The 112,698-nt window shown below is 58.1% G+C and carries 103 protein-coding genes, 2 tRNA genes and 4 pseudogenes (2 of these 109 only partly in view); 64 read left to right on the top strand and 45 right to left on the bottom strand.

Annotated elements, in window-relative coordinates; all coding sequences use genetic code 11:
- The 4 genes in view from AACY49_RS02080 to pcaC are tightly spaced (at most 45 nt apart) and all read left to right on the top strand, a layout consistent with a single transcriptional unit that may run on beyond the window.
- Positions 1 to 948, top strand: partial view of an MFS family transporter gene (locus AACY49_RS02080; RefSeq protein WP_339521495.1) — the 3' portion only. 348 nt of this gene lie to the left of the window's left edge; the window shows 948 of its 1,296 coding nt (coding positions 349–1,296); its start codon lies off the left edge, out of view; its stop codon occupies positions 946 to 948.
- A gap of 45 nt (positions 949 to 993) precedes the next feature.
- Positions 994 to 2,358 (top strand): 3-carboxy-cis,cis-muconate cycloisomerase, encoded by a 1,365-nt coding sequence (locus tag AACY49_RS02075; protein WP_339521494.1) that lies wholly within the window; start codon positions 994 to 996, stop codon positions 2,356 to 2,358.
- 11 nt (positions 2,359 to 2,369) lie between these two features.
- Positions 2,370 to 3,176 (top strand): 3-oxoadipate enol-lactonase, encoded by an 807-nt coding sequence (gene pcaD / locus AACY49_RS02070; protein WP_339521493.1) that lies wholly within the window; start codon positions 2,370 to 2,372, stop codon positions 3,174 to 3,176.
- A 10-nt stretch (positions 3,177 to 3,186) separates the two neighbouring features.
- Positions 3,187 to 3,579: a 4-carboxymuconolactone decarboxylase gene (gene pcaC, locus AACY49_RS02065; protein WP_339521492.1), complete on the top strand. Its 393-nt coding sequence runs from the start codon at positions 3,187 to 3,189 to the stop codon at positions 3,577 to 3,579.
- A gap of 201 nt (positions 3,580 to 3,780) precedes the next feature.
- On the opposite strand, the gene AACY49_RS02060 is transcribed toward pcaC, so the two are convergent.
- Positions 3,781 to 5,040 (bottom strand): OprD family porin, encoded by a 1,260-nt coding sequence (locus tag AACY49_RS02060; protein ID WP_258697236.1) that lies wholly within the window; start codon positions 5,038 to 5,040, stop codon positions 3,781 to 3,783.
- A 615-nt stretch (positions 5,041 to 5,655) separates the two neighbouring features.
- On the opposite strand from AACY49_RS02060, the gene AACY49_RS02055 reads away from it, so the two are divergent.
- The 4 genes from AACY49_RS02055 (at position 5,656) to AACY49_RS02040 (ending at position 9,669) form a co-directional block, all read left to right on the top strand.
- The gene (locus AACY49_RS02055; RefSeq protein ID WP_258697235.1) at positions 5,656 to 5,919 is read left to right on the top strand and encodes an Os1348 family RiPP precursor; all 264 of its coding nucleotides are present in this window, start codon (positions 5,656 to 5,658) and stop codon (positions 5,917 to 5,919) included.
- A gap of 111 nt (positions 5,920 to 6,030) precedes the next feature.
- Positions 6,031 to 6,507 carry a GNAT family N-acetyltransferase gene (locus AACY49_RS02050; RefSeq protein ID WP_258697234.1) on the top strand — a complete coding sequence of 159 codons (477 nt, stop codon included), beginning with the start codon at positions 6,031 to 6,033 and terminating at the stop codon, positions 6,505 to 6,507.
- A 14-nt stretch (positions 6,508 to 6,521) separates the two neighbouring features.
- On the top strand, positions 6,522 to 7,682 hold the full coding sequence (locus tag AACY49_RS02045) for an aKG-HExxH-type peptide beta-hydroxylase (protein WP_258697233.1): 1,161 nt from the start codon (positions 6,522 to 6,524) through the stop codon (positions 7,680 to 7,682).
- A 16-nt stretch (positions 7,683 to 7,698) separates the two neighbouring features.
- On the top strand, positions 7,699 to 9,669 hold the full coding sequence (locus AACY49_RS02040; RefSeq protein ID WP_339521491.1) for a multinuclear nonheme iron-dependent oxidase: 1,971 nt from the start codon (positions 7,699 to 7,701) through the stop codon (positions 9,667 to 9,669).
- Positions 9,670 to 9,756: 87 nt separating this feature from the next.
- Here AACY49_RS02040 and emhC read toward each other — a convergent pair whose 3' ends face one another.
- Genes emhC through emhA form a run of 3 tightly spaced genes read right to left on the bottom strand, consistent with a single transcriptional unit; the run spans position 9,757 to position 15,539 of the window.
- Positions 9,757 to 11,217, bottom strand: a complete 1,461-nt coding sequence (gene emhC, locus AACY49_RS02035) for an efflux RND transporter outer membrane subunit EmhC (protein WP_339521490.1) — start codon at positions 11,215 to 11,217, stop codon at positions 9,757 to 9,759.
- Entirely contained in the window at positions 11,217 to 14,378 is a 3,162-nt protein-coding gene (emhB, locus tag AACY49_RS02030; RefSeq protein WP_339521489.1) for an efflux RND transporter permease subunit EmhB, read from the bottom strand. Before emhB ends, emhC begins: the two co-directional genes overlap by 1 nt.
- A 3-nt stretch (positions 14,379 to 14,381) precedes the next feature.
- Entirely contained in the window at positions 14,382 to 15,539 is a 1,158-nt protein-coding gene (gene emhA / locus AACY49_RS02025; RefSeq protein WP_339521488.1) for an efflux RND transporter periplasmic adaptor subunit EmhA, read from the bottom strand.
- Between the two features lie 267 nt (positions 15,540 to 15,806).
- On the opposite strand from emhA, the gene emhR reads away from it, so the two are divergent.
- Positions 15,807 to 16,439 carry an efflux system transcriptional repressor EmhR gene (gene emhR, locus AACY49_RS02020; RefSeq protein ID WP_339521487.1) on the top strand — a complete coding sequence of 211 codons (633 nt, stop codon included), beginning with the start codon at positions 15,807 to 15,809 and terminating at the stop codon, positions 16,437 to 16,439.
- Positions 16,440 to 16,764: 325 nt separating this feature from the next.
- Here the strand turns inward: emhR and AACY49_RS02015 are convergent, their stop codons facing one another.
- Genes AACY49_RS02015 through AACY49_RS02005 form a run of 3 tightly spaced genes read right to left on the bottom strand, consistent with a single transcriptional unit; the run spans position 16,765 to position 19,340 of the window.
- Positions 16,765 to 17,814, bottom strand: coding sequence for an alkene reductase (locus tag AACY49_RS02015; RefSeq protein WP_320391828.1), 1,050 nt, complete (start codon positions 17,812 to 17,814; stop codon positions 16,765 to 16,767).
- 22 nt (positions 17,815 to 17,836) lie between these two features.
- Positions 17,837 to 19,003, bottom strand: a complete 1,167-nt coding sequence (locus tag AACY49_RS02010; RefSeq protein WP_339521486.1) for an MFS transporter — start codon at positions 19,001 to 19,003, stop codon at positions 17,837 to 17,839.
- 34 nt (positions 19,004 to 19,037) lie between these two features.
- Positions 19,038 to 19,340 carry an ArsR/SmtB family transcription factor gene (locus tag AACY49_RS02005; RefSeq protein WP_258697226.1) on the bottom strand — a complete coding sequence of 101 codons (303 nt, stop codon included), beginning with the start codon at positions 19,338 to 19,340 and terminating at the stop codon, positions 19,038 to 19,040.
- Between the two features lie 154 nt (positions 19,341 to 19,494).
- On the opposite strand from AACY49_RS02005, the gene AACY49_RS02000 reads away from it, so the two are divergent.
- Positions 19,495 to 20,067, top strand: coding sequence for an acyl carrier protein phosphodiesterase (locus AACY49_RS02000; RefSeq protein ID WP_320391823.1), 573 nt, complete (start codon positions 19,495 to 19,497; stop codon positions 20,065 to 20,067).
- Positions 20,068 to 20,159: 92 nt separating this feature from the next.
- On the opposite strand, the gene AACY49_RS01995 is transcribed toward AACY49_RS02000, so the two are convergent.
- Both AACY49_RS01995 and olsB read right to left on the bottom strand, forming a co-directional pair.
- Entirely contained in the window at positions 20,160 to 20,954 is a 795-nt protein-coding gene (locus AACY49_RS01995; RefSeq protein WP_339521485.1) for a lysophospholipid acyltransferase family protein, read from the bottom strand.
- Entirely contained in the window at positions 20,954 to 21,709 is a 756-nt protein-coding gene (olsB, locus tag AACY49_RS01990; protein ID WP_019580897.1) for an L-ornithine N(alpha)-acyltransferase, read from the bottom strand. The genes AACY49_RS01995 and olsB overlap by 1 nt, the downstream gene beginning before the upstream one ends.
- Before the next feature lie 154 nt (positions 21,710 to 21,863).
- Between olsB and AACY49_RS01985 the strand changes: the two genes are divergently transcribed.
- The 5 genes from AACY49_RS01985 (at position 21,864) to AACY49_RS01965 (ending at position 26,328) form a co-directional block, all read left to right on the top strand.
- The gene (locus AACY49_RS01985; protein ID WP_339521484.1) at positions 21,864 to 22,745 is read left to right on the top strand and encodes an acyl-CoA dehydrogenase family protein; all 882 of its coding nucleotides are present in this window, start codon (positions 21,864 to 21,866) and stop codon (positions 22,743 to 22,745) included.
- Positions 22,746 to 22,925: 180 nt separating this feature from the next.
- Complete coding sequence (locus AACY49_RS01980; RefSeq protein WP_339521483.1) at positions 22,926 to 24,020, top strand: serine hydrolase domain-containing protein; 1,095 nt, start codon at positions 22,926 to 22,928, stop codon at positions 24,018 to 24,020.
- Positions 24,017 to 24,346 carry an amidase gene (locus tag AACY49_RS01975; RefSeq protein ID WP_258697221.1) on the top strand — a complete coding sequence of 110 codons (330 nt, stop codon included), beginning with the start codon at positions 24,017 to 24,019 and terminating at the stop codon, positions 24,344 to 24,346. Before AACY49_RS01980 ends, AACY49_RS01975 begins: the two co-directional genes overlap by 4 nt.
- A 232-nt stretch (positions 24,347 to 24,578) precedes the next feature.
- Positions 24,579 to 25,169, top strand: coding sequence for a YceI family protein (locus AACY49_RS01970; RefSeq protein ID WP_339521482.1), 591 nt, complete (start codon positions 24,579 to 24,581; stop codon positions 25,167 to 25,169).
- A 1-nt stretch (position 25,170) separates the two neighbouring features.
- A complete protein-coding gene (locus tag AACY49_RS01965; protein WP_258697219.1) occupies positions 25,171 to 26,328 on the top strand; it encodes a phospholipase D-like domain-containing protein in 1,158 nt (385 codons plus the stop codon).
- Between the two features lie 124 nt (positions 26,329 to 26,452).
- Here AACY49_RS01965 and bglX read toward each other — a convergent pair whose 3' ends face one another.
- Complete coding sequence (gene bglX, locus AACY49_RS01960; RefSeq protein WP_258697218.1) at positions 26,453 to 28,744, bottom strand: beta-glucosidase BglX; 2,292 nt, start codon at positions 28,742 to 28,744, stop codon at positions 26,453 to 26,455.
- Between the two features lie 234 nt (positions 28,745 to 28,978).
- On the opposite strand from bglX, the gene AACY49_RS01955 reads away from it, so the two are divergent.
- The 4 genes from AACY49_RS01955 to AACY49_RS01940 all read left to right on the top strand — a co-directional run bounded on the left by AACY49_RS01955 (position 28,979) and on the right by AACY49_RS01940 (position 32,432).
- Positions 28,979 to 29,587 carry a LemA family protein gene (locus tag AACY49_RS01955; protein ID WP_258697217.1) on the top strand — a complete coding sequence of 203 codons (609 nt, stop codon included), beginning with the start codon at positions 28,979 to 28,981 and terminating at the stop codon, positions 29,585 to 29,587.
- A 43-nt stretch (positions 29,588 to 29,630) separates the two neighbouring features.
- Positions 29,631 to 30,389 (top strand): TPM domain-containing protein, encoded by a 759-nt coding sequence (locus AACY49_RS01950; protein ID WP_339521481.1) that lies wholly within the window; start codon positions 29,631 to 29,633, stop codon positions 30,387 to 30,389.
- Positions 30,390 to 30,447: 58 nt separating this feature from the next.
- Entirely contained in the window at positions 30,448 to 31,065 is a 618-nt protein-coding gene (locus AACY49_RS01945; protein ID WP_258697215.1) for a TPM domain-containing protein, read from the top strand.
- Between the two features lie 152 nt (positions 31,066 to 31,217).
- Positions 31,218 to 32,432 carry a class I SAM-dependent methyltransferase gene (locus AACY49_RS01940; RefSeq protein ID WP_258697214.1) on the top strand — a complete coding sequence of 405 codons (1,215 nt, stop codon included), beginning with the start codon at positions 31,218 to 31,220 and terminating at the stop codon, positions 32,430 to 32,432.
- A gap of 59 nt (positions 32,433 to 32,491) precedes the next feature.
- On the opposite strand, the gene AACY49_RS01935 is transcribed toward AACY49_RS01940, so the two are convergent.
- Positions 32,492 to 33,397, bottom strand: coding sequence for a DMT family transporter (locus tag AACY49_RS01935; RefSeq protein WP_258697213.1), 906 nt, complete (start codon positions 33,395 to 33,397; stop codon positions 32,492 to 32,494).
- Between the two features lie 272 nt (positions 33,398 to 33,669).
- Between AACY49_RS01935 and AACY49_RS01930 the strand changes: the two genes are divergently transcribed.
- The 3 genes from AACY49_RS01930 to AACY49_RS01920 all read left to right on the top strand — a co-directional run bounded on the left by AACY49_RS01930 (position 33,670) and on the right by AACY49_RS01920 (position 35,106).
- Positions 33,670 to 34,251: a DJ-1/PfpI family protein gene (locus AACY49_RS01930; protein WP_320391804.1), complete on the top strand. Its 582-nt coding sequence runs from the start codon at positions 33,670 to 33,672 to the stop codon at positions 34,249 to 34,251.
- Between the two features lie 14 nt (positions 34,252 to 34,265).
- Positions 34,266 to 34,571 (top strand): ribbon-helix-helix domain-containing protein, encoded by a 306-nt coding sequence (locus tag AACY49_RS01925; protein ID WP_007935755.1) that lies wholly within the window; start codon positions 34,266 to 34,268, stop codon positions 34,569 to 34,571.
- A gap of 190 nt (positions 34,572 to 34,761) precedes the next feature.
- Complete coding sequence (locus tag AACY49_RS01920; protein ID WP_258697211.1) at positions 34,762 to 35,106, top strand: YegP family protein; 345 nt, start codon at positions 34,762 to 34,764, stop codon at positions 35,104 to 35,106.
- An 86-nt stretch (positions 35,107 to 35,192) separates the two neighbouring features.
- Here AACY49_RS01920 and AACY49_RS01915 read toward each other — a convergent pair whose 3' ends face one another.
- Complete coding sequence (locus AACY49_RS01915) at positions 35,193 to 36,212, bottom strand: DUF4917 family protein (RefSeq protein ID WP_258697210.1); 1,020 nt, start codon at positions 36,210 to 36,212, stop codon at positions 35,193 to 35,195.
- Positions 36,213 to 36,368: 156 nt separating this feature from the next.
- On the opposite strand from AACY49_RS01915, the gene yiaY reads away from it, so the two are divergent.
- Positions 36,369 to 37,517, top strand: coding sequence for an L-threonine dehydrogenase (gene yiaY, locus AACY49_RS01910; RefSeq protein WP_258697209.1), 1,149 nt, complete (start codon positions 36,369 to 36,371; stop codon positions 37,515 to 37,517).
- Here the strand turns inward: yiaY and AACY49_RS01905 are convergent.
- Positions 37,514 to 38,257, bottom strand: a pseudogene (locus AACY49_RS01905) (MFS transporter); the annotation flags it as partial. The gene yiaY and the pseudogene AACY49_RS01905 sit on opposite strands and share 4 nt — an antisense overlap.
- Before the next feature lie 200 nt (positions 38,258 to 38,457).
- On the opposite strand from AACY49_RS01905, the pseudogene AACY49_RS01900 reads away from it, so the two are divergent.
- The 6 genes and pseudogenes from AACY49_RS01900 to AACY49_RS01875 form a co-directional block, all read left to right on the top strand.
- A pseudogene (locus AACY49_RS01900) lies at positions 38,458 to 38,562 on the top strand (glutathione transferase); the annotation flags it as partial.
- Between the two features lie 66 nt (positions 38,563 to 38,628).
- Positions 38,629 to 39,267 carry a LysE family translocator gene (locus tag AACY49_RS01895; protein ID WP_258697208.1) on the top strand — a complete coding sequence of 213 codons (639 nt, stop codon included), beginning with the start codon at positions 38,629 to 38,631 and terminating at the stop codon, positions 39,265 to 39,267.
- 103 nt (positions 39,268 to 39,370) lie between these two features.
- Positions 39,371 to 40,720, top strand: coding sequence for a sensor domain-containing protein (locus AACY49_RS01890; protein WP_258697207.1), 1,350 nt, complete (start codon positions 39,371 to 39,373; stop codon positions 40,718 to 40,720).
- A 116-nt stretch (positions 40,721 to 40,836) separates the two neighbouring features.
- Positions 40,837 to 40,992, top strand: a complete 156-nt coding sequence (locus tag AACY49_RS01885; protein WP_258697206.1) for a stress protein — start codon at positions 40,837 to 40,839, stop codon at positions 40,990 to 40,992.
- Positions 40,993 to 41,065: 73 nt separating this feature from the next.
- The gene (locus tag AACY49_RS01880) at positions 41,066 to 41,569 is read left to right on the top strand and encodes a DUF4142 domain-containing protein (RefSeq protein ID WP_339521480.1); all 504 of its coding nucleotides are present in this window, start codon (positions 41,066 to 41,068) and stop codon (positions 41,567 to 41,569) included.
- Between the two features lie 383 nt (positions 41,570 to 41,952).
- A complete protein-coding gene (locus tag AACY49_RS01875; protein WP_339521479.1) occupies positions 41,953 to 43,038 on the top strand; it encodes a type I restriction endonuclease in 1,086 nt (361 codons plus the stop codon).
- Positions 43,039 to 43,268: 230 nt separating this feature from the next.
- Here AACY49_RS01875 and AACY49_RS01870 read toward each other — a convergent pair whose 3' ends face one another.
- From AACY49_RS01870 to AACY49_RS01855, 4 genes are all read right to left on the bottom strand, one after another.
- Positions 43,269 to 43,808: an AidA/PixA family protein gene (locus AACY49_RS01870; protein WP_339521564.1), complete on the bottom strand. Its 540-nt coding sequence runs from the start codon at positions 43,806 to 43,808 to the stop codon at positions 43,269 to 43,271.
- A 122-nt stretch (positions 43,809 to 43,930) separates the two neighbouring features.
- Positions 43,931 to 44,434 (bottom strand): inclusion body family protein, encoded by a 504-nt coding sequence (locus tag AACY49_RS01865; protein WP_258697204.1) that lies wholly within the window; start codon positions 44,432 to 44,434, stop codon positions 43,931 to 43,933.
- A gap of 476 nt (positions 44,435 to 44,910) precedes the next feature.
- On the bottom strand, positions 44,911 to 45,450 hold the full coding sequence (locus AACY49_RS01860) for an inclusion body family protein (protein ID WP_258700781.1): 540 nt from the start codon (positions 45,448 to 45,450) through the stop codon (positions 44,911 to 44,913).
- Between the two features lie 124 nt (positions 45,451 to 45,574).
- A complete protein-coding gene (locus tag AACY49_RS01855) occupies positions 45,575 to 46,078 on the bottom strand; it encodes an inclusion body family protein (protein WP_007903283.1) in 504 nt (167 codons plus the stop codon).
- Between the two features lie 397 nt (positions 46,079 to 46,475).
- Between AACY49_RS01855 and tam the strand changes: the two genes are divergently transcribed.
- Together tam and AACY49_RS01845 are read left to right on the top strand one after the other, a co-directional pair.
- Positions 46,476 to 47,246, top strand: a complete 771-nt coding sequence (gene tam / locus AACY49_RS01850; RefSeq protein ID WP_339521478.1) for a trans-aconitate 2-methyltransferase — start codon at positions 46,476 to 46,478, stop codon at positions 47,244 to 47,246.
- A 183-nt stretch (positions 47,247 to 47,429) separates the two neighbouring features.
- On the top strand, positions 47,430 to 49,556 hold the full coding sequence (locus AACY49_RS01845; RefSeq protein ID WP_258697202.1) for a TonB-dependent siderophore receptor: 2,127 nt from the start codon (positions 47,430 to 47,432) through the stop codon (positions 49,554 to 49,556).
- A gap of 70 nt (positions 49,557 to 49,626) precedes the next feature.
- Here the strand turns inward: AACY49_RS01845 and AACY49_RS01840 are convergent.
- The 3 genes and pseudogenes from AACY49_RS01840 to AACY49_RS01830 form a co-directional block, all read right to left on the bottom strand.
- Positions 49,627 to 50,073, bottom strand: a pseudogene (locus AACY49_RS01840) (helix-turn-helix domain-containing protein); the annotation flags it as partial.
- Positions 50,074 to 50,153: 80 nt separating this feature from the next.
- A complete protein-coding gene (locus AACY49_RS01835; protein WP_258697201.1) occupies positions 50,154 to 50,594 on the bottom strand; it encodes a hypothetical protein in 441 nt (146 codons plus the stop codon).
- A gap of 103 nt (positions 50,595 to 50,697) precedes the next feature.
- Positions 50,698 to 51,234, bottom strand: coding sequence for a DUF4822 domain-containing protein (locus AACY49_RS01830; protein WP_339521477.1), 537 nt, complete (start codon positions 51,232 to 51,234; stop codon positions 50,698 to 50,700).
- A gap of 209 nt (positions 51,235 to 51,443) precedes the next feature.
- Here AACY49_RS01830 and AACY49_RS01825 point away from each other — a divergent pair.
- Positions 51,444 to 51,563 (top strand): annotated as a pseudogene (locus AACY49_RS01825) (IS630 family transposase); the annotation flags it as partial.
- A gap of 148 nt (positions 51,564 to 51,711) precedes the next feature.
- Here AACY49_RS01825 and AACY49_RS01820 read toward each other — a convergent pair.
- Positions 51,712 to 52,047, bottom strand: coding sequence for a hypothetical protein (locus tag AACY49_RS01820; protein ID WP_339521476.1), 336 nt, complete (start codon positions 52,045 to 52,047; stop codon positions 51,712 to 51,714).
- Between the two features lie 260 nt (positions 52,048 to 52,307).
- On the opposite strand from AACY49_RS01820, the gene AACY49_RS01815 reads away from it, so the two are divergent.
- The 5 genes from AACY49_RS01815 to AACY49_RS01795 are packed head-to-tail and all read left to right on the top strand — an operon-like array spanning position 52,308 to position 57,336.
- A complete protein-coding gene (locus AACY49_RS01815) occupies positions 52,308 to 53,786 on the top strand; it encodes a cytochrome c oxidase subunit II (protein ID WP_339521475.1) in 1,479 nt (492 codons plus the stop codon).
- A 43-nt stretch (positions 53,787 to 53,829) separates the two neighbouring features.
- Positions 53,830 to 55,605 carry a cytochrome c oxidase subunit I gene (gene ctaD, locus AACY49_RS01810; RefSeq protein WP_339521563.1) on the top strand — a complete coding sequence of 592 codons (1,776 nt, stop codon included), beginning with the start codon at positions 53,830 to 53,832 and terminating at the stop codon, positions 55,603 to 55,605.
- The gene (locus AACY49_RS01805; protein ID WP_339521474.1) at positions 55,602 to 56,294 is read left to right on the top strand and encodes a cytochrome c oxidase subunit 3; all 693 of its coding nucleotides are present in this window, start codon (positions 55,602 to 55,604) and stop codon (positions 56,292 to 56,294) included. The genes ctaD and AACY49_RS01805 overlap by 4 nt, the downstream gene beginning before the upstream one ends.
- A gap of 6 nt (positions 56,295 to 56,300) precedes the next feature.
- Complete coding sequence (locus AACY49_RS01800) at positions 56,301 to 57,005, top strand: heme-copper oxidase subunit III family protein (protein ID WP_258697196.1); 705 nt, start codon at positions 56,301 to 56,303, stop codon at positions 57,003 to 57,005.
- Positions 57,006 to 57,018: 13 nt separating this feature from the next.
- Entirely contained in the window at positions 57,019 to 57,336 is a 318-nt protein-coding gene (locus AACY49_RS01795; protein ID WP_007935708.1) for a cytochrome C oxidase subunit IV family protein, read from the top strand.
- Between the two features lie 32 nt (positions 57,337 to 57,368).
- On the opposite strand, the gene AACY49_RS01790 is transcribed toward AACY49_RS01795, so the two are convergent.
- The 6 genes from AACY49_RS01790 to AACY49_RS01765 form a co-directional block, all read right to left on the bottom strand.
- Complete coding sequence (locus tag AACY49_RS01790; RefSeq protein WP_258697195.1) at positions 57,369 to 57,929, bottom strand: magnesium transporter; 561 nt, start codon at positions 57,927 to 57,929, stop codon at positions 57,369 to 57,371.
- Between the two features lie 225 nt (positions 57,930 to 58,154).
- On the bottom strand, positions 58,155 to 59,699 hold the full coding sequence (locus AACY49_RS01785) for a Fic family protein (protein ID WP_339521473.1): 1,545 nt from the start codon (positions 59,697 to 59,699) through the stop codon (positions 58,155 to 58,157).
- 329 nt (positions 59,700 to 60,028) lie between these two features.
- Positions 60,029 to 60,102, bottom strand: a tRNA-Gly gene (locus tag AACY49_RS01780).
- A gap of 180 nt (positions 60,103 to 60,282) precedes the next feature.
- Complete coding sequence (locus AACY49_RS01775) at positions 60,283 to 61,167, bottom strand: alpha/beta fold hydrolase (RefSeq protein WP_258697148.1); 885 nt, start codon at positions 61,165 to 61,167, stop codon at positions 60,283 to 60,285.
- A 315-nt stretch (positions 61,168 to 61,482) separates the two neighbouring features.
- Positions 61,483 to 62,175 (bottom strand): pseudouridine synthase, encoded by a 693-nt coding sequence (locus tag AACY49_RS01770; RefSeq protein ID WP_339521472.1) that lies wholly within the window; start codon positions 62,173 to 62,175, stop codon positions 61,483 to 61,485.
- Between the two features lie 33 nt (positions 62,176 to 62,208).
- Complete coding sequence (locus tag AACY49_RS01765; RefSeq protein ID WP_258697146.1) at positions 62,209 to 62,427, bottom strand: cysteine-rich CWC family protein; 219 nt, start codon at positions 62,425 to 62,427, stop codon at positions 62,209 to 62,211.
- A 203-nt stretch (positions 62,428 to 62,630) separates the two neighbouring features.
- On the opposite strand from AACY49_RS01765, the gene AACY49_RS01760 reads away from it, so the two are divergent.
- On the top strand, positions 62,631 to 62,873 hold the full coding sequence (locus tag AACY49_RS01760) for a hypothetical protein (RefSeq protein ID WP_258697145.1): 243 nt from the start codon (positions 62,631 to 62,633) through the stop codon (positions 62,871 to 62,873).
- Between the two features lie 210 nt (positions 62,874 to 63,083).
- Positions 63,084 to 63,554, top strand: a complete 471-nt coding sequence (locus tag AACY49_RS01755) for a hypothetical protein (protein ID WP_339521471.1) — start codon at positions 63,084 to 63,086, stop codon at positions 63,552 to 63,554.
- A gap of 54 nt (positions 63,555 to 63,608) precedes the next feature.
- Here the strand turns inward: AACY49_RS01755 and AACY49_RS01750 are convergent, their stop codons facing one another.
- Positions 63,609 to 64,721 (bottom strand): enoyl-CoA hydratase/isomerase family protein, encoded by a 1,113-nt coding sequence (locus AACY49_RS01750; protein ID WP_339521470.1) that lies wholly within the window; start codon positions 64,719 to 64,721, stop codon positions 63,609 to 63,611.
- Positions 64,722 to 64,853: 132 nt separating this feature from the next.
- Here AACY49_RS01750 and ung point away from each other — a divergent pair, with 132 nt between their 5' ends.
- Positions 64,854 to 65,546 carry a uracil-DNA glycosylase gene (ung, locus tag AACY49_RS01745; RefSeq protein WP_007941426.1) on the top strand — a complete coding sequence of 231 codons (693 nt, stop codon included), beginning with the start codon at positions 64,854 to 64,856 and terminating at the stop codon, positions 65,544 to 65,546.
- Positions 65,547 to 65,648: 102 nt separating this feature from the next.
- Here the strand turns inward: ung and AACY49_RS01740 are convergent, their stop codons facing one another.
- The 5 genes from AACY49_RS01740 to AACY49_RS01720 are packed head-to-tail and all read right to left on the bottom strand — an operon-like array spanning position 65,649 to position 71,024.
- Positions 65,649 to 66,689: an AbrB family transcriptional regulator gene (locus AACY49_RS01740; protein ID WP_339521469.1), complete on the bottom strand. Its 1,041-nt coding sequence runs from the start codon at positions 66,687 to 66,689 to the stop codon at positions 65,649 to 65,651.
- Entirely contained in the window at positions 66,682 to 68,196 is a 1,515-nt protein-coding gene (locus AACY49_RS01735) for a tripartite tricarboxylate transporter permease (RefSeq protein WP_339521468.1), read from the bottom strand. Before AACY49_RS01735 ends, AACY49_RS01740 begins: the two co-directional genes overlap by 8 nt.
- 1 nt (position 68,197) lies before the next feature.
- The gene (locus tag AACY49_RS01730) at positions 68,198 to 68,656 is read right to left on the bottom strand and encodes a tripartite tricarboxylate transporter TctB family protein (RefSeq protein ID WP_339521467.1); all 459 of its coding nucleotides are present in this window, start codon (positions 68,654 to 68,656) and stop codon (positions 68,198 to 68,200) included.
- 58 nt (positions 68,657 to 68,714) lie between these two features.
- Positions 68,715 to 69,692 carry a Bug family tripartite tricarboxylate transporter substrate binding protein gene (locus AACY49_RS01725; protein ID WP_320391754.1) on the bottom strand — a complete coding sequence of 326 codons (978 nt, stop codon included), beginning with the start codon at positions 69,690 to 69,692 and terminating at the stop codon, positions 68,715 to 68,717.
- A gap of 39 nt (positions 69,693 to 69,731) precedes the next feature.
- Entirely contained in the window at positions 69,732 to 71,024 is a 1,293-nt protein-coding gene (locus AACY49_RS01720) for an OprD family porin (RefSeq protein ID WP_339521466.1), read from the bottom strand.
- Positions 71,025 to 71,245: 221 nt separating this feature from the next.
- Between AACY49_RS01720 and AACY49_RS01715 the strand changes: the two genes are divergently transcribed.
- Positions 71,246 to 71,917, top strand: a complete 672-nt coding sequence (locus AACY49_RS01715) for a response regulator (protein ID WP_007898613.1) — start codon at positions 71,246 to 71,248, stop codon at positions 71,915 to 71,917.
- Positions 71,910 to 73,298: a sensor histidine kinase gene (locus tag AACY49_RS01710; protein WP_258697138.1), complete on the top strand. Its 1,389-nt coding sequence runs from the start codon at positions 71,910 to 71,912 to the stop codon at positions 73,296 to 73,298. The genes AACY49_RS01715 and AACY49_RS01710 overlap by 8 nt, the downstream gene beginning before the upstream one ends.
- A gap of 176 nt (positions 73,299 to 73,474) precedes the next feature.
- Here the strand turns inward: AACY49_RS01710 and AACY49_RS01705 are convergent, their stop codons facing one another.
- Both AACY49_RS01705 and ygfZ read right to left on the bottom strand, forming a co-directional pair.
- Positions 73,475 to 74,296 (bottom strand): HDOD domain-containing protein, encoded by an 822-nt coding sequence (locus AACY49_RS01705; protein ID WP_258697137.1) that lies wholly within the window; start codon positions 74,294 to 74,296, stop codon positions 73,475 to 73,477.
- Positions 74,297 to 74,331: 35 nt separating this feature from the next.
- Positions 74,332 to 75,273 carry a CAF17-like 4Fe-4S cluster assembly/insertion protein YgfZ gene (ygfZ, locus tag AACY49_RS01700; RefSeq protein WP_339521465.1) on the bottom strand — a complete coding sequence of 314 codons (942 nt, stop codon included), beginning with the start codon at positions 75,271 to 75,273 and terminating at the stop codon, positions 74,332 to 74,334.
- Positions 75,274 to 75,422: 149 nt separating this feature from the next.
- Here ygfZ and AACY49_RS01695 point away from each other — a divergent pair, with 149 nt between their 5' ends.
- Positions 75,423 to 75,677, top strand: a complete 255-nt coding sequence (locus AACY49_RS01695) for an FAD assembly factor SdhE (RefSeq protein ID WP_007898624.1) — start codon at positions 75,423 to 75,425, stop codon at positions 75,675 to 75,677.
- Complete coding sequence (locus tag AACY49_RS01690; protein WP_339521464.1) at positions 75,661 to 76,113, top strand: protein YgfX; 453 nt, start codon at positions 75,661 to 75,663, stop codon at positions 76,111 to 76,113. Before AACY49_RS01695 ends, AACY49_RS01690 begins: the two co-directional genes overlap by 17 nt.
- On the opposite strand, the gene nadB is transcribed toward AACY49_RS01690, so the two are convergent.
- Positions 76,082 to 77,698, bottom strand: a complete 1,617-nt coding sequence (gene nadB / locus AACY49_RS01685; protein WP_339521463.1) for an L-aspartate oxidase — start codon at positions 77,696 to 77,698, stop codon at positions 76,082 to 76,084. The genes AACY49_RS01690 and nadB overlap by 32 nt on opposite strands.
- A 557-nt stretch (positions 77,699 to 78,255) precedes the next feature.
- Between nadB and rpoE the strand changes: the two genes are divergently transcribed.
- The 4 genes from rpoE to AACY49_RS01665 all read left to right on the top strand — a co-directional run bounded on the left by rpoE (position 78,256) and on the right by AACY49_RS01665 (position 82,100).
- On the top strand, positions 78,256 to 78,837 hold the full coding sequence (gene rpoE, locus AACY49_RS01680) for an RNA polymerase sigma factor RpoE (protein ID WP_003172477.1): 582 nt from the start codon (positions 78,256 to 78,258) through the stop codon (positions 78,835 to 78,837).
- A gap of 30 nt (positions 78,838 to 78,867) precedes the next feature.
- Entirely contained in the window at positions 78,868 to 79,455 is a 588-nt protein-coding gene (locus tag AACY49_RS01675; protein ID WP_258697133.1) for a sigma-E factor negative regulatory protein, read from the top strand.
- 8 nt (positions 79,456 to 79,463) lie between these two features.
- A complete protein-coding gene (locus AACY49_RS01670) occupies positions 79,464 to 80,426 on the top strand; it encodes a MucB/RseB C-terminal domain-containing protein (RefSeq protein WP_258697132.1) in 963 nt (320 codons plus the stop codon).
- A gap of 246 nt (positions 80,427 to 80,672) precedes the next feature.
- Positions 80,673 to 82,100, top strand: a complete 1,428-nt coding sequence (locus tag AACY49_RS01665) for a DegQ family serine endoprotease (protein WP_258697131.1) — start codon at positions 80,673 to 80,675, stop codon at positions 82,098 to 82,100.
- Between the two features lie 76 nt (positions 82,101 to 82,176).
- On the opposite strand, the gene AACY49_RS01660 is transcribed toward AACY49_RS01665, so the two are convergent.
- A complete protein-coding gene (locus AACY49_RS01660; RefSeq protein WP_258697130.1) occupies positions 82,177 to 83,610 on the bottom strand; it encodes a M48 family metalloprotease in 1,434 nt (477 codons plus the stop codon).
- Positions 83,611 to 83,708: 98 nt separating this feature from the next.
- On the opposite strand from AACY49_RS01660, the gene AACY49_RS01655 reads away from it, so the two are divergent.
- Positions 83,709 to 83,948: a sulfurtransferase TusA family protein gene (locus AACY49_RS01655; protein ID WP_007898654.1), complete on the top strand. Its 240-nt coding sequence runs from the start codon at positions 83,709 to 83,711 to the stop codon at positions 83,946 to 83,948.
- Between the two features lie 31 nt (positions 83,949 to 83,979).
- Positions 83,980 to 85,050 carry an AI-2E family transporter gene (locus AACY49_RS01650; protein ID WP_258697129.1) on the top strand — a complete coding sequence of 357 codons (1,071 nt, stop codon included), beginning with the start codon at positions 83,980 to 83,982 and terminating at the stop codon, positions 85,048 to 85,050.
- 130 nt (positions 85,051 to 85,180) lie between these two features.
- Here AACY49_RS01650 and AACY49_RS01645 read toward each other — a convergent pair whose 3' ends face one another.
- Positions 85,181 to 85,654 carry a peroxiredoxin gene (locus AACY49_RS01645; RefSeq protein WP_258697128.1) on the bottom strand — a complete coding sequence of 158 codons (474 nt, stop codon included), beginning with the start codon at positions 85,652 to 85,654 and terminating at the stop codon, positions 85,181 to 85,183.
- Positions 85,655 to 85,664: 10 nt separating this feature from the next.
- Positions 85,665 to 86,225: a glycine cleavage system protein R gene (locus AACY49_RS01640; RefSeq protein WP_253551533.1), complete on the bottom strand. Its 561-nt coding sequence runs from the start codon at positions 86,223 to 86,225 to the stop codon at positions 85,665 to 85,667.
- Between the two features lie 36 nt (positions 86,226 to 86,261).
- On the opposite strand from AACY49_RS01640, the gene AACY49_RS01635 reads away from it, so the two are divergent.
- The 6 genes from AACY49_RS01635 to AACY49_RS01610 all read left to right on the top strand — a co-directional run bounded on the left by AACY49_RS01635 (position 86,262) and on the right by AACY49_RS01610 (position 90,242).
- Entirely contained in the window at positions 86,262 to 86,555 is a 294-nt protein-coding gene (locus AACY49_RS01635; protein ID WP_339521462.1) for a hypothetical protein, read from the top strand.
- Positions 86,552 to 87,430, top strand: a complete 879-nt coding sequence (gene dapA, locus AACY49_RS01630; RefSeq protein WP_007941448.1) for a 4-hydroxy-tetrahydrodipicolinate synthase — start codon at positions 86,552 to 86,554, stop codon at positions 87,428 to 87,430. Before AACY49_RS01635 ends, dapA begins: the two co-directional genes overlap by 4 nt.
- 17 nt (positions 87,431 to 87,447) lie before the next feature.
- Complete coding sequence (gene bamC / locus AACY49_RS01625) at positions 87,448 to 88,563, top strand: outer membrane protein assembly factor BamC (protein ID WP_339521461.1); 1,116 nt, start codon at positions 87,448 to 87,450, stop codon at positions 88,561 to 88,563.
- Between the two features lie 4 nt (positions 88,564 to 88,567).
- Positions 88,568 to 89,326, top strand: a complete 759-nt coding sequence (locus AACY49_RS01620) for an MBL fold metallo-hydrolase (protein WP_258697126.1) — start codon at positions 88,568 to 88,570, stop codon at positions 89,324 to 89,326.
- A gap of 28 nt (positions 89,327 to 89,354) precedes the next feature.
- Positions 89,355 to 90,068: a phosphoribosylaminoimidazolesuccinocarboxamide synthase gene (purC, locus tag AACY49_RS01615; protein ID WP_007898671.1), complete on the top strand. Its 714-nt coding sequence runs from the start codon at positions 89,355 to 89,357 to the stop codon at positions 90,066 to 90,068.
- An 84-nt stretch (positions 90,069 to 90,152) separates the two neighbouring features.
- Positions 90,153 to 90,242 (top strand) — tRNA-Ser (locus tag AACY49_RS01610).
- Positions 90,243 to 90,663: 421 nt separating this feature from the next.
- Here AACY49_RS01610 and AACY49_RS01605 read toward each other — a convergent pair.
- On the bottom strand, positions 90,664 to 91,569 hold the full coding sequence (locus AACY49_RS01605) for a hypothetical protein (RefSeq protein ID WP_339521460.1): 906 nt from the start codon (positions 91,567 to 91,569) through the stop codon (positions 90,664 to 90,666).
- 61 nt (positions 91,570 to 91,630) lie between these two features.
- On the opposite strand from AACY49_RS01605, the gene AACY49_RS01600 reads away from it, so the two are divergent.
- Together AACY49_RS01600 and AACY49_RS01595 are read left to right on the top strand one after the other, a co-directional pair.
- On the top strand, positions 91,631 to 91,903 hold the full coding sequence (locus tag AACY49_RS01600; RefSeq protein WP_258697124.1) for a hypothetical protein: 273 nt from the start codon (positions 91,631 to 91,633) through the stop codon (positions 91,901 to 91,903).
- A gap of 55 nt (positions 91,904 to 91,958) precedes the next feature.
- Entirely contained in the window at positions 91,959 to 92,180 is a 222-nt protein-coding gene (locus AACY49_RS01595; protein WP_258697123.1) for a helix-turn-helix transcriptional regulator, read from the top strand.
- 420 nt (positions 92,181 to 92,600) lie between these two features.
- Here AACY49_RS01595 and AACY49_RS01590 read toward each other — a convergent pair whose 3' ends face one another.
- From AACY49_RS01590 to AACY49_RS01570, 5 genes are all read right to left on the bottom strand, one after another.
- On the bottom strand, positions 92,601 to 95,747 hold the full coding sequence (locus AACY49_RS01590) for an efflux RND transporter permease subunit (RefSeq protein ID WP_445262623.1): 3,147 nt from the start codon (positions 95,745 to 95,747) through the stop codon (positions 92,601 to 92,603).
- Entirely contained in the window at positions 95,744 to 96,958 is a 1,215-nt protein-coding gene (locus AACY49_RS01585; RefSeq protein ID WP_339521458.1) for an efflux RND transporter periplasmic adaptor subunit, read from the bottom strand. Before AACY49_RS01585 ends, AACY49_RS01590 begins: the two co-directional genes overlap by 4 nt.
- A 126-nt stretch (positions 96,959 to 97,084) precedes the next feature.
- Complete coding sequence (gene sbnB / locus AACY49_RS01580) at positions 97,085 to 98,116, bottom strand: 2,3-diaminopropionate biosynthesis protein SbnB (protein WP_339521457.1); 1,032 nt, start codon at positions 98,114 to 98,116, stop codon at positions 97,085 to 97,087.
- Entirely contained in the window at positions 98,109 to 99,098 is a 990-nt protein-coding gene (gene sbnA / locus AACY49_RS01575) for a 2,3-diaminopropionate biosynthesis protein SbnA (RefSeq protein ID WP_258697119.1), read from the bottom strand. Before sbnA ends, sbnB begins: the two co-directional genes overlap by 8 nt.
- A gap of 77 nt (positions 99,099 to 99,175) precedes the next feature.
- Positions 99,176 to 99,655, bottom strand: a complete 480-nt coding sequence (locus AACY49_RS01570; RefSeq protein ID WP_258697118.1) for a ParB N-terminal domain-containing protein — start codon at positions 99,653 to 99,655, stop codon at positions 99,176 to 99,178.
- A gap of 489 nt (positions 99,656 to 100,144) precedes the next feature.
- Here AACY49_RS01570 and cysC point away from each other — a divergent pair, with 489 nt between their 5' ends.
- The 6 genes from cysC to AACY49_RS01540 all read left to right on the top strand — a co-directional run.
- The gene (gene cysC, locus AACY49_RS01565) at positions 100,145 to 100,804 is read left to right on the top strand and encodes an adenylyl-sulfate kinase (RefSeq protein ID WP_258697117.1); all 660 of its coding nucleotides are present in this window, start codon (positions 100,145 to 100,147) and stop codon (positions 100,802 to 100,804) included.
- Between the two features lie 92 nt (positions 100,805 to 100,896).
- Positions 100,897 to 102,726 carry a non-ribosomal peptide synthetase gene (locus tag AACY49_RS01560; RefSeq protein WP_258697116.1) on the top strand — a complete coding sequence of 610 codons (1,830 nt, stop codon included), beginning with the start codon at positions 100,897 to 100,899 and terminating at the stop codon, positions 102,724 to 102,726.
- 62 nt (positions 102,727 to 102,788) lie between these two features.
- Positions 102,789 to 104,123, top strand: coding sequence for an MFS transporter (locus AACY49_RS01555; RefSeq protein ID WP_339521456.1), 1,335 nt, complete (start codon positions 102,789 to 102,791; stop codon positions 104,121 to 104,123).
- A 90-nt stretch (positions 104,124 to 104,213) separates the two neighbouring features.
- The gene (locus AACY49_RS01550) at positions 104,214 to 105,701 is read left to right on the top strand and encodes an efflux transporter outer membrane subunit (protein WP_258697114.1); all 1,488 of its coding nucleotides are present in this window, start codon (positions 104,214 to 104,216) and stop codon (positions 105,699 to 105,701) included.
- Between the two features lie 121 nt (positions 105,702 to 105,822).
- On the top strand, positions 105,823 to 107,229 hold the full coding sequence (locus AACY49_RS01545; protein WP_339521455.1) for an FAD/NAD(P)-binding protein: 1,407 nt from the start codon (positions 105,823 to 105,825) through the stop codon (positions 107,227 to 107,229).
- A 95-nt stretch (positions 107,230 to 107,324) separates the two neighbouring features.
- A protein-coding gene (locus AACY49_RS01540) for an amino acid adenylation domain-containing protein (RefSeq protein WP_339521454.1) crosses the window boundary here: on the top strand, positions 107,325 to 112,698 show its 5' portion. The gene runs 3,578 nt beyond the window's last position; the window shows 5,374 of its 8,952 coding nt (coding positions 1–5,374); its start codon is at positions 107,325 to 107,327; the stop codon falls past the right edge of the window.

The raw sequence follows: 112,698 nt of genomic DNA, 5'->3' as shown, positions 1-112,698 counted from the left end.
GTCTGGGCGCCGATCCTGCTGCTGTTCGCGCGCCTGCTGCAGGGCTTGTCGGTGGGCGGCGAATACGGCACCACCGCCACCTATATGAGCGAAGTCGCCCTCAAGGGCCAGCGCGGGTTCTTCGCGTCGTTCCAGTACGTGACACTGATTGGTGGGCAGTTGCTGGCGGTGTCGCTGGTGGTGATCCTGCAACAGTTCCTCAGCGAGGATGAATTGCGTGCCTATGGCTGGCGAATTCCGTTCGTGGTCGGGGCGGCCGCTGCGTTGATTTCGTTGTTCCTGCGTCGTGCGCTCAAGGAAACCAGCAGCAAGGAAATGCGCGAAAACAAAGACGCCGGCAGCATCGGTGCACTGTTCCGTGATCACAAGGCTGCGTTCATCACCGTGCTGGGTTACACCGCCGGTGGCTCGCTGATTTTCTACACCTTCACCACGTACATGCAGAAGTACCTGGTGAACACCGCCGGCATGCACGCCAAAACCGCCAGCTACATCATGACCGGCGCGCTGTTCCTTTACATGTGCATGCAACCGTTCTTCGGCATGCTCGCCGACAAGATCGGCCGGCGCAATTCGATGCTCTGGTTCGGCGCCCTCGGCACGTTGTGCACCGTACCGATCCTGTTGAGCCTGAAAAGTATCAGCAGTCCGTTCCTGGCCTTTGTGCTGATTACCGTGGCGCTGGCGATCGTCAGTTTCTACACCTCGATCAGCGGTCTGGTGAAAGCCGAAATGTTCCCGCCAGAGGTGCGCGCCTTGGGCGTCGGCCTGGCGTATGCGGTGGCCAATGCAATCTTCGGCGGTTCGGCGGAGTATGTGGCGCTGAGCCTTAAAGCCGGAGGCATGGAAAACTCGTTCTACTGGTACGTGACGGTGATGATGGCGGTCGCGTTCCTGTTCAGCTTGCGCCTGCCGAAACAGGCGAAGTATTTGCAAAACGACCTTTGATCTTTACGCGGGGGCCTCACTGACCCTCGCCTGCAAGGACTGTTTATGAACCAGCGACCGGGCAATCAATTGTTCGATGCCTACTTCACGGCACGGGACATGCGTGAGGTGTTCTGCGATCAGGGCCGGGTTCAGGCCATGCTTGATTTCGAAGCCGCACTGGCCCGGGCCGAGGCGCGGGTCGGCCTGATTCCGCAGACGGCTGTTGCGTCTATCGAAGCGGCCTGCCTCGCTGAACATTACGACTTCGTCGCGCTCGGCGAGGCGATTGCCACAGCGGGCAATTCTGCGATTCCTTTGGTCAAGGCACTGGGCAAGCAGATCGCCAGGAGCGATGCCGAAGCCGAGCGCTACGTGCATCTGGGCGCGACCAGCCAGGACGTGATGGACACCGGCCTGGTGTTGCAACTGCGCCGCGCACTGGAACTGATCGAAGCTGATCTGGCGCAACTGGGGGAAACCCTCGCCACCCAGGCCTGGCGTTACGTCGCCACGCCGCTGGCCGGGCGCACCTGGTTGCAGCACGCGACGCCGGTCACCCTCGGCATGAAAATCGCCAGTTGGCTGGGCGCGGTGACCCGCAGTCGCCAGCGCCTGCTGGAACTCAAACCGCGCCTGCTGGTGCTGCAATTCGGTGGCGCCTCCGGCACCCTCGCGGCGCTCGGTGAGCAGGCGATGCCGATTGCCAAAGCCTTGGCCACAGAACTGCAACTGACCTTGCCGGAACAACCCTGGCACACCCAGCGCGATCGTTTGGTGGAGTTCGGCGCGGTGCTGGGGTTGATCGCCGGCAGCCTCGGCAAACTCGGCCGCGACATCAGCCTGTTGATGCAGACCGAAGCCGGCGAAGTGTTCGAACCGTCGGCGCCGGGCAAGGGCGGTTCCTCGACCATGCCGCACAAACGCAACCCGGTGGGTGCTGCGGTGCTGATCGGTGCGGCGACGCGGGTGCCGGGTCTGCTCTCGACCTTGTTCAGCGCAATGCCCCAGGAGCACGAGCGCAGCCTGGGCTTGTGGCATGCCGAATGGGAGACCCTGCCGGAGATCTGCTGTTTGGTGTCGGGTAGCCTGAAGCAAGCGCTGTTGGTGGCCGACGGACTGGAAGTGGACGCGATGCGCATGACGCGCAACCTCGACCTGACCCAAGGCCTGGTGCTGGCCGAAGCGGTGAGCATCGTCCTGGCGCAACGGGTCGGTCGCGACACCGCGCACCATGTGCTGGAGCAATGCTGCAAGCGCGCAGTGGCTGAACAACGGCATCTACGCGCGGTACTCGGCGAGGAGCCGCAGGTGACTGCCGAGCTGTCGGACGCGGAACTCGATCGTCTGTTGGACCCCGCCCATTACCTCGGTCAGGCCCATACCTGGGTCGAGCGAGCGGTGGCTGAACATTTTGCGTTGATAGCCTGAAGGAGACTGCTGTGGCATTCGTACAACTCGCCGAGGGCGAACTGCATTACCAAATTCAAGGGCCGCAACTCGATGGACCGGCGGATGCGCCGGTGCTGGTGTTGTCCAACTCACTGGGCACCGACCTGCACATGTGGGACGCGCAGATCCCGGCGTTCACCGAACATTTTCGCGTGCTGCGTTTCGACACCCGTGGTCACGGCAAATCATTGGTGACACCAGGGCCGTACAGCATCGAGCAACTGGGCCGCGACGTGCTGGCGCTGCTGGATGCGCTGCACATCGAGCGCGCGCATTTCTGTGGTCTGTCCATGGGCGGGTTGATCGGCCAGTGGCTGGGGATCAATGCCGGTCAGCGATTGAACAAACTGATCGTGTGCAACACCGCAGCGAAAATCGGCGATCCATCGGTGTGGAATCCACGGATCGAAACCGTGCTGCGTGACGGCGCGGCGGCGATGGTTGCCCTGCGCGATGCGTCGATTGCGCGCTGGTTCACGCAGGATTTTGCCGAAGCCAATCCTGCTATAGCCAAGAAGATTACCGATATGCTCGCGGCGACTTCACCTGAAGGTTACGCAGCCAATTGCGCGGCGGTGCGCGATGCCGACTTCCGCGATCAGTTGTCTTCGATTCAAGTGCCGCTGTTGGTGATCGCCGGCACTGAAGACGCGGTCACGCCGCCGTCCGGTGGGCATTTCATTCAGGAACACGTGCGGGGCGCCGAGTACGCCGAGTTCTACTCCGCGCACCTGTCCAACGTCCAGGCCGGCGCTGCGTTCAGCGACCGAGTGCTGGCGTTTTTGTCAGCTCATTGAGGGGATTGTTGTGGACGAGAAACAACGTTACGACGAGGGCCTGAAAGTCCGCCGCGCAGTACTTGGCGACGCCCATGTCGACCGTAGCCTGAACACGCTGACCGAGTTCAACTCGGAGTTCCAGGAGATGATCACCCGCCACGCCTGGGGCGACATCTGGACCCGCCCGGGCCTGCCGCGCCACACCCGTAGCCTGATCACCATCGCCATGCTGATCGGCATGAACCGCAACGAAGAACTCAAACTGCACCTGCGCGCCGCCGCCAACAACGGCGTGACCCGCGGCGAGATCAAGGAAGTGATCATGCAGAGCGCAATCTACTGCGGCATCCCGGCGGCCAACGCGACCTTCCACCTGGCCGAGTCGGTGTGGGATGAGTTGGGGGTTGAGTCGCGGGAGTGATCCGCGAAAGTTGTGTTGCCTGGGCTGATGCCATCGCGGGCAAGCCTCGCTCCACAGGCCTGCGGTGTGAATGCAAATGTTGTGTTCACCGAAGATCCCTGTGGGAGCGAGGCTTGCCCGCGATGGCGGCAGTCCGTTCAATATTGATGTGACTGAAAGATTGCCATCGCGGGCAAGCCCGCTCCCACATTCAGTTTGTGTTTACAGCAGGCTGATCGGATAGCTGACGATCAACCGATTCTCGTCGAACTCGTTGTTGCTGAAGTCGCGGCGGATGGTCGAGTTGCGCCATTTGACGTTGAGGTTTTTCAGCGTGCCGCTCTGCACCGTATAGCCCAGTTCGCTTTCGCGGCCCCATTCCTTGCCGTCGCTGGTGGTTGCGGTATGGACGTTGTCGCCGCTGATGTAGCGGTTCATCAGGGTCAGGCCCGGTACACCCAGGGCGGCGAAGTTGTAGTCGTGGCGCAGTTGCCAGGATTTTTCCTTCGCGTTGTCATAGCTGGCGTTGTAGCTGTCGTTGGCCAGGGTGCCACCGCTGGTGCCGTTGACCCGCATCCAGGCGCTGTCGCCGGTGAGTTTTTGCAGGCCGACGTAGAAGGTGTTGCCACCGTATTTGGCCGAGAACAGGCCCGACCAGGTCTTGTTGTCCAGCTCGCCCGCCCGGGCGCTGCCGTCATCCTTGCCGTAGAAGAACCCGAGGTTGGCGCCCAGCGTCCAGTCGCCCAGCGGTTGGGTGTGGATCAAGTTGACGTATTGCTGGCTGTAGATGTCCTTGAGCTCAGCATTCCATAGGCCGATCTGGGTGCGCTTGTCGTTGAAGGCATATTCGCCACCCTGAAAGTTGAAGCGGTCTGAGGTGAACGCCGCTTTGCCGGTCATCGACATGTCGCTCATGCTGCTGTCGTCCCGCGGGCTGTTGGCGCGGAACTGGCCGCCGTAGAGGGTCAGCCCGTCGATTTCCTTCGAGGTGATCTGGCCGCCACGGAAGGTTTGCGGCAGCGAGCGACCGTCGTCCGAACGCAGGATCGGCAGCACCGGCATCCATTCACCGACCTTCACTTCGGTCTGCGACAGCTTGGCCTTGAACGCCACATTGGTGCGACCGAAGTTATCCGCCGGGCGACCGTCGTGATCCAGCGGCAGCAACTGCGTACCGCCGGTGCCTTTGCCGCCGTCGAGCTTGACCGAATACAACCCCAGCACGTCCATGCCGAACCCGACGGTGCCCTGGGTGAACCCGGACTTGGCGTCGAGGATGAAACTCTGCGTCCACTCTTCAGCCTTGCCCTGGGTCTTGGTCGGGTTGGTGAAGTTACGGTTGATGTAGAAGTTGCGCAGGTTCAGGTTGACCTTGGCACCTTCGACAAAACCGGCTTCCTCGGCCATGGCGGGCAGGGCCGCGCCGGCCAGTGCGATGGCGATCAGGCTGGGAAACAAATACTGCGTGGTGGAGGAAGTCATGGGCTCGGGTCTCTCTAATTGTCAGGGATGAAGCAGTACACAGCCGCAACCGAGGGGTCGCAGACAAAAAATCGAACGGGAAAAAGGATCGGGCGAGATCAGCCAGAGTGGGGAGGGCGCGTAGTCATGGTGTCGGACCTTGTTGTTATTGATTTTTGCAGGTGCGGGCAATGGTGCGAGGGATGGGCGGGGGGATTCAATTGGGTGGATGGGGTTTTGGGCGATTATCGAACGCTAATGGGCGCCAGCCCGGTCATGGACGGTATGAGGCATTCTTAATTAAATCCAATAGTTATCCGGGGCGATAATGGGTGTCCGGGTTTACGTTTTATTAATGGCGCTTTGTTTATGTTGAAGTTGGATGGATGTGCTTAATGCTTTGGTTGTAAGAAGTTTCCTACGGCTCTTTCTGTCATTAAAGGTCTGTCGATAATCGCCAGTTAAACTTAAGGATTGGTGTTGTCGGTTATCGTGAAAAGATTTAAAGGGAATCGTGGATGTGGCTGGAAAAGAAAAGAGGCCTTGCTATATTCAAAATCCTCAGGCGGGGAAAGGGAAATCGCATGCTTCGTCAGGGGTTTTTTTAGTCATGCCGAAATAACAAGGAGAAGTGCCATGGGTAATAAAGTCAATCAGGAACGTTTGGCCTCGGTTCTCGGACGCGCCGTGCTAGACGAGAAATTCGCCACTGAACTTCACAAAGATCCGGCCGGTGCCGCTAAAAATATTGGCGTGCACTTAAGTACTGATGAGATCGCGGCGGTTAAAGGTATGGATGCTGCAAAACTGACGGCAGCCTCCGCTGGAATCCGGAGCAACCTGGGAATCCGCGCGGTATTTGATACACAGAACCAGCAGCAACAGGCGCGAATGGATTAAAGGCCGGCGATGCCATTTGGCGTGCCACGCAAGGTTGGCTTTTTCGGTGGTACGCCGAATGGCTTTATTGAATTCATGATGTAAAGCGCTCGAGCACGGAGTGAATGACTCATGTCTGTCACCTTGGCTCCAATGAATGACGCGGACTTTGTTACGTTTGCTGAAAGAGCCCTTGCTGAATATGGCGACGGCATGGTCGCTGCGGGCGAGTGGGTTCGAGAGGAGGCGTCGCAAAAAGCACGAAGTGTCTTCGAGCAATTGTTGCCGCAAGGGCGACTGACTGAAAAAAATCAACTCTGGGTGATCAAGGATCAAGCTCGGCGCATCGGTGAATTATGGGTCGCCGAACGACAGGCCGGTGCTGGTCGGATCGCCTTCATCCTGGACATTTACATTGACCCCGACGTGCGTCGTCAGGGTTATGCAAAGCAATCGCTGCTGGCCCTGGAGTCATGGGCACGCCAGGCGGGATGCGAGGAAGTGCGGTTGCATGTCTTTGGCCGCAACGATGCGGCGCGTCGTCTTTATGAACAATCGGGTTATGGCATTGCCAGTCTGACGATGGCGAAGCCATTGCCGCCAGCCTAAGGGAAGGTTGAGAAATGGACATCGGTAACAGTGGTCAACGTGAGCTATCGGTCGACGATTTATTTCAGGGTACGACCTTCCTTCCGGATTCGGAGCTTTCGCGATTTGAAGTCTTGCTGGAGCGTGTCAGTCGAAATCGCTACACCAGCTTTGTTGCGCTGTACACCGAGCTTTTTCAATTGTTTCCCAATGCCCCGCATTTGGCGGATTTCTTTGAGCAGGCGTTTAATCTTATCGTTCCTCCCACCCGGGAACAGCGTTTGATTATTAATGATCCGGTGTTTCAAGTGTGGAATGTGCTGACGGCTCATTACGCCAACCTGGTCATAACGAAAAAGACGGAGGACAGGGGTGAGCTGGAAAAAATGTTGTTCGAATTTCCAGAGATGCTACTGCGCGTTAAAGCGACGGACAGTCCTCGCGCGAATCATTATTGTCCTCCCGTGCATCGGTTTGATGTCGATCCGCTGGTTGCGATAGTAATGCCTCCCAGCTATGAGTTTCCGGAAGATGAAACAGTCCGCAAACAGTTGGAACGTAGCGGTTACTCCGTGCGTTTTTTTTGCGATGTGGTGAATATTGCCCTGTTGCGCATAGAACACACCTGGCCTGCCTGTCGCGAACAATTTAAAAAGCTGGTCAAGTCGATTTTTTATTTACCCGATGGTTCATTTCGAAGCTGTTCGGCTTCCCGCTTCACCGGAATCATCCTCTTGTCGAGCCGGGATGATTCGATACTCGATCTGGAAGAGTCTCTGGTGCACGAGGCTACTCATCAGTTGCTCTATCACATTGTCGAGGTGTGCCCGGTCGTTAAGGAAGAGACCTCGCGGGAGCCGTTGTTCGCCTTGCCGTGGTCGGGACAGAAGCGTGACTTTTATGGCTACTTCCACGCGTTTTTCGTGTACATCGCGTTGGTCAAATACCTGGGGCGGGTTCGTTCGCGTTCGTCCGAGGAGCTGCAACGGGCGCAAAACCGTCTTGTGTTCATTCTGCAAGGCTTGATCAAGGCGGTGCCGGATTTCGAAGCCAGCACTGATTTCACCCCCCAGGGACGTCAGCTGATGGAAAACCTGGTCAAAGAGGTCAAATCGCTGGAAAGCCAGTATGCCGGGCTATTGGCGATATCGGGGGCTGAGGCTGAGCAACAACGCTTGCTGGGTATGACCGCTTGATGCCAGGGAGGCTCACATGGGGATGTTTGATGCCTCGCCCTATCCCGAGGCCGGGGTAGGGCTGGAATACCATTTGCCACGGCACAGCCTTCAGGATGATCTGTCGGAGCATGGACTCGACCAGACTGTCGAACGGATTCTCGCCGAGGGTTTACCGCATTTCGATTACGTCGAGTTTCAGCCGACGCACTGCATTCTGGAACCTCGTCTGCTTGAGGTCAGCGCCCAAGTGCCGAGCTTGCTGCATTCGTCCAGTTTGTCCCTGGGCAGCGTGGGTATCGCGATGGATCGCGAGTTTCTGCGCATGACGCGGCGACTGTGCGACAAGACCCGTTCGCCGTGGCTGGCCGAGCATATTTCCTGGTCGCGTTTCCACGGTGGCGACATTCAGCACTTCATTTTGCCGACCTTGGCCCAAGAGGTGGCTGACACGGTGGTGGCCAATGCCATTGAACTGCGGGAACTCACGGCAACGCTGCTGGTGCTGGAAAACGCGCCGCGGTTGTTTTCATTGCACGATGCACAAGCGCAGTCCGAAGGCGAGTTCATCTCCAGTGTGGTGGAGCGCAGCGGCTCGGGCTTTCTGCTGGATCTCGACAGCGCGATCACGACCGCCAGAACCCAGGGTTACGACCTGAACGACTATTTGCGGTCGTTGCCGCTGGACCGGCTGATTGAAATTCACACCGGTCATCCGCGGCGGGATTGGGATATCTTGCGTCAGTTGTTTGCAACATCCCCGGTGAAAGCGATCACCCTTGAATGGGATATTTCCCGCAAAGCCGATGACGCGGAACTGTCGACGTTGATCAAGGCCATCAAGTCCTTGAGACCCAAGGCCCTGTTCTGGCAGGGGAGCGATCAACAGGGCGCGCAACAGACGCCAGCGGAGGGTGCGCAGACTCTGTTGAAACTCAGGGAAAACACCTGGCTCAGTGTCGGCTCGGCATCGTTTTTTATCCGGGATCGGCAGCAGGACTTGAGCCTGGCGTTCGATGTGACGTTTCTGCCGTTACTGCGCCACTTCCTGACCCCGCAGACGCTGGAGAGTGCCTTGTTGCTGCCGGGTGTTTTGCAGAGCCCTGCACAGGACGACAACCTGGCGTTCCTGAGGACGCTGGTCAGCCACGGGGTTTTGCTGCCCGTCGCGAATCAATCGGACATTATCCCGCCCGACGAGTGCAAACATCCGCTTGACCTTTGGGCCCACTGGGATGCGGCGCTGGAGTTTTACCTGAGTACCCGGACCGGCTCGCACACGCCCTATATCAGCGTTGCCGAGCTGGAAACGGAGCTTGAGCAAAGGGCCTCGGCGCAACGCCAGCCCTCGGCGTTCAAGGACTATGGGTCCCATCCGTTCATTGCCCTGGAAAACCCGCTACTGACTCCCTGCGCGATTGCTCAGCCGGCGTTGCTGGACTCGCTGTGCAATCGCCGCACGTCACGAACCTTCAGTGACCAGCCGTTGAGTTCGGCACAGTTGTCTCTGTTGCTCTATTACACCTGGGGCGCGACGGTCATGGAGCAAAACCGCATGGGGGACTACTTCCTGAAAAAAACCTCGCCGGCCGGCGGTTCGCTGCAAGGCACCGAGGTGTATGCGGTGCTGATGAATGTGCAGGGTTTCGAGCGAGGTCTTTACCACTATTCGGTACGTCGTCATGGGCTTGAGTTGCTGTCCCTGGAAGATCCGCGAGCCTGGATCAGCGAGGCTTGTGGCGGGCAGCCGTGGATCAAGGACGCGGCGGCGGTGTTCGTTTCCACGGCGCGGGTCGAACGGATGGCCTGGAAATACGAATTCAGCCGGGCACTGCGGGTGGCGCTGATGGATGCCGGGCATCTGAGCCAGACCTTTTCGCTGCTGGCCACCGCCCTGGATCTGGGCTGTTTCACCACGGCGGCGTTACGCGACGAAATGCTCGAAAACCGCTTGGGGCTCGATTATCTGGAAGAGCCGGTGTTTCTGGTGAATGGGGTTGGGAGGTAATACGAACGCGTTACCTTTTTCATGGGCAACAAAAAGCCCACCATTTGGCGATTACACCGTTTGGTGGGCTTCGTGTTTACCGCGCTATCAGAACAACTTCATCTTCGGCGCTTCTTCTTTCAACGGCTCGTTCTTCGCCGTCTGTTCATTCCAGCCACCCCCCAGCGCCTTGTACAGATTGACCGCACTGGTCAGCTGCGCCAGACGGTCGGTGATCAGCGCCTGTTGGGCACTGAACAGCTGGCGCTGGGCGTCGAGGAAGGTCAGGTTGCTGTCGACGCCGATGCGGTAACGACGCTCGGCCAGACGGTAGTAGTCCTGGTTGGCGCTGACGAAATCACGCTGAGCCTGCAACTGCTCGGTGTAGGTCTGGCGTGCGGCCAGGCCGTCGGCGACTTCCTGGAAGGCCGTTTGAATGGACTTCTCGTAGTTCGCCACGCTGATGTCTTTCTGGATTTTGGAGTAATCCAGGCTGGCGCGCAGGCTGCCGGCGTTGAAGATCGGCAGGTTGATCTGCGGCTGGAACAACCAGGTGCCCGAACCGCCCTTGAACAGACCGGACAGGTCCGGGCTCAGGGAGCCGGCATTGGCGGTCAGGCTGATGCTCGGGAAGAACGCAGCCCGCGCCGCGCCGATGTTGGCGTTGGCAGCCTTGAGGTTGTACTCGGCCTGAAGGATGTCTGGACGACGTTGTAGCAAGTCCGACGGCAGGCCGGCCGGCACTTCGCTCAGCAGGTCGTCCGACAGTGGCTTGGCCGCTTGCAGATTGGCCGGCACACCGGTGCCGAGCAGCAGCACCAGGCTGTTTTCATCCTGGGCGACCTGACGGGTGTATTTGGCCTGTTGTGCGCGGGCGTTTTCCACCGAGGTACGCGATTGGGCCAGATCCAGCGCCGAGGCTACGCCCACTTCGTTGCTGCGCGAGGTGAGTTTGTAGCTCTCCTCGTAGGCGCCGAGGGTTTCCTGGGTCAGTTTCAGCAGCTCCTTGTCGGCCTGCCAGGTCAGGTAGGCATTGGCCACGCTGGCTACCAGACTGATCTGCGTGCTGCGGCGCGCTTCTTCAGTGGCGAAGTATTTCTGCAAGGCTTCTTCGCTCAGGCTGCGAACCCGACCGAACAGGTCGAGTTCATAGGCGCTGATGCCGACGGTGGCCGAGTAAGAGCTGGTGATACCCGCTTCACCGGTTTGCGAGGCCCGTGCCGGGACCCGCTGACGGCTGCCGCTGCCGGTAGCCGAAACCGCCGGGAACAGATCGGCACGCTGAATGCGGTACTGAGCCGCATAAGCGTCGATGTTCAGCGCCGCGACGCGCAGGTCACGGTTGTTCTCCAGCGCGGTCTGGATCAGCTGTTGCAGCGCCGGGTCATGGAAAAACTGCTTCCAGCCCTGTTCGGCGGCGGCCTGGTTGGGCGCCTGGGCCGGCGAATACGCCGGGCCTTGCGGGTATTGGCCCGCCACCGGTGCTTCAGGCTGCTGATAATCGGGTATCAGCGAGCAGCCACCCAGCACGAAGGCGGCGACTGCGAGGGAGAGTAGCGACTTGCTCATTAGCCAGCCTCTTGAGAAGTTTCAATGGCGTCATCCTGGTCGGCGACTTTGCGCTGGCCCATGGACGACACGGTGACGAAGAACAACGGAACCCAGAAGATCGCCAGGATCGTGGCCGTGAGCATACCGCCAATCACCCCGGTTCCGATCGCATGTTGGCTACCCGAACCTGCGCCCGTGGAAATGGCCAGCGGTACCACGCCGAGCACGAATGCGAGCGAGGTCATGATGATCGGTCGCAGACGCATCCGGCAGGCTTCGATCGCTGCATCGCGCAGGCTGCGCCCTTGTTCATGCAGTTCCTTGGCGAACTCGACGATCAGAATGGCGTTTTTCGCCGCCAGACCGATGGTGGTCAACAGCCCCACCTGGAAATACACGTCGTTGGACAGGCCGCGCAGGCTGGTCGCCATCAGCGCACCGATGATCCCAAGCGGCACGACCAACATGACCGCGATCGGGATCGACCAGCTTTCATACAACGCCGCCAGACACAGGAACACCATCAGCAGCGACAGGGCGTACAGCGCTGGCGCTTGCGAGCCGGACAGACGTTCCTCGTACGACAGACCGGTCCAGGAAATACCGACACCGGCCGGCAGTTTCTTGGCCAGGGCTTCGACTTCGGCCATGGCTTCACCGGTGGAATAACCGGGGGCCGGGGCACCGAGGATTTCCATCGCCTCTACGCCGTTGTAACGCGACAGCTTCGGCGCACCGTAAATCCACTCACCCTTGGCGAAGGCCGAGAACGGAACCATGGTGCCGGCGCTGTTGCGCACGTACCACTTCTTGACGTCTTCAGGGCTCATGCGGGCACCCGGCTGGCCTTGCACGTAAACCTTCTTCACCCGACCGCGGTCGATGAAGTCGTTCACATAGCTACTACCCAAGGCAATCGACAGGGTGTTGTTGATGTCAGTGAGGGTCACGCCCAGGGCGCTGGCCTTCTCATCGTCGATTTCCAGTTGGTATTGCGGCTCGTCGTTCAGACCGTTCGGACGGACTTGCGACAAGACCTTGCTTTGCGCCGCCATGCCGAGGAACTGGTTGCGTGCCTGCATCAGCTTCTCGTGACCGATACCGGCGCGGTCCTGAAGGAATACGTCGAAACCGGTGGCGTTACCCAGTTCCAGTACCGCCGGTGGCGCGAAGGCAAACACCATGGCGTCGCGGAAGGTAAAGAAGTGCTGTTGGGCACGGGCCGCCAGTTTGAACACGCTGTTGTCGGCGTTACGTTCGTCCCACGGTTTGAGCATGATGAACGCCATGCCCGAACTCTGGCCACGGCCGGCGAAGTTGAAACCGGTCACGGTAAACACCGAGGCCACCGCATCGCCTTCGCCGCCATCCTTGCTCGGACGCAGCAGGAACTCGCGCATTTCATCCACGACCACTTGCGTGCGCTGGGAGCTGGAACCGGCCGGGGTTTGCACCTGGGCAAACAGTACGCCCTGGTCTTCTTCCGGCAGGAACGCCGTTGGAATGCGGGTGAACAGCCAGATCATGCCGACCACGATGATCAGGTACGCCAGCAGGTACGGAGCCTTGTGCGCGAGCATGTTGCCGACGCCGCGCTCGTAGCTTCTGACGCCACGGTCGAAGTTGCGGTTGAACCAGCCGAAGAAGCCGCGTTTCGGTATGCCGTGCTCGCCTTTCGGAATCGCCTTGAGCATGGTGGCGCAGAGCGCCGGGGTGAAGATCAATGCAACCATCACCGACAAGGCCATGGCCGAAACGATGGTGATCGAGAACTGCTTGTAGATCACACCGGTGGAGCCGCTGAAGAACGCCATCGGCAGCAGTACCGCCGACAGCACCAGGGCAATACCGACCAGCGCACCCTGGATCTGCCCCATGGATTTCTTGGTGGCCTCCTTGGGTGACAGGCCTTCTTCGCTCATGACCCGTTCGACGTTTTCCACCACGACGATGGCGTCGTCCACCAGCAAGCCGATGGCCAGCACCATACCGAACATGGTCAGGGTGTTGATGCTGAAGCCGAATGCCGCGAGGATCCCGAACGTACCCAGCAGTACCACTGGCACGGTCATCGTGGTGATGACGGTGGCGCGGAAGTTCTGCAGGAACAGGAACATCACCAGGAACACCAGCACGATCGCTTCGACCAGGGTTTCAACCACACCCTTGATCGACTCGGTCACCACTGGGGTGGTGTCGTACGGGAACACCACTTCCATCCCTTGCGGGAAGAACGGCTTCAGGTCGTTGATGGTTTTGCGCAGGGCCTTGGCGGTATCGAGGGCGTTGGCACCGTTGGCCAGTTTCACTGCCAGACCGGAAGCCGGGCTGCCATTGAACTGGGCGCTGACGCTGTAGTTCTCGCCACCCAGGCCTACTTCGGCGACGTCTTTGAGACGAACCTGCGAGCCGTCCTTGTTGACCTTGAGCAGGATTTCCTTGAATTGCTCGGCAGTCTGCAGACGGGTCTTGCCGATGATCGTAGCGTTCAGTTGCTGGCCGGGCAGGGCGGGCAAGCCGCCGAGTTGACCGGACGAGACCTGGACGTTCTGGGCCGCGATGGCGGTTTTCACGTCCACCGGGGTCAGGTTGAAGTTGTTCAACTTGGCCGGGTCGAGCCAGATCCGCATCGCGTACTGGGCACCGAAGACCTGGAAGTCACCGACACCGGCGGTCCGCGAGATCGGGTCCTGCATGTTCGACACGATGTAGTTGGACAGGTCGTCCTTGGTCATGCTGCCGTCACGCGACACCACGCCGATGACCATCAGGAAGTTTTTCACCGACTTGGTCACGCGGATGCCCTGCTGCTGCACTTCTTGCGGCAGCAGCGGGGTGGCCAGGTTCAGTTTGTTCTGGACCTGAACCTGCGCGGTATCGGAGCTGGTGCCTTGCTCGAAGGTCGCGGTAATGGTCATGCTGCCGTCGGAGTTACTTTCCGACGAGACATAACGCAGATTGTCGATACCGTTGAGCTGTTGCTCGATCACCTGCACCACAGTGTCCTGCACGGTTTGTGCAGACGCGCCTGGGTAGGTCACAGAGATGGCAATGGCCGGAGGCGCAATGCTCGGGTATTGGTTGATCGGCAGTTTGAGGATCGATAAAGCCCCGACCAGCATGATCACCAGGGCAATCACCCAGGCGAAAATCGGACGGTCGATAAAAAATTTCGACATGGTTTACTCCCCTTTGCCGCCGACAGCTGTATTAGCTGCCTGTGCGGGGGCCGGGCTCTTTGCGCCAACGTTAGTCGCTTCAGTGGCTTTGACTACGACACCAGGTCTGACGAATTGCAGCCCTTCGGTAATCAGGCGATCGCCTGCCTTCAGACCGTCTTCAATCAGCCATTGGCTGCCGACGGTGCGGCTGGCCTTGAGCTGGCGCAGTTCGACCTTGTTGTCCGGACCGACGACCAGTGCGGTCGGGGTGCCTTTGAGGTCACGGGTCACGCCTTGTTGTGGCGCCAGAATCGCGGCGCTGTTCACGCCAGCCTGCAACTGGGCGTGAACGAACATGCCCGGCAGCAGGGTGTGATCAGGGTTCGGGAACACCGCGCGCAAGGTCACGGAACCGGTGGTCTGGTCAACCGAGACTTCGGAGAACTCAAGCTTGCCGTCCACTTTGTACTGGCTGCCGTCTTCCAGGGTCAGCTTGACCGCGGCGGCGTTGTCGCCAGCTTTTTGCAGACGACCGCTTTCCAGTTCACGACGCAGCTCAAGCAGCTCCACCGAGGACTGAGTCACGTCGACGTAGATCGGGTCGAGTTGCTGGATGACGGCCATGGCGTCGGTCTGGCCGCTGCTGACCAGTGCGCCTTCGGTCACGGACGAACGGCCGATGCGACCGGAGATCGGTGCGTAAACCTTGGTGTAGCGCACGTTGATCTGGGCACTTTGCAGGGATGCTTCCGATTGCAGGCGGTTGGCCAGCGCCGTGTCGTACTCCTGACGGCTGACGGCCTGTTCGTCGACCAGTTGTTTGTAGCGATCCGAGATCGACTTGGTCGAACGCAGGTTGGCTTCGGCGCTTTTCAGGGTCGCGTCATAGACCGACGGGTCGATCTGATAGAGCTGCTGACCGGCCTTGACGTCGCCGCCTTCCTTGAACAGTCGTTTGAGAATGATGCCGTTGACCTGTGGGCGAACTTCGGCAATGCGGAACGCACTGGTGCGCCCCGGAAGTTCGGACGTCAGGGTGAAGGCTTGAGGTTGCAGGGTTACGACGCCGACCTGAGGGGGTGGTGCGGCTGGTGCCGCTTCTTCCTTTTTACATCCGCTGAGCAGCGATGCCAGGGCGAGGGCAGTAACCAGAGCGGTAACAGCTGGCTTGAATTGCATGAAGATCCTCGGGTCAGGCGCGCACATTGCGCACAAGAAAGGTGGAAGGGTAAAAAATTTCTACCGGGTGGATAAGTAGCTTGCTAATGAATATACTTACGTTCATGGTTGTTTGTAAAGGGCCTTGGCGGCGTACCCACACAGTTACAAAAGCCGTTCAAAGGTTTGAATTGTAGGCCGGAGACGAAGCCCGAGAGCGCTCGCCCCACTTTTATTCAGCAGATATTCAGACATCGCTGAAGCACCCCTGATTGAGGTTTTACTGCCATGGTCCGTCGTACCAAAGAGGAAGCTCAAGAAACCCGAAGCCAGATACTCGAAGCGGCGGAAAAAGCCTTTTATGAGCGGGGCGTGGCACGCACGACGCTGGCGGATATCGCTGCCCTGGCCGGTGTGACTCGTGGAGCCATCTACTGGCATTTCAATAACAAGGCGGATCTGGTGCAGGCGATGCTTGATACCTTGCATGAGCCGCTGGAGGAAATGGCCAAGGCCAGCGAAAGCGAAGAGGAACTTGATCCGCTGGGCTGCATGCGCAAGCTGCTGATTCATTTGTTTCATCAAGTTGCACTGGACCCGAAAACCCGACGCATCAACGAGATTCTGTTTCATAAGTGCGAATTCACCGATGAAATGTGCGACCTGCGCCAGCAGCGCCGAACGGTCAGTCTCGATTGCAATGTGCGAATCGCTCTGGCCCTGAGTAATGCGATGAAACGCGGGCAATTGCCGGAAGATCTCGACGCTGCCCGCGCGGCCATCAGCCTGCATGCGTACATCGATGGCATCCTGTATCAGTGGCTGTTGGCTCCCGACAGTTTTCAGCTGCACACCGAAGCCGAGCGATGGGTCGATACAGGGTTGGAGATGCTGCGCTTGAGTCCCAGCCTGCGCAAATGAAACAAAATGCGTAATTGGATCAGGTTGTGTAAATGGACGGGCGCCAGTGAAGAACCCTGTTCGCTCGCCTCATTGCAATGGGATACTTTTATATACGTCTGCGACTCGGGTTGATACATAGCGAACTACGTATTTTGTAGGGATTTTGTGTCGAGTGTGTGAATGAGTGTGAACGACTGAAAAGATCGCAGCCTTCGGCAGCTCCCACAAGGTGTATGCCATTCCAAGGTAGGAGCTGCCGAAGGCTGCGATCTTTTGTTCTTCTATCCATACGCAAAAGCCCCGGCTCTTTCGAGTCGGGGCTTTTCATTTCAATAGTTGAAACTTACAACGCCGGATAATCGATATAACCGACCGGGCCTTTACCGTAGAACAACTCAGGACGCGCCTCGTTCAGCGGCGCATCGGCCTTCAGACGCGCCGGCAGATCCGGGTTGGCGATAAACGGTACACCGAATGCCACCGCATCAGCCTTGCCGCTGGCCAACCACTCGTTGGCGCTGTCCTTGGTGAAACGTTCGTTGGCGATGTACGGGCCGCCGAAGGCTTCCTTCAGTTGTGGGCCGAGGCTGTCGCCGGCTTCTTTCTCGCGCGAGCAGATGAAGGCGATACCACGTTTGCCCAATTCGCGAGCGACGTAGGTGAACGTCTCGGACAGGTTTTCGTCGCCCATGTCATGGAGATCGGCACGCGGTGACAGGTGCACACCCACGCGGCCCGCGCCCCAGATTTCGATGGCGGCATCGGTCACTTCCAGCAACAGGCGCGCACGGTTTTCCAGGGAGCCGCCGTAGTTGTCGGTGCGCTGGTTGGTGCTGCTTTGCAGGAACTGGTCGAGCAGGTAACCGTTGGCGCCGTGGATTTCCACACCGTCGAAACCGGCAGCCTTGGCGTTCTCGGCACCCACGCGGTAAGCATCGACGATGTCGGCGATTTCAGCGGTTTCCAGGGCACGCGGCGTTGGGAAGTCGGCCAATGGGCGAACCAGGCTGACATGGCCCTTGGGCTGGATGGCACTCGGCGCGACCGGTGCTTCGCCGTTCAGGTACAAGGGGTGGGAAATCCGACCCACGTGCCACAGTTGCAGGAAGATTTTGCCGCCAGCGCCGTGGATTGCTTTGGTCACGTTGCTCCAGCCGCGTACCTGGTCATTGGACCAGATACCGGGAGTGTCCGGGTAGCCCACGCCTATCGGCGTGACCGACGTAGCTTCGCTGAGGATCAGGCCGGCAGAGGCGCGCTGTACGTAGTACTCGGCCATCAGCGCGTTCGGCACACGGCCTTCGTCGGCGCGGCAGCGGGTCAGCGGTGCCATGATGATGCGGTTGGCCAACTCGAGGTCGCCCAGTTTGATCGGATCGAAAATAGTCGTCATTTAATACAACCCTCGTGAGGTATCAGTTAGTAGCAGGGGCCAGTTCGGGATTACCGCTCTGACGGAAAGTAATCAGGGTCACGAGCAGGGCGAGTACCGCCAGTGCCGCTGCCGCGAGCGGCACGCTGGTGAGACCGAAGCCGTGGGCGATGACGCTGCCGCCGACCCAGGCACCGAGCGCGTTGCCGACGTTGAAAGCGCCGATGTTCAGGGTCGATACCAGGTTCGGTGCCGCCTTGCCGTAGGTCACAACGTTCACTTGCAGGGCGGGTACGGCGGCGAAGCACGCGGTGGCCCAGAGGAACAGGGTGATTTCGGTCGGGATCACGGCAATGCTGGTCCAGGTCAGCACGGTGGACACGACCGCCATGGTGATGAACACACCGATCAGCGTCGCCGCCATGCTTTTGTCTGCCAGCTTGCCGCCGATGATGTTGCCGACCGTCAAGCCCAAGCCGATGAGCATCAAGGTCCAGGTCACGCCGCGTGGCGAGACACCGGTGACCTCACCCAATAGAGGGGCGACATAGGTGAATAAGGTGAAGACTGAGGCGGCGAACAATGCGGTCATGCTCAACGACGACCAGATGCCGGCGCCTTTGAGGGCGCGCAGTTCGGCGCGCATGTCGAGTTTCTCTTCATCGCGCCTGGCCGGCAGGAAGCGGATCAGGCCGATCAGCGCAATCACACCGATCACGGTCACCGCCCAGAAGGTCGAACGCCAGCCGGCTTCCTGACCGAGCGCAGTGCCCAGCGGCACGCCGAGGACGTTGGCCAGGGTCAGGCCGGTGAACATCAAAGCCACGGCCGACGCACGTTTGTTGGCCGGTACCAGACCTGCCGCCACCACCGAACCGATGCCGAAGAAGGCGCCATGACACAGCGCGGTGACCACGCGGGCAAACATCAAAACGTTGTAGTCACTGGCCAGGGCGCAGAGTAGGTTGCCGATGATGAAGATGCCCATCAATGCTACCAAAGCGGCCTTGCGCGGCAGTCTGGCGGTGGCCAGTGCCATGAACGGCGCACCGATGGCTACGCCCAGGGCGTAACCGGTCACCAGCCAGCCAGCGCCGGGGATCGACACGCCGAGGTCCGCCGCCACATCGGGCAGCAAACCCATGATGACGAACTCGGTGGTGCCGATGGCGAAGGCGCTCAAGGCCAGAATGAGTAGCGAGAGGGGCATTGTTGATTCCTTATCGGCGTACTGACGTAAAGGGTCAGAGCTCTTTGCTGAAAGTGCGGAGGAATTCCTGGATGGTTTCCTCGTTGCGTTTGAAAAAATGCCACTGGCCGACTTTGCGGCTGCTGATCAAGCCGGCGCGTTGCAGAGTCGCCAGGTGTGCGGACACCGTGGACTGCGACAAACCGCAACGTTGATCGATCTGCCCGGCGCAGACGCCGTGCTCATTGCTGTGGGACTGGTCGGGGAATTCGACGGTCGGGTCTTTGAGCCAGTGCAGGATGTCTCGCCGTACTGGGTGTGCCAGGGCTTTTATTATTTCGTCGAGGTCGAGGGTCATGGTTTGGGCTCGTGATGAGTAAAACGCTATATCGCGATGAGGCGAACTTTAAATCGGTACTTCGCGATATACCAATATGATTTTGGTCTGATGACCGCGTAAATCGGTATATCGAGTTATAACGATATGGATGACGCAGTGTTAAGCTGCGCCCATGAACTATCTCGCACATCTGCACCTCGGTGGCCAGCGCCCCGGTCAACTGCTCGGCAGTTTGTATGGCGATTTCGTCAAAGGACGGCTGCAAGGGCAGTTCGATCCGGAGATCGAAGCGGCCATTCAGTTGCATCGCAGCATTGACGTGTTTACCGATCGCCATCCTTTGGTGGATATCGCCTTGTCGCGGTTTTCCATCACGCGCAGGCGTTACGCCGGGATCGTGCTCGATGTGTTTTTCGATCATTGCCTGGCGCGGGACTGGACGCTTTATTCGGATCAGCCACTGGAGCAGTTCACGTCGGACGTGTACAGGGTGCTGTCCACCGAGTCGCAATTGCCGGAGCGCCTGGCGAAGATTGCGCCGCACATGGTGGCCAATGACTGGTTGGGGGCTTATCAGGAGTTCGAGGTGCTGGAGCAGGTGCTGCGCGGGATATCACGCAGGCTGACCCGGCCGGAGGAACTGGCCGCTGCGATGCAGGAATTACGGGTGTTGTATGAACCGTTGAGCGAGGATTTCCGATTGTTCTATCCCGAGTTGCAGGACTTTGTAGCGCGACGAGTGTAGCCAGCAGGATCAAAAGATCGCAGCCTTCGGCAGCTCCTACAGGGGGGCATCATTCCAATGTAGGAGCTGCCGAAGGCTGCGATCTTTTTCTATCAGGCAGCGATCAGTTCGCCGGCACGCCGTGGCTCGGCAGGTTTCGCGATTTCACCAAACAACGCCTTCTGCACCGCCTGCTGCGCTTCGAACGCCAGCGCCGCACGTTCCCGGTCCTGGCACTCGATCGGTTTGAGCAGGTGAATCTCCACCTCACCCCGATCATTGGCGAACAAACGCATCAGGTGCGACAGCAAATCATCATCGCCAATGAACGGTGCCAGGGCATCGAGCTCGCCATTGCGCAGATAACGAATCGCCACCGGCTGCAGCGCCACTTCGGAATCGATCGCCGCGGACAGCAAACGCCCATGAAACGTACGCAGCGAGCGGCCATCGGTGGTGGTGCCTTCCGGGAACATCAGCAGCGGATGTTCCTGTTCCAGATGACGGGTCATTTGTTTGCGGATCAACTGACTGTCGCCTGAACCACGGCGAATGAACAGGCTGCCGGCCTTGGCCGCCAACCAGCCCGCCACCGGCCAGGTACGCACTTCGGCCTTGGACAGGAACGACAGCGGCGTGAGCATGCCCAGCAGCGGAATGTCGGTCCAGGACACATGATTGCTGACCCACAGCATCGGCGCCTTCGGCAATTGACCATGCACGGTCACACGAAAGGGCAAGGCATTGCTCAGCCGTGCCATGAAAAACCGCGACCAGCGCTGGCGACGGACCATCGAATGGGCAACCCCCAGTCGCTCGAACAGCCCGAACACGCCGGCCATGCTCAAGCCCAGGGCCACCACCAAAAGCACTCGCGCAATTCGCGCGTACACCCGCAAGCGGCTCATTACACAGCCGCCTTGAAGTGCTTGGCGTAGCGCGGGCAGAGCTCGTCGCGCTTGAGCAGGATGAACACGTCGGCCACCTGGAAGTCTTCGTCCCAGCACGGCTCGCCGCAGATTTTCGCGCCCAGGCGCATGTAGGCCTTGAGCAGCGGCGGCATTTCGGCGATGACGTTGGACGGGATATCCAGTGTCGGCAACGGTTTCTTCGGCTCGGCCCGCAGGTGTTCGGTGCACAGGTAGCGTTCGCGCAGACGCTGCATGATCGCGTGGGCCTGAATGCCGCCGTCCTGCATCGGAATGCTCGCGCACCCCATCAAATAGCTGTAACCGCCCTGGTTCAGCACTTCGGCCAGTTCACCCCAGAGCACGGCGATGGTGCCGCCGTTGCGGTAGGCCGGGTCGACGCAGGTGCGACCGATTTCCAGGATCGGGCCTTTCAGATGGACCAGACCATGCAGGCTGAATTCTTCTTCGCTGTAGAACTTGCCCAGGCTGCTGGCGGCTGTGTGGTCGAGCAAACGGGTGGTCGCCACCAGGCGCCCGGTGTTCAAGTCACGCACGCCGATGTGGGCGCAGTGAACATCATAGTCATCCATGTCCAGACCCAGCTCCGCGCCTTTGAGCCTGGCGTTGAATTCGCCGCTGAACACGTTGAAGCGCAAGGCCTGGGCTTCCTGCAACGCCTCGGCGCCCACCAGGCGTTCGGCTTGCAGGCGGCGTTCATTGCCGGTGTCGCTGATGCGGGCGATCTGAGTCATTGCGAATCTCCGTACGGGCTGGCCACCCGTCTTGGGGTGCAGCCGATCGACTTTCTTTATGCAGCCGTGTTGTGCAAAGTCAGGCTATGTAGCCCCGGTGTCATCGCCATGAAGCTTTGGTGATGCTTATATGACAGCCCACAAGGAGCCTCTTATGCCCTGGCAAACCCTGTTGACTCGCCGCGATCGCCTGCCCGCCAACCCAGACCTGGCCGAAGGCTTTGCGACCTTGATGCACCGGTTGGGTACGGTCACGCCGTTCGAACTGGCGGTGGTCGGCGGACGGCTGATGGCGACACCGGGGCTGGCGTTTCTGGTGGGGTATCAAGCGGCGTTGCGCATGCTTTGGCCGAGCGCACCGCTGAGCCTCGGCGCGTTGTGCGCGACCGAACAGCGCAGTTTGCGGGTGGCGGACATGCAGACCCGCCTGAGCGATCTGCGCCTGAGCGGGCGCAAGGATTTTGTCACCGCCGGCGATGCCGCCGACTGGTTGCTGGTCGCCGCTCGCAGTGAAAAGCCCGGCAGCGACCCGCGACTGAGCCTGGCGGTGGTTTACCCCGGCGAACCGGGCGTGCGTCTGGAAAAACTCGCGCCGATGCCACTGATGCCGGACATAGGCCACGGTCGTTTGTTTCTCGATGACGCGCTGTGCGAATTGCTGGCGGGGGATGGCTGGGATGCTTACGTCAAACCGTTCCGCACCCTGGAAGACATCTATGTGCTGAGCGCCATGACTGCCTGGCTGTTCGGTGTCGGCCAGGACAGCGACTGGCCGCACGCCTTGCAACTGCGCTTGCTGGCGCTGCTGGCCGGGTGCGCGGAAGTCAGCCGCCAGGCGCCGAACAATCCGGCCGGGCATGTGTTGCTGGGCGGGTTGTTTGCGCAATTCGATGGGCTCAAGGCTGAAGTGAATCAGGCTCTGGCCGATGGGCCGCCGCAATGGGCGGCGATGTGGCAGCGCGATCAGGCCGTTATGGATTTGGCGGCAGGGGCGCGGGGCAAGCGGTTGACCAAGGCGTTGGCGGGGTTGTCGTAAGGCTGAAGGGACCCTTCGCGGGCAAGCCCGCTCCCACAAGGATCTCTGGTGTGCAAAATATTGTGTATGACGCAGATCATGTGGGAGCGGGCTTGCCCGCGATGGCGGCCTCATTGGCGACGCAAATACTGTCATCAACCTCGACTAGTCTCTGCAGGTTCATCCCTCCGAGCGCCCCTCATGTTCAAAGGCTTGTCCCTGATTGTCATGCTGCTGCTCAGCCTCACGGCCCAGGCCGAAAACTGGCCGGCCGAGCAATGGTCGCCCGGCCCGAAAGTCACCGGGCCGGCACTTCAGGCCCTGGAGAGTTACGCCTTCCCACCCCGCGACGATGCCACTCACCAAGGCATTCGCACCGATGCCTTGCTGGTGATCCGCGACGGTCAACTCGTCTACGAACGCTACGCCGGCCCGACCACTGCCCAAACGCCGCACCTGACCTGGTCGATCAGCAAAAGCCTGATGGCCACGGTGCTCGGTGTGGCGTATGGCGAAGGCTTGTTCAAATTGCACGACCCGGTGGTGCAGTTCTATCCGCCGCTGGAAAAACACCCGGCCATGACCATGGCCGACCTGCTGCACTGGGCTTCCGGCCTGGACTGGCAGGAAGACTATGAATACGCACCGTTGAAGTCCTCAGTGGTGGCCATGCTTTACACCCGTGGTCACCGCGACATGGCTGCGTTCACCGCCGACCACGACGAGTACGCCAAGCCCGGTCAGGCATTCCGTTACTCCAGCGGCGATAGCAACCTGCTGTCCGCCGCACTGAAAACCATCGTCGGCCCGGCCCGTTATCCGGATTATCCATGGACCGCGCTGTTCGAACCCTTGGGGATTCGCAGTGCGGTTTGGGAAGCGGATGCCACGGGGGCGTTCGTCGCATCGTCTTATGCCTACCTCACCGCCCGGGACCTGGCTCGCGTCGGCCTGTTGATGGCGCGTGACGGTCGTTGGCGTGAGCAGCAATTGCTGCCCAAGGATTGGGTCGACTTCAGCCGTGAGCCTTTTGCCCATTATCAAGCCAACCAGGATGAAGCAGTGCCCGGCGGGCATTGGTGGCTCAATCGCGCGGTGGATGGCGCGACACAACCTTGGCCCGATGCCCCCGCCGATACCTTCGCCGCACTGGGCCATTGGGGCCAGGCAATGTACGTGATTCCCAGCGAGAAGCTGGTGATCGTGCGCTACGGCGATGATCGCGATGGGCGTTATCGGCACAACGAATTGCTCAAACTTGCGCTCAAGGCGTTTGCCATGAAGGTGCAGCCATGAGCCGCCACAGTTTTATTCGCCGTCGGCCGTTCAGCACGCTGTTGCTGGTGCTGCTGATCGCCTTGTTCGGCTGGGTCTGGCAGGAGCGTGTGGCGTTGTGGGCTTTCCCGGACATCATCAGCGCCTATACCGCCAAGGAATACTGCTCGTGCCGCTACGTGATGAACAATCCGGTCGAGTATTGCCAGAGCTATGTGAAGCAGTATTTGCCCACCAGTGGATTCGTCGATGACGCCGTGAACAAGCGTGTGACGGTTGGTGGGATGGGGCGCAGCAATAGCGCTGTTTGGGTTGGTGAACGCCAAGGCTGTCGCCTGCAACCCTGACAGTGGTCAGTTTTTTGTGGCGAGGGAGCTTGCTCCCGCTCGGCTGCGAAGCAGTCGTAATGTCAGTGGCCGAGGTCTGACTGGAAGAACTCATTGTCTGATTTTGGGAGCGCTTCGCACTCCAGCGGGAGCAAGCTCCCTCGCCACAAAGGTTGGGTTGGAGTAACAGAAAGTTTGCAACCTGCCTCAGGCCAGTTAAGGTTCTCTCAGGTTTATCTGCCCATGAGTCTCTATGTTCAACCGTTTTGTCTGCAAAACCCTCGCTTTCCTGTTGCTGGCCGGTGTCACCGTGTCGGCCCAGGCCAATTGGTATCTGGACGGCGAGTCTTCGCGGCTGTCGTTCATCAGCACTAAAAACGCCAACATCTGCGAAGTGCAGCGCTTTTTGGTGCTGCACGGCAAGGTCGACCCCAAAGGCCTGGCGCAGGTGGAGGTTGAGCTGGAGTCGGTCAACAGCGGTATTCCGCTGCGTGACGAACGCATGCGCAAGGAGCTGTTCGAGATCCAGGCGTTTCCCGAAGCGCTGATCACCACGCAAATCGATCTGCGGCCGATCAACGACCTGGCGCCCGGTGCGCAACTGGAGTTGCGCTTGCCGCTGACGGTCAACCTGCATGGCAAACAACACCAATACAACGCCGAACTGCTGGCGACCCGTCTCGATGACCGGCGCTTTCAAGTGGTGACCCTCGAACCGTTGGTGATCAGTGCGCAAGATTTCGACCTGGCCCCGGGCCTGGAAAGCTTACGCAAGGTTGCCGGTTTGTCGGCCATCAGTCTGTCGGTGCCGGTGGGTGCGGTGCTGATTTTCACGGCGCGCTGATATGCGCGGCGCAATTTTCCCGTGGCGTGAAGGCAATCGCTTTGAACTGCTGATCGACGGTCCGCAGTTTTTTCCGCGAATGCTGGTGGCGATTGCCCGCGCCGAAGAGCAAGTCGAACTGGAGCTGTACCTGGTGGAGGCGGGGGCCTGCGCCGAGGCGATGGTTCAGGCGTTGGTCCAGGCCGCCGAGCGCGGCGTGCGGGTGCGCTGCCTGTTCGATGACTATGGCAGCCTGGCCTTCACCCTGACCTTGCGTCAGCGCCTGATGGCCGCCGGTGTCGAGTTACGTTTCTACAATCGCCTGAGCTGGCGGCGCTGGGTGGGCAACTTCTATCGCGATCACCGCAAGCTGCTGCTGGTGGATCAAACCCTGGCGGTCGTCGGCGGCACCGGGGTCACCGATGAGTTCTGGACGCCAGGCGAAGACACCAGCGAATGGCACGAAGTGATGGTGGAAATCACCGGCCCGCTGGTGATCGACTGGCAGTTGCTGTTTGACCGCCAATGGATCGCCAACCGCCATCGGCGTGCCTGGAAACCCACTGCGCACTTCGGTTTGCCGCGCCTGCCGCGAGTGCCGGCCATGGGCGAGGGCATGGGCCGGGTCGCCTATGCCGACGCCCGCCAACACCGCGATATTCTGCAATCGCTGGTTCGCGCGTTGAACAGCGGCCAGCGCCGAATCTGGCTGGCCACGCCGTATTTCCTGCCGACCTGGAAAGTCCGCCGCTCACTGCGCCGGGCGGCGAGTCGTGGCGTCGACGTGCGTCTGCTGCTGACCGGGCCCCGCACCGATCACCCGTCGGTACGCTACGCCGGGCATCGCTACTACCCGCGCCTGCTCAGGGCCGGTGTGAAGATCTTCGAATACCAGCCATGTTTCCTGCACCTGAAGATGGTGTTGATCGATGACTGGGTGAGCATCGGTTCGTGCAACTTCGATCACTGGAATCTGCGCTTTAATCTGGAAGCCAATCTCGAAGCCCTGGACCCCGGACTGACCCGGGCGGTGGCAGCGAGTTTCGAGAATGACTTTGCCCTGAGCCAGGAAGTCAGCCTCGAAGCATGGAAACGCCGACCGTTGTGGCGGCGGGTCAAGCAAAGGGTTTGGGGATGGGTGGATCGGTTGGTGGTGAATCTGCTGGATCGGCGGGGGTAGTCGTTCAGATCGTTCCCACGCTCTGCGTGGGAATGCAGCCCGTGACGCTCCGCGTCACTGGACGCGGAGCGTCCCTTGAGGCATTCCCACGCAGAGCGTGGGAACGATCAGTCCGTGCGCGGGATTACAGCAATTCAAAGCTCTGCTGCGTCACGTCCTGAGAGTCCAGGCCGATCTGCACGTTGAACTTGCCCGGTTCTGCGGCGTACTTGAGCTGGGCGTTGTAGAACTTCAGGTCATCCTCGGTGATGGTGAAGTGCACGACTTTCTGTTCGCCGGCCTTGACCATTACTTTCTGGAAGTTCTTCAATTCCTTGACCGGGCGGATCATCGAACCGGTCACGTCCTGGATGTACAGCTGCACCACGGTTTCACCGTCACGCTTGCCGGTGTTCTTCACCACGACGCTGGCGTCGAGCTTACCGGTCTTGTTCAGTGTGGTCGATGACAGGGCCATGTCGGTCAGGCTGAACTGGGTGTAGCTCAGGCCGAAGCCGAACGGGAACAATGGCCCGGTGGTGTCTTCGAAATACTGCGAGGTGTAGTTGCCCGGTTTGCCCGGGGTGAACGGCCGGCCAATGCTCAGGTGGTTGTAGTAGGTCGGAATCTGACCCACCGAGCGGGGAATGGTGATCGGCAGTTTGCCCGACGGGTTGTAGTCGCCGAACAGCACGTCGGCGATAGCGTTACCGCCTTCGGTGCCGCTGAACCAGGTTTCCAGAATCGCGTCAGCCTGCTCTTTCTCTTCGAGAATCGACAGCGGACGGCCATTCATCAACACCAGCACCAGCGGTTTGCCGGTGGCTTTCAAAGCCCTGATCAGCTCGCGCTGGTTGGCCGGAATGTTCAGGTCGGTACGGCTCGACGATTCGTGGGACATGCCACGTGATTCGCCCACCGCTGCCACCACCACATCGGCCTGCTGTGCGGCTTTCACCGCTTCATCGATCAGCACGTTGGCCGGACGCGGATCATCCACCACTTCCGGTGCATCGAAGTTGAGGAAGTTCAGGTAATCGAGGATTTTCTTGTCGCTGGTGATGTTCGCGCCACGGGCGTAGATCAGCGTCGACTGCGCGCCGAGTGCATGGGTCATGCCGTCGAACAGCGTTACCGATTGCGCGGGCCGGCCAGCGGCAGCCCAACTGCCCATCATGTCGATTGGGGCTTTGGCCAGTGGACCGACCAGGGCGATTTTCGCGGTTTTCTTCAGCGGCAGGGTGTCTCCCTGGTTCTTCAGCAATACCTGGCTGCGGCGCGCCACATCACGGGCCTCGGCGCGGTGCAGGCGGCTTTCGGCGTAGGTGTCGGCCGGGTCATCCTCGGCCTTGCCGATGCGCAGGTACGGGTCTTTGAACAGGCCCATGTCGTACTTGGCGGCGAGCACTTCGCGCACGGCGTTGTCGATGTCTTTCTGTTCGATCTCACCGGCCTTCAACAGCCCTGGCAACTCCTTGCCATAGAGGGTGTCGTTCATGCTCATGTCGATGCCGGCCTTGATCGCCAGCTTCGCGGCTTCGCGACCGTCAGCGGCGACGCCGTGCTTGATCAGCTCGAAAATTGCCCCGTGATCGCTGACCGCCAGGCCCTTGAAGCCCCATTCCTTGCGCAGCAGGTCGTTCATCAACCAGGTGTTGGCGGTGGCTGGCACGCCGTTGATCGAGTTCAGCGCAACCATCACCCCGCCAGCACCGGCGTCGATAGCGGCGCGGTACGGTGGCAGGTAATCCTGGTACATCTTGACCGGGCTCATGTCGACGACGTTGTAGTCGCGACCGCCCTCGACCGCGCCGTACAAGGCAAAATGCTTGACGCTGGCCATGATGCTGTCGGCCGCGTTCGCGCCTGAGCCCTGGAACGCCTTGACCATGACGCCGGCGATCCGCGAAACCAGGTAGGTGTCTTCGCCGAAACCTTCGGACGTGCGGCCCCAACGTGGGTCGCGGGAGATGTCGACCATCGGTGCGAAGGTGATGTCGAGGCTGTCAGCCGCCGCTTCCTGAGCGGCGATGCGCCCGGAGCGACCAATGGCGTCCATGTCCCAGCTCGAGGCCAGGGCCAGCGGAATCGGGAAAATGGTGCGGTGGCCGTGGATCACGTCATAGGCGAAGAACATCGGGATCTTCAACCGGCTGCGCATGGCCGCGTCCTGCATCGGACGGTTCTCGGCGCGGGTGATCGAGTTGAAGGTGCCGCCGATATTGCCGGCAGCGATCTCCTTGCGGATCATCTCCCGCGGCATTTCCGGGCCGATGCTGATCAGGCGTAACTGGCCGATCTTTTCATCGAGGGTCATTTGCTTCATCAGGTGGCTGATGAAGGCGTCCTTGTTCTCTATAGGTGCGGGCGTCGTGGCGGCCAATACGGTATGACTGGCCAGGCTGACGAACAGGCCCAGCAAACACAGCTTCTTCATGAATTGTTTTCTCAAAAGCCTAAACGGCAGTGAATACACGCCGGTCAGCCAAAATTTGGGGAGCGACTATTGTTGTTCAGGTAAATGCAGCACACTTCTGCAGAGTCTCAGTGCTGGGCATCTTTTAGCCCATTGGCTCGATGCAATCCAGTAGCGGCGCAGATTATGCCCCAAGAGCGGGGTTCAAAGTTCGCCGGTTGTTTTTCAACGGAATGTGCAAGGAGCGTCAACCAGATGAATGTACGACACCACTATCGGTCGAGCCTGCAGGTTGCAGCCTTGATGTTGCTGACCACACTACTGGCCGGTTGCGGCATCAACACTATCCCGACCCTCGACGAGCAGGCCAAGGCTGCCTGGGGCCAGGTGCAGAACCAGTACCAGCGCCGCGCCGACCTGATTCCCACTCTGGTGGAAGTCGTCAAGGGCTACGCCAAGCATGAAGAAGCCACCCTGACGGCGGTGATCGAAGCCCGGGCCAAGGCGACGTCGATTCAGGTCGATGCCAAGTCCCTCGATAATCCGGAAAAACTCAAACAGTATCAGCAGGCCCAGGATCAGTTGAGCGGTGCTCTCAGTCGTTTGATGGTGGTGTCTGAACGCTACCCGGACCTCAAGGCCAACCAGAACTTCCTGGCGCTGCAATCGCAACTCGAAGGCACTGAGAACCGCATCGCCGTGGCGCGTCGCGATTTCATCCTGGCGGTGCAAAAGTACAATACCGAGCTTCGCACTTTCCCCGGTCGCCTGTGGCACAGCGTGATGTACAGCGATTTGCCGATTCGCGAAACCTTCGAGGCCACCACTCCCGGGGCCGAACAAGCGCCGCAAGTGAAATTCTGATCAACGCCCTGTCGGCGATACAGTTATCAGGGATGAGGTTCCAATGCGTGTTTTTAGAATAGGCCTGGCGCTATTGTTGTGCGCCATGGCGCTCACGGCCCAGGCCGAATTGACGTTTCCGGCACTGACCGCAAGGGTGGTGGACAACGCCCGATTGATCGAGCCCGGGGTGCGCGAGCAATTGATGCAACAGCTCCAGGCTCACGAAAAGGCCACCGGTGAACAGGTGGTAGTGGTCACTGTGGAAAACCTGCAGGGCGCCAGCATCGAAGACTTCGGTTATCAGCTGGGACGCCACTGGGGCATCGGCCAGAAGGACAAAAATACGGGTGCCTTGCTGATCGTCGCCCGTGACGACCGCAAGTTGCGCATCGAAGTCGGGTATGGACTGGAAGATCGCCTGACCGATGCCCAGAGTTCAGTGATCATCAATCAGGTGATCACTCCCTCGTTCAAGACAGGCAATTTCAGCAAGGGCATCAGTGACGGCGTGGCCGCCATGCTGGTGGTGCTGGGTGGCAACCCGCTGAACGTGGGGCCGCCGGAAGACGAAGAGTCGTTTAGCCAGATATTTGCCAATGGCGTGGGTATGCTTTTTATCATGGCATTGCCTTTTTTGATTACGTACTGGTTCCTGAACATGCTCGGCGTAGTGGGCTCAAGGGGACGAAGCTCGTCTGACGACATATTCTACGGCAGCGGCTCTGATGGGGGCAGCGGCAGCGGCAGTGGAGATGGCGGCGGGGGCTTCAGCGGCGGCGGGGGCGGTTTCGGGGGCGGCGGTTCGTCGGGCGGTTGGTGATAACACTGAGGGTCATAACATTGCTGGTAAAAATAATAGCGAGCAGGCATTCATAACCATGGCATTACTGACTGAACACGAACAACGCAAAGTCGCCGAGGCGATTGCCCGGGTCGAGCACGACACCGACGCCGAACTGGTCACGGTGCTTGCGGCCCGCGCCGACGATTACGCGTACATCCCGCTGCTCTGGGCCAGTCTGTTGGCGCTGGTGGTGCCGGGCATCGTGCATTACCTGACGGGCTGGCTGACCATGCACAGCCTGTTGCTGGTGCAATGGCTCAGCTTCATCGTGTTGTGCCTGGTGTTCCGGATTCCGAAAGTCACCACGCGCCTGATCCCGCGCTCGGTCCGTCACTGGCGGGCGTCGAACCTGGCGCGTCGGCAGTTCCTGGAGCAAAACCTGCACCACACCGTGGGCAGCACCGGCATGCTGATTTTCGTCTCCGAGGCCGAGCGCTATGTGGAAATTCTGGTGGATGAAGGGATTTCCAAGCGGCTGGACAACAAGAACTGGGATGCGATCGTGGCCGCGTTCACGCAACAGGTGAAACAGGGGCAGACGTTGCAGGGCTTTGTGACGTGCATCGAGGCGTGCGGCGAGTTGCTCAAGGTGCATGTGCCGGTGACCCATGTGCGCAATGAGTTACCGAATCGGTTGGTGGTGTTGAACTAAAAAGATCGCAGCCTTCAGCCGCTTTTGTGGCGAGGGGGCTCACTCGCCGCAGGATTCGCACCGTTCGGCAAATAACTGCGTGTCCCGAACGGCCATCCCCCCTAAAATACCCACCATTCCCCGATCCGCACCGCCCGAGGCCGTTTTTTCCCATGTCTGTCACCGCCACTCCCGCCAGCCTCGCGCCGGATCATCACGCCCAGTTCATCGACCTGCTGCAAACCAGCCTCGACCAGAATGCTTTCATCAAACTGGTGCTGGCCAAGTACGTCGGTGGCGAAGCGGATTTGCAGCGGCTGATCATCAAGCAGCTGACGGTCAAGGATCAGCCATGCCTGTCCTTCGTCTATCGCTACAAAACCCGCGACATCACCAAAAACCTGCCGCTTGCCGAAGGCGTGGCGACCATCGCCGCACTGTTGCCGGTCTCGTTCAAAAATGCGCATTTACTGTCATTGACCGACGAAGCCCAGCTCGAATACAGCAAGAAGGGCAAATCTTCGCTGTTCAAGAGCAAGCCTCAGCAATTGCGCGAAGTGCCGTCCGCCGAGCACAACCGCGAGAAGAACCGCTTCCTCGACCTGAGCCGGCCGTTCCTCAAAGACCTCGGCGTGACCAACGCGCAGCATGAGCTGATCCCGGCGATGTCGCGCAAGTGGAAGCAGATCAACAAGTTCATCGAGGTCTTCAGCCATGCGCTGACCTCGTCGCCGTTGTCGCTGGACAAACCGGTACGGGTGGCGGATTTCGGTTCGGGCAAGGGTTACCTGACGTTCGCGATCCACGACTACCTGCGCAACACCTTGAAAGCCGAAGGTGAGGTGACTGGCGTCGAGTTGCGCGAAGACATGGTCAACCTGTGCAACAGCGCGGCGGCGAAGCTGGAGCATCCGGGGCTGGTGTTCAAATGCGGTGATGTACGCAGCGTGGCGCCGAGCGAACTGGACGTGATGATCGCGTTACACGCCTGCGACATCGCCACCGACTATGCGATTCACACCGGCATTCGTTCGGGCGCTTCGATCATCATGTGCTCGCCGTGCTGTCACAAACAGATTCGCTTGCAAATCCAGAGCCCGGCGCTGCTCAAGCCGATGCTGCAATACGGTCTGCACCTGGGCCAGCAGGCGGAAATGGTCACCGACAGTTTGCGTGCACTGTTTCTGGAAGCCTGCGGCTACGAGACCAAGGTGTTCGAGTTCATCTCACTGGACCACACCAACAAGAACAAGATGATTCTGGCGGTCAAACGCGCCGAGCCGGTGGACCCGGCTCAGTTGTTGGTGAAGATTCAGGAGCTGAAGGATTTCTACCACATCAGCGAGCATTGCCTGGAAACCCTGCTGCGGGCCGACGGCTTTCTCTAAATCTGTGGGAGCGAGCCTGCTCGCGAAGGCGGCTTAACTGTCAGCATAAGTGTTGAATGTTAAGCCCCCTTCGCGAGCAGGCTCGCTCCCACATGGGGTTTGATTGCGGTCTTGCGCCCCAACATCACCGTCACGATCACCCCGGCCGCAAACAGCCAGGTAATCGGCTCGACATGCTCACCGAAGAACAACGCCGAAAACGCGATCGTGAAGAAGATTTGCAGCAACTGGATCTGGCTGACCCGGGCAATGCCGCCCATGGCCAGCCCGGCGTACCAGGCAAAGAACCCGATGAACTGCGAAAACAGCGAGACGTAACCGAAGGCCCACCAGGTTTTCGCCGAAATTTCGCCCTGATGTTGCAGCGCCAGGTACACCACCGGCCCGATCAGCAGCGGTGTCGACAGCACCAGCGCCCAGCAGATCACCTGCCAGCCACCCATCTCCCTGGCCAACCGGCCGCCTTCGGCATAACCGAGCCCACCCACGGCAATCGCGCCGAGCATCAGCAAGTCACCGGCCTGAATACTGCCGGCGCCGCTGATCAATGCATAACCGAGCACCAACGCACTGCCCAGCGCGGCGCAGGCCCAGAAGGCTTTCGACGGGCGCTCATGGGACAGCCACGCGGCATACAGCGCCACGCACAGCGGTTGCAAGCCGTTGACCAATGCACCGTGGGAGGCGGGCAACGTCTGCATGGCCCAGGCCGACAGCACCGGGAAGCCGAGGATGACACCCGCGATCACCAGCGTCAGGCCTTTGACCTGTTTCCAGGTGGGCCATTTTTCCCGGCGCCACAGCAATAAAAGTGCTGCCGGAATCGCCGCAAACAGCGCACGGCCGAGGCCGTTGAGCAGTGGATGGAGTTCCTGCACGACGATCCGTGTGAAGGGCAGGGTCAGGCTGAAGATAACGACACCGAGCAGGCCGAGGGCCATGCCAGTGTTTTCGCGCGAGGACATGATGGCAACCAGAATCGAGGGTGGCGGAAGAGCCTTTATCTAGCCATAAACACGAGGTGAGCTGCTGTTACAGCTAGGCGCAGAGTTAGGCGTACAGTTTGAGGACGCCATCGCGAGCAGGCTCGCACACAGGGGAATGCATTCCAATGCGGGAGCGAGCCTGCTCGCGATGAACGATAACGCCGTAGTAGCTGGTTATTACCCACCCCGCCAGATAAGGACTACCTTGAATACTCCTGCATGCCCACGCATTTTCCAGAGGAGTCCTCCCCATGGCGGCTAAAAAAATTCTGATGCTGGTCGGCGATTACGTCGAAGACTACGAAGTGATGGTGCCCTTCCAGGCGCTGCTGATGGTCGGCCACACGGTGCATGCCGTTTGCCCGGACAAGTCCGCCGGCCAGACCGTGCGCACCGCGATCCATGACTTCGAAGGCGACCAGACCTACAGCGAGAAACCCGGTCACCTGTTTGCCTTGAACTTCGATTTCGCCAAAGTCGACGCCGCGGACTACGACGCGCTGCTGGTCCCGGGCGGTCGTGCACCGGAGTACCTGCGCCTGAACGAAAAAGTCCTGGACCTGGTGCGAGCGTTCGACAAGGCCGGCAAACCGATCGCCGCCGTGTGTCACGGCGCGCAATTGCTCGCCGCCGCAGGCATTCTTGAAGGTCGCGAGTGCAGCGCCTACCCGGCCTGTGCCCCGGAAGTGCGCCTGGCTGGTGGCACGTACATCGATATCCCAGTGACGGAAGGCCACGTTCAAGGCAATCTGGCCACTGCTCCGGCCTGGCCGGCGCACCCGAGCTGGCTGGCCGGTTTCCTCGGGTTGCTGGGTACCAAAATCACGCTGTAACGAGGGACCTGTTCATGTGCGAGCTCTATGTCAAAGCCGATCCGATACTCTACGAATCGCGCTCCCGCTCGCTGCGTATCTGCGGGGTGGTGACCACCCTGCGGCTGGAGAATCAGTTCTGGGACATCCTCAGCGAAATCGCCGAGGTCGACGGCATGACCACCAATCAGTTGATCGCCAAGCTGTATGAAGAGGTGATGGACTACCGTGGCGAAGTGGTGAATTTCGCCTCGTTCTTGCGGGTCAGTTGCATGCGCTATTTGAGCCAGCGTCGGGTGCAGGCACCTGAGTTGTCGGTGGTGCGGGCGGTGGTGAAATAGGACGGTTTTGTTTAGACCTTACCGGCCTCTTCGCGGGCAATCCCGCTCCCACATCAGACCGCACCTTCTGAACAACTCGGTCAACTGTGGGAACGGGCTTGCCCGCGAAGAGGCCGGTACAGGCGACAGAAATCCCGGCTTGGTCTTTACTCTGAAGCGCGCAACCTCTCAATCGCCAAGGAGAACAAGCATGTCTGGATGGTACGAAGTGAGCAAAACCAGCAACGGTCAATTCAAGTTTGTATTGAAAGCGGCCAACGCCGAAACCATTCTGGTCAGCGAGCTGTACACCACGCGCGGTGCGGCCGACAGCGGTATCGCCTCGGTTCAGGCCAACAGCCCGCTGGACGAACGCTACGAGAAAAAAAACACCAAGGACGGTCATCCTTACTTCAACCTCAAGGCTGCCAACCATCAGGTCATCGGCAGCAGCGAGTCCTACTCCTCCGATGCAGCGAGGGATAAAGGCATCGCCAGCGTCAAGGCCAACGGCCCGACCACGGTGATCAAGGACAAGACCTTGCCGGTGCTCTGACCCTGCCGTTTGCTAAGCCCGATACCCATCCAGTGTGGGAGCGGGCTTGGCGTACACCGCTCGCGAAGGCGTTGGCCCCGTCGCCGCTAAGCTTCGACCGGAACGGATAATTTCGGACTACCGAGTGCATGCGTCTTCGAATCAAAAAACCGCAACTCCACACCCGTCCCCTCAAACACCTTCGCGTAATGCCGCTTCTGATGCTGGATGAACGCCTTGCTGCGTGGATAAATCGAGATCGCCACTGTCTTCGGCTTCGCCTGGCGCAACGCATGAATGATGTGACTGTCCTGCTCGCCAAGGGCATGCCCGAAGATACACAACCCGTCGGCATGGCCGAGTAATTGGTCGTAGCAGAACGACAGGTAATCCGAGCTGCGAATGGTCTTGAGCTTGTCTTGAACCGGGCCTTCGTTGACGAACAGCGGCACGTCGTCGAGGGTCTTGATCGTATTGTTGATCGCGAAACTGCCGAGCAACGTGCCCTCGGTCGACATCAGTTTGCGCGCCGTGCCGTCCTGATTGCGCACCAGATGCAGACCGCCGTGCAGGTACAGCAGCCGGGTTTTGTCCGTTGCGGTGAGGCTCAGATCAAAACGTGGCTCGGTGCCCTGGAACAGATCGGTAATGACGTCCGGCCGGTGCTGAATCGCCCAATAGTTGAGCAGGTCGTAATTGGTGGTGAACACCGTCCGATAGCTGCCCAGTTCCTGGTTGATCGTCACCAGCGTCGAAGCCTTCACCAACCGCCACGGGATGTGTATTGCATGCACGGTGTTGATCAGCGCTTCCTTGATCGCGTAATAGCGATTACGCGGTGCGGCAGAGCTGACGGCCAATGCCTTGTTCACGCGGCTGGTGGTTTTCAGCGCGCTGAGAACCTGCTCGAAACTGCGCGTCTGCATCGCGTCGAACACGCTCAGTTCGGATTGGCTCAGAGGCTTTTCTTCGACAGTGCGGGCGTTTTCGAACAGCGAGTCGTAGCCGAAGTCGTCCCACACTGCGCGGCTGGCGCCGTTACCCACTAACAAGCCGCCGAACGAGGCGGTGGTGCGCAAGGCGTTCCAGTCTTCAAGTTGGGCATCGACATCCTGGAAATCGGTCATTGCGTTCGTTGTCTCAAAGCAAAAGGTCTGATGGACGGCGACTTTATCACGACCCGGACTTGAGCCAGATCAAGTTACCGCACGACTAATGGGTCGATCCTGTGCGCACCCGCCGGATCGGTGCTGTTGATTCGGCTTCAGCCAGGAGACACGCTCATGAGTAGTACGTTTTTCATCCCTGCCGTGAACATCATGGGCTCCGGTTGCCTCGACGAAGCCATGGACGCCATTGGCAAGTATGGTTTTCGCAAGGCGTTGATCGTCACCGACATCGGGCTGGCCGAGGCGGGCGTGGCGAAGATGATTGCCGGGAAACTGGCGCTGCAGGACATCGATTCGGTGATCTTCGACGGTGCCAAGCCGAATCCGAGCATCGCCAACGTCGAGCGTGGCCTGGGCTTGCTCAAGGAAAGTCGCTGTGATTTCGTGGTGTCTCTGGGCGGCGGTTCGCCTCACGACTGCGCCAAGGGCATCGCCTTGTGTGCCACTAACGGCGGGACGATTCGTGACTACGAAGGTGTCGACCAGTCGACCAAACCCCAACTACCGCTGATCGCGATCAACACCACCGCCGGCACCGCCAGCGAGATGACCCGCTTTTGCATCATCACCGACGAATCCCGTCACGTGAAAATGGCCATTGTCGACCGCAACGTTACGCCGCTGCTATCAGTCAACGACCCGGCGCTGATGGTCGCCATGCCCAAGGGCCTGACCGCCGCCACCGGCATGGATGCACTGACCCACGCCATCGAAGCCTACGTTTCCACGGCGGCCAACCCGATTACCGATGCCTGTGCGCTGAAAGCCATCACGTTGATCAGCCATAATCTGCGCCTGGCCGTACAGGACGGCAGTGACATGATCGCGCGGGAAAACATGGCTTACGCGCAGTTCCTCGCCGGGATGGCGTTCAACAATGCGTCCCTGGGCTATGTCCATGCCATGGCGCACCAGTTGGGCGGGTTTTACGACTTGCCCCATGGCGTGTGCAACGCGGTGCTGCTGCCTCATGTGCAAAGCTTCAATGCGTTGGTGTGTGCCGATCGTCTGACCGATGTGGCCCGGGCAATGGGCGCCGACATTCGTGGGTTCCGCCCGGAAGAGGGTGCGCAAGCAGCGATCGCGGCCATTCGCGGCCTGGCCAGGGATGTGGACATTCCCGCCGGTTTGCGTGAACTCGGTGCCAGGCTCAACGACATCCCGGTTCTCGCCAGCAATGCCCTGAAAGATGCCTGCGGACTGACCAATCCACGGCCGGCGGATCAGCGGCAGATCGAGGAAATTTTCCGCAGCGCGTTCTAAGCGGTTCTACGGCCGGGCGCGAGCACTGCGCAAAGCAGCGCGCCCAAGGCCAGCAAGGTGCAAAGCAGCGACAGCGGCCATGCCTGCTGGCTGGCTATCAGGCTGGCGATACCGCCGATTACGGCGGCCATCAGTTGGTGAATGAAACCGCTCAACGCCATCGCATAAGCACCGCCGACCGGTGAACCGTCATTGGCCAGGGACAGGCTGATCGGGTAATTCAGCGACTGGCCAAACACCGCAAAACAATAGGGCAACCAGAACAGCAGCGCTATTGAAGTGCCGGCGATGCTCCCCAGCAACATGACTGCGCTGCCGACCAGCATCAGTCCAACGCCCGCCGCCATCAGTTGGCGCTGACCCGTGCGCAGCACAAAGCGATTGACCGCCACAGCCCCGAGAAAATAGGCCGCGCTGATTGGCCAGCCCAACAATCCGTATTCCACTGCCGACCAGTTGAAGGCGCCTTGCAGAATCAGCGGAGCCGCCGTGTTGAACGCGACGATCACCCCGTACCCCAGACCACCGGCGAGGGCCGGCAGCAGGAAGGCCCGATGACGCAGAATGTGCCAGTAGCTCGTCCAGGCGGATGACGGTGTGTTCTCTTCTGCCAGTACCGGGAACGTGACCCGCGCCACCACCACCGCCATCAACAGGCTCACACCACCCAACACGCAGAAAATCGCCGACCAGCCCAGCACCAGCAGGATGATCGACCCCAGGTATTGGCCGATACCCAGATTTGTGCCGGATTCGATATTCGGTGCACCACAAATCAAATGTGTGGCGGGTTTGCTCGCGAAGACTGACTCACCGCCAACAAAGCCCCAGCAGCTCTACGCTCAAGGGCATTTAAGTTGTACGCTCCGTTCGGAACCCGCCAGAGCGACTCAAGGTAACCCAATCCATGCTGACCGGCCTCAACCACCCTGACTCTCGCCCGGACGGGCACAAGCTTGAGGCGCATGTCGGGGATCTGGCGTCGCGGCTGGCGGCTTGTCGGCAACGGCCGTATGCGGGGATGACGTTCTTCGACGATCAGTGAGTCGATGTTCCGGGCACTGAGATAGACTGGCGTGCATTCACCCCAAGCGTTTCAAAAGGACTTCCAATGACCCCATCGCTGCTAATGGCCGTTCTCGCCTCGGGCTTCATTTATGGCATCACGCCGGGGCCGGGGGTGCTGGCGGTGTTCGGCATCGGCGCGGCACGCGGGCGGCGGGCCGGAGCGGGGTTTCTGTGCGGGCATTTGCTGGGCGATGTGGTCTGGTGCAGCACTGCGCTGATCGCAATTGTCGGCGCGCGGGAAATCGGCAGCGCCGCGTTCGATGTGCTGGGTGTGCTCAGCGGGCTCTACCTGTTCTGGCTTGGCCTGCGCGCGGTTCGCGCTCGCCGCGCCAGTACCGAGTCTCCTCAAGGCCCGGCGCGGCAGCCGTTCTGGCACGGCATTGTGTTCGGCCTGACCAACCCCAAGGCCTATCCGGTGGCGGTGGCGACCTTTACTGCGCTGCTGTCCAGCCGTGCAGAATTGCTGCATTGGTCAATGCTGCCATGGCTGATCATCCTGAGCTTCGTCGGTGGCCTTATGGCCTACGCTATTCTCATCGGTATTGTCGGTGCGCAACAGGTGCGCACCTTGTATCAGCGCCATGAACTGGCGATCACCCGGTTGTGTGGGCTGATGTTCATCGGTTTTGCCATCAATGCCCTGGTGCACGCGCTGCCGGGGCTGGTGACGAACAAGGCTTGAGGCTGAGCGCAAGGAGGCGTCGGCTGCATCGTCATCGCGTGGGCGTATGACCGGTCAGGGAGGGTTGTTCAATGTTGCATTGTCCGGACATGCTCTCGGCATAATGGAAACCAGAAATTCCGCGCCACTGGCGAGCTACATCGACCTCTTGCTGGACGCCGTCTGTGCGGTGGACAAACAAGGCCGCTTCGTATTTGTCAGCGCGGCCTGCGAGCGCATTTTCGGTTACACCCCCGACGAGCTGATCGGCCAGCCAATGATCGATCTGGTCCATCCCGCCGACCGACAGCGCACCCTCGACGCCGCTCGGGAGATCATGGGGGGCGAGCCCAAGCTCAACTTTGAAAATCGTTACCTGCGCAAGGATGGCCGGGTGGCACACATTCTCTGGTCGGCACGCTGGTCGGAGGTCGACCAATTGCGCATCGCCGTGGCCCACGACATCACCGAGCGCAAACAGGCCGAGTCCCGGCAAGCGGCGCTGTATGCGATCTCCGAAGCGGCCCACGCGGCCGAAGATTTGCTGGCGCTGTTCAAACGCATCCATTCGATCATCGGCGAATGGCTCCCGGCGTTGAATTTCTCCGTGGCGCTGTATGACGAGCACTGTGCACAGCTGAATTTTCCCTATCACGTCGACGACCGTGAGTCGCAACCCGAACAGCCCGGGACTGTTACCGGGCGTCTGTGTGCCGAAGTGATTCGCAGTGGCCAGCCGATCCTGCTGACCCCGGATCAGGACAATCTGCCGGAGGGCTTTGCGGCGCTGGTCGCGGGCCAGGATTCGCCCTGCTGGCTGGGCGTGCCATTGAGTTCGCAGAACGGCACCATCGGCGCGCTGATCGTCAAAAGCATACCGGGCGGTGAGCGCTACACCGAGCAAGACAAAGAGCTGCTGCAGTATGTCTGCGCCCAGGTCGCAACCGCGATCGAGCGCAAGCAATTGCATACCCGGCTCCAGCGCATGGCCCAGTACGACCAACTGACCCAGTTGCCCAATCGCGAATTGCTGCGCGAACGCCTTAAAGCCTCGCTGGCGCAGGCCCGGGCAGACTCCGGTCGAATGGCGTTGCTCTACGTCGACCTGGACCGCTTCAAGCAAGTCAACGACACCCTCGGTCATGCGGTCGGCGACATGCTGCTGCAAGCGGTCGCCAATCGGCTCAAGGGGTGCGTGCGAGAAACCGACACGGTAGCGCGCATCGGCGGTGATGAGTTTGTCGTGTTGTTGCACAGCCTCCACGCCGCGGAAGACGCCGAGAATGTGGCGGGAAAAATCCGCCAGGTGCTGGTTCAGCCCCTGCGTCTGGACGGGCATAACCTGAACATCCAGCCGAGCATCGGCGTCGCGCGATACCCCGAGCATGGCACCGAAGAAAATCAGCTGTTCAGACATGCCGACGAGGCGATGTACGCCGCCAAGCGCCAGCATCATCTGCGTCTCGGGGCCTGAAAGACCGTCACCGTTCGTCGCGACGTTGTCAGGTTTTCTAAACCTTTTAGGTCATGGAAATTCATATCCTATGCGGGCGACTGCTCGCTGTGATCATCACCAAGAGGATGAGAGCCATGCCTACTTCAAAAACTCCGACCCCGGGTAGCGCCATCGATCGAACGAAGGCGTCTGAAGCCGGTCGCAAAGGTGGGAAAACTACCACCACGACTGTTGATAAAGACCCTGCCAAAGGCGGCATGGGCCGCAAAGGCGGTCAGAAATCTCGGTAATAGGTGACGGTAGTTTTGTTTAATAGACGGGGGCGCAAGCTCCCGTTTGAATTTCTAGAAGGAGGGCGCGACCATGAGCCGGATGGCCACCCGCTTACGCAATGCCAGTTTTGCCGCCTTACTGGGCCTGTGTGCCGGCAGTGCCTTTGCCCAGTCCCCCGCCGACTTCGTCAACGAGGCGTCGGCCAAAGGCATGGCCGATATCGAAGCCAGCCGCCTGGCGCATCAGAAAACCGAATCCAAAGCGGTCAAGGATTACACCATCGTGGTGATCAACGATCGCACTACCGCAAACCAGCATCTGGCGAAAATTGCCAAACAACTCGATTTACCGGTCGCGCCACGCGAAGAGGTGGTCGACAAGGCCAAAACCTTGATACCGGAAATGAAGGACGACGCCTCTTTTGATCAGGCGTACGTCGACAGTCAGGTAAAAACCACCCAGGAAGCCATCGAGCAACTTCAACAACAGGCGCAGACCACGGATGTGCCGCAAATCAAAGCGTTCGCCGAAGAAACCCTGCCCAAACTGCAAAACCACCTGCAAATGGCCAGGGCTCTGCAAGCCGGTCGCTAGTCAGCCTGTTGCGCGGGTGATTGGCGTCACCCGCGAGGCTTGGGCCAGCATTGATTCAACTCCTGCTTCTTTGTTTGCTGGACGACGGTGTCGTCCAGGGAAATCGTTTGCCCCTCGCCGAGGTGGCGCTTTCTCAGGGGCGAGTTTCTGTGCGACTTTCGCGAATTTCATTGCTGTGTTCCTTAGGGATGCGTCTGATTTTCAGATTGCACGAACATGATGAAAATGCTGCTTGAAAATCCCGTGTTCGATTAAACACCTTCGTTCTGAAGGGCACTTGCTGCGTCTGGAATCTTTCTTTGTGCCGGTTTGTGTCTAGTATCAATGGAAGTCAATTTGCCAGTACGCAAACACACGGATCGACACCAAGTAAGAGGTCACTCATGGAATTCTTTGAGAAGTTAGCAAGTCTAGCCGCCAAGGTTCGTTTGCAAAGCGCTGCAATTCAGACGGAGGAGGCCACCAAAAATGCTTTCGTCATGCCCTTTATCAGCACGGTGCTGGGCTACGATGTCTTTGATCCGAGTGAGGTGACTCCGGAATTCGTTTGCGATATTGGAACGAAAAAAGGAGAAAAAATTGACTACGCGATCATGAAAGAAGGAGAGGTACAGATACTCATCGAGTGCAAAAAAATAGGCGAGCCGCTGCACATCAACCATGCCTCCCAGCTGTTTCGCTATTTCCATGTCACCAGTGCTCGAATCTCCATCCTCACCAACGGGCAGGTCTACAAATTCTTCACCGATCTGGATGCGCCCAACAAGATGGATGAGAAGCCGTTTCTTGAACTCGACCTTCTGGATATCGACGATTACTCCGTTCCTGAATTGATCAAGCTCACCAGGTCTGCATTCGACGTAGATTCGATCATCAACGCCGCGGGTGAGTTGAAATACGTCAGTCAGATCAAGAAAGTCATTGCTTCGCAGGTCCTCAAACCTGATGACGACTTTGTAAAAGTGTTTGCCTCTCGAGTGTACGACGGGGTCATCACCCAGAAAGTCCGTGAGCAGTTTCAAGAGCTGACGAGAAAAGCGGTCGTGCAGTTTCTCAATGACCAGATCAATGACCGACTCAAATCAGCTATGAGTGGTGCAATTCAGCCTGCGCTGGCATCGATACCGGCTCCTGCCGGCGGCATTGATCTGACAGGTCAGCGTGATGAATCAGAGGATAAAGTGCTGACGACTCTGGAGGAGTTGGAGGGTTATCACATTGTCCGTGCAGTGGTTCGTTCGGTTGTGGACGCTAAACGGATAGTGCAACGCGACACGCAAAGCTACTTTGGCATTTTGCTGGATGACAACAATCGCAAACCGATTTGTCGCCTTCACTTCAATCGTTCACAAAAGTACATTGGGATTTTTGACGAAGAAAAAAATGAGACACGGCATCCGATTGGATCGGTTGATGATATTTACGATTATTCGGATCACTTGAAGAAGACTGTTGGATATTACGACTAGCACTGTCGAATCCGTACCATAAAAAGAACCGGCCCCTGAGGCCAATGCCGGTAAGTTAACAAGTTTGAGCGACGAAAATCCTGTGGGAGCGGGCTTGCCCGCGAAGAATGCGCCGCGGTTCTTCAGGTATTACGCGTCATCGTTCTTCGCGGGCAAGCCACGCTCCCACAGGTTCTGCGTCTTAACTGACTGGCATTAGGTTCTTGAGGCCGGTTTTTATGCCTATCCATTCACGCCGACAACGTCACTTCAGTTTTCCAGCTGAAGTACCCCATCGCTTCACAGCGCTGGTTGATCAGCATGAAGCTCAGTTCGCAGGTGGCCACGCCCATGGTCAGTTGCGAGCACTCCCAATAATGATCACCGGCCTTATGGCTACCCGGTTGGGTCGGATTGGCGGGGTCGGGCGCGGGGACTGTCTGGTCGCTGTGGACGACCAGTTTGGGTGGTGAAAGCACTCCGTCATCGCTCACTGTCATGTTGTGAAATACCACGCTGTGTTCGGCCAGCAAGCTGACGGTCCTGCCGCGGAGATGAAAGACTTTTCTGTTGTTGGCTGTCAGTGTAATTACACTGTCACTTTTAGCATTTTGTGTTGTCGTTGTACCGCTGATGGCGAAGATGAAATCATCTTCAATTACAGTTGGTTTTTTTGGTTCAAGACTTGGGTGCGGATAACGGGGAAGCAGCGATTCGGCGTCGACGATCAGCAGCACGTTATTGGCTGTCGCGATGCTCGCCGAAGGAGAAGTAATCGCTTTTGAAGTCATCATGGATTCCTTTCATGATGTTGAAGCAAAACCGTAGCCGCTTCAGTTCAAGCAAGAGATCCATTCCAGCCGAGGCGGTAACGAACCAGGTAGCCCCTCGTTGCCAAGGGGCCGATCCATCGTCAGTTATGGATGGAAATGAACGGGTCCCACGCACAGCAGCCGATAATTTGGCAGTCGCGATCCACGATCAGGAAGTTGAAGTGGTAGGTCACGCGACCACACGCAAGGGTTTCCGAGGACCAGTAATGGTTGTCGACTTTCTGACAACTAGGCACTGACGGATTGCTGGTGTTGGGTACCGCAAAGGAGGCGGTAGCCTTGCGTGGCGTGGGCGTAGAGATCAACTCGTTGCCTACGTTACCGATGAACTTGTAGAAAATCACGGCTTGCTCGAAGCCCAGCGACAGGCTGGCTTCACGCCAGCGAATCAGATCGCCGACCTGCGCCTTGAGGTCCAGCTCACCACCGGCCTGGCCGCTGACCACGTTGTTCTGGTTGGTGACCATATAAACGTGCCTGAAATCGATCGTTGTTGGTGTATGAGGATTTTTGCTGATGTTCGGGTAGTTTTTCAGAATGGTTTCAGTGTCGATGGAAACAAGTACATCCGTGACTCGAGACATAGTAAAGCTCCTTTGAACATAGTGATTACCTGGCTACCTGCCAGGCACGACAACGCTTGCTTGCCTTACGGCCGTTGCGAGCACACTACTGGGGAACCCACTTGATCACGGGGTGCGAGCTGGCCATGCTCCTTGCCTTGAAATGACGGGTTGGGTTCCTTCCAACAGGCCGCGGGTAGGACTATAGATGCCATTTTAATGCTGTCAAAATCGCTTTGCCTGTCGTTCGACGAACGGTCTTTTTGGTTATGGCTTTCAATGAATTGGCGATAAGAAAAGACTCATTCAAACCCTATGCCCTTTAAAAGTCGGGATAGGGCAGGACACCCGTGTCGATGTATGGCGCTCCACTTGCTATCACCCGCTCGCCGATGACAGTACAGGCGTCGGATTCTGATTCTTGCGGCCAAAGGTCAAGCAAGAGAGCTTGACTGATCGGCATTAGCCCTTGAGGCCGGTTTTTTGCGGGGCTCTATTCACGCCGACAGCGTCACTTCAGTTTTCCAGCTGAAGTATCCCACCGCTTCACAGCGCTGGTTGATCAGCATGAAGCTCAGTTCGCAGGTGGCCACGCCTGTGGTCAGTTGCGAGCACTCCCAATAATGATCGTCGGCCTTATGGCTACCCGGTTGGGTCGGATTGGCGGGGTCGGGTGCGGGGACTGCCTGGTCGCTGTGGACGATCAGTTTGGGCGGCGAAAGGACCCCGGCATCGTCCACCGTCAGGTTGTGAAATACCACCGTATGTTCGGCCAACAGGCTGACGGTCCTGCCGCGAATATGGAAGACCTTTCCATTGCTGGCTGTCAGCGTTATTTTACTGTCATTTTCAGTATTTTTTTTCGTCGTGCTACTACTCACGGAGAAGATGAAGCCGTCTTCAATCACAGTCGGGTTTTGCGCTTCAAGGCTGGGTTGTGGATAGCGTGAAAGCAACGATTCGGCATCGACGATCAGCAGCACACTACTGGCTATCACGGCGTCCGCCGAAGGGGAGGTGATCGGTTCGGAAGTCATCATGGATCCTTTCATGATGTTGACGCAAAACGGTAACCGCTTCGGTTCGGGTGAGACATCCTGTTCCAGCCGAGGCGGCAACGAGCTCGGTAGGCCCCTCGTTGCCAAGGGGCCCGGCCCAGCATCAGTTACGGATGGTAATGAACGGATCCCATGTGCAGCAGCCGATGATCTGGCAGTCGCGATTCACGATCAGAAACTGGAAGTGATAGGTCACGCTGCCGCAGGCAAGGGTTTCCGAAGACCAGTAATGGTTATCGACCTTCTGGCAGCTGGGCACCGACGGATTGCTGGTGTTAGGGACTGCAAAGGAGGCGGTAGCCTTGCGTGGCGTGGGCGTAGAGATCAACTCGTTGCCTGCGTTACCGACGAACTTGTAGAAAATCACCGCTTGCTCGAAGCCCAGCGACAGGCTGGCTTCACGCCAGCGAATCAAATCGCCTACCTGGGCTTTCAAGTTGAGCTCGCCACCGGCCTGGCCACTTACCACGTTGTTCTGATTGGTCACCATGTACACATGATTGACGTCGATCATCGTCGGTGCAGCAGGATTTTTGCTGATGTTCGGGTAGTTTTTCAGAATGGTTTCAGTGTCGATCGAAACAAGTACATCCGTGACTCGAGACATAGTGAAGCTCCTTTGAACATAGTGATTACCTGGCTACCTACCAGGCACGACAACGCTTGCTTGCCTTGCGGCCGTTGCGAACACACTACTGGGGAACCCACTCGATCAAGGGGACGAGCTGGCCTTGCTCCTTGTCTTGAAATGACGGGTCGGGTTCCTTCCGACAGGCCGCGATAGGACTATAGATGTCATTTATATACTGTCAAAACTGCTTTGCCAGTCGGTCGACGAACGGTCCTTTTGGTTATGGCTTTCAATGATTTTTGCGATAAGAGAAAACTCACTCAAATCCCTATGCTCTCAAAAAGTCGAGATAGGGCAGAGCACACCGGTCAATGTATCGTAGCGAACCGGTTGTCGGCCTCTGGCTACAACCATGTACCGACAGGAGAGCGACATGAGTTGGTCCGCCAAACAATACGTAGCTTTTGAAGATGAACGCACGCGCCCGGCGCGTGACTTGCTGGCCGCCATCCCCGCGGTGGACGTTCGATCGGCAATCGACATTGGTTGTGGCCCCGGTAATTCCACCGAGTTGCTGGTGCAGCGCTTTCCCAATGCCGCGGTGCGAGGGGTGGACAGTTCGCCCGATATGATCGAGGCCGCTCGCGAGCGCTTACCTCACCTGCGTTTCGACACTGCTGACATTGATACCTGGAACGAGACCGGCCCGTTCGACGTGATTTTCGCCAACGCGGTGTTGCAGTGGCTGCCCGATCACGCCCGGTTGTTGCCTTCATTGGTGGCCAGGCTCGCGCCCGGCGGTAGCCTGGCGATCCAGATGCCCGACAACCTCAACGAACCGTCACACCGGTTGATGCGCGAGGTCGCAGCGAACGGCCCTTGGGCTGACAAACTGGCAAGGGCCGCTAGCCTGCGAACGGAAATGGAGGATGCTGGCGGCTACTACTCGATGCTGCGTGCCCACTGCACTCGGGTCGATGTATGGCGCACCACTTACTATCACCCGCTCGCGGACGGCGCATCGGGCGTGGTCGAGTGGTTCAAGGGCTCCGGTTTGCGGCCTTTTCTCGAACCGCTGGATGACGCGCAGCGGGCGCAGTGTCTCAAGCAGTATCAGACGGCGATCGAGCAGGCTTATCCAGCGCTGAGCGATGGCTCGGTGCTGCTGCCGTTTCCGCGGTTGTTCATGGTGGCGACGCGCTGACGAATAAAGGGACACACGCTTGATCGTTTGTCCCGTTGGTTTGTCCCTGGAGCCCTTTGGTGAGCTCCGTGAAGAATTCAAATGCGAATACGTATCAAAAGCTGTCGGTACGGTATACCATTCGCCGCAAATTATTGGCACGTATGCCATTCCATTTGGCTTCTTCACCAAGGTTCATCATCAATGCGTCGTACTCTGCTTTCTATCTGTGTGCTTCAGGCGTTTTCTCCTTCTACATGGGCAGAGCAAGCCGCTACGGAAAAGACCAGTCTGGAGTTGCAAGCGACCGACATCATCGGTACGACGGATTATGAAACGGCACAAGGGCCGGTGAAGGGGTATCACGCAACGCGGTCGGCCAGTGCGACGCGAACCGACACTGCGATTCACGAGACGCCGCAGTCCATCAGCGTGGTGTCCAAGGATGTTGTAGAGGACATCGGTGCAACTCGTCTTCAGGACGCACTCGATTATGCTGGCGGAGTGGGGCGGGCCAACAACTTCGGTGGTCAGGGGCTGACCACTTTTACGGTGCGTGGATTTACCACCGGTGAGTTTTATCGCAACGGTTTTCCGATCAACCGTGGTTATCCGAACATGCCTGATGCCAACACCATCGAGCGGCTGGAGGTACTGCGCGGCCCAGCGACCATGCTCTATGGCCGGGGCGACCCTGGTGGCACGTTCAACGTGGTCTCCAAACAGCCGCTGGCAGAACGCACGGTAACACTGGGCAGCCAACTGGACGACCAGGGTATGCAGCGCGGCACGCTGGATGCCTCTGGCCCGCTCGACGAAGAAGGTCGTCTGGCCTATCGCCTGAATGTGGTGGGCGAGGGCGGGGATACCTTCCGTGACCATGTCGAAACCGAACGTTATGGTGTGACACCGGTACTATCCTGGCAGGCCAACGACGACACCAAGGTGATTTTCGAGGGCGACTTCATGCGCAACAATCACCCGCTGGATCGCGGTGTGACGCGCTATCCGAATCAGATTGGCACAGCATCCCGTGACACCTTCTTCGGTGAAAAAGACGCGGGCAAATTACACAACGACAACAACATGGCGCAACTGCGGTTCGAGCACCTGCTAAGTGATGACTGGACATTGGGTGGTGGTTTTCAATGGCTCGATGGCACCTTGCAGGGCAACGCAATTGAAGCCAATGGTGTCGCCGCTGATGGGCGCACGCTGGGTCGTAACTTCAGCTACCGCAAGCTGGAATGGACGGACAAAGACACTCAACTGAACCTCACCGGGCATTTCTCCACGGGCGGCTTCGATCACACGCTGTTGACCGGTGTCGAGTACGAGGATTATGACTACAAGTCCATCATCCAGCGCTCCAGCGGAGCGGTCGGCGCCTATTCGATCGACCTCTTCAATCCGGTGTACGGCCAGCCTCGTCCAGCCCTGACCCGTACCCCGACCAACGACAAGGAAAACCTCAAGACATACGCGGCCTTCGTTCAGGATCAGGTAGCGTTGACCGAGCGTTTAAAAGTCTTGGCGGGTGCCCGTTTCGAGCGCTTTGAGCATGAATACGAAAACTTTGTACCGGGTGGCAGAAGCTGGGCTGCGAGCGACAACGCGGTGACGCCGCGTCTCGGGGTGATTTACGACCTGACCGATACTGTGGCGGTGTATGCCGATGCAGCACGCTCTTTCAAGCCCAATACGGGGGCCAGCCGTCAGGGCGGTGGCTTTGAGCCGGAAAAGGGCAAGTCTTATGAGATGGGTATCAAATGGGAAGCCCTGGATCGCCAGTTGAGCGTTGACGCGGCGATATACCAGATTGAAAAACGCAACGTCCTCACCACCGACCCCGTGGACTCTACATTCAGCGTGGCGGCTGGCGAAGTACGCAGCCGTGGCTTTGATCTGAACGTGGCAGGCAATCTGACTCCAGAATGGCGGGTGATTGGCGGCTATGCCTATGTCGATGCCGAGGTCACCAAGGACAATGTGATCCAGTCGGGAACCCGGCTGATGAACATTCCGCAGAACAGCTTCAGCCTGCTCAACGTCTACGAGTTCCAGGATGGCACTTTCAAAGGGTTAGGCTTGGGTGTGGGGGGTAAATACGTCGATGAGCGTGCGGGCCAAACCGCTAACACGGCGTTTTCGATGGGCAGCTACACAGTTGTCGATCTGCTTGGTTTCTACAAGGTCAATGACCAGGTCAGGCTTAATCTCGATGTGAAGAACCTGTTCGACCGTGACTATGAAGAAGGCGCCTTCGGCAATGTTTATGCCTACCCTGGTGAGCCAAGAACCGTTCAGGTCGGTATTTCTTACACGCTCTAGACGATCTAGTGGCCCGGGCGGTTAATCCATAGATTTATTTTCTATCACGCTCAGCTTCGCCTTATGTACCGGCGAAATGAGGATCGTTGCTGATTTTGAAGCTCTTCAGGCAATGGGGTTTGGGGTCGGAAGCGGCCCAGACCTGCCGAACCTGCCACGTGGTGACCCGCGCATACTTGGCCACCAAACGAACGCTCCTGTGAGTGGCTTCCAGGGGGGGGCACGTCAGGATTTCGTTGATTTTTTCGGGCCAAAGTTTGAATGGCTGGCCGCTGCGCGGCAGATTGCTCAACCCTTCGATTCCCGCCTCCCGATAACGTTTTCGCCACTTGAATACCGTTGGCGGCGTGATCTGCAACTACTCGCTGACGGCCTTGGGCGTCAATCCATCAGCCAGTAGAAGCAGAATGCGCGCTCGCTGGGCGAGGCTATGTTCCAGCGAACTCATGTGCAACCAACCTTGCAGGGCGATGAGATCGGAAGGCGTTAAAGCGAAGGGGGAAGCAGGTTGGGCCATGCGCATAACCAATCCATGACATTGGACGCACGGTATACGTTACCGGTAGATAAATTAATTAACCGCTCAGTCAACTAGCATCACTGGGCAGTTTGCGTTTGCTGCGCTTTGTTTTGTTCCGCCAGTGCTATCGCTTTGAAATCATAGGTCGGATAGAACTCGGTTCTGTAACTTCCCCACGCTGTATTTTCAAGTGCAAGGTTTACTTCAGCAAGACGGGAGGCTGGGAAGCGCACTGTGACGACTTGTCCGATACCCATCATTATGTTCCAACTGACAATCTCTACTCCCGCAGGTGGAAATGCCTTATAGAATCCTTGCTTGGCAAGTTGAGCCTTTAGTTCGTCCAATGGCCGTGATTGATCGTGCTTTAAAAATACGGTCAGCATGACGGCATTATCTGGCGTGGCAACGGCATTTTTTGCAGGGGAATTTGTTGTGGACTGCGCATTGACAACGCCGCAGAAGGCCGAGGATATCAGCAGCGTAGATACAAGGAGTGTTTTGAGTGATTTCTGCATTTTGAAACTCCATGTTTTATTCGGAAAAAAAGATTGGTTTCAAGCGTTAGCGCTACTCCAGCGGAACTGACTGGATCATTTAGTGTGCTGTGGGCGATTGCTTTCAGTTTGTGATGTTTGCATCTGGCTTCATGGCGGACTTTGTTTCTATTGTTCCGGTGTAGGGGGTATGAACTACATAAATACGCACCAAAGGGTTATTGTCTACCATGTCGCGAGGCACTTCGCGAGAATAGGTGAATTCATCTGGGTTCAACTTTTCCAATCGCCTGATCACAGTTTTGGTTGGCCCGACATCGGGCACTAAGATGTGGTTTTTTTGATCACCAGTGACAAAAAAGTAACCTCCACCACCATTGTTGTACTTTGATTTTCCCGTATCGGTGTAAAAGAACTCATAGCGATTGCGTTCGGGATCCCACGTCGATATTCCGACCACTCCAGGATAATTCGCTTTTACGTCCGTTTGCGGTAAACCCTCTATATAGACCTTGGTTGTCAGCCATCGAGGAGAGGATGCCAGAGCCCGAGTATCGGCAGTGGCAGTGGCAGTGGCGGGGGCTTGTTGCGCAAAACTACCGAGAGGACAAAACAATGCCGCAAGAAGTAGGTATGTAGAAGTAACGTTGTTTCTTTGCATGCGGATAACTCCCTATCTATTTTTGTTAGTTTCTCGCTATTGATCATCCAAATTCAATGGGTGAAAAGTATAGGTCGGGAATTGGGAGGTGTTCAATGGCGGGGTAGTGACTTGTAACAATTTGGTGTTTCTTGTTTTGAAGTAATATTTTGTCGTACTTGTTTTTCGATGTGTTGGTTGTCGGAGTTTTCCTACATATCGAAATTAGGGCTTTCGACATCATGACCGGCCAAGTCATCGGACGGATTACCCAGCGCCATCGAGTCAAGGAGTTTCTGGCTTTTCTGCAACAGATTGAACGCAGCACACCAGACGGACTGGATCTGCATGGTTGAGTACAAAAGGGCCCTTCAAGGGGAATGCCAGTCAGTTAGTCTGACTGGCATTTTTATTTCTAAACGGATACTTCGGGGATTTAAACCTGACGGCCCGGGGATAAATACGCTGCTCTCGTCGATGAGGCAGGACATCGTGCTTCTAAAGCAGCTGATCAATCAAAACCGCGTTGGTATAGATCAGGCTTCCATCGCTCGCTCGATGCCCGACCAAATGGAACTGACCGCGCTCATGGTGCAAATAAACGCGCATTTGGCAGTCGGACAAGGGGCCGTACCCCTCTGGCAAGATCAAATCCATTGAGCTCATGTCGACATCGACCATGACTTCACGCTCATGGGTCTTCTGCAGGCGTTCTTCAGCTTGCTCCAGACGCAGATGGAGGGGGCCATCGACGTAAAAATGGATCTCACCCGTCGGGGTGGACTTTTGGTCGGGGCTGGTTTTGCACCAGCCTTCGATTGTCAGGGTACTCATGACGAAACCTCCGTCGTGGACTGCTGGACTCGGCAGCTCTTGTCTCTTCTCGGGGCAGGGTACGTCATCGGGGGCGCTTCTGGCCGACCTCTGCCGTCCGTAATCTGAAATTGAGTATAGCTGGCAACCGGGCCTCGCTTGCCTGCCTTCCTCCCTTGTTCGACCTTCGACCGCGCCTGCGCCTTGGCCTTCTCAATCTATGCTGTTTAGTGGTGATGCTTTTGCAAGCCAATGAGCAACAGGCATAGGATGACGAGAAAATGGCAATAGCAATTATCTTAATACTAATCGTTATTGCATCAGTGCTCTTCCACATACTGGCGCCTTGGCATGCGACACCGGCAGCTTCCAACTGGGGGTCAATAGACACCACCCTGTTCATCACCCTGATCATTAGCGGAGTATTCTTCATCGCTATTACGGTATTCATGGCGGTAGCCGTGATGCGTTATCGTCACAAGGAGGGTTCCAGGGCGCATTACCAGCCAGAAAGTAAAAAGTTGGAATTATGGTTAATTGTCGTGACCTCGGTAGGCATTGTCGGGATGTTGGCGCCAGGTCTGGTTGTTTACAGTGATTTCATCCGGGTGCCGAAAAATGCTTATGAGCTTGAGGTGATCGCCCAGCAGTGGCAGTGGGCCTTTCGTTTTCCCGGCCAGGACGGGAAGCTGGGCAAATCGGATATCAAGTTTGTTGATGCCGCCAATCCCTTCGGCCTTGATCCCAAAGATCCTGCCGGGCAGGACGATGTGCTGATAAAAAACAATGAAGTTCGTCTTCCGCTCGATAAACCGGTAAAAGTTTTACTGCGTTCTAAAGATGTGCTGCACAATTTTTATGTGCCGCAAATTCGCAGCAAGATGGACATGGTGCCAGGGATGGTGTCGTACTTTTGGTTTACTCCGACTAAAACCGGGAAGTATGAAATCCTTTGTGCTGAGTATTGTGGTGTAGGTCATTACAACATGCGCGGCCAGATGATCGTGGAAGAGCAGGGCGCCTTCGATCAATGGCTGAGCAGCCAGCCGACTTTTGCCCAGACATTAACGACCGCTACCAAGCCCAGTCGGGATAGCGTGCTGGAAAAAGGCCGCCTGTTGGTCGAAAAATACGGCTGCGGTGCCTGCCATAGCCAGGATGGCAGTGCCAGTCTCGGCCCGGGATGGAAGGGGTTGTACGGGCGCACTGAACAGCTTGCCGACGGCACCCGTGTGCTGGTCGATGAGGCCTACCTGAAAGAGTCGATCCTCGATCCGAAGGCCCGCCTGGTACAAGGCTACCCGCCGGTCATGGTGACCTATACTCTCAATGACGATGAACTGGGTGCACTCGTCGCCCTGATCAAATCACTGGGTGCCGCGCGGCAAGATGATGAAGTTTCTGCCAGCGAAGCGCCGGGCCCAGGTGACGACTTGGCGGCGCAGGGGCAGCGGTTGGCCGAGTCGCTCGGCTGTCTGGCCTGCCACAGTGTCGATGGCAGTAAGGGCGTCGGTCCCAGTTGGCAGGGCCTGTATGGCAAGACCGAAACCCTTGCCGACGGTACGAGCATAAAGGTCGATGAGGGCTATATAAAAGATTCGGTTCTCAATCCCGCGGCCAAAATCGTCAAGGGCTATGCAGCCGTCATGCCGGTCTTTACTCCGAGTGACAAGGAGTTGAACGCCCTGATCGCTTTTATCAAATCCAAAGCGAATGCTGACACTGATGCGAGCAAGGCGGAACCAGGGAAGTCGCCGTAAAGCAGCCAGGAATACACCGAAACTTCGACAGGAGGATGACGTGATGGCCTATGCGGAGCAAGCCGAAACAGAAGCACTGCACGAACCCAAAAGCTTCCTGACCAAATATGTCTGGAGCCAGGACCACAAGGTCATAGCCATTCAATATTCCTTGACGGCTATATTCGTGGGCGTTATCGCCGTGGTGTTGTCCGGCTTGATGCGCATACAGATTGGCTTCCCCGGCACTTTGGAGTTCATGGACGCCAGTGCTTACTATCAGGCGATGACCATGCACGGCATGATCATGGTCATTTACTTGCTGACGGCCTTGTTTCTGGGTGGCTTCGGTAACTATCTGATCCCGTTGATGGTGGGCGCCCGCGACATGGTCTTCCCCTATGTCAACATGCTGAGTTACTGGTTCTACCTGCTAGCGGTAGTGGTGTTGCTCTCCAGTTTCTTTGTCCCTGGCGGCCCCACCGGTTCGGGTTGGACGCTCTATCCGCCACAGTCCATTTCTCAGGGGACACCGGGTTTCGAGTGGGGCATCGTCCTGATGCTCGTCTCGCTGGCGATCTTTATTGTCGCAGCCACCATGGGCGGGTTGAACTACGTCACCACGGTGTTGCAGGCGCGCACGCACGGCATGACATTGTTTCGCATGCCGCTCTCCGTATGGGGAATCTTCATGGCCTCGATTATGGCCTTGCTGGCGTTCCCGGCATTGTTCGTCAGTGCTGTCATGATGCTGTTCGACAAGCTATTGGGCACCAGCTTCTTTATGCCGGCGATGATCTCGCTGGGGCAGCAGATCGATCACCAGGGTGGCAGCCCAATATTATTCCAGCACCTGTTCTGGTTCTTCGGCCACCCGGAGGTCTACATCGTGGCGCTCCCTGCGTTTGGCCTGGTCTCCGACTTGATCAGCACGCATGCGCGTAAAAATATCTTCGGCTACCGAATGATGGTGTGGGCCATTATTGCGATTGGCGTACTCAGCTTTGTGGTCTGGGCGCACCACATGTATGTCAGCGGAATGAACCCGTACTTTGGCTTTTTCTTCGCCGTCACCACCTTGATCATCGCGGTGCCGACCGCACTGAAAGTCTACAACTGGGTGCTGACCCTGTGGCGGGGCGACATCCATCTGACCGTGCCGATGCTGTTTGCCCTGGCCTTTATCGTCACCTTCCTGGTCGGCGGTCTGACCGGGTTGTTTCTCGGCAATGTGATTGTGGATATTCCGCTCTCGGACACCTATTTCGTCGTAGCCCATTTTCATATGGTCATGGGGGTCGCACCGGTACTGGTGGTGTTCGGCGGCATTTATCATTGGTTCCCCAAAGTAACCGGGCGCATGTTGAACGACACCCTGGGCAAGTTGCATTTCTGGATTACCTTTCTGGGTACCTACGCCATCTTCTTCCCCATGCACTACCTGGGTTTTCAGGGTATGCCACGCCGCTACTACGCCTATGAAAACTACGCGTTCATTCCGCAGTCGGCGCAAGAGCTGAATGCTTTCATTACGGTGATTGCATTGACCGTCGGCGTTTCCCAGTTGCTGTTCCTGTTCAACCTGGCCTGGAGTGTATTTAAAGGCAAGCCCGCAGGCAGTAACCCCTGGGGCGCGGCCAGCCTGGAATGGCAAACGCCGAACACCCCACCGATTCACGGTAACTGGGGAGCGAAGCTGCCGGTCGTGCATCGCTGGGCCTATGACTACAGTGTGCCGGGGATAGAACAGGATTTCGTTCCGCAAACGGTCTCCGCCGAGGAGCTGGAGCAGATGCGGCAACTGAGTGCCGGAACCAAGATAGCGGACGTTAAAACATGAAAAGGCTGCTATTGAGAAACGCCGACGGTGCTGACCCCAGCGGCAGTTGGAGTCGCGACCCTGGGGGTATTCAGGCCTCCGAGGGTGCCGATAGAAGGCAAATCGCAAGAGTGGGCCTGCGCTTGTTTCTGGTCGTGGTGAGTTCGTTATTCTTTCTCTTCCTGTTCGCCTTTATTGCCCGTTCACAAATGGCCGACTGGCTCCCCCTGACAGACCCCTTGGCGCCGTTAGCCAATCTCTGGCAGCTATGGCTGAATTCGGCTTTTCTGGTGTTGAGTTGCATCGCACTGCAGGGGGGCCGTATGGCCGCCCGGCAGTCTCGACTGGACGCTACGGTCATTGGTTTTGCCTTGGGGGGCGTATTTGCCATTGCCTTTCTGGTGGGGCAATTCTGGGTCTGGCAGCAGTTTGTCGCCTGGGGCTACTTTGTCGCCAGCAATCCGGCCAACAGTTTCTTCTACCTGTTGACCGGACTGCATGGGCTCCACTTGCTGGGCGGGCTGATAGCCTGGAGCATCATCGTCGCTAAATTCCTGCGTCGCGTGCCGTTGGCGCAACTCAGCGTCAGCATAGAGCTCTGTACCACCTATTGGCATTACTTGCTGGGTCTTTGGTTCGTGCTATTCGCTTTGCTGGCCAGCACGCCGGAGACCTATGAAGCCATCGCCAGATTCTGCGGCCTGAGGTGAAAAACCATGGCATCGCACCCACTTGCCCCAGGCGAATCCAATCCACCAGACTCACCGCCTGCACCGGGATGGCAGGGTATCGCCAGCGATTGGTCCTCGGATAGAGAGGCCTTCAAGCAGGTCCCTTGGGGCAAGGCGATGATGTGGATATTCCTGCTCAGCGATACTTTTATATTCACCTGTTTTTTAACCGGCTACATGTCGGTACGCATGACCATCACCACCGCCTGGCCGAACCCCAGTGAAGTGTTCGCGTTGACGATTGCTGGTAAGGAAATCCCGCTTATTCTGATCGCCATCATGACCTTTGTGCTGATCAGTAGCAGCGGCACCATGGCCATGGCCGTTAACTTCGCCTATCGCCGTGATCGCGCGAAAACCGCTGCCCTGATGCTGGCGACCGCTGCCTTGGGGGTGACCTTCGTCAGCATGCAGGCATTTGAATGGAGCAAACTCATCGCAGAAGGGGTGCGTCCCTGGGGGAACCCCATGGGGGCGGCGCAATTTGGTGCCAGCTTTTTCATGATTACCGGTTTTCACGGGCTGCATGTGTCAATCGGCGCCATCTACCTCAGCATTGTGGCGATGAAAGTCATGCGAGGAGATTATGAGCGCTCCGGAAACTATCAGAACGTCGAGATAGCCGGGCTTTACTGGCACTTCGTGGATTTGGTGTGGGTGTTTATTTTTGCTTTCTTCTATTTATGGTAGAGGAGCACGGGTGATGGCACATGCTCAGGGTCAGCAACATCCAATCAGTTTGTACCTCAAAATCTGGGGGCTGTTATTCGTCCTCAGCACGATGTCGTATCTGGTCGACTACTTTCACTTCCATGGCTACCTTCGGTGGGCCCTGATTATCACGTTCATGTTGTTGAAGGCAGGTTTAATTGTCTCCATCTTCATGCATATGGCCTGGGAACGGTTGGCCATGGTCTACGCCATATTGGTGCCACCGTTGTGCTTACTGGTGCTCGTCGGGCTGATGGCCACCGAGGCGGACTATGTTTTCCTCAGCCGGGTCATTTTCTTCGGCCAATAATCCACTGCCGGATGGCCTTCAGCCTCCAGGGGCTAACCCGATATCACTCGCTTGAACTGATGCCATTTGTGCTGCCAGGCGACTGTCCAGTGGGGTGCTGCCGCTCCCATGCCGGCGATCTTCAGCGTTGGATGGTGTTCGATGACCTGGTCCAGTACCAATTCCTGGTTCGGTTCAACATCCACGAAGAAGACATGTTTGCCCTCTTCTACCATCTGTTTAAAACTGCGGAAGTGAGCATTCGGCACCTGGAACCCGAAAAAACCGCCTTCCCAGATGCAGAAGCCAAATATAACAACGGCCAGGAAGATAAAAGGCACCCAGCCTGCGGCGGATTCGGTCCAGCCCAGCCAATAGGCGCCGCCAAGGACCAGTGCCGCGAGTGGCACACCGATCACCGCACCAATCTCGCCAGAGTGAACAACATCCTGTTTCATCAGCGAGTTAACCTCGTGGAGGTGATGTTCTTCAACATCAGCCACTTTTTCGCTGAGCACATGAATTTGTTCGGTATTGATGCCGTTGGCTTCCAGTTCATTTTCAACGGCTTCGAGATCGTCGAGATTATCACTGATGTAATAGTGCCGATTCATGCCACACCTCCCATCTCGTATTGGCTGTAGACCTTCTCTGTCTTGCAGCCGTTAACTGAGATTTGCAGTCGATGTCTGTGCACGTGGGGAACGCTGCACACTTGATGCAATTCGTAGGAAGTATAGCACTCGCTAGCATGCGGTATTTGCAGTGTCAAGATTCAGCGGCAGCATTAGGGGCGTGAAAAAAGGGGAATCAAAGGCTTATCCGAGTCCGCCGAAGAATCACTCTTCGCCGACCTCCATCTCTCGATCCTCAAACGCAGAACGTACGGCCTCCACGACGCGTTCCGCCATGCGCTCATCTTCAAGCTGCGGGTACCCTTTCTTTAGCTTGCCGGGCACTACCCAGCTGTTCTCCTTGATGGAGCGGATGATGCGGTTCGCATCCAGGTCTGGCATTTCCAGTACCTCTTTCAGCTGCTCCTGAGCTCGCTGAAAGATCACCAGTACTCTGGCTTCATCCGCCATTTCTTTTCGAATCGTGTGCTCGACGACGCGTGCGGTGTACAGGACATGTTCGGTCAGATCGGGATACCGCCAGGCAAAACACGCGTCCTCGTATTCATCGAAGATGAAGTTGCTGCGAGTCCCGTCCTCGTAGGTCACGAGTTCGCCGAACCGATAGGCCGCTGCGTAACGTCGCATGAACGGTCGCGAGAACACTTCGAGAGTACGGTCGTAGCCGGCCCTGAAGTCGATCGAACTCGTGATTGTGGCTGACACCGGCAGTATTACGCCGTCGGGCACTGCCTTATCCCGAATCAGGGTGTCGTTGATAAGGAAGCGATGAATCCGGCCATTGCCATCGCGCATGGGATGGATGTACACGAAGCCAAATGCCAACACTGCGGCACGTGCCACTGATTCCGCACCACGCGTTGCGACCTCAAACTCGTTGAGTCCTGCCAATAGCTGCGCAAGATCCGCGAAATGGGGGGCAATGTAATGCACGATGTCCTCGCGCATCGTGGCCTGCCCCACAAACACAGGGGAGCGCCGCAAGCCCAGTCCAATGGCGTCACACCCCAGAATGCCGGCTTGCAGGGAGTGCAGGCTGTCGTTGCTCAACGGGTCTTCGATATGTCCGCAGTACTGGGCAATGACATGGGCAAACCGCTGGATGCGATCGGCCTGGTCGGCTTCCTTTTCGATGAGAAAGCTCGCGCGCGATTCCTTGAACGTCAGCCAACTGGCGGTACGCATCAGGATGTCGGGGCCAAAGGCCTGGTCCAATTCATCCAGTGCCTCGCGCAGATCAAATTGCAGAGCGTCCTGCACTGGCGCCGTACGACGAACCAAGGGGCAGAACTCAGCCGTCCCCGGCAGGTTGTTATTAACTCGCCAACGCCGCGTTCGCAGTGCCTCGCGACGAGTCAGGTAATCTTTTGGCGAAAGTACATCAACATAGCCGCCATTGGTCACGTCTGGCACATCCAGACGTTGTCCTGTCAGCCATTCGTAGAGGAATCCCGTGCGACGGGCATACTGGCCGAATGGCTCCCGTCGACACCAGTCTTCGACAGGCTGCGGACCTATGACCGCAAACAGGCGGGCGAAGAACTCGAGATGGATCTCTTCATACTTGAGGCCGAATTCGAAATGTCCTGCGAAATCGTCTGCGGGCCGATAGCTTGCCGGATACCGGTTCTCCACATTTCCGTCACTCTCGCGACTGACACGTACAGTGCCGATCATCGAGTCGACTCGTAGAGGCTGTGCCAGTGCGATGTCGTAACGGTTCGCGAGGGTCTTGTAACCGACTTGCATTGACGAAATCCTTTACTGGGGCAAGAAAAACGCTAACAGAAGATCGATCATATGCGAAAACGCTAATTTTCATAGATGTGAAAACATTAACGCTTGATGAAATTTGATAATAAACCCGTGTTTTTCGAAAAAAACGCTAACGGACTTCAGATTAGTCGCTACCGCCCCGAGAGCACTTACTCATCGATCAGCGGACAACGGATGAAAATGGGGGGATGCCTCAGAGCCCGATTCCACCAAATCCCAGACACAAAAAAACCGACCATCAAGGCCGGTTTTTTCTTTACCTGCATCCCCCGTCAAGAAACGACGTGAGACTGAAATCTGATTGGAGCGGGTGAAGGGAATCGAACCCTCGTTATCAGCTTGGGAAGCTGGAGTAATGCCATTATACGACACCCGCTCAGAGCGGCTGACTTTGTACCAGATGTGAGCGCGGATTTGAAGTTTTTCTTTATGCGCGATGGCTTTAGCACAGGTGAAACGAACCAGAGACCGCTTTGCGGTCTATCGCGGGCAAGCCTCGCGCCTACAGGAGTGCGTTCAACACGGTAGGGCGGAGCTTGCTCGCGATGACTCTGTTTCAGATTGCCAGTGCATGGTGGTCCTGGACGTAGTGGTAACGCGGTCGGCTTTCGAGTTGCGCCGGTTTCAGGAAGCCCAGCAGTGCATTGCGGCTGTCCTGGCAAGCGGTTTTGTGTTCCATGTCGAGAAAGTGGCCGGTGGCCTGAAGGGTACTGAAGGTGCTGTGTTGCACATGGCCAGCGAACAGCCTGGCATCGGCGGCGGTGGTGTACTCGTCCCATTCGCCGTTCATGAACAGTACCGGCACGTTGATTTTCTTCGCCGCGTTCAGGTAGCACTGGCGGTCGCTGTTGAGTACGTCGTTGATGTGGAAATGCATCTGCCCGTATTCATGTTCGGCCAAGCTGCTGACGTGACGGTAGTTGAAGCGCTTGAACAGCGAGGGCAGGTGTTTGCCAATGGTGCTGTTCACCAGATGGCCGACCCGGTCACCGTCACGGCTGCCGAGGTAGTCGACACCGCGTTCAAGGTAGTCGAGCATGTGTTCGTTGACCACCGGCGAGAACGAGCTGATCACAGCCTTTTCGATGCGCCGTGGCCGTTGGGCGAGGGCGACGAGCGTGGCAGCGCCACCAAAGGAAAACGACAGCACGTGTTCGGCGGCGAAGTGGTCGATCAGCTCAAGGAGGATCTGCCCTTCGATTTCCTTGGTGAGCATTTTCTCATGCAGGTTGTGCGCTTTGGACTTGCCCGCGTAGGGCTGGTCGTAGCACACCACATTGAACTGCGGATAAAGGTTTTTCACGGTCTGTGCAAACGACGCAGTCGTGGACATCGAGCCGTTGACCAGAATAATGGTCTTCTCTGCGGCGTCTGCGCGATAGAACTCCGTGTAAACCCGATACTGACCCTGTATATCCAGCACAGCGATTTCTGGCCTCATGTCAAAGACTCCTGGCAAGCGGGTATGCGCGCAAATCAGATTGCACGAGCTTTGTGACAGGTAGGCATACGCCTGGAATTTTTGAAGGCCCATGTCGATCCATTGAAGGCCGGTCGACGGGTATTGTTATAAGCGGGCAGTTTGCCGGGGGAATGCGGAACCTGAGGGTTCTCTGCCGGCAAAAAGTTTCTTAGAGTAGTTTTGGTGACTCGTCGGTCACATTTCGCGCCGACGTCCTGATTCAAGCAGGGGTCACGTCATCGCGCAAGTATCTTTCGTAAAATGTTCGACAACTTCTGCTGAGCGGTCGTCTGCTTAGATCAATCGGATCTCTTCGTCGCTCAGCGGCCGGTATTCGCCAGGCTTCAACGCGTCGTCGAGCAGCAGCGGCCCCATGCGTTCGCGGTGCAGGCGCAACACCTTGTTGTCGAAGTGGCCGAACATCCGTTTTACCTGATGATAGCGGCCCTCGACAATGCTCAAACGCGCCGATTTTGCTCCGAGCACGACCAGTTCGGCAGGTTGTGTGGTGAGGTCTTCGAAGGCGAAATACAGCCCTTTGGCGAACGTGATCGCGTATTCGGCAGTGATGTCCTGCTCGGTCTCGACGTAGTAGACCTTGGGCAGTTTGGTTTGCGGTTGGGTCAGGCGTCGCGACCAGGTGCCGTCGTTGGTGATCAGCATCAGGCCGGTGGTGTTGAAGTCCAGGCGACCGGCAATGTGCAGGTCATCCTTGCCCGGTTCATGGATGAGGTCGAGCACGGTCGGGTGTTGCGGGTCGCGGGTGGCGCTGACGCAGCCGGGCGGTTTGTGGAGCATGAAGTAGCGGGTCGGTTTACCGACTTGCAGCACCTCATCGTCAACTTCCACGCGGCTGAACTCGAGCACCTCGGCGTGAGGGTCGCTGACGATGTTTCCGTCGACCCTGATGCGCTTTTCCACCAGCAACAGGCGTACCTGCTTGCGGTTGAAGCGGGGCAGGTTGCTGAGAAAGCGGTCAACGCGCATGACTAGGGATCGGTGGGAAAAGGGGGGAGCATCTTACGTGATCGGCCAGGCGGCTGCTTGCAACTGCACCTCGACCCGGGCACAGGCCGGGCACAGGCAGGACTTGTCGCGCAGCTCGGCCGGCAGCGCCTGGAGCACCGCCGGGTCGATGCTGACGCCGTAGCACCAACAGGCATGATCGACGGTTCGCGGGTCAGCCAGGCTGCAGTCGTTGGAGGCGCCGCAGGCCGGGCAGAGGTCAGGCTTATTCATGAGGGGGGCATTCGGTTACGGCCGGTTTGTCTGGCCCGAGACCGCGCATGATCGGCCGGCAAGCACTCCTGCGCAAGCCGGCTGCAGCTGGCCGCTGATCTGAAGGCCAGACGCCGTCTGGCACTCGGTGCCGGTTTGAAAGTCAAAACAGGTGTCAGCCGGCCTGTGCCGACTGCTGTTTGCGGGTCTTCCAGGAGGCCGCCATGCTTTGTCAGAAAAAGCTCCGCCGAATACTGCTCTGTGTGTTTTTTGGTTTGGGCTTGTCCGGCTGCTATTACTACGTAGGTGGTGCCGACGTTTATTCGACACCTTATTACTACCCTGGCTATTACTACTCTCCTTACTACTACGGCGGCCCGCGTTTTTACGGGGGCTATCGCTATTTTTACTACGGTGGACGTGGACCCCGTCATTACCACGGTGGACACTATCGCGGGCATCGTTGATCAGGTCATGAATACGATGGCGCGTCCGGTCTTACGGAGGCGCCATTTTCTTTCGGTAGATGAAAAAACTTTCATCGACTACTTGTTTCAACGTGTTGCAAGAGCGCACCAGATTCCGATTTCACTGTCTGATCTTTCGACAGTCGCGAACAATTGACTGTCGCCTGCCAGCGTCGCTGGCATGGCTCACCCGCGGTCCAGGAGGCCGCCATGCTCTGTCAAAAAAAGCTCCGCCAAATTCTGCTGATTGGTTTATCGGGACTGTCTCTTGGTGCATGCGTGCCCTATTCCGATGGAGGATCCGGCTATTACCGTTCCGAGGTCTACACATCCCCAGCACCGTATTACTCCGGTGGCGGGTCTTATTACTCCGATGGCCGTTACTACTCCGCGCCGCGCCGGTATTACTCACCGCCTGCACGGTATTACCAGCCAACGCCGCGTTATTACCACCAGCCGCGGGTTTATCAATCGGCACCACGTTATTACCAGCCGGCGCCACGAGCTGACTACCGCGTCTACCAGAATCGTGGATGGGACCGTCATGACCGCGGCGGCTGGGACGGCCGTCAACGAGGCGGTCGGAACGATGACTATCGAGGCCACAATAGGTCGGATCATCGTGGCGGTAGGGGCGATCACCGTGATGGCGATCGGGATGGCCGAGTCAACCACCGGTAAACCACTCAATGAAAAAGCGGCGCATTAAGCGCCGCTTTTTTTTGTGCCCGATTTTTAGTATTCCGAGAGATCAGCCAGAGGATGCCGGCCTTCCCAGGCCTTATGGAAATGCGCCTCCACCGCAGCCTCCGGCACATTGTTGATGTCCGGCCAGTGCCAGTGAGGTTTCTGGTCCTTGTCGATCAACCGCGCCCGCACGCCCTCGCTGAGCTCCGGATGACGGCAGCAATTGAGGCTCATGGTGTATTCCATCTGAAAGACTTGAGCCAGCGACAGGTGTCGGGCGCGGGCGATCTGTTCCCATACCAGATGAGCGGTCAGGGGCGAGCCTTCAGTCATGGTCCTGGCAGCACGGCTGAGCAGCAAGTCGGGGTGATCGCGTAACAGGCTGATGGCCTTCCAGGCGCAACGGACATCGCTGACATCCAGCAGCTCGTCGATCTGCTGGCGTCGTGGCAACCACTGCGCTTCGGGCATTTTTACGAGCGCTTCCTGCTGCAAGGCCTTGAGCAGACTGTTGAGCTGCATGGCTGTCTGTTCCTGCCAGTTCAATTGCAGCAAGCCTTCGATCAGTTGTTGCTGTTGTTCATCGCGCAAAAAACGGTCAGCCAGGTCCAGATCGATCGCATCACGACCGTTCATCTGGGCGCCGGTCAGGCCGAGAAACAACCCGAGCTTGCCGGGCAATCGCGACAGAAACCAACTGGCGCCGACGTCCGGGTACAAGCCGATGCCGATCTCCGGCATTGCCAACCGGCTGCTCGGTGTGACTATCCGAATGCTTGCCCCTTGCAGCAGCCCCATGCCACCGCCGAGCACATAACCATGCCCCCAACAGATCAACGGTTTCGGGTAGGTGTGCAGGTTGAAGTCAAGGCGATATTCTGCCGCAAAGAAGTGTGCAGCCAGGGGCGGCACTTCTCCGGGATGGGCGCGACACGCCTCCACCAGACTGCGCACTTCACCGCCGGCGCAAAAAGCCTTGGGGCCATTGCCGCGCAGCAGCACGCAAACGATCTGTGGTTCCTTGGCCCAGGCGTCCAGTTGATCGCGCAAGGCGTTGATCATCGGCAAGGAGAGGGCGTTGAGGGACTTCTCGGCATCCAGGCTGGCGATGCCGATGCGTGCGCCGTCGGTGCCGGTGAGTTCTTCGAAGTGCAGATTCATCATGACCTCGATTGGGAATTTGAGCGTTCAGTATGATCGTTCTATAGGAAAGTGCCGTATCTGCGTCAGATCAATTGACAAGGGAGATAGGGTTTCCTAGGGTTCGCCCCATTGTTTTTGCCGGATGTAACCATGACTGCCGACGACCGTATCAAACTCGAACCGAGCTGGAAGGAGGCCCTGCGTGCCGAATTCGACCAGCCTTACATGGCAGAGTTGCGCACATTCCTGCAGCAGGAGCGCGCGGCGGGCAAGGAGATCTATCCGCCAGGGCCGTTGATTTTCAACGCACTCAATTCCACGCCGCTGGACAAGGTCAAGGTCGTCATTCTTGGTCAGGACCCTTATCACGGCCCGGGCCAGGCCCATGGGTTGTGCTTCTCGGTGCAACCGGGCGTGCCCGCTCCGCCGTCGCTGGTGAACATCTATAAAGAGTTGAAACGCGACCTGAACATCGACATCCCCAACCACGGCTACCTGCAGAGTTGGGCAGAGCAGGGCGTGTTGATGCTCAACACCACCATGACCGTGGAGCGCGCGAATGCCAACGCCCATGCGGGCAAGGGCTGGCAGTACTTTACCGACCGGATTATCGAAGTGGTCAGCGAACACCAGCCACATCTGGTGTTCCTGCTGTGGGGCGCGCATGCCCAGAGCAAGCAAAAACTCATCGATGCCACCAAGCACCTGGTACTGACTTCGGTTCACCCCTCGCCGCTGTCCGCCTATCGCGGCTTCCTCGGTTGCGGGCACTTCAGCCGGGCGAACAAGTTTCTGGAACAGAATGGCGAGACGCCGATCGAGTGGCGGTTGCCGCCGGTCTGATGTGTTGACCGGGAGGGCCCTATCGCGGGCAAGCCCGCTCCCACAAGGACTGCGCGGCCCCTGTGGGAACGGGCTTGCCCGCGATGAAAGCGACTCGGTCTATCAGGGTGAGTCCGGCTCCCGGTTCCAATACCGAAACAACGGCTCCGCCAGAAACAATACAAACAACAACCGCATCACCTGCATCGCCGTCACCAGCGGCACCGACAATTGCAGGGTCTCCGCCGTCAAACTCATCTCGGCAATCCCTCCGGGCATCATGCCCAGCGTCAGCGAGCGCAGATCCAGATGGGTCAGCGCGCTCAACCCCAGCGCCGCCAATGTGGCGATCAACATGGTCAACGCCGTGCCGATCAGGGTGCGGCCCATGAAGGACGGTGCCCGCCGGAAGAACTGCCGATTGAAGTGACAACCCAACCCGCTACCGATCAGCCACTGGCCGATCTGGCTGCCGCCGTTGGGCAGTCCAATGTGCAGGTCCCAACCAATACTCATCGCCGCACTTACCAGCAGTGGCCCGAACAACCACGGATTGGGTTGACGCAGGCGCTCCCAGATCCAGGCGGCCAGGGCGCCCCCCGGGAACAGAAGGGCCAGCCACCACCCGTTGACGGTCGATGGATGCAAGACCAGCGCACCGCCGCCCAACAGATACTTGAACGCCGCCGGCACACACAGCACCACCACCAACACCCGCAGGCTTTGTCCCGCCGCGACACGGCTGAGCACCGCGCCGTTGCGGGCGCCGAGGTTGACCATCTCCCCGGAGCCGCCGGGCATGCTGGAAAAGAACGCCGTGGCGCGATCTTCGCCAGTACGCCGCATCAACCAGACCCCGACCACCGCGGACAGGCTGGTGACCAACGCACCGAAGAAGATCAGACCGAAGTGGCTCAGCACCTGCTCCATCACCACCGGAGTGAAGTGCAGGCCGATGCCGATACCGACGATCCACTGGCCGCACTTGCGGCCGCCAGGGATTTCCGCCAATTGCCAGGGAGTCAGACAGCGCACCAGGATGATCGCCAGCAACGAGCCGACCATCCACGGTAGCGGCCAGCCGATCTGGCTGGCGAGGTAACCGCCCAGCAGACCGACCAGCGGTGTTCCCCACCAGCTTTTGAAGGGCGGGCGATCAGACATCGGCGAGCGCGCGCCGGGCGACCGAACGTTTGCGCCAGATACGCAGCAGTGGCATCAGCAACATGATTGCAGTCAGCACCCAGCAACCGAACGTGATCGGGCTCGACCAGAGGATTTCCAGTGCACCGTTGGAGATCGACAGCGCGCGACGCAGGTTCTGTTCCATCAGACCGCCCAGGATGAAGCCCAGCAGTACCGGCGACAACGGGAAGTCCAGCTTGCGCAGGATGTAGCCGAAGATACCAATGCCGATCATCAGGAACAGGTCGAAGGTTGTAGCGTGTACTGCGTAGACGCCGATCCCGGTGATGATCGCGATCACCGGCACCAGTGCCCAGTTCGGCACGGCAAGGATGCGGGTGAAGATGCGGATCATCGGAATGTTGAGGATCACCAGCATCACGTTGGCGACGAACAACGACGCGATCAGGCCCCAGACGATGTCCGGTTGCTGTTGGAACAACAGCGGGCCGGGGGTGATGTTGTACAGCGACAGCGCGCCGATCATCACTGCCGTGGTACCCGAACCCGGAACACCAAGAGTCAGCATCGGCACCAGTGCACCGCAGGCGGCGCCACCGATGGCAGTTTCCGGAGCCGCGAGGCCACGCATGTCGCCTTGTCCGAACGTGCCCTTGGCGCCGGCGATACGTTTCTCGGTCATGTAAGCCACTGCGCTGGCCAGCGTCGCGCCGGCACCCGGCAACACGCCCATGATGAAGCCCAGCAAACCGCAACGGACGTTCACCACGAACACCGCCGAGGCTTCCTTGAAGTTGAACATCATGCGCCCGGTGGCTTTCACCGCTTCCTGGCCTCGGTGGGTTTTCTCCAGCAGCAGGAGGATTTCGCTGATAGAGAACAGGCCCAATACCAGCACGACGAACTGAATGCCGTCCGTCAGATGAATGTTATCCCCGGTGAAACGGTACACGCCGCTGTTGGCGTCGATCCCGACGCTCGACAGAAACAGACCGATCAGCGCCGCAATGAAAGTCTTGAGCGGTCGATCACCGGCCATGCCACCGAGACAGACAATCGCAAACACCATCAGCACGAAATATTCCGCCGGTCCGAAGGCAATCGCCCATTTCGCCAGCAGCGGGGCGAACAGCACCATGCCGCAAGTCGCGATGAACGCGCCGATGAACGAACTCCACGCCGACAACGACAGCGCTACACCGGCCAGGCCCTTGCGGGCCATCGGGTAACCGTCGAGGGTGGTCATGACGGTGGAGGCTTCGCCTGGAATGTTCAGCAGGATCGAGCTGATCCGGCCACCGTATTCGCAACCCAGGTACACCGCCGCCAGCAGGATCAGCGCCGACTCCGGTGGCAGGCCGAGGGCGAATGCGATGGGAATCAGCAACGCCACGCCGTTGATCGGACCCAGCCCCGGCAGCAGCCCGACGACGGTGCCGATCAAGGTGCCGCACAGTGCGGTCACCAGGTTGTACGGGCTCAGCGCAACGCCGAAACCCTGACCCAAATAGCCAAGAGTATCCATGTCAGTTCTCCAGAACGTCGAGCACGCCCAACGGCAGTGGCACGTCCATCAACTTGTCGAACAGCAGATAAAGACCGATGGCCATCAGGCTGATGATCACTGCGCTGGGCCGCCAGCGGCCGCCATACAGGCGTGCCATCGGGACCCCGATCAGAATGCTGGCGACGATGAAGCCAAGAGGTTCGAAGGCCCCGGCGAACACCAGCAACAGCAGCACGCAGAGGCCGATTTTGGTCAGGGTTTCGCGGTCCAGTTTCGGGTCGTCATCGCTGTGCACGATCGGCGCCGGCCGAAACACCATGTACAGCAAAGCCAGGCCCATCAGGCCGAGCATCAGCAGGGGGAAGGCGCGAGGCCCGACCGGTTCGTAGGAAAAAGCCGCTTGATACGGCCACGCCATCAGCGCCAGGCCGACACAGGCCAGCAACAGCACCGAAGCGAAAATGCGTTGTATGAGCATGCGGAACTCCTGGGCCACGACCCCGAGAACCGGGGCCGCAGCCGCTAGACAGAGGCGATCACTGGATCAGGCCGAACTCTTTGGCCAGCACTTTGTAGTCCGCGACCTGCTTCTTCACGTAGGTGTCCAGCTCCGGGCCGGTCATGGCGAACGGGAACAGTTCACGCTGATCGCGCAGCTTGGCGAAATCCTCGGAGGCCAGCAGTTTGTCGAAGGCGTTTTTCCACCAGGCGTAGTCTTCGTCGCTGACTTTTGGCCCGAGGTAGAAACCGCGAACCACGGGCCAGACGATGTCGTAGCCTTGCTCTTTAGCGGTCGGAATGTCTTTCATTTCCGGCTCGTCCAGACGCTTCTCGGAGAACACCGCCAGCAGGCGCATGTCGCCGCTCAGGATGTGTGGCATGGAGTCGGAGATGTCGGTGCTGCCGACCTGAATGTGGCCGCCGAGCAGGGCGGTGGCAATTTCACCACCGCCTTCGAGAGCGACGTAACGCAGGTCGCGCGGGTTGATCCCGGCGGCTTTGGCGATCAGTGCGGTCTGCATCCAGTCCTGGCTGCCGACGGTGCCGCCGGAACCGATCACCACGGAGCTCGGATCTTTCTTCAGGGCTTTGACCAGATCGTCCAGGGTCTTGTAAGGCGAATCGCTTTTCACCGCGATGGCGCCATAACTGGTGCCAACGGCCGCCAGCCAGCGCACCGCGCTTTCATCGAAACGACCGAACTTGCCTTGGGCCAGGTTCAGCAACGAACCGCTGGACCACGCCACCAGCGTACCGGCATCGGCCGGTCGCTGGGCGACCACCGCGTTGTACGCCACCGCGCCGACACCGCCGGGCATGTAGGTCACGCGCATCGGTTTGGTCAGCAGTTTTTCGTTGACCAGCGCGCTTTGCGCCAGTTTGCAGGTGAGGTCGAAACCACCGCCCGGCGAGGCCGGGGCGATGCATTCCGGGCGTTTGGGTTCGGCCAGCAATTGGCCGGCGAACAGCATGATGCCGGTGGCCAAAGCAACTTTACGCAGTGATAGGTTCATTCAAGTCTCCTTAAGTGTTTTTGTTATGGACGTACTGAATTACCAAAGGGCAACGCTATAGCTCACCAGCAGACGCACTTCATCGGCATCGCGAGCGGAGTAGTTGGAGCGGTAGGTGGCATTGCGCAGGCGTACGGCGACATCCTTCAGGGCGCCGCTTTGTACGACGTATTTGATCTCGGTGTTGCGTTCCCACTCTTTGCCTTCGTCGCCGTTCTTGAGCTTGATGTTGTCACCGCTCACGTAACGGCTCATGAAGCTCAGGCCGGGAATGCCGATTTTGGAGAAGTCATAGTCGTAACGTGCCTGCCAGGAGTGTTCTTCGGCACCGGCAAAGTCGTTGATCTGCACGAAGTTGACCAGGTACGGATCGCTGCCATCGACGTAGGGGAAGGCACTGTCGCCGGACATGTGCTGATAGCCGGCGCTGAGTTTATGCCCGTTCAAGGCGTAGCTCACCAGCCCGTTCAGGGATTTGTTGTCGATCTTGCCGCCTCGGGCCGCGCCCTCGTCGTCACTGATGGCCAATCGCAGGTCGGTGCCGAAAGTACCGGGGCCGAGCGGTTGCGAGGCGACCATGCCAAGGAAGTGCTGGTTATAGACTTCATCGAGTTGGGCGAAGTGGTAGCTGCCGGTGATCTTGTCGGTGAATTTATAGTCCACACCGCCAAAGTCAAAATGCTTGCCGGCCACGGTGCCGGCGAAGCGGCTGTTCTTGTTGTTGAGGGCGATGTCCTCGAAGTCAGTGCTGTCGCGGTCCTTGGCTTTCTCCAGGCGCCCGCCGGTGAAGGTCAGGTTCTTGATTTCTTTGGAGGTCAGCAGGCCGCCTTCAAAGGTCTGCGGCAGAATGCGCCCGTCGTTGGGTTTGAGAATTGGCAGTTCCGGAATCAGGCTGCCGATTTTCAGTTCCGTGGCGGAGATCTTCACTTTACCGGTCAGGCCGAGCTTGGAATACTCGTCAGCCGCGCGCCCGTCGTCATGGGTCGGCAACAGACCGGTGCCAGTGCGATCGGGACTCGAATCGAGTTTTACCCCCAGCATGCCCAGTGCATCGACACCGAACCCCACGGTGCCATCGGTGTAACCCGATTGCAGGTTGAGCATGAACCCCTGGGCCCATTCGTCCCGCTTGGATTGCTGGGCGCTGGTGCCGTCGCGAAAGTCGCGGTTGAAATACATGTTGCGGGTTTCGAAGGTTGCCGTACTGTCTTCGAAGAAGGCAGCCTGGCTCAACGGCGAAAAGCCGGCGAGGGCGGCGGCACTGGCAAGGGCGGTCTGGCTGAGGCGGGAAAAACGAGCAGGTGGGCAAACCTGAAGCTGCATGGACAGCATGGTGACGTACTCCGTTTATTGTTCTTATTGGCGAAAACGCTTCGAGGCGTTTTTCGTATAGCGACGGCAGTCGAAACTGTCCGTGGCTGGACTCTAACCGGCCAACCTTTCGCTAACCTTTCAGCTGACTTTCACGGTTTTCGGGCTTCACAGCGACGGATGCGGCTGTAAACTCCGCGCCAAAGAATGGCGTCGACCATCCCTGAATGAGGTAAAGATCCATGCGTGTTCTGCTCGTTGAAGACCATCTGCAGCTTGCCGAAAGTGTCGCTCAGGCGCTCAAGAGCACCGGGCTGACCGTGGACGTGCTGCACGACGGCGTGGCGGCCGACCTGGCCTTGAGCAGCGAGGAATACGCCGTGGCGATCCTCGATGTCGGCCTGCCGCGCATGGATGGCTTCGAAGTGCTGGCGCGCCTGCGAGCGCGGGGCAAGAACCTGCCGGTGCTGATGCTGACCGCCCGCAGCGACGTCAAGGATCGGGTCCATGGCCTGAACCTTGGGGCTGACGATTACCTGGCCAAACCCTTCGAACTGACCGAGCTCGAAGCCCGGGTCAAAGCCTTGCTGCGCCGCAGTGTGCTCGGCGGTGAACGCCAGCAGCGTTGTGGCGTGCTGGCCTATGACCTGGACACCCGGCGCTTCACCCTCGGCGAAGAATTGCTGACCCTGACTTCCCGCGAGCAGGCGGTGCTCGAAGCCCTGATCGCCCGTCCCGGTCGGGTGATGAGCAAGGAGCAACTGGCTGCCCAGGTCTTCGGCCTGGACGAGGAGGCCAGTCCCGATGCCATCGAGATCTACGTCCACCGCTTGCGCAAAAAACTTGACGGCCAACCGGTGGCCATCGTGACCTTCCGTGGCCTTGGTTATCTGCTGGAAAGCCGCGATGCATAAGCTCAGCAGCCTGCGTTGGCGGTTGCTGTGGAACCTCGCGCTGCTGCTGGTGGTGTTGATGCTGGCCAGTGGTTTGAGTGCGTACTGGAACGGTCGCGAAGCCGCCGACACCGCTTATGACCGGACCTTGCTGGCCTCGGCGCGAACCATCGCTGCGGGCCTGTCCCAGCGCGACGGCAGCCTCAGTGCCAACGTGCCTTATGTGGCCCTCGATACGTTCGCCTACGACAGCGCCGGGCGGATTTTTTACCTGGTCAACGACATCAATCAGAAGCTGATCTCGGGCTACGAAAACCTGCCGGCACCGCCGCCGGGAACGCCGCGCACCGATGACTATCCGGCGCTGGCGCGTTTCTACAACGCCACTTATCAAGGGCAGAACGTGCGGGTGGTCAGCCTGCTCAAAGCGGTCAGCGAGCCGAACATGAACGGCATGGCGGAAATCCGCGTGGCGGAAACCGATGAGGCGCGGGTCCGCATGGCTCGCAGCCTGATGGCCGACACGTTGTTGCGTCTGGGCATGCTGGCGATCGGTGCGCTGCTGCTGGTGTGGTTTGCGGTCAGTGCGGCGCTGCGTCCGCTGGAACGCTTGCGCACGGCGGTGGAAGAGCGTCAGCCCGATGACTTGCGGCCTTTGCCGTTGGTGGAAGTGCAGCATGAGTTGGGGCCGCTGGTGCGTGCGCTCAATCACTTTACCGAGCGTTTGCGCGGGCAGTTCGAGCGTCAGGCGCAGTTCATCGCCGATGCGGCCCATGAATTGCGTACTCCATTGGCGGCGCTCAAGGCACGACTCGAACTGGGCTTGCGGTCGAACGAACCCGAAACCTGGCGCAGCACCCTGGAAACCGCCGCCCAGGGCACGGATCGCCTGACCCATCTGGCCAATCAATTGCTCTCGCTGGCACGGGTCGAGAATGGCGCCCGGGCCATCGCCGAGGGTGGTGCGCAGTTGCTCGACCTCAGTCAATTGGCCCGTGAACTGGGCATGGCCATGGCGCCGCTGGCCCATGCACGCGGCGTCGCACTGGCGCTGGAAGCCGATGAGCCGGTGTGGCTGCGCGGCGAGCCGACGCTGTTGAACGAACTGTTGAGCAATCTGGTGGACAACGCGTTGGCCCACACGCCGCCGGGCGGCAATGTGATCCTGCGGGTCACGGCACCGGCGGTGCTGGAAGTCGAGGACGATGGCCCGGGGATTCCCCTCGAAGAGCGGGATCGGGTGTTTGAGCGCTTTTACCGGCGCAACCAGCAGGTGGTCGGGTCGGGGCTGGGCCTGGCCATTGTCGGCGAGATCTGCCGCGCTCACCTGGCGCAGATCAGCCTGCACGATGGCGAGCAGGCGGGGTTGAAGGTGCGGGTGAGTTTTATTGCGGGAGAGTGAACACAACCCTGTGGCACAGAGGCTTTTGTGGCGAGGGAGCTTGCTCCCGCTGGGCGGCGAAGCAGCCCCAAAACCATACAGCGCAGTATTTCAGTTAAACCCTATTTATCGGGTTTACGACTGCTGCGCAGCCGAGCGGGAGCAAGCTCCCTCGCCACAGTTGCTTGTGTTCACAATCAGTAAAACATCGATCGCGATTCTTCCAGATCCTTGCATATCGCCTCGTTCTCCAGATCGATCCCCAGTTTCTTGAGGGCCGGCACGCTGAACGGGTCGATACGGGCCAGTGGATGATCGGGGTCCTTGTGGCAATACAGGCTGGCCACTTGCACCAGATCGACATAATCGACCCGCTCCGATTGCCGCTTGAAATCCAGATACAGCCCTGGCAGTTGCACCAGCATTTCCGGAAACTCCCAGACCCTGAGCAATTTATCGCCAAGCAGCGGATGAATGCGGTCGATCACATGGTTGAGGCTGACCGGATCCGCCAGCAATTCATAGTGATCTTCGGCGTAGGTCAGGATCGGCAGCACGCCAATCTGATGCACCAGGCCGCCAAGGGCTGCCTGATCAGGCTTGAGCTGCGTGTAGCTGCGGCACAACGCATAGCTGACGCCGGCGATTTCCAGGCTTTTGCGCCAGACCTCGCGCATTTTCTGTTCCACCACTTCGGAACGGGCATTGAAGATCTGTTCCATCACCAGACCGATGGCCAGGTTGCTGCTGTAGTTGACGCCCAGTCGGGTGATGGCCGTGTGCAGGTCAGTCACTTCCTGGGTCGCGCGCAGCAACGGACTATTGACCACTTTGATCAGTCGCGCCGACAGCGCGGTATCGCGGCCAATCACTTTGCTCAGGGTACTGACACTGATTTCCGGGTCTTCGGCGGCCTTGCGAATCTGCAGGGCCACTTCCGGTAATGTTGGCAGAACCAGGTCATCGTTATCGATGGCCTCAACCAAATCCTGTTGGACCTTATCCGCCAGCTCGCTCATTTCTTTTCTCTAGGGTATTGCGACAAGTGCTGCTGTTAACGCTGGATTTCGCGATCACGATCCAGTTGGTAAGGCAGGTCGAGCAGTTGCAGGCCCGGACCTTCAAGTGCGCCAAGGTGCAGGTTGTCATCTTCTACGGCTTCGGCTTGGAGCACGGCCAGGAGCTCAATGTTTTGCCCGGCGCGGGCGGCCAGCACCACTTCACCGATCGAACTGCCATGAGTGGGGGAGAACAGTGGGGTGCCGGGTTCCGGCAATTCACCGGCCTCCAGTTGCAGGCGATACAGGCGACGCTTGAGTTTGCCCAGATACTGCATGCGCGCAACGATTTCCTGGCCGGTATAACAACCCTTCTTGAAGCTCACGCCACCGACGGCTTGCAGATTGAGCATCTGCGGGATGAACAGCTCGCGGGTACTCGGCATGACCTGACCGATCCCGGCGCGGATCTGGCCCAGCAGCCATTGGTTCAGATCGCTTTCGGCTAACAGGGCGGACAGCTTGCCCTTGACGGTGTCGGCTTGATCGGAGCCAACCCAGAGTTCTGCGCGCTCAGGCGAGACGCGAAGGGCGATCAGGCCGTCATTACGCACGACGCTGTCGGTGTCGGCCGGCAGCACCAGGCCCAGACTGGCCAGTGCTGCATCGCCATGCTCAAGACCAAAACGAGCCCAGTGGGCACTTTCATCGGTCAGTTTCGATTTGGAGAACACCGCGTACTTTTTCAGGTCCGCCAGTTGCGGCTCCAGCAGTTCGCTGGCCATCGCCATCAGCACACCGTCGCCTTCCAGCAGAATCCGGAAACTCGACTGCATCCGGCCTTTCTGCGTGCAGCGCGCGCCAAGGCTGGCCTGGGTGTCGCTCAGGTAATTAAGGTTGCAAGTCAATTGGCCTTGCAGAAATTTGCCGGCATCCGCGCCGCGTACCGCGAGAACGCCTTCGTGAGACAGGGTGCAGAAAAAAGCAGAATCGGCCATGGGTCATCGCAGGGTAAAGAGTCCGAAGGACATCATAAGGGGGCGCCCATGAAATGGGTAGTTCACAAAGGATCATCGGTGCCCGACCAAAGCCCGCTGTTCGGCTCGCCTCGGGGCTGTATACTTGCGGCCTATTTGAGGAGCGCTCCATGGTCGAAGATGTTGAACTGAATCGCCTCTACTGGCACAGCCGCCGCGGCATGCTTGAGCTTGACGTGTTGCTGGTGCCGTTTGTGAAAGAGGTCTACCCGCACCTCAACGAGGTTGATCGCGCGTGCTACGTCAGGCTGCTCGAGTGCGAGGATCAGGACATGTTCGGCTGGTTCATGGAACGCGCCGAATCGGAAGATCCGGAGCTTCAGCGCATGGTTCGCATGATCCTGGATCGTGTCCAGCCCAAGTAACGCGTTCGAATGCCGCTGGCATGCCTCACGGCAGTTGCTGGCGGCCTATCTTCTGGCCCAGCTGTTCGCGCTGGGTTCGCTGCTTCTTCTCTCTATACCACTCTGGGCCAGCCTGCTCGGCTTCGTACTGTGCGTGGCTCACGGTTTCCGGGCGTTGCCGCGACACATTCTTCTGACACACCCGCAGGCCTTTTGTGGCTTGCGTCGCGATGCCGATGGCTGGCAGTTGTGGAATCAGGCGATGGGTTGGCAACCCGTGCAGCTACGGCCGGACAGCCTGGCGTTGCCGCTGGTCGTGGTGCTGCGTTTTCGTCTGCGGGGCGAGCGACGGGTCAGGGCGATATGCGTGCCGCGGGATTCGCAGGCGGCGGATTTGCACCGACGCCTGCGGGTTCGGCTCAAGTTCAGTCGGCGTAGGTGGGCGGCACCAGAATAGTGTCCAGGGCGACCGGTAGCATGTTCGGGTAGTCGAGGGTGTAATGCAGGCCGCGACTTTCCTTGCGCTCCATGGCTGACTGGATCATCAGCTCGGCCACTTGGGCCAGGTTACGCAATTCGATCAAATCCCGACTGACCTTATAGTTGCTGTAGAACTCGTCGATTTCGTCCAGCAACAGACGCACCCGGTGCTGGGCTCGTTGCAAGCGCTTGTTGGTGCGCACGATGCCAACGTAGTCCCACATGAATCGCCGCAATTCGTCCCAGTTGTGCGCAATGATCACGTCTTCATCGGAATCGGTGACCTGGCTCGCATCCCACACGGGCAGGGCGGTCGGAATCGACACCTCTGGCAACTGCTCAAGAATGTCCGCTGCAGCCGAACGGGCGTAAACGAAGCATTCCAGCAGTGAGTTGCTGGCCATGCGGTTGGCACCGTGCAGGCCGGTGAAGCTGGTTTCGCCAATTGCATACAGGCCCGGCACGTCGGTGCGGCCCCGCTGATCGACCATCACGCCGCCGCAGGTGTAGTGCGCCGCGGGTACCACCGGGATCGGCTGTTTGGTGATATCGATGGAGAATTCCAGGCAGCGTTCATAGACCGTCGGGAAGTGCGTCTTGATGAAGTCTTCAGGCTTGTGACTGATGTCCAGGTAGACACAGTCGATACCCAGGCGCTTCATCTCATGGTCGATAGCACGGGCGACGATGTCCCGTGGTGCCAGCTCGGCTCGTGGGTCGAAGCGCGGCATGAAGCGTTCGCCACTGGGCAGTTTCAGGTGGCCGCCTTCGCCGCGCAAGGCTTCGGTGATCAGGAAACTCTTGGCTTGCGGATGATACAAGCAGGTCGGGTGGAACTGATTGAACTCCAGGTTTGCTACCCGGCAGCCCGAACGCCAGGCCATGGCGATGCCATCACCACAGGCGCCGTCGGGGTTGCTGGTATAGAGGTAGACCTTTGCCGCGCCGCCCGATGCAAGGATCACGAAGCGCGCGCCGTAGGTGTCGACTTCACCGGTTCCGCGGTTGAGCACATAAGCGCCGAGGCAACGGTCGCCTTCAAGGCCCAAGCGCTTTTCGGTGATCAGGTCGATGGCGACCCGCTGTTCCAGCAATTCGATGTTGGGACGCTGTTTGGCCTGGTCGAGCAGGGTTCTGAAGATCGCCGCGCCCGTCGCATCGGCGGCGTGGATGATGCGCCGATGACTGTGACCGCCTTCGCGGGTCAGGTGAAACTCGAAACCACCGTCTTCGGTGCCGGACTGTTCATCGCGGGTAAAGGGCACGCCTTGATCGATCAGCCATTGAATGGCCTCTCTGCTGTGTTCGACGGTAAAGCGCACGGCGTCTTCATGGCACAGACCGCCGCCGGCGTTGAGGGTGTCATCGACGTGGGATTCGACAGTATCGGTGTCATCCAGAACGGCGGCGACACCGCCCTGGGCCCAGAAAGTCGAGCCATTGGCGAGGTCGCCTTTGCTCAATACGGCGATGCGCAAATGACCGGGCAAGGTCAGCGCAAGGCTCAAGCCGGCAGCACCGCTGCCAATTACCAGAACATCGTGTTGAAACTGTTGGCTCATTTCAGGATTCCGCTCAAAGCGACCCGGGTCGGGGGTGGCGCAGGACAACTGGATCGGCAAGTCAATACAGCCACACAGCCCACTAGTATATAGAGGGGGGGAGCGGCACAATAGCTGAGCCCACATGGCATTGTGAAACTACTGTGACGGAAAAGACTGGACGCTTCGTCGGATGTTTTTTTGACCGCTTCGGCGACAAGGCGACTGTATCGCGGATTTAACAGTCTTTTTCTCTTCACGGTTGCACAATGTCGGTTCCGGGCAGCTATAAATATGGAACTTTTGCCAGCGGCCCAAGATCAATAGACGGTTGCCTGAAACAAGGGACAGTGTCGGCTTCGGTGCGGGACTTGCGGTTGGGTCCTAGCTGACGAATCCGATGACAAGATTATTCGCGCAGCCGGGTTATCCCGCGCTGCGCTTTTCGTGCGTGCCAAATCAGAGCCCGCAGGAAACTTGCTTGGAGGGGGAGAACTTTTGCGAAAAGCCCGAGTCTATGTTTGCAAGTCTGGTCGTTCAGTTATGCAAGCCTCCTCCGAGCTTATCGAGGAGTGTTCATGCTAACCCAGGAAGAGGATCAGCAGCTGGTCGAGCGTGTTCAACGCGGCGACAAGCGAGCTTTCGATCTGCTAGTGCTGAAATATCAGCACAAAATTCTCGGGTTGATCGTGCGTTTCGTGCACGACACCCATGAAGCCCAGGATGTAGCACAGGAAGCCTTTATCAAGGCATACCGTGCACTTGGTAATTTTCGCGGAGACAGCGCGTTTTATACGTGGCTTTACCGCATCGCCATCAACACGGCGAAAAACTATCTGGTTTCACGCGGCCGTCGGCCGCCGGATAGCGATGTCAGTTCCGAGGATGCAGAGTTCTACGATGGCGATCATGGCCTCAAGGATCTCGAGTCGCCAGAACGTGCATTGCTGCGGGATGAGATCGAAGGCACCGTCCATCGAACCATTCAGCAACTGCCAGAAGATTTGCGTACGGCTTTAACTTTACGTGAATTCGATGGTCTGAGTTACGAGGACATTGCCAGCGTCATGCAGTGTCCGGTGGGTACCGTGCGCTCCCGGATTTTCCGCGCCCGGGAGGCCATCGATAAAGCCCTGCAGCCGTTGTTGCAGGAAAACTGAGACAGCGGCGACAGCCAAGAGAGGAACGCCATGAGTCGTGAAGCCCTGCAGGAATCGCTGTCCGCAGTGATGGATAACGAAGCGGACGAATTGGAATTGCGTCGGGTATTGAATGCCTTTGACGATGTTGAAACTCGCGAAACCTGGGCTCGTTACCAGATCGCTCGGGCAGTCATGCACAAGGACCTGCTGCTTCCTCGTCTGGACATCGCTGCGGCAGTCTCTGCTGCGCTGGCTGACGAAGCCGTACCGGCAAAAGCCTCTCGCGGTCCATGGCGCAGCCTGGGTCGTCTGGCAGTCGCTGCTTCGGTGACCATTGCTGTGCTGGCGGGTGTTCGTCTGTACAACCAGGACGAGATCGCTGGTGTCGAACTGGCTCAGCAATCCAGCCAGCCGGGTCTGGCCACTCCTCAGGTCAAGGGTCCCGCTGTATTGGCAGGCTACAATGAGAGTTCGGAAGCCACTGGCCCTATGGCCAACGGCGTATTGCAAGGTCAGCCAGGCTGGCACGATCAGCGTCTGCCAGGTTACTTGCGCCAACATGCTCAACAGGCTGCACTGAAAGGTACTGAGAGCGCTCTGCCTTACGCTCGAGCAGCAAGCCTGGAAAACCGTTAAGGAGGATCATGCGCGCCATACCTCTACTTGCGCTTCTGCTCAGTGGCTGGTTTGTTGTTCCAGCCCACGCCGATGAAGCCCAGGACTGGCTGAAGCGTCTGGGACAGGCCGAGCAAACGCAGAGCTTTCACGGTACTTTCGTCTACGAGCGTAACGGTAGTTTTTCTACCCATAACATCTGGCACCGCGTCCAGGATGGCAAAGTCCAAGAGCGTTTACTCCAGCTCGACGGCTCGGCTCAGGAAGTCGTGCGCATTGATGGGCATACTCAATGTGTCAGCGGCACCTTGATAGCAGGGCTGGGGGACTCACCCAACTCCGCCGCTCGTGCACTCGATCCACAAAAGCTGAAGAATTGGTATGACCTTGCCGTCATCGGCAAGTCGCGTGTGGCCGGGCGTGCCTCGGTGATCGTGTCGTTGACGCCACGCGATCAGCACCGCTACGGTTTTGAGCTGCATCTGGACAAGGAAACCGGCTTGCCGTTGAAGTCATTGTTGCTCAATGACAAAGGGCAACTGCTGGAGCGATTCCAGTTCACCCGACTGGATACTGCCGAGGTACCTTCCGACAGCGATTTGCAGGCAGGTTCTGATTGCAAACCCATTACCCTCGACAGTGACAAGGCTTCCGCCGTCAAAACCGCGCAGGTCTGGCATTCGGACTGGTTGCCGCCAGGTTTCGAGCTGACCAGCAGTACCTCGCACAAGGACCCGGATACCAAAGTCCAGGTCAACAGTCTGATGTTCGACGACGGTCTGGCCCGATTCTCGGTGTTCCTTGAGCCGTTGAATGGCGCAACAGTCACCGACACACGTACCCAGCTGGGGCCGACAGTCGCTGTCTCCCGCCGCTTGACCACCCCGCAAGGCGAGATAATGGTGACCGTGGTCGGTGAAATACCGATTGGCACCGCCGAACGAATTGCGCTGTCCATGCGCAACGATGCCGCGGCTACCAGCAAGCAGTGAGCTGATCAGCCATGCTCATCAATCGGGGGCTGGATGGTGTGGGAGGTCGCAATGGCTGCCCCGTCGTTGAGGCCTCGAAATGTTTTGCTGAGCATTTTCATTTGCAAATATCCCGAAAATTTTTTATAGGTCAGAGCCCCTCGGCTCTGGCCTTGTTTGTTGTTCCCGGAACAAAAATACCGGCGTATCGTTCCCGGTGTTCCTTGCTCCATATCGCTTAACCATGCTCGTCGTAACGGGAGCCGTATGTCGATACCACGCTTGAAGTCTTACCTCTCCATTTTTGCCACCGTGCTGGTGCTCGGTCAGGCGGTTGCTGCGCAAGCGGTCGAATTGCCTGACTTCACACAACTGGTCGAGCAGGCCTCGCCCGCGGTGGTGAACATCAGTACCACGCAGAAGCTGCCGGACCGCAAGGTGTCCAGCGAGCAAATGCCTGACCTTGAAGGCTTGCCGCCGATGCTGCGCGAGTTCTTCGAACGTGGCATGCCGCAGCCGCGCTCACCTCGTGGCGATCGCCAGCGTGAAGCGCAGTCCCTGGGTTCGGGTTTCATCATTTCGTCTGACGGCTACATCCTGACCAACAACCATGTGATCGCCGATGCCGACGAGATTCTCGTGCGCCTCGCCGATCGCAGTGAGTTGAAAGCCAAGCTGATCGGTACCGATCCGCGTTCCGACGTCGCCTTGCTGAAAATCGAAGGCAAGGACCTGCCGGTCCTGAAACTCGGTAAATCGCAGGACCTGAAAGCCGGTCAGTGGGTCGTGGCCATCGGCTCGCCGTTCGGCTTTGACCACACTGTGACTCAAGGCATCGTCAGCGCCATCGGTCGCAGCCTGCCGAACGAAAACTATGTGCCGTTCATCCAGACCGACGTGCCGATCAACCCGGGCAACTCCGGTGGTCCGCTGTTCAACCTGGCGGGTGAAGTGGTCGGCATCAACTCGCAGATCTACACCCGCTCTGGCGGCTTCATGGGCGTGTCGTTCGCGATCCCTATCGATGTGGCAATGGACGTTTCCAATCAGCTGAAAAGCGGCGGCAAGGTCAGCCGTGGTTGGTTGGGCGTCGTGATCCAGGAAGTGAACAAGGATCTGGCCGAGTCGTTCGGTCTCGAGAAACCGGCCGGTGCGCTGGTGGCTCAGATCCAGGATGACGGTCCGGCTGCCAAGGGTGGCCTGCAAGTGGGCGATGTGATCCTGAGCATGAACGGTCAGCCGATCGTCATGTCTGCCGATCTGCCGCACTTGGTGGGGGCGCTGAAGGCAGGTTCGAAAGCCAATCTTGAAGTGATCCGCGAAGGCAAGCGCAAGAATGTCGAGCTGACCGTCGGCGCTATCCCTGAAGAAGGCAAAGAGCTGGACGCCCTGCCTAAATCCAGCGTCGAGCGCAGCAGCAATCGCCTGGGTGTATCCGTGGTCGAGTTGACCGATGAGCAGAAGAAAACCTACGACCTGAAAGGCGGTGTGGTGATCAAGGAGGTCCAGGACGGTCCTGCTGCCCTGATCGGCTTGCAGCCGGGCGATGTGATCACTCACCTGAACAACCAAGCGATCGGCTCCGCCAAGGAGTTCACGGAGATTGCCAAGGCGCTGCCGAAAAACCGATCGGTGTCGATGCGGGTTCTGCGTCAAGGTCGCGCCAGCTTCATCACCTTCAAACTGGCTGAATAAACCGGTTGTCGGCTGAATAAAAAACCGCCTCGAAGGAGGCGGTTTTTTTGTGCCTGATTTTTCTGTCTGGAAAGAATCAGCCCATCATGTCCTTGACCATGCGTTCCTGCTCCATCAACTCACGTTGCCGTGCGTCGATCCGCGATGACAGCGGGAAGTTGCTGCCAGCCTTGCGCTTGGCGAAGTCCAGTTGCTGGATCGCCTGGCGATAGTCGCCGACCAATGCAAAGTACTCCGCGCGAGCCTGATGCAGGCCAATGATGTTGCCCGACAGGCCGCGAGTCTCGGCTACGAGGTACCAGACGTCCGGATCGTCGGGACGGGTCTTGAGCAGGTTTTCCAGTGCTTTTTCCGCATCGGCCGCTCGATTCTGCTTGAGCAACAGGTCGACACGCACCTGATTCAGCGGGTAGTTGCCTGGATACTGAGTGAGCATCCGGTCGACCCGTGACTGAGCATCGGGCAGGCGATTATTGGTAATGTCCAGATCGACCTGCGCCAGGTTATAGATGATCTCGTTAGGCGATTTGGCCAGTAGCGGCTTGAGGTTCTCGCGAGCCTCATTCAGCTGGCCGCCCTTGATCTGGGCGATCGCCAGGCCATAGCGCGCGACGTCGTTTTTCGGGTTTTCATCCAGTTGGGCTCGGAAGCGCTTGGCGCCCAGGCCTGGGGTTTCTTCGTAGATCAGCTGTACGCGCGCCCGAATCAGCTGATAACGCATGCTGTCTTCGATACCGCCCGGTTTGGCCTGTTCGGCACGGTTGCGGGTGTCGGCGATCCGCGATTCGGTCACCGGGTGAGTCAGCAGGAATTCCGGCGGTTTGGCATCGAAGCGGTACTGGCGCATCAGCCGTTCGAACATGGTCGGCATCGAGCGCGGATCGTAACCGGCCTTTTCCAGATTCATGATGCCGATACGGTCGGCTTCCTGCTCGTTCTGGCGCGAGAAGCGTCGTTGTTCCTGGATCGCCGCCGCTTGAGTGCCGGCAATGGTCGCGATCCCGGCATCGCCTGCCCCGGCTGCGGCAATCACGATCCCGGCCAGCAGGGCAGCCATCATCGGCACCTGCATGCGCTGCTGGGCTTCGACACCGCGTGCGAAGTGGCGCTGCGACAAGTGAGCCAGTTCGTGGGCCAGTACCGAAGCATATTCACCTTCGGTCTGGGCATTGAGGAACAAGCCACCGTTTACGCCGACGATCCCGCCCGGCGCGGCAAACGCGTTGAGCTGCGGGCTGTTGATCAGGATGAACTCCAGGCGCCGGTCATTGACCTGGCTGGTCTCCACTAGCCGGTAGACGCTGGATTCGACGTAATCCTTGAGTTGCGGATCGTTGAGCTGCGACACCTGGCTGCGCAACAGCGCCAGCCATGCACGGCCCAGTTGGTATTCCTGTTGCGGCGAGACGATGGCAGAACTGGCGTCGCCGAGTGACGGCAAGTCGTCGGCGAAGCCCGGTGAGGCGAGCAGGCAAGCGAGCGTCAGCAGGGTAGGGCGCAAAAAAGTCATGCACAAAGCCTTAGTCGACAAAGACCTTACTGTAGCCGGACACTACGCTTGGGACCAGATATTCTAAGCGGCTCAACCCCCTGCTCCGGAGTGATTCGATGACTGACGCTGTAACCCACGACGCCGAACTGGACGCCAGCGGACTGAATTGTCCGTTGCCGTTGCTCAAGGCCAAACTGGAGCTCAATCGACTGGCTAGCGGTGCGGTGCTCAAGGTGATCGCCACCGATGCAGGCTCTCAGCGCGACTTTCGCACCTTTGCCCGATTGGCTGGTCATACGCTGCTTCGTGAAGAAGATGAGGCGGGCGTTTACCGCTATTGGTTGAAAAAAGCCTGAAACCTGCTGCGTTCGTTTCTAAGGATTATTGATGTTCAAAGTGTTACGCGACTGGATTCAGCGCTACTTCTCGGATGAGGAGGCCGTGGTGCTGGCGGTGCTGCTGTTTCTGGCATTTACCGCCGTACTCACCTTGGGTGGAATGCTCGCGCCGGTACTGGCCGGGATGGTCCTGGCGTATCTGATGCAAGGGTTGGTGGTGACTCTCGAGCGCCTGCGCGTACCGGGTGGCGTGGCGGTGGGGCTGGTCTTCGCGTTGTTCATGGGGCTGTTGCTGGTATTCATCATCGTCGTAGTGCCACTACTCTGGCATCAACTGATCACGCTGTTCAACGAATTGCCCGGCATGCTCGCCAAGTGGCAGTCGTTGCTGTTGCTGCTGCCCGAGCGTTATCCCCATCTGGTGTCGGACGAGCAGGTGTTGCAGGCGATCGAAGTGGCGCGGGGCGAGATCGGCAAGTTCGGCCAGTGGGCGCTGACGTTTTCACTGTCGAGCCTGCCGCTGCTGGTGAACATCATGATTTATCTGGTGCTGGTGCCAATCCTGGTGTTCTTCTTTCTCAAGGACCGGGAAATGATCGGCCAGTGGGTGCGCGGTTATCTGCCGCGGGAGCGGGCGCTGATCACCCGGGTAGCCCAGGAAATGAACCGACAGATCGCCAATTACATTCGCGGCAAGGTCATCGAGATTTTCATTTGCGGTGGCGTGACCTATATCGGTTTCGTTGTTCTGGGCCTCAACTACGCGGCACTGCTGGCATTACTGGTGGGCGTGTCGGTGGTGGTGCCTTACGTCGGCGCAGTGGTGGTGACCGTGCCGGTCATGCTGATTGCGCTGTTCCAGTGGGGCTGGAGCGATCAGTTCATCTATTTGATGGCGGTCTACGGGATCATCCAGACGCTGGATGGCAACGTGCTGGTGCCGCTGCTGTTCTCGGAGGCGGTCAATCTGCATCCGGTGGCGATCATCTGCGCGGTGCTGCTGTTTGGCGGGTTGTGGGGCTTCTGGGGAGTGTTTTTTGCGATTCCGCTAGCAACCCTGTTCAAGGCTGTGCTGGACGCCTGGCCGCGCAAAGAGCCGGTGGTGTCGCCGCTGCTTTAATTCTTTAGTGAGGCTGATGGCCTCTTCGCGAGCAGGCTCACTCCCACATTAGATCGCGTCAGTCAAAACAACTCGGTCAACTGTAGGAGTGAGCCTGCTCGCGATAGCGTCGGAACAGGCGCCAAATGAATCAGGCCTTGTTCAGCGCCTGAGCTGCAGCCAATACCGCATCCACATGGCCCGGCACCTTCACACCGCGCCATTCCTGACGCAACACACCGTCCTTGTCGATCAGGAACGTGCTGCGATCAACGCCCATATATTCTTTGCCATAGAGCTTTTTCAGCTTGATCACGTCGAACTGCTGGCAGAGCGCTTCTTCCTTGTCGCTGATCAACTCGAAGGTGAACGCCTGCTTGGCCTTGAAGTTTTCGTGGGATTTGAGGCTGTCGCGGGATACGCCGAAGACTTCAGTGTTGGCGGCTTTAAAAGCATCAAGCTGATCGCGAAAGCCCTGACCCTGAGTGGTGCAACCTGGCGTGCTGTCCTTCGGATAGAAGTAAATCACCACTTGCTTGCCTTTAAGGCCCGCGAGGCTGACGTTCTGCCCGCTGGTGGCGGGGGCTTCGAAGTCGGCAACCGGTTGGTCGATGGCAACGGCCATGGAAGTTTCCTTACATTGGGTTTTGTGGGCGCCACGGTTCGATCAGGGCATCCAGATTCAGCGCGTCGGCGAAATCCAGGAATTGATCACGCAGCCAGCTGATTTGCACGCCGGCCGGCAAGGTCACGGTAAACGTGGCGTTGAGCATGGTGCCGCCGGTTTGCGGAGCCTGATAGGTGTCGCAGGTCAGGTTTTCCAGCTCGACGTTGTGGTCCATGAAGAACTGGCACAGCTCGTTGATGATGTCCGAGCGATAGGCCGAGCTGACATAGGCGACGTACGGCAGGGCCTGAGGACGATTCTCCAGGGCTGCGCTGCGCACCACATTGACGGTGAAGGCGTGCCGTTTGGCCAGCACTGGCAGACTGCCTTCGAGGCGCGCCAGGGCGTCCCAGCTGCCGGAGATCTCGAGGATCAGCGCACTGCATTCGCCATGGCGCGTCAGGCGAGAGGTGACCACGGCGCAGCGGTTTTCATGGCTGGCGCGGCACAGGACGTTAGTCAGCTCCATGGGGTTGGCGCCGAGGGCACTGATGACAAGGAATTGTTCGCGAACTGTGGGGGTGGACATGCAGCATTCCTAAAGCGATGAGCGGTCGATACTTTTATGGGCCTTTTTTACCGGGACGAGCCTGCGGATGCGAATTCAGAAAACCCGGCCGAAGGTTGCAACGTGCTCCAGTATGGCGAGAGCGAGGGGTGGCAACGCTGGATCGGGGCTTGTGATGCCGAAAATGGAGGCTGGAACGCGGCGTACGAGCTTATCAGTACCGATCAAAGTCTGAAGGGTAGCGAAAAGCAGCGCCAAGGGGAATGGCAGCAGCGCAGTACTTCGCTTGTACAAGCATCTTGGCGCCAGTACCATTACCGCTCTCTTTTTCCGGCAGGAGCGGTTGCATGATTGCGGGCAGTATGGTGGCACTGGTCACACCCATGGATGCACAGGGTCGTCTTGACTGGGACAGCCTGAGCAAACTGGTGGACTTCCACCTGCAAGAGGGCACCAACGCCATCGTGGCGGTCGGCACTACGGGTGAGTCGGCCACGCTTGACGTGAACGAGCACATCGAAGTGATTCGTCGCGTGGTTGCCCAGGTTGCAGGGCGTATTCCGGTGATCGCCGGTACGGGCGCCAATTCGACGCGCGAAGCGATCGAACTGACCACCAACGCGAAGAACGCCGGCGCCGATGCGTGCCTGCTGGTAACCCCTTACTACAACAAGCCGACGCAAGAAGGCCTGTACCTGCACTTCCGCGCCATCGCCGAAGCGGTCGATATCCCGCAGATTCTTTACAACGTGCCGGGTCGTACCGCGTGTGACATGCAGGCCGAGACAGTGATCCGCCTGTCGACCGTGAAGAACATCATCGGCATCAAGGAAGCCACGGGCGACCTGCAGCGCGCCAAGGACATCCTGGCGGGCGTGAGCAGCGACTTCCTGGTCTATTCCGGTGACGACGCGACCGCGGTCGAGCTGATGCTGCTCGGCGGCAAGGGCAATATTTCGGTGACCGCCAACGTCGCGCCGCGCGCCATGAGCGAGCTGTGCGCCGCGGCCATGGCCGGCGATGCCGTCAAGGCCCGGGCTATCCACGAAAAGCTGATGCCGCTCAATAAAACCCTGTTTATCGAATCCAACCCTATCCCCGTGAAATGGGCACTGCATGAAATGGGCTTGATGCCGGACGGTATCCGTCTGCCGCTCACCTGGCTCAGCGCTGCCTGTCACGAACCGCTGCGGCAGGCCATGCGCCAGTCCGGCGTCCTGGTTTAATTGAGGAAGTACAACGCATGAAGCGAATGGCCGGACTTTCCGCACTTGCCTTGATTATCTCCAGCACCAGTGGCTGTGGATGGATCTGGGGCCCGGAAGGTTACTTCCGTGACCGTGGTAGCGATTACCTGGAAGCGCAACAGACTGCACCGATGCAACTGCCACCGGATGTCAGCACCGCCAAGCGCCTGGATCCGCTGTTGCCGATCCCGCGCAACGTGGCCGACGACACCGCCAAGGGCGAATACATCGTGCCTCGTCCGCAGCCGCTGTCGGCAGCGGCTGATGCCAGCGCCTACTCACTGCAGAAGAGCGGTGATTCGCGTTGGATCATGGCTCAGAACCCGCCGGCTGAAGTCTGGCCAGTGGCCGTGCAGTTCTTCCAGGACAACGGTTTCCGTCTGGACGAACAGCGCCCGCAAACCGGCGAATTCACCACCACCTGGCAGCATTCCGACGAACTGTCCGCAGCCATGGCCAAGCGCCTGAGCGCGGCCGGTGTCGGCGCCGACAGCGAAACCCGCGTGCGGGTGCGTATCGAGCCGGGCGTGCAGCGCAACACCAGTGAAGTCTACGTGGTCAGCGCCGAGCGTCCTGCCGGCAGCACCGCCAATGTCGATTTCACCAATCGTTCGGTCAATACCGGCCTGGACGCAGCGCTGGTCGACGACATGCTTGCGAGCATGAGCCGCACTTCGGAGAAGGGCGGTTCGGTTTCCATGCTGGCGAGTCGTGATTTCGACACGCCAAGCCGTGTCAGCCTGACCGAAGACGGCAGTGGCAACCCGGTGCTCAACGTCGGTACCGACCTGGATCGTGCCTGGTCGAGCGTCGGTCGTGCGCTGGAGCAGGGCGAATGGCGTGTTGAAGACATCAACCGCAGCCTGGGCCTGTACTACATCAACCTCGCCGAAAAAGCCGAGAAAAAGGACGAGCAGCCAGGTTTCTTCAGCGGTCTGTTCGGCAGCAAACCGGACAAGGAAGAAGTTGAAGCCCGCGCCGAGCGTTATCAGGTTCGTCTGAGCAAGGTTGGCGACAACGTACAAGTCACCGTCGAGAAAAACATCAACACCGTGGCGCCGGCAGACGTGGCGCGCAAAGTGTTGACCGTGATTCAGGACAACCTGGGCTGATCCCATGCGTTTTGCCGTTCTCGGCAGCGGTAGCCAAGGGAACGGCACGCTGGTAGCCAGCGATGACACGTATGTACTGGTGGATTGTGGTTTCTCCCTGCGGGAAACCGAAAAACGCCTGCTGCGCCTGGGTGTGAACCCTGCGCAGCTGAGCGCGATACTCGTGACCCACGAACATGCCGACCACGTGCATGGCGTGGGTTTGCTGTCTCGGCGTTACAATCTGCCTGTCTACCTCAGTCGCGGGACCTTGCGCGGGATGCGCAAACCGATTGAACCCGCAGGCCTTCTGGCCGGCGGCGAGCAACTGCAAATCGGCCCTCTGAGCATCGGCGTCATTGCCGTGGCCCACGATGCGCAGGAGCCAACGCAGTATGTCTTCAGTGATGGTCAGCGGCGTTTCGGCCTGCTGACCGACCTGGGTTCGTACTGCAACAAGGTGCTGGACGGTTATCGGGACCTCGATGCATTGATGATCGAGTCCAACCATTGCCGTGACATGCTGGCTCGCGGTCACTACCCTTACTTTCTCAAGCAGCGGGTAGGCGGTGAATTGGGACATTTGAACAACCATCAGGCGGCATTCCTGGTGGCCGAGTTGGGCTGGCAAGGCCTGCAACACCTGGTCCTGGCCCATCTGAGCAGCAAGAACAACCTGCCGCAGCTGGCCCGGCAATGTTTTGTCGACACCCTCGGGTGCGACCCGGACTGGCTGCAACTGGCCGATCAAGATTCAGGGCTCGACTGGCGACACATCGCCTAGCCCACCTACTTAGCAAGCGGAGCCCATCATGGAAAAACGTGAAGAACTCTACCGCGGCAAAGCCAAATCGGTTTACAAGACCGACGACGCTGACCGCTTGATCCTGCTGTTTCGCAACGACACCTCGGCGTTCGACGGCAAGCGCATCGAGCAGCTCGACCGCAAAGGCATGGTGAACAACAAGTTCAACGCCTTCATCATGCAGAAACTCGAAGCAGCCGGCGTGCCGACTCAATTCGACAAACTGCTGGGCGACAACGAATGCCTGGTGAAGAAACTCGACATGATCCCGGTCGAGTGCGTCGTGCGTAACTACGCCGCCGGCAGCCTGGTCAAGCGCTTGGGCGTGGAAGAGGGCATGAAGCTCAACCCTTACACCTTCGAACTGTTCCTGAAGGACGACGCCAAGGGCGACCCGTTCATCAACGAATCCCACGTCGTGGCATTCGGTTGGGGCACCGCCGAGCAACTGGTTCGCATGAAAGAACTGTCGCTCAAGGTCAACGAAGTCCTGAGCAAACTGTTCGACGACGCCGGCCTGCTGCTGGTCGACTTCAAACTCGAATTCGGCGTGTTCTCCGACGGCTCCATCGTTCTGGGTGACGAATTCAGCCCGGACGGCTGCCGTCTGTGGGACAAGGCCACCGGCAAGAAAATGGACAAGGACCGCTTCCGTCAGGGCCTCGGTGACGTCATCGAAGCCTACGAAGAAGTCGCCAACCGTCTGGGCGTACCGCTTTAATCGACGCAAGCATCTGATAGCACGGAAAAAAATCGCTCAAGGGGGTTCGCTTCCGGCGATTGTGCTGTTATGATGCGCGCCGTTGGAGAGATGCCAGAGTGGCCGAATGGGACGGATTCGAAATCCGTTGTACCTTCACCGGTACCTAGGGTTCGAATCCCTATCTCTCCGCCATATATGCACAAAAAGGCCCCATTCTATGGGGCCTTTTTGCATTCTGCGGTTTCTGTTCCCCCATCTGTTCCCCCACTCTACTTTTGTGTGATTTTGCTCTGCCGCCCTCTAAAGGGTGTGAATGCAGCGGTGTGAGCGTCTGGAATAAAAATACTCATCAGATCGTATGACGTGCGCGGCCTAGTCATCTGCGGCCCTGTTGTGCGTGCGTGGTCGGTCAGTACTCTATCGTCGTCATGTTGCAATCCCTCTATTGAGTCGCTATGGGCGTCGGGCAGGTGTCAGTGCCGAAGCAAGCTGATGACCCACCCTACCAGTTCAAGGCTGGCCCGCCTGGGCGCACTGAGACCTCAGTGAGCAGCCCAGACTGCCCAAGGGGCTCAGCGCCTGCCCGGGAAGGTGTCTCATGAGCCGATTTTAATCAGCCTCCTGCCTTAGCTTCCAAACCAAGGGCCTCTTTCTCCTGCTGTTCGCGCATGAGGTCCCCGAGAGTCTGGCCGGCCTTGTATTTGCTGGGTGGGCTTAGTGTTGCTGTTTGGGCAGTCTGGGGTGGTCTGTCTGTCTCTAGGTGGGATGAAGCATTCTCATTGGGCTGTGCCTTCAGATCCCCACTAACAGGATCGTCGGTCAATGGGCTGGCACTATTGCGTGCGACTGACGAGCTGGACTCGGGCTTTGCTTCTGGAGTCTGCTGGTCCTGAGGTGCTGGGGGAGCGACCGGGCTCTCATCAATTATCACCTGGGTACGAGCTGGCTGCGTCGGTGTACTGCTGTCGGTCTCTGCCGCATTTTCTTTCGATGCGTGGTGGGTGGCGTTACTTCCTTTTCTGGGGCGATCAAGGAGCCCTGAGCGTAGAAGCTTAATCTCACCTTTTATATCGGCGTCAACTTCGGTCATTGTTTGCTTACGTAGCTGTTCTATCCTGTGCTGCTGCACCTCGGTGAGGCTCTCTGTCGAGATTGAGGCATCTTCCAGCAGGACTGCAGATCGACACAGTCGCGCCACGCTGACCTCCAGCAACTCTCTCAGGGTGCTGTTGGTCTGTCTGTAATGGTTGGTCTGATTTCTGCAATTGCTCAGCAGTTCTTTGTGCGTCTTTTTTGCTTCGTTGAGCTTCTCCTCAACACTTGCATGTGCATCCTGCTCGGCGGAGATCAGTCTGCTGAGCATGTCGGCGGCAGTAATCTTGTGCTTCTTTGTGAGTCGCGTCAGCTCTTCTTCTACATCGATTCCGAGCTTGAAGGCATAGGTCTTACGGTCCTTGTCTTTATCTGAGGCGTTGCGTTTCGCCTGCCTCCGGGCATTTTTCATCTGCCCAATGATCAATATGCCCGTTCTCGATCGCTCCAGCTCCTCGCCGATCTGACTCCACTATAGGGTTTACGTATTGGCAATACAGATCAAGAAGCTGCTTTGCCAAGCCTCCGAGGTTTCGTTTGACACGATGGATTTCGTCATCATGCCTCAGCCTATGGAGCGTGGTTATTGCGGCATCACGCTGCTTGCTCGGCCCCATGATTTAGATGGCTGGCGTAGCTGTTTATTCGTTGAACCCGATACCAAGCCGCAGGAGTTTACCTGCGAGTCTGACATTCCTATCGAGTATCGATACCGCTACGGCTTGCTGACTCGGCCAGGCGGCAAGGCGAAGAACACGTAGGTATTTTTCTACAGGACCTCCCAATCCTCTGAACGGAATACAGAGGAGCCAGTTCATGAGGATCATTCGTCTGAAAGACGTCAAGCACGCCACCGGCCTGGGTCGGTCCACGATCTACAAGTACATCAGCGAGGGGAGCTTTCCGAAGCCAGTGTCATTGGGTGACAGGGCTGTCGGCTGGGTTGAAAGTGAAGTCATGGCCTGGGTCATGGCTAGGATCGAGGCTCGTGATAGTCACGAGTCCCTCACTGCGGTGTCGCAGTTAAAGGCTGCATGATCAGCCGATGGGCTGAGCTTGCGCCCAGTCATTCGGTCGGCGTTCGAGCTGATCGAATGGCTCAAAAAAGTGGTTTATTTCCAGAGCATCTGAATCATTGAATCTGTCACATTCTTCCCTTGTTCTCTGGCATTCCGCCGCTCCACTCCCTTGCGGGCGTGGAGCGATAGGTTTCGGTATTAGTATTATTTATAGGGTCTATATTCATAGCCAATATTTATACGAGATATTGCTGATGTCGACTTGTGTTCGCTTCCAGCGTCAGAGGCGCTGAAAGCATGACTACGAAGGCGATCGCAATGAGTGTGAATCGGGTAAAGAGCGTCATAGTTTTCGTCATCCTGGACGTTAGCGAAACTGTACATAATCAGCGAGAAACCGAGTACGGCCAGATGGCAATCCTGATCCTGAAGGCATCTACTACTGACCCGATATTTCGGCGCGCTGATCTGCAGCGTGAGCCTCACTGTGCGATCCAAACCATCGGTTCAGCCGTTTTGACAAACTGTCGAGATAAAGATAGATGACCGGCGTGGTGAACAGGGTGAGCAGTTGGCTTATGACGAGGCCACCGACCAGAGCATAGCCCAACGGTCGCCGTAGCTCCGAGCCCATGCCGGTACCTAGCAATAGAGGCAGCGCACCGAATAGAGCGGTCATCGTCGTCATCATGATCGGACGAAAGCGTAGCAGGCATGCAGTGCGGATGGCGTCGAACGACGATATGTTGTCTCGGCGTGTCGCGGTAATGGCGAAGTCGACCATCATGATTCCGTTCTTCTTGACGATGCCGATCAACAAAATAATGCCAATCAATGCGATCAGACTGAAGTCATAGTGAAAGAGCCAAAGGGTGGCGATTGCTCCGACACCAGCCGAAGGCAAGGTCGATAGAATAGTTAACGGATGAACAAAGCTCCCATAAAGTGCGCCAAGGATCAGGTACGCGACGACCAGCGCCGAGATGATCAGGATAGGCATTGTCGCCAGCGTACTCTGGAAAGCCTGGGCGGTTCCCTGAAACGAGCTCAACACCGCTGGCGGTAGTTGCAGTTGTGCTTGCGCGGCCTCGATCGCTGTGGTCGCCTGACCAAGCGATACACCAGGTGCGAGGTTGAAGCTGATCGTGACCGATGGGAAATGTGACTGGTGATTGACTGATAACGGTTGCACCGGATCCGTCGTCCATTGCGCCACCGAAGACAGCGGTACCATGGCGCCTGTCGACGGCGATTTCACATAGATCCTATCCAGTGCACTCGCATCGCGTTGCAAAGACGGCAGCACCTCCATGATGACTTTGTAGGTCGCTAGTTGCGTGAAATATTGCGCAATCTGACGTTGTCCGAAGGCGTTGTACAAAGTGTCGTCAATCAATTCAGGGGTTAGGCCGTAGCGTGCAACCTGATCGCGATCAATTGACACACTCAGCGCCGTGCCGTTTACCTGCTGGTCCGTCGCTACATCCCTGAGTTGCGGCAACGACGACAACTGGGTGAGTAGTCGCGGTGCCCACTTCGTCAGTTCCGCAACGTCCGCGCTCTGCAGTGTGAGTTGATATTGCGTGCGGGAGAGTCGTGCACCGATGATGACGTCCTGTGCAGCCTGCATATACAGGCGTACCCCCGTCACTTTTGCGAGCTGCGGCTTCAGACGCTGGATGACCTCGTCAGCAGAAGCGTCGCGCTGATTACGAGGCTTCAGCGTAATGTACCAGCGCCCGTTGTTGACAGTGGTGCCGGTATAAGCGCTGCCGCCGACAGCCATCAAGCAGTGCTCGACTGCGGGATCCTTGCTAATGATCGCGGCCAGTGCTTTGGAATGCCGCCCCATTTCTTCGACCGAGATATCCTGTGAGGCCTCCGATAAACCGGTAATGAGGCCGGTGTCCTGTTGCGGAAAGAAACCTTTGGGTATGCCGATATAGAGAAACACGGATGCAATCAGCGAAAGAAAAAAGACGCAGAGCGTGGCGAATTGATGCTTTAGGGCGATATCGAGGTAGCGCTCATACCCATGCGTGAGCCGATCCAGACTTTTTTTGATCCAGCCATCGGAGCGTTCGTTTTCGGGCAATGTCGGCCGTAGTAGGTAGCAAGCCATCATCGGCGTCAGCGTCAGTGATACGAACGCCGATACGATAATCGTCATTGACAGCGTGACCGCGAACTCCCGAAACATTCGCCCGATGATGCCGTCCATCAGTAGTAGGGGGATCAGGGCCGCGACGAGCGAGATGCTGATAGACGCAATCGTGAAGCTGGTTTCACTAAGGCCTTTGAACGCGGCCTGCCTCGGCGATACGCCCTGCTCGATGTGGCGCGAAATATTCTCCACCATCACGATCGCGTCATCGACGACGAAGCCCACCGCGATGGTCAACGCCATTAGTGAGATGTTGTCCAGGCTGTATCCACATGCCCACATGAGCGAACATGCTCCGAGGAGCGACACGGGCACCGTGACGGCTGGAATGATCGTTGTGCGCACGTTCCCTAGAAATGCATAGATGACCAGGACGACCAGAACGATGTTAACGAGCAGTGTCAGTTCGATATCGAGCAACGATGCGCGGATAGTCTGAGTTCGGTCTGCAAGAACAGCGACTTTCAGTGACGGTGGAAGCGTCGCAACGAGCTCCGGCAGTTTCGCTTTGATCTTGTCGACAGTGTCGACTGTATTAGCACCTGGCTTCTTGTAAATGCCGATGGTGATCGCCCGCTTACTGTCGAGCCATGCTGACAGCGTACTGTCTTCCGGTCCGAGTATCGCTGTACCGACATCGCTGACGCGAATCGGATTGCCTTCTCGGTGAGCGATGATCGCATTGTTCCACTCGGTGGGATCAGTGATCTGGCCGTTCGTATAAATGGTATATGAGCGTGTCGCTCCGTTCAGCACCCCTTTGGGACTGACCCCCGAGACCCTCGTTAACGACAGTCGTACGTCTTCAAGCGACAGGCCTTTGGCAGCTAGTTTCAGGGGGTCGAGCTGGATACGGATCGACGGTTTCTGTTGGCCTCCGATCGACACAGCACCGACGCCATCGATCTGACTCAGGCTTTGCGTGAGCCGTGTTTCAACATAGTCATTGATGGTCGTCAGCGGTAGTGTCGCGGAGGTCGCGCTCAGCAGTAGAATCGGAGGGTCGGCCGGGTTGAGTTTCTGAAACGTCGGAGGTGATGGTAGGTCTTTGGGCAATTGTGCGGCTGCCGCGTTTATAGCGGCCTGCACATCGTTCCCCGCGGCGTCGATGTTGCGATCCAGACTGAACTGCAGAACGATCGACGTCGAGCTTAACGTGCTCTGCGATGTCATCTGCGTGACGTATGGGATTTTCGCGAGCTGTGTTTCTAGCGGTTGCGCGAGCGACGATGCGACAGAGATTGGATCGGCCCCTGGAAGCGTCGCGGATACTTGAATGGTGGGAAATTCGACCTGAGGCAGCGGCGCGACGGGCAGATGAAAATAGGCGACAAGCCCGCTAAAGATGATGCCAACCATCAGCAGACAGGTCGCGACTGGGTAACGGATGAACGGGGCAAACAGGTTCGTGTTCATGGTCATTGAGCGTCCATCGCGAGCCGGGCTGTCGACTCCGTCTGCATTTGCGTGTCCGATGTAGCATTGGTGTTCGCCAACGTAACGGAGACAAGCGTTCGGTCCTGCAAGCGATATTGCCCTTTAACCACTACTCGCTGCTTTGGCTGCAAACCGCTTGTTATAGCGGCATATCCCACTGATCTGTGTTCGACGACGATCGGTTGTACTGTCACCCGGTTGTCGTCTCCGACTACATAGGTAAATAGGCCTTCGGGCCCATGTTGAACAGCATCTTCAGGTACCACGATCGCCTGCTTTAACACGCTAATCACCGTACGAGTCATCACTGACTGTCCTGGCCAAAGCGCATTCGTGTCATTCAAGAATTCCGCTTTCAGACGGATTGTTCCACTGGAGGAGTCGACGCTGTTGTCGACGGCGCTCACATGCCCGCTGGACAAGAGCGTCTTGCCATCAGTCGTCAGCGCATCGATCGAGACCTTACCTGCGGCGATCGCCTGATGGATCGCAGGTAATGCATTCTCAGGTTGGGAGTACACCACTGAGATCGGTGAAATCCGAACGAGTGTGAGAATCGACGTGTCGTTCGCCTTCACGATATTGCCCGGATCTACGAGTTGGAAACCGACCCTTCCGGGCAGCGGTGCATTCACCGTCGTATACCCGGCCTGCACCTGCGCACTCTGAATGGCTGCTTGGTCACCGCGTACCTGTGCCGTCAATTGTGCGACCAGTGCTTTCTGCGCTTCGAGCGCCTGCATGGAAATTGCGTTGACCTTCGCGAGTTTCAAGTGCCTTTCTAGGTCCAGTTTGGCGTTTGCGAGCATCGCTTGATTCTGTTCCTTCTTGGCGACTACCTGATCCAGCGTCGCACGAAATGATCGACTGTCGATCTCGAACAGTGGATCGCCTTTTCGTACGAATTGCCCCTGTTTAAAGAACACTTTGGTGATCTGGCCGTCGACCTGACTTTTTATCGTGATCTGCTCGATTGGCTGAACCAGCCCGACGCCCGTAAGGTACATCGGTAAGTCCATACTCAGCACTTCGACCGCCGTCACCGGTACGGCCGCTTCTCCTGGATTACCTGCACTTGGCTGCGACGCGGATGTAGTGCTTGATCCGCCATAAACAAACAGTGCCAAGGCAGCGATTATTGGAAGCAGGAGAAGAGAACGCTTGGTTTTTAGGCACTTCGGAAATGAGATAGACATTGGCGCGTGCGATTCCAGAAAAGCGATGAAAGGGTTAAGGCGCAGCTCGATAGGTAAAAACAGTGGTGATGCTCGGCGTGTCTGTGCAGTACCGGTGATGGTTGCGCTGCAGCGGGGCCGGTCGCTTCAGTCGGTCCAGCGTCGAGTTGTCGAAAAAAATCCGGGAATGGCATGACGCGCGCCGGCAAGTTGGCTTTTCTGATAGATAAACATCGCAACTCCCAGATCGAGGACGCCCAGGCCGAACGGCGAGAATATGGTTGGCTTGCCGGTATCGATCCGCGCTTGACCAAGAATGAATTCAGCCAGAGTCCCAGAAATGAAATCGCGATGCCCATACTGCTGCTCTGCGAGATGCGGTGATGTATTAGCTTTCATGCAGTGGTCGACATCGTCCAGGATGTTGTTACAGGCAAGGATGGTTTCAGGTGGCAGGTCACGCAGGGAAATGTTCAATACCAACTGTGACTGAACAAAGTTGTGTGTTGCCGGGATCCACGGGCTGCCTGCTGTGGTCGCCAGCACAACGATGTCTGCGCTGAGTGCCTCGTCTTGGGAGCCTGGGCGCACAGGGTAAATTGAGCGCGCATTTACGTTGCGGACAAATTTTTCGCAATGTTGCGCGGATATGTCATACAGGCACACATCTTCGAACTGCCAACCGTGAGCCTTGAAAAACTTGAGAATAGTGCTCGCAATAAGGCCTCCACCGATTATGCCCAGGCGTGCTGCGCGTCGGTTCTGCGGACCGAGCTGGCTAGCGGCCAGCACCGCGGAAGCAGCAGTGCGGGCGGCGCTGATCTGCGATGCTTCAAGACATGCGAACGGATAACCGGTTTGATAGTCGTTAAGCACAATGACGGCTGAAGCCCGTTGCAGATTCGCATCAATATTGCGCGGGTAGCTCGCAATCCACTTGATGCCCGAAAACGAGGAGCCGTTATTTTCGTCTCGGATGGCTGTGGGTAACGCGATGATGCGAGCCTCGGGCTTGTCATCGAATTTCAGAAAATAGCTATCCGGATTGACGGTGTTGCCGCTGTGATGCAGTAGGTAGCAATGTTCGACGATATTGATAATGTCCACTGTCGAGTTTGACAGCAGCGTCTGAATGTAGTCGCCCCCGATCACCGAAAACTGCGGGTCGTGATTATGCATGCTCTGGGATATCCGTAGTCGTATGCGAGAGTTCGCGCCATGCGAGACCAAATGTACTGTCACACCATTCGTCGCTATAGATTGTGTCGAAATAGGAATTGCCGAGGTCTGGAGAAATCGCGACGACGGTCGCATCACGAGGCAGTTCGGCAGACATGCGCTTGACTGCCGCGAGCACGGTACCGGTCGACGCGCCGCAAAAGCTGCCGTAGCGAAGCGCTGCGTCTCGGCAGGCCGCTACTGTTTCAGCCTCGGGTATCTGAATGAGTCGGTCCAGTTTGCTGCGGTTGAAAAAATGCGGCATCACGCTGGCTCCCAGGCCTGGCAAATAACGGCGTTGACCGGGTGTGCCAAATGTCACTGAGCCTATCGAATCGACTGCAATGAGTTTCGTGCGAGGAGAATGGCGGCGAAAAAAATCAGAGCAGCCCATGAGCGTGCCCGTGGTGCCGGCACCCACAAACAGATAATCAATATGGTCGAACTCATCGAAGATCGCTTGCGCGGTCATCTCGACATGGACGGCGGGATTTGCCGGGTTCTGATATTGGTTGAGCCAGGTGAGCTCAGGATCGAGATCAAGTGCATTTCGGATATAGGCGAGCCGATTGCCAAGATAACCGCCTTGTTCGTCGCGGCAATCGATGACCACCACTGTGGCGCCCAGCGCCCTCATTATCCCGACGCATTGTGCGCTGGTATTGCTGTCGACGACGCAAGTGAATCGATAGCCTCTGGCTGCGGCAATCATGCTCAATGAGAGTCCAAGATTACCTGAACTCGACTCTATGAATCTCTTCTTCTCCCGCAAGTTGCTGTGCTCTTCCGCGTTTCTCATCAGCGCCATTGCAGTTTTAATCTTGATGGAACCCCCGGGATTGAATCCCTCCATCTTTAAATATAATTTTTTCCCCGGTGTAAACTGATCCAGTAACAGGAAAATATTGTCATTGATTATTTGATCGATGGAGTCGAATTTCATTTTTAGTTTTACCCCGGGCACAAATAGGCAAGATCTAACAAGGATCTGATAATAGAGTCAGCGTCGCATAAGATTTATTAGCTGCTTATCACCTTGCAACTTGAAGGGATTAAGCGATCACTACTTTTAAAAGGGGCGAGCAGTTCCTGAAAGGAAAACTCGATTATCAGTTCACCGCCGGTTTGCAGGGTGTGTCGGGTAGATTTTGGTGGATATAGCTTGCCTTTCAACCCGCGCGAAATGACCTCGGCAGGCGTCACCAGAAGGTCCTTCCTGCGCGACTCCAGCAGGACGTGGGAATATGAAAGAAGAATGCAGGGGACGCGGGCGAATTTCTGCTCAAGGGCGAAGGCCCTGCGATGGTGACCATCCATGATGATCAGCGTTGAGCGCTCGACGAGAATGGGGGTTTGCCACTGGCTAGATGACAGCATCTGCGCGGTTAGCTCACGCAAATGACTCGGAATAATCTCTTCCGTAGGCTTCAGCATTTCGGGTGGTAAAAACATTAACTCAGGAGCTTCCTCGGAGTGAGGCTCAGCTGTCCGTACGTTCATTTCACGCCTTTCCTCGGGCATTTCGCGCCTCTTCCATGTGCGGACTTTCCGGTGAAACTGCTGACAACCACCTGGTATGAGCCAGTGGAATGCACCGATTGCACCTTACAACCAAGCGAACATCCATAACTGCGCTAGCAAAAATCCCTCCTGAGTCTGGAGGTATCACCACCTGATGCCTTAGAGAAAACAGGCCTGTCCACAGTGGTGCAAGTATCAGCTTTTTTTATAAAGCAGCATTGGATCCAGTTTGTCAAAATTTTTTTTCGGATGACAAAAAATTTAACTAGTTTTGGTTTGAAAAACTTTACAACCTAAGAATGTTCAGCTACTTCTGCAATGCCACAATCAGTATCAATGTGTGTCCGTGATCGATTGGAAGTTCGAAAATGTGTTGAGCTACGGCCGATAAAGGCAATAAACACGCAAAGGAATTGCAACACCGTTCCAACTCTATGAGCGGTGATTAGAACAAGGAGAGGTATTGTCATGCATGACCGTAAAGCTATCGATTGTGGAACACATTCCCCCCTCAATACTTCTCCGTTTGGCCCGTCGTCGGCCGTTTTTTGGCTGACGGGTGTATCAGGCGCTGGAAAGACCACGATAGCGACGAGTTTCGAAAGCGTTTGCCGCACAGCAAATTGGCCGGTCGTGACACTCGATGGTGATGTCGTGCGTAGCCGCTTGAATTCGGACCTTGGTTTCTCGGAGCAAGACCGCGCGGAAAACATCCGTCGAATTGCCGAGGTCGCAGCACTGATGGCGGATGCACACTTACTCGTGATCGTCTCGTGCATTTCGCCGATGAAGTCGTTCCGGGACATGGCCAGAACCATCATCGGCGACCGACGCTTCATCGAAGTGCATATCGACACCCCACTCGAAGTCGCGGAAGAGCGGGATCCGAAAGGTCTGTACCAGCGCGCCCGCGCCGGAAAAATCCAGTTGTTCACAGGTATCCACGCCCAGTACGAGGCGCCGCTCAATCCGCAAGTACGTATCGACACAACCACCACCGATATCGATACAGCCACAGACATCCTGCGTCGGTACTACATCGATAGCGTGCTACGACCCACCCCGCACGAGCCTTCCGCATTCAGGTCTTCGCCCCAGACCAGTCTCGACACAGCAACGTCCGAATAACGCGAGCTGGTCAATGACGTGTGGGCCGCGATGCTCGCGACGTCCGTTTCTCCTCAAAAATTTCGAGACCACCACCAATGGATCAAAATGTCATGGTCGAAATAGACCTCCCGTCGACGGCGCAAGCGCGTGTAAGCAGCCAGCGGTTCATGTCCCGTAACGCAGAAACGATCGCAAACTCCCACTCGTTGATACAGCGATTCAACGAAGTGACACGCCTGTATGGCAACGCCACCGCAGTCGTCACCCAAAGTGAGTGCTGGACGTACAGGGAACTTTCGGACCGTGCGGCTCGCATAGCCGGTTTGATCACGAGTGTGTGCGGTGAAGGCAACGAACCTGTCGCGCTGCTGTTTCCACATGGCGCACCGATGGTCGCAGCGATTCTCGGCGTGTTAGGGGCCGGTAAGTTCTACGTTCCGCTGGTTGCGGACGATCCACTGCCGCGCCTGCAGACTATTTTGCGCGAGAGCCGATGTCGCGCCGTCTTTGTCAGCTGCGAACTGGCTGAATTAGGAGGGCAACTCGGCAGTGGAGCAATGGTGATCGAAGAGGCGAGCCTGCCTGTGGAGGGGGGCTCACTCGATACGAGGTCCGGTGATTCGATTGCTTATCTCCTGTACACGTCAGGCACGACCGGGGTGCCCAAAGGTGTCTTCCAGAACGATCGTAACGTGTTGCACCACGCAGCGTGTTACGCGTCAGCCATCGAACTGACCGCGAACGACCGGATGACGCTGCTGCCATTTTACGGATTCGATGCTTCGGTGATGGATATTTTCGCTACGTTGCTGACCGGCGCCTCCCTGTATATCTGGAACGTGCGCAAGGATGGCCTTGAGCGAGTTAATGACTGGCTGGCCGACAGCCAGATCACAGTTTGGCATTCGACGCCCAGCGTGTTACGTGCGGCTTTCCCAACCTTCAAACGCACCGTTGACCTGCGTTGGGTCGTGCTAGGAGGTGAGACGGCCACAGGCCAGGATCTGAGCCTGACACTGCTCCATGCCGGTGCGCATTGCAGTCTACTCAACGGTCTCGGCCCTACCGAATGCACCACGGCTCTGCAGTACGTTGCCGATCCGATACAGGACTGCAATTTGCTCCGTTTACCGGTGGGTAGGCCGGTGCCAGGAATCGAAGTAGTGCTGCTGGACGCCGACGGTAATTCGTCGGCCACCGAAGGCGAGCTGGCAATCATCAGCCAATATGTCGCGCTTGGATATTGGGAGCGTCAGGATCTGACACACGAGCGGTTCGGTGAACTGGCCGGCCCAAATGGCGAGCGCTGTTACCGGACCGGCGATATGGTGAAGTGGAACGCGGCTGGTAACCTCGAATACCTGACGCGAGTCGATGATCAGATCAAAATTCGTGGGTTTCGCGTTGAACTCGGCGAAATCCAGGCCACTCTCTGCATGCACGAAAATGTGCTTCAGGCAGTCGTTCTGCCGCACACCGACCCTGCAACGCAGCAGCAGTCGATCATTGCTTATGTCGTGTTACGTGCGCCCGACAGTACCGATGTCACTGCTCGTTTTCGCGTCTACCTGGCCAGCAGCTTGCCGTCTTACATGATTCCGCAGACGTTCGTTGAACTCTGCGCGATCCCCTTACTGCCAAACGGAAAGGTCAACCGCAGCGCGCTACCTATCGCGGCAGTGACAGATACTGCGTATGAGCCAAAGAGACCTCAAACACCTCTGCAAAGGTTGCTCGTCGGCCTCTGGTCGACGGTGCTGCGGCGTGACGCGCTCGGTACGGATGAAAACTTTTTCGAACTGGGTGGCGACTCACTTCTAGGCGTGCGCCTGCTTGCACGAATCAACGCCAGTCTCGAGTTGGAGCTGGGGCTGAGCGATCTGTTCGGTCATCCAACCGTCGAGTCGCTGGCGGTGCATTTGTCGATACCGTCACGGTAGTCGCGGCGCCCATCGCGGCCTCAAAGATCTGATGCATCTAGTGAACCTATCGAGACAGACGCATGACTGAACGCGCCAGCAATAGCCTTGCCGACGGTAAGCACACCCACGCGACCGCCGATGGTCTCGACTTACACCTGCGTCCCCGCTCGTGGTTTGGCACATTGGGCGGTCCCTTTGCATACCGAGCATTTACGACGATATGGGTGGCGAGCTTGTTTGCCAATATCGGCGGCTCTATTCAGAACGTCGGCGCGTTTTGGTTGATGACCTCAATGGCACCCACGCCTGCACAAGTATCGCTTGTGCAGACCGCATCGACCCTGCCGATTGCGTTGTTTGCGCTCCTTTCCGGAGTCGCAGCGGACGCTTGGGATCGACGTCTGGTGATGCTCGCCTCGCAAGTACTGGTGTGTTCAGTCGCGGTAATGCTTGCTGTTCTGTGTGCAACAGGACAGATCACGCCGTTGGCTCTGCTCGTTTGCACGTTTGTCAGCGGCTGCGGCGCAGCGATGTTTCAGCCGGCCTGGCAGTCGGCGGTCGCGGAACAAGTGCCGCGTAGTGAGCTTTCTGCGGCCATTGCGCTCGACAGTTTTTCTCTGAACTTTGCCCGCACTGCCGGACCGGCAGTCGGTGGATTGATCGTCGCGCGGTTGGCTCCCGATGTAGCGTTCATCGTAAGCGGCGTGTCGTCCGCGGGACTGATTTACGTGTTGTTACGCTGGCGTCGCCGTGATGCCGATGTGAAAGCTCCGCGCGCTCCTCGCCAAGGGCTACTCGCGTCCCTGATGGGTGGTATCCGGTATTGCCTCGGCTCCCACGGTATTCGCAGTGCGTTGTTACGAAGCAGTCTGTTCGGCTTTCTCGGAAGCCCGGTCTGGGCGCTCCTTCCGCTGTTCGCCAAACGGCAGTTCGGCGGCGAGGCCGGCACCTACGGCATCCTCCTGGGGGCGTTCGGCGCAGGGGCAGCTTGCGGCGCGCTCGGCGGTGCGGCGATGCGAGCGCGGCACCACCCGGAGTTGGTATTACGAATCTTTACGTTGACGTTCGGCTTGGGGGCGCTGATGACTGCATGGAGTCCGTGCAAGGCCGTAGCCATGCTCGGGCTGGCCATCTCGGGTTCGAGCTGGGTTGTTGTCGTGTCGACCTACAACCTGGCGATCCAGACGGCGTCGCCAAGCTGGGTCGCAGGTCGTGCGCTGTCACTGTTTCACTCCTGCATCGTCGGAGGTCTGGCGATCGGCAGTTTTGTGTGGGGCATGGTGGCCACCGCAACAACGATCAACGCCACATTCGTCATTTCGGGGCTGTTCATGCTCGTGTCTATGTTGTTGGCACTGCGCATGCCATTGCCATCCCCGGTCCCTTACGATCAGTGCCCGGAGATCGCACGCTAGTCCCCTGAAAGATAGCAACACGCTGACTAAAAGAAGCCGCACGAGACCTGCCTTCGGGATCGTCGCGGCCGATGCACAAGGATATGTGGAATGACTAGCAGCAACACGATTGATCGAACACTCAAGTGCGGGTATGGAACTCGCGTTTGGCTGGGGATGGGCTGCGCGCTGATATCGGGCTTGCTGACCGCCTGTACCGTTGGACCGAACTATCGTCGGCCAGAGGTCGAAACACCGACGACGTGGAAGATCGATCCAGAATACTCGTACTGGCATCCCGTCGCGCCTCAGCCGCTCAATGAGGACTGGTGGACGGTGTTCGGTATCGATGAACTCGACACGCTGGAGCGAACAGCGCTGGAGAACAACCAGACGTTGCGCGAAGCGGTTGCGCATTACGACCAGTCACGCGCAACGCTGTCATCGGTTTCGTCCGAGCAACTACCGCAAATTGGATTGTCGGCCGAACTGGACCGTCGCCGGATTTCCGCGAACCGGCCGTTGACCGACTACGATTCGCCTAACAAATCAACTGTGCAGAACAATGTAATCGCGGCTTTTTCGGCCAGCTATGAACTCGATCTGTTCGGCCGCATACGGCGTGAGGTCGAATCGGCGAAAGCCGATATGCAGCAGCAGGCCAACGATCTATCGAATGCGCGATTGGTGATCACCGCGCAACTTGCGGCTACCTATTTCGCCCTCAGAGAGGTTGATGCCGAGCGTGATGTACTGACGCGTTCGATCGCCTGGCAGCAGAAGGCGCTTGACTTCGTTAGTGCGCAAAACAGTTTCGGACAGGTTTCTGAACTGAGTGTGTTGCAGCAGCGCGCACAACTCGATACGACCCGTACCCAAGCGCGACTGCTTTTGACGCGACGATCACAATACGAACATGCGATTGCCGCAATGATCGGCGTACCGGCACCGCAATTTTCGCTTGCGCCAAAAGTTGATCCGCTCAAGTTGCCTGTATTACCGATTGGTATGCCAAGCGAGTTGTTGCTGCGTCGTCCGGACGTTGCATCCGCAGAGCGTGCAATGGCGGCGGCGAATGCCAGAACCGGCGTCGCCCGCGCGGCCTACTTTCCAAGCCTTACGTTGTCGCCTGAGGTGGGTTGGCAAAGTACCCGGTTCGCGACGCTGACAAACGCCCCCAGCATGATCTGGTCACTGGGGACTTCGATTAGCCAGACGCTGTTCGATGGCGGGCGTAATGCGGCGGGGGTCGCCTATGCGCAGGCGGGCTATGTCGCGGCGAACGCGCGCTATCGCGCAACCGTGCTGACAGCCTTTCAGGAAGTCCAGGACGCGGTCAGCAATCTCGCGGTGCTCGACGCTGCGCTGAATGATGTGAATGCCTCGGTCGACGATGCGCAGCAGTTGGTGAATTTGTCGACGTATCGCTATCGCGACGGACTGGTCGACTACCTCGACGTGATCACCGCACAGCAGCTGCTGCTCAACAGTGAGCGACAGCGAGCACGCATTAATGGTCGTCAGGCAGGCTCCCTGGTTTTCCTCGCCAAGGCGCTGGGTGGCGGATGGAACGACGGTTCGACTGTGCAACGCAATTGACGCAAATCGGGTTACTGCCTGGGTGCTCACATCGACAGGTCGCATGGTGATTCGGTCGCCTCGGCGTAAACACCACTCATAGTCTGATGAAACAAAACGTTACATCGAATTGGAAGCGGGAATGAAGACCAAGACCATTGCGATTATCGGTGCCGGTTTCTGCGGTTCGACGCTGGCGGTACATCTACTGCGCCGCCCACCGGTCACACCGCTGAGAATTCTTTTGATCAACAGGTCAGGCACGATGGCCCGGGGTGTTGCCTATGGCACCCGTACCGCCGCGCATGTGCTCAATGTGCCGGCCGGCAGAATGAGTGCGCTGGCAGGTGAAGAGGACAGCTTTCATGAATATGCCAGGCGTTGCGACCCCAGTATTGTATCGGGGTCTTTCGTGGGGCGCCGTCTCTATGGTGATTGCCTCGAGGCATTGCTCAATGATGCGGCCGAAAAGGCGCCGCCGGGCTGTGAACTGCACAGCGTCATCGGTGAAGTAGTACAGGTGGTACCTCGTAAAGATGGCGAGGGAGCTCGCCTCTTGATGAAGAACGGAGAGCACTTCGATGCCGACCGCATCGTCTTGAGCATCGGTAACTACGCCCGCCAAGAGCCATCGATAGCGCCCGAACAACGATCATTTTACGAAGAACCGCGCTATGTGCATGACCCTTGGCGTCCAGGCGCATTACGCAATATCGGTGCTGACGACCCCGTTCTGCTCATCGGCAGCGGACTGACAATGGTGGATGTGGTGCTTGATCTGCGTGATCGCGGCCATCGGGGGCCGATCCAGGCTATTTCTCGTCGCGGCCTGATCCCTCAGCCGCATCGTGAACTGAACGCGCAACCCACCTATGACGAGCGACTGCCTCACCGCATGCTCACCGATTGCAGCGTGCGCCACTATGTGCGAGCAGTGCGTGACTCGGTCGAGCAGCACACCCGTGCCGGCGGTGACTGGCGGGACGTGATCGGCGGGCTGCGATCGGCGACTGCGCAACTGTGGCACGCACTGCCGACAAATGAGCGCCAACGTTTCTTGCGTCATGTGCGTCCTTACTGGGATGTCCACCGTCACCGTTGCGCACCACAACCGGGTGCACGTCTGCAGGCAGAGATCGAGCGCGGCGGGCTCACGCTGCTGGCCGCACGTGTCGTCGGTTACGCCCCTAAAGCCGATGGCGTCGGCGTTTGTCTGCGTCGCCGTAGCGCCCAGACCGAGGAGCGACTCGATGTTGCCGCCGTGATTAATTGCACGACCCCCGATCTTCGCCATTTGGCGGACCCACTGCTCTCGTCCCTGCGCGCCGATGGACTGTTGGTATCTGACGTACTTGGTATCGGCCTTGAGGTCGACCACCTTGGGGCGCTAATAGATTGCAAAGGAGTTGCGTCGCGCTGGCTGCATTACGTCGGACCATTCCTTCAGGCACGCGATTGGGAAGCCACGGCAGTGCCTGAATTGCGAGGCTATGTGGAGCGCCTGGCGGACGTGTTGCAAAGCCTTCAACGGGAAGCTCTGCCCGTGTGATCCGAATCTGTGTGCCTATTGGTCAAAGCAATCGCAACACCCTGAATGTCGCTTCGCGCGAACCCTAACGAAAGACGAATTTTGAGGGAACAATGATGAGTCAAGTGGTCGGCACTTACGGGGAAACGCTTGCGGAGAAGTTGCGCGAGCATCTCTCGGAGGCCCTGGATTTAGGCAACATTGGCATTGACGAAGCATTGACCGAACATTGGGGCGACGACTTGCCGCTGCAGGAGCTGGTACGGGAAACTCGACGTTTCAGCCAGGTCGTCATCACGCCGCTGGATGTGCTGGGTTGCGCAACCATCAAAGAACTGGCCGATCTGATTGTGCGTAAAAACGGGCAAAGCACAGTCCCTTCGACGAATACGGCCGCCGAGGATAGCCAGCAACCTACGCAGAGCGGGCACGATGCCTATGTCGACGATCATGAGAGCAACGTAGCAGCATCATTGGCGCAGGAAGATCTGTGGCTGGTGGATCAGATTGAAGGAAGTTCGATGGCCTACAATCTGTCGACTGCTCTGCGTTCCGACAAGCCACTGCATGCCGACGTCATGCATCAAGCAATCTCTCAAGTCGTCAGACGCCATGCGGCGCTTCGAACAACCCTTGAACGTGATCAGCGGGGTTTAAGGCAGGTGGTGGCCACCGATGCGACATTTGAGTGGTCGGTGGTATCGCTGGACGACGCACTCGGTGGCGCATCGCGCGAGGAACAGCTTCATGCGAGGCTCGCTGCTTTCGCCCGGAAAAGCTTTGATCTCGCCAGCGGTCCTCTAATACGGGCGTGCCTGTATCGTATGAACACTGACGACTTCATCGTGCAGTTTGTGGTTCATCACGCTGTATTCGATGCTTGGTCACGTGTCGTCGTGTCACGTGAGATCGAGACTGTGTACAACTCACTCGACAGTGGGCTTGCGCTGAAACTTGCGTCAACAGGTGCAGAACCGGGAGCGTTCGCGCGCTGGCATAACGCGCGCTTGACCCCGACGCGGCTGGCGCAGTTGCGCCACTACTGGTCCACGCAGCTTGCTGCGCTGCCGCAGGTCATCGATCTGCCAACCGATTTCCTGCGTCCACGTGTGCGCAACTCCGATGGCGCCAAATTCACCAAAGTTCTGTCGTCGGAGCTGGCTGAACAGGTTGCGGCCGTCGGCGGTAAATGGGGTGCGTCGCTATTCATGACATTGATGGCCGCTTGGCAACTGCTGCTGTGGCGTTATAGTCGGCAGACAGAATTCGCCATAGGCACGCCGATGGCGACGCGGGATGGTGACGGGTTCGAATCGACGGTCGGCTATTTCGTCAACACTGTGGTCATTCGTGGGCAGGTGGTGCCAACCGAACGTTTCGACGAACTGTTGCAGCGCGTCGTGCACGTTACTCTCGGAGCCTACGAACACAAGGATCTACCGCTGCGTCAGGTCGTCGAATTGGCGAGCCAGGAACGCAGTCTGAGTCATTCCCCGTTGTTTCAGGTGATGTTGGAGTTTCACAACGAACTGCTGGACGAAGAGGGTACTGAACCCACGGAGTTTCGTCTGGTTACCCATGACATCGGCGTCGCAAAATACGATCTGAGTCTGGAAATTGCCAATACGCGCGACGGTCTCGTCTGCTCGATCGAATACGCTACGTCACTCTTCGATGTCACCACGATCGAGGGAATGTTGGCGCAATACGAGGTCCTGCTGCAGCAAGTCGTGGCAACGCCCAAGGCCCTAGTGTCCCGGCTGTCATGTGTTCCCAAGGGCGAACTCGAAAAAGTCGTCAACGTATGGAACGCCACGGAGCTTTCGCAAGCGACTCCTGCCTGCATCCATCAGCTATTCGAAGCGCGGACCAAGGAGCGACCTGATGCCATCGCTGTCCGCTTCGGTAATCAATCGCTGACGTACTGCGAACTCAATCGGCGAGTCGACGAACTAGCCGGACGACTACGCCGCATTATCCAGGGACGCGACGTCAGGATCGCAATCTGCTTGGACCGTTCAGTGGAAATGCTGGTGGCAATTCTGGCGGTGCTCAAAGCTGGTGCTGCCTATGTCCCAATCGATACGCGCCTGCCATCGGAACGCATCGAATTCATGCTGGCTGACAGTGCAGCAGCGTTTGTCCTGACAGTGGTCACAATCAGAGAAGAAAAGTTCGCGGCGCAGCCGATCAAAGTCCTGTGCATCGATGAATCGATGCCGGTCGTAGATGAGCAGCACACAGAGCATCTCGCCCCCGAAACCACCCCGGAATCTGTCGCCTACGTGATGTACACGTCCGGGTCTACGGGGGCGCCGAAAGGAGTGGTCGTCACTCATGCCAACGTGACGCATCTGCTTAACGCAATGCAGGCGCGTTATCCGCTGGAAAGTGAAGATCGCTATCTGCTGAAAACCAACTATGCCTTCGATGTATCTGTGCCCGAATTGTTCGGCTGGTTCGTCGGCGAGGGCTCTCTGGTTATCTTGCCGCCCCAGTTCGAAGGCTCGCCCGACCTGATCGCCGATGAGATGATCCAGCACGCTGTTACTCACGTGAACTTCACGCCATCAATGCTGCGTCCGTTTGTTACCGAGGTGTCGGCCAGCGAACGCTTCCAGAACAACCACTGCCTGAAGTACGTGTTCGTTGCTGGTGAGGAGTTGCCGAAGGATCTTGCCAACGATGCGTTATCGGGGCTTCGCCCAGCAGCGATTGAGAACTTGTACGGACCGACCGAGGCAACGGTCTTTGCGACAGGCCACTCCTACGCGTCTCCGGTACCTGGCACAAAGATTCCGATTGGCAGACCGTTTGCCAACGTACGGACGTATGTCCTGGACGAGCATATGCAGCCCGCGCCTATCGGCGTGCCGGGCGATCTCTACCTTGCCGGTAGCGGCATCGCCGCCGGGTATTTGAATCGCCCAGATCTGTGCGAAGAACGCTTTCTGCCCGATCCGTTCGCCAGGAATGGCACGTTATACAAAACCGGGGACCTCGCGCGCTGGCTACGCAGTGGGGAAATCGAATATCTCGGCCGTGATGATCAACAGATCAAGATCCGCGGTTATCGAATTGAACTCGACGAAATCGCCAGCGTTTTGAATGCACACCCACTCGTCAGTGAAGCCGCCGTTCTCGCTCAAAGCGCGGAGGGCGGACCAACTAGATTGGTCGCTTATGTCGTGCCGTCCGGCCACATGGAGGGTGAGGTGCTTACGGCTTCGCACGCATCGACCCTGTTGGCACAGACGCTGACGGAGGCGATCAAACTGCGCTTGCCAGAATATATGGTACCCGCATCGTTTGTGTTCACCGCCAGCCTACCGAAAGGTATCACCGGAAAGCTCAACCGCAAGGAACTTGAAACGATCAGTGGCGAGGTACGGCCCGAGCACAGTGCTTCGGTCGCCGCACGCAATGAGATTGAAAGCCTGCTGTGTGAAATCTGGAAATCGGTGCTGCGGGTGCCAGAGATTGGTGTCACCGACAATTTCTTCGCGGCAGGAGGTGATTCGATTTTATCGATTCAGGTCGCATCCCGGGCACGGCAGCAGGGAATGAAACTGTCCGCACGAGATGTGTTCCAGCACCAGACCATCGAGCGGCTAGCGGCGAACGTTCGCGGCTCGGTCAGAAAGCCTTCGCAACAGGCGAGCGTCAAGACGATGCCATTGTTGCCGATCCACCGGCGCTTCTTTGCGCTCGACGCGGAGCAGATCAATCACTATCACCAATCGCGACTGCTGGATGTTCCGGTGGACCTCGACTGTGCATTCCTCAAGGTGTGGTTAAGCGCGCTGTTCCTGCGTCACGATGCTTTGCGCATGCGGTTGCAGACGAGGGAGGGGGAATGGAGCGGTGAATTCGTTCCGATGGACGAGTTGCAGGTACATGCTTCGCTCGAAACGCGCAACTTCGCGCACTCGGGCAACTCATCGCAGAACATCGATGCATTCTTTAGCGAGGCTCGTGATTGCATCAACTTGTCAGACGGGCCGCTATTCAAGGCGGCGCTGGCCACGCGCGGCGGGCAATGCACTTCCCGTCTGTTGCTGATTTGCCATCACACTGTGGTCGACGGTGTGTCATGGCGCATCCTCCTCGAGGATCTGCGTCATGCTTATTCGCAATGGCAAGTCACTGAAAGCATTTCGCTGCACGACAAAACCGACTCATACCAGGCGTGGGCAAACGAGATCGTGGCGCAGCGCAATGCCCCCGCGCTACTTGCCGAGCGTGACTACTGGCTGAAAACGCTGGCTCAGCCGGTGCCGCAGCTACCTATCGATCACGGCGTGGCGAGCGACAGCACGCGCCGCTTTAGACGGATCGAAGTAGCCTGTTTGAGCGCGCAGACAACCGCGATGCTGCTGACCGAGAGTCATCACGCCTATCAGACGCACATCAATGAACTGATGCTCACTGCACTGTTGCTTGCGGTATACCGCTGGACGGGCCATGAAGCGATACGGATCGCGCTGGAGGGGCACGGACGAGAAACCTATGCCCTGAGTCAATACGCCGGTGCTCCGGATGAGCTTGACGTCAGCCAGACCGTGGGCTGGTTCACCAGCTATTACCCGCTCGTGTTGATGCTGAACAATGCGCTTACGAGCAGAAACGGGTCGCCGGATGAGCAGGTTGCCGCGGCGGTCATGTCTGTCAAAGAGCAGTATCGGGCGATACCCCATCACGGTTTCGGCTACGGCATCTTGCGACACGTGGTGGCTGACCCTTCGTTGGTAGAGGCGGAAGAGGCTAGCCCGGCCGAGATCGTCTTTAACTACTTCGGTCAGATCGATACCCACGGCGACGAAACGGCTGGCATTTCGGTGCTGAATGTCGTGGCGAGCGATGATATCGGTGAGCAACGCCGTCGTGAGCACAGACTCGGCATGAACGGTGAAGTCAAGGATGGCTGCTTGGCGTTCGAAATCGATTACTCGAGCGAAGAATACGAACAACAGACCATACAGACCTTCGCATCGCTGTTTGTCAATGCACTGTGTGAGATAGCGGCCCATTGCAAGACATTACCGACGCGCTGGCGTCCGACGCCGGCCGACTTTCCCCTTGCATCTGTCACGGCGGACGAAATTTGTGCTTGGCGCGAGTGTTACCCAGCGCTCGAAAACCTCTACCCGGTCACTGGTATGCAGGTGGGCATGGTGTTTCACAGTCTGATGCCCGATCACGCCAGCGCTTACACAAACCAGGTGTTTATGAGCTTCGCAGGTTCCTTTGAGCCGAAGCTGTTCAAGGCAGCCTGGCAGCTGGTCATTGATCGTCATCCAGTGTTGCGCACCGCATTTGTCGGGTTCGACCGTGAGCAACCATTGCAGGCGGTGCTATCGCATGTCGAATGCCCATGGCGTGAGGTCGATCATCGTCAGCTCGATGTGCAGCAGCAGGTCGTTGCGTTCGACGCGATACTGGCTGCGGATAAGTCTACGCCGTTCGATTTCGCATGCGCTTCACATATCC

Origin of the sequence: Pseudomonas sp. EL_65y_Pfl2_R96, assembly GCF_963970905.1 — a bacterium.
Lineage (GTDB): Bacteria > Pseudomonadota > Gammaproteobacteria > Pseudomonadales > Pseudomonadaceae > Aquipseudomonas.
Note: the sequence above shows the minus strand (reverse complement) of the source record. Positions and strands in the feature narration are given on the sequence as shown.

What these genes read in the sequence shown, in the direction of transcription:
- AACY49_RS02075 (WP_339521494.1), top strand. Translation starts at nt 994, where the DNA reads ATGAACCAGCGACCGGGCAATCAATTGTTCGATGCCTACTTCACGGCA.
- AACY49_RS02060 (WP_258697236.1), bottom strand. Translation starts at nt 5,040, where the DNA reads ATGACTTCCTCCACCACGCAGTATTTGTTTCCCAGCCTGATCGCCATC.
- AACY49_RS02055 (WP_258697235.1), top strand. Translation starts at nt 5,656, where the DNA reads ATGGGTAATAAAGTCAATCAGGAACGTTTGGCCTCGGTTCTCGGACGC.
- AACY49_RS02050 (WP_258697234.1), top strand. Translation starts at nt 6,031, where the DNA reads ATGTCTGTCACCTTGGCTCCAATGAATGACGCGGACTTTGTTACGTTT.
- AACY49_RS02045 (WP_258697233.1), top strand. Translation starts at nt 6,522, where the DNA reads ATGGACATCGGTAACAGTGGTCAACGTGAGCTATCGGTCGACGATTTA.
- AACY49_RS02040 (WP_339521491.1), top strand. Translation starts at nt 7,699, where the DNA reads ATGGGGATGTTTGATGCCTCGCCCTATCCCGAGGCCGGGGTAGGGCTG.
- emhC (WP_339521490.1), bottom strand. Translation starts at nt 11,217, where the DNA reads ATGAGCAAGTCGCTACTCTCCCTCGCAGTCGCCGCCTTCGTGCTGGGT.
- emhB (WP_339521489.1), bottom strand. Translation starts at nt 14,378, where the DNA reads ATGTCGAAATTTTTTATCGACCGTCCGATTTTCGCCTGGGTGATTGCC.
- emhA (WP_339521488.1), bottom strand. Translation starts at nt 15,539, where the DNA reads ATGCAATTCAAGCCAGCTGTTACCGCTCTGGTTACTGCCCTCGCCCTG.
- emhR (WP_339521487.1), top strand. Translation starts at nt 15,807, where the DNA reads ATGGTCCGTCGTACCAAAGAGGAAGCTCAAGAAACCCGAAGCCAGATA.
- AACY49_RS02015 (WP_320391828.1), bottom strand. Translation starts at nt 17,814, where the DNA reads ATGACGACTATTTTCGATCCGATCAAACTGGGCGACCTCGAGTTGGCC.
- AACY49_RS02010 (WP_339521486.1), bottom strand. Translation starts at nt 19,003, where the DNA reads ATGCCCCTCTCGCTACTCATTCTGGCCTTGAGCGCCTTCGCCATCGGC.
- AACY49_RS02005 (WP_258697226.1), bottom strand. Translation starts at nt 19,340, where the DNA reads ATGACCCTCGACCTCGACGAAATAATAAAAGCCCTGGCACACCCAGTA.
- AACY49_RS02000 (WP_320391823.1), top strand. Translation starts at nt 19,495, where the DNA reads ATGAACTATCTCGCACATCTGCACCTCGGTGGCCAGCGCCCCGGTCAA.
- AACY49_RS01995 (WP_339521485.1), bottom strand. Translation starts at nt 20,954, where the DNA reads ATGAGCCGCTTGCGGGTGTACGCGCGAATTGCGCGAGTGCTTTTGGTG.
- olsB (WP_019580897.1), bottom strand. Translation starts at nt 21,709, where the DNA reads ATGACTCAGATCGCCCGCATCAGCGACACCGGCAATGAACGCCGCCTG.
- AACY49_RS01985 (WP_339521484.1), top strand. Translation starts at nt 21,864, where the DNA reads ATGCCCTGGCAAACCCTGTTGACTCGCCGCGATCGCCTGCCCGCCAAC.
- AACY49_RS01980 (WP_339521483.1), top strand. Translation starts at nt 22,926, where the DNA reads ATGTTCAAAGGCTTGTCCCTGATTGTCATGCTGCTGCTCAGCCTCACG.
- AACY49_RS01975 (WP_258697221.1), top strand. Translation starts at nt 24,017, where the DNA reads ATGAGCCGCCACAGTTTTATTCGCCGTCGGCCGTTCAGCACGCTGTTG.
- AACY49_RS01970 (WP_339521482.1), top strand. Translation starts at nt 24,579, where the DNA reads ATGTTCAACCGTTTTGTCTGCAAAACCCTCGCTTTCCTGTTGCTGGCC.
- AACY49_RS01965 (WP_258697219.1), top strand. Translation starts at nt 25,171, where the DNA reads ATGCGCGGCGCAATTTTCCCGTGGCGTGAAGGCAATCGCTTTGAACTG.
- bglX (WP_258697218.1), bottom strand. Translation starts at nt 28,744, where the DNA reads ATGAAGAAGCTGTGTTTGCTGGGCCTGTTCGTCAGCCTGGCCAGTCAT.
- AACY49_RS01955 (WP_258697217.1), top strand. Translation starts at nt 28,979, where the DNA reads ATGAATGTACGACACCACTATCGGTCGAGCCTGCAGGTTGCAGCCTTG.
- AACY49_RS01950 (WP_339521481.1), top strand. Translation starts at nt 29,631, where the DNA reads ATGCGTGTTTTTAGAATAGGCCTGGCGCTATTGTTGTGCGCCATGGCG.
- AACY49_RS01945 (WP_258697215.1), top strand. Translation starts at nt 30,448, where the DNA reads ATGGCATTACTGACTGAACACGAACAACGCAAAGTCGCCGAGGCGATT.
- AACY49_RS01940 (WP_258697214.1), top strand. Translation starts at nt 31,218, where the DNA reads ATGTCTGTCACCGCCACTCCCGCCAGCCTCGCGCCGGATCATCACGCC.
- AACY49_RS01935 (WP_258697213.1), bottom strand. Translation starts at nt 33,397, where the DNA reads ATGTCCTCGCGCGAAAACACTGGCATGGCCCTCGGCCTGCTCGGTGTC.
- AACY49_RS01930 (WP_320391804.1), top strand. Translation starts at nt 33,670, where the DNA reads ATGGCGGCTAAAAAAATTCTGATGCTGGTCGGCGATTACGTCGAAGAC.
- AACY49_RS01925 (WP_007935755.1), top strand. Translation starts at nt 34,266, where the DNA reads ATGTGCGAGCTCTATGTCAAAGCCGATCCGATACTCTACGAATCGCGC.
- AACY49_RS01920 (WP_258697211.1), top strand. Translation starts at nt 34,762, where the DNA reads ATGTCTGGATGGTACGAAGTGAGCAAAACCAGCAACGGTCAATTCAAG.
- AACY49_RS01915 (WP_258697210.1), bottom strand. Translation starts at nt 36,212, where the DNA reads ATGACCGATTTCCAGGATGTCGATGCCCAACTTGAAGACTGGAACGCC.
- yiaY (WP_258697209.1), top strand. Translation starts at nt 36,369, where the DNA reads ATGAGTAGTACGTTTTTCATCCCTGCCGTGAACATCATGGGCTCCGGT.
- AACY49_RS01895 (WP_258697208.1), top strand. Translation starts at nt 38,629, where the DNA reads ATGACCCCATCGCTGCTAATGGCCGTTCTCGCCTCGGGCTTCATTTAT.
- AACY49_RS01890 (WP_258697207.1), top strand. Translation starts at nt 39,371, where the DNA reads ATGGAAACCAGAAATTCCGCGCCACTGGCGAGCTACATCGACCTCTTG.
- AACY49_RS01885 (WP_258697206.1), top strand. Translation starts at nt 40,837, where the DNA reads ATGCCTACTTCAAAAACTCCGACCCCGGGTAGCGCCATCGATCGAACG.
- AACY49_RS01880 (WP_339521480.1), top strand. Translation starts at nt 41,066, where the DNA reads ATGAGCCGGATGGCCACCCGCTTACGCAATGCCAGTTTTGCCGCCTTA.
- AACY49_RS01875 (WP_339521479.1), top strand. Translation starts at nt 41,953, where the DNA reads ATGGAATTCTTTGAGAAGTTAGCAAGTCTAGCCGCCAAGGTTCGTTTG.
- AACY49_RS01870 (WP_339521564.1), bottom strand. Translation starts at nt 43,808, where the DNA reads ATGACTTCAAAAGCGATTACTTCTCCTTCGGCGAGCATCGCGACAGCC.
- AACY49_RS01865 (WP_258697204.1), bottom strand. Translation starts at nt 44,434, where the DNA reads ATGTCTCGAGTCACGGATGTACTTGTTTCCATCGACACTGAAACCATT.
- AACY49_RS01860 (WP_258700781.1), bottom strand. Translation starts at nt 45,450, where the DNA reads ATGACTTCCGAACCGATCACCTCCCCTTCGGCGGACGCCGTGATAGCC.
- AACY49_RS01855 (WP_007903283.1), bottom strand. Translation starts at nt 46,078, where the DNA reads ATGTCTCGAGTCACGGATGTACTTGTTTCGATCGACACTGAAACCATT.
- tam (WP_339521478.1), top strand. Translation starts at nt 46,476, where the DNA reads ATGAGTTGGTCCGCCAAACAATACGTAGCTTTTGAAGATGAACGCACG.
- AACY49_RS01845 (WP_258697202.1), top strand. Translation starts at nt 47,430, where the DNA reads ATGCGTCGTACTCTGCTTTCTATCTGTGTGCTTCAGGCGTTTTCTCCT.
- AACY49_RS01835 (WP_258697201.1), bottom strand. Translation starts at nt 50,594, where the DNA reads ATGCAGAAATCACTCAAAACACTCCTTGTATCTACGCTGCTGATATCC.
- AACY49_RS01830 (WP_339521477.1), bottom strand. Translation starts at nt 51,234, where the DNA reads ATGCAAAGAAACAACGTTACTTCTACATACCTACTTCTTGCGGCATTG.
- AACY49_RS01820 (WP_339521476.1), bottom strand. Translation starts at nt 52,047, where the DNA reads ATGAGTACCCTGACAATCGAAGGCTGGTGCAAAACCAGCCCCGACCAA.
- AACY49_RS01815 (WP_339521475.1), top strand. Translation starts at nt 52,308, where the DNA reads ATGGCAATAGCAATTATCTTAATACTAATCGTTATTGCATCAGTGCTC.
- ctaD (WP_339521563.1), top strand. Translation starts at nt 53,830, where the DNA reads ATGGCCTATGCGGAGCAAGCCGAAACAGAAGCACTGCACGAACCCAAA.
- AACY49_RS01805 (WP_339521474.1), top strand. Translation starts at nt 55,602, where the DNA reads ATGAAAAGGCTGCTATTGAGAAACGCCGACGGTGCTGACCCCAGCGGC.
- AACY49_RS01800 (WP_258697196.1), top strand. Translation starts at nt 56,301, where the DNA reads ATGGCATCGCACCCACTTGCCCCAGGCGAATCCAATCCACCAGACTCA.
- AACY49_RS01795 (WP_007935708.1), top strand. Translation starts at nt 57,019, where the DNA reads ATGGCACATGCTCAGGGTCAGCAACATCCAATCAGTTTGTACCTCAAA.
- AACY49_RS01790 (WP_258697195.1), bottom strand. Translation starts at nt 57,929, where the DNA reads ATGAATCGGCACTATTACATCAGTGATAATCTCGACGATCTCGAAGCC.
- AACY49_RS01785 (WP_339521473.1), bottom strand. Translation starts at nt 59,699, where the DNA reads ATGCAAGTCGGTTACAAGACCCTCGCGAACCGTTACGACATCGCACTG.
- AACY49_RS01775 (WP_258697148.1), bottom strand. Translation starts at nt 61,167, where the DNA reads ATGAGGCCAGAAATCGCTGTGCTGGATATACAGGGTCAGTATCGGGTT.
- AACY49_RS01770 (WP_339521472.1), bottom strand. Translation starts at nt 62,175, where the DNA reads ATGCGCGTTGACCGCTTTCTCAGCAACCTGCCCCGCTTCAACCGCAAG.
- AACY49_RS01765 (WP_258697146.1), bottom strand. Translation starts at nt 62,427, where the DNA reads ATGAATAAGCCTGACCTCTGCCCGGCCTGCGGCGCCTCCAACGACTGC.
- AACY49_RS01760 (WP_258697145.1), top strand. Translation starts at nt 62,631, where the DNA reads ATGCTTTGTCAGAAAAAGCTCCGCCGAATACTGCTCTGTGTGTTTTTT.
- AACY49_RS01755 (WP_339521471.1), top strand. Translation starts at nt 63,084, where the DNA reads ATGCTCTGTCAAAAAAAGCTCCGCCAAATTCTGCTGATTGGTTTATCG.
- AACY49_RS01750 (WP_339521470.1), bottom strand. Translation starts at nt 64,721, where the DNA reads ATGAATCTGCACTTCGAAGAACTCACCGGCACCGACGGCGCACGCATC.
- ung (WP_007941426.1), top strand. Translation starts at nt 64,854, where the DNA reads ATGACTGCCGACGACCGTATCAAACTCGAACCGAGCTGGAAGGAGGCC.
- AACY49_RS01740 (WP_339521469.1), bottom strand. Translation starts at nt 66,689, where the DNA reads ATGTCTGATCGCCCGCCCTTCAAAAGCTGGTGGGGAACACCGCTGGTC.
- AACY49_RS01735 (WP_339521468.1), bottom strand. Translation starts at nt 68,196, where the DNA reads ATGGATACTCTTGGCTATTTGGGTCAGGGTTTCGGCGTTGCGCTGAGC.
- AACY49_RS01730 (WP_339521467.1), bottom strand. Translation starts at nt 68,656, where the DNA reads ATGCTCATACAACGCATTTTCGCTTCGGTGCTGTTGCTGGCCTGTGTC.
- AACY49_RS01725 (WP_320391754.1), bottom strand. Translation starts at nt 69,692, where the DNA reads ATGAACCTATCACTGCGTAAAGTTGCTTTGGCCACCGGCATCATGCTG.
- AACY49_RS01720 (WP_339521466.1), bottom strand. Translation starts at nt 71,024, where the DNA reads ATGCTGTCCATGCAGCTTCAGGTTTGCCCACCTGCTCGTTTTTCCCGC.
- AACY49_RS01715 (WP_007898613.1), top strand. Translation starts at nt 71,246, where the DNA reads ATGCGTGTTCTGCTCGTTGAAGACCATCTGCAGCTTGCCGAAAGTGTC.
- AACY49_RS01710 (WP_258697138.1), top strand. Translation starts at nt 71,910, where the DNA reads ATGCATAAGCTCAGCAGCCTGCGTTGGCGGTTGCTGTGGAACCTCGCG.
- AACY49_RS01705 (WP_258697137.1), bottom strand. Translation starts at nt 74,296, where the DNA reads ATGAGCGAGCTGGCGGATAAGGTCCAACAGGATTTGGTTGAGGCCATC.
- ygfZ (WP_339521465.1), bottom strand. Translation starts at nt 75,273, where the DNA reads ATGGCCGATTCTGCTTTTTTCTGCACCCTGTCTCACGAAGGCGTTCTC.
- AACY49_RS01695 (WP_007898624.1), top strand. Translation starts at nt 75,423, where the DNA reads ATGGTCGAAGATGTTGAACTGAATCGCCTCTACTGGCACAGCCGCCGC.
- nadB (WP_339521463.1), bottom strand. Translation starts at nt 77,698, where the DNA reads ATGAGCCAACAGTTTCAACACGATGTTCTGGTAATTGGCAGCGGTGCT.
- rpoE (WP_003172477.1), top strand. Translation starts at nt 78,256, where the DNA reads ATGCTAACCCAGGAAGAGGATCAGCAGCTGGTCGAGCGTGTTCAACGC.
- AACY49_RS01675 (WP_258697133.1), top strand. Translation starts at nt 78,868, where the DNA reads ATGAGTCGTGAAGCCCTGCAGGAATCGCTGTCCGCAGTGATGGATAAC.
- AACY49_RS01670 (WP_258697132.1), top strand. Translation starts at nt 79,464, where the DNA reads ATGCGCGCCATACCTCTACTTGCGCTTCTGCTCAGTGGCTGGTTTGTT.
- AACY49_RS01665 (WP_258697131.1), top strand. Translation starts at nt 80,673, where the DNA reads ATGTCGATACCACGCTTGAAGTCTTACCTCTCCATTTTTGCCACCGTG.
- AACY49_RS01660 (WP_258697130.1), bottom strand. Translation starts at nt 83,610, where the DNA reads ATGACTTTTTTGCGCCCTACCCTGCTGACGCTCGCTTGCCTGCTCGCC.
- AACY49_RS01655 (WP_007898654.1), top strand. Translation starts at nt 83,709, where the DNA reads ATGACTGACGCTGTAACCCACGACGCCGAACTGGACGCCAGCGGACTG.
- AACY49_RS01650 (WP_258697129.1), top strand. Translation starts at nt 83,980, where the DNA reads ATGTTCAAAGTGTTACGCGACTGGATTCAGCGCTACTTCTCGGATGAG.
- AACY49_RS01645 (WP_258697128.1), bottom strand. Translation starts at nt 85,654, where the DNA reads ATGGCCGTTGCCATCGACCAACCGGTTGCCGACTTCGAAGCCCCCGCC.
- AACY49_RS01640 (WP_253551533.1), bottom strand. Translation starts at nt 86,225, where the DNA reads ATGTCCACCCCCACAGTTCGCGAACAATTCCTTGTCATCAGTGCCCTC.
- AACY49_RS01635 (WP_339521462.1), top strand. Translation starts at nt 86,262, where the DNA reads ATGGGCCTTTTTTACCGGGACGAGCCTGCGGATGCGAATTCAGAAAAC.
- dapA (WP_007941448.1), top strand. Translation starts at nt 86,552, where the DNA reads ATGATTGCGGGCAGTATGGTGGCACTGGTCACACCCATGGATGCACAG.
- bamC (WP_339521461.1), top strand. Translation starts at nt 87,448, where the DNA reads ATGAAGCGAATGGCCGGACTTTCCGCACTTGCCTTGATTATCTCCAGC.
- AACY49_RS01620 (WP_258697126.1), top strand. Translation starts at nt 88,568, where the DNA reads ATGCGTTTTGCCGTTCTCGGCAGCGGTAGCCAAGGGAACGGCACGCTG.
- purC (WP_007898671.1), top strand. Translation starts at nt 89,355, where the DNA reads ATGGAAAAACGTGAAGAACTCTACCGCGGCAAAGCCAAATCGGTTTAC.
- AACY49_RS01595 (WP_258697123.1), top strand. Translation starts at nt 91,959, where the DNA reads ATGAGGATCATTCGTCTGAAAGACGTCAAGCACGCCACCGGCCTGGGT.
- AACY49_RS01590 (WP_445262623.1), bottom strand. Translation starts at nt 95,747, where the DNA reads ATGACCATGAACACGAACCTGTTTGCCCCGTTCATCCGTTACCCAGTC.
- AACY49_RS01585 (WP_339521458.1), bottom strand. Translation starts at nt 96,958, where the DNA reads ATGTCTATCTCATTTCCGAAGTGCCTAAAAACCAAGCGTTCTCTTCTC.
- sbnB (WP_339521457.1), bottom strand. Translation starts at nt 98,116, where the DNA reads ATGCATAATCACGACCCGCAGTTTTCGGTGATCGGGGGCGACTACATT.
- sbnA (WP_258697119.1), bottom strand. Translation starts at nt 99,098, where the DNA reads ATGAAATTCGACTCCATCGATCAAATAATCAATGACAATATTTTCCTG.
- AACY49_RS01570 (WP_258697118.1), bottom strand. Translation starts at nt 99,655, where the DNA reads ATGAACGTACGGACAGCTGAGCCTCACTCCGAGGAAGCTCCTGAGTTA.
- cysC (WP_258697117.1), top strand. Translation starts at nt 100,145, where the DNA reads ATGCATGACCGTAAAGCTATCGATTGTGGAACACATTCCCCCCTCAAT.
- AACY49_RS01560 (WP_258697116.1), top strand. Translation starts at nt 100,897, where the DNA reads ATGGTCGAAATAGACCTCCCGTCGACGGCGCAAGCGCGTGTAAGCAGC.
- AACY49_RS01555 (WP_339521456.1), top strand. Translation starts at nt 102,789, where the DNA reads ATGACTGAACGCGCCAGCAATAGCCTTGCCGACGGTAAGCACACCCAC.
- AACY49_RS01550 (WP_258697114.1), top strand. Translation starts at nt 104,214, where the DNA reads ATGACTAGCAGCAACACGATTGATCGAACACTCAAGTGCGGGTATGGA.
- AACY49_RS01545 (WP_339521455.1), top strand. Translation starts at nt 105,823, where the DNA reads ATGAAGACCAAGACCATTGCGATTATCGGTGCCGGTTTCTGCGGTTCG.